Origin of the sequence: uncultured Odoribacter sp., from assembly GCF_937966165.1 — a bacterium.
In the GTDB taxonomy this organism is placed as follows: Bacteria; Bacteroidota; Bacteroidia; order Bacteroidales; family Marinifilaceae; genus Culturomica.
This window is the reverse complement of the sequence record NZ_CALCLB010000012.1, coordinates 1-115,343: the sequence shown is the minus strand read 5'-3', so window position 1 is coordinate 115,343 and position 115,343 is coordinate 1. Positions and strand designations below refer to the sequence as shown.

Sequence of the window (115,343 nt, the reverse complement as noted above, 5' to 3'; positions counted from 1 at the left end):
ATTATTGATCGTCAGGGCTCCTCCGGCACAGGAATGATCGCAGGCCCTTAATTCCAAAAAGTCGATGTCTGTAATTTCGTCATTTTCCAGTTTTTCCAGAATTTCTATGACATTGTGGATTTCGTCTATAGCCAGGCAACGTCCCTGATAACGGGAAGCTTCCCCGCCGGTAAGGGTCCATTGTATAGATTCGGGAGTTAAGTGATATTGTTCCGGTACTTTGTCTATGGGTTTATCTTTGTTCTTATTGATGGCTAATAAGATTTTGTTGTATATAAAATCCATATTGATGACTCCGTCAACCGAAGATTTTTCTTCGCCCACCGGACTTTTAATGGCGGCTATTTTGGCAGCACACTGAGTGACGAAGAAAACACCGATTTCTTCAGCCGGAATCCCTTTGTCGATAAATTTTTGCCGGACATAGATGGCGGCAATATCCATTACTTGCTTTAAACGGATAATGTGATCGATCAGGGAAGGAAAACGAACCTGAATCAGGCGGATAACAGCCGGACAGGAATTTGAAATAAACGGGCGGAGATGAGAATTTTTCTCCATGTATTTCCGGGTTTCTTCGGAGAGTATTTCAGTCGCTTTATCGACTTCCATCACATAGTGAAATCCCATATTGTGCAATTCCGAAAAGATCTGTTCCTCTGTTATATCCTCGGGAAATTGGCCGATCAGAACGGTGGGCAGCAAAATGATACGGTAGGAAAATTTAAAGATCTGGCTGAAATCGTCCTGTTCTACGATGATGGCTTGTTGCGGGCAGGTTTTCAGGCACATACCGCAGTCAGTACAGGCGGCTTCATTTAAAGAAGCCTTCCCGTTTTTGATGCGGATAGCGGCGGTCGGACACAAATGCATACAATGAGTACATCCCGTGCAGACGGTATCCATAATTTTCAGTGCATGATAAAAAGCTTCTCCCTTCATTTCATTCTCAGTCTTTTCCCCTTATGCCGGTTAAGTCCGTTTTTACTGGGGTTTCAGATAGGTAAGCATCGTTACTTTTGTACCGACATTGATTTCCGATTCTATCTGAAGTTTATCGCAGTTGTTTTGCATGTTCGGTAATCCCATTCCAGCTCCGAACCCCATTTCCCGTACTTCCGGGGAAGCCGTGGAATAGCCTTCCTGCATGGCCAGGTTAATATCCGGGATCCCCGGTCCTTTGTCTGCCACTGTTATTTCAATGGCATCCGTACGGATATGTACCTGTATATTTCCTTCCCAGGCGTGTGCCACTACGTTTACTTCCGCTTCGTAAAGGGCGACGACAATGCGTTTAATCAAGTTACTGTCGACATTCAGTTGCTTCAGTATTTTTTTGATTTCACTGGAAGCCATACCTGCCCGCGAAAAATTACCTCCTTCTATATTGAAATTAAATTCCATCATATCAAAACACTGGTTCTAATCCGGCTTTATACAATTCCCCGCAGACCTTGAACATACTTTGTCTGCATTGCAGTACAGCAATCCCATTCTCCCGGGCGAGTGCCAGCATTTCGGGGGTTACTTTTTTGTTCCGGACAAAAAGGATATAACAGATATCAGACATTTCAGCTGTGCGGAGCACCTGAAGATTGGCCATACCGGTGATTAAAATCATATCTTCTGTGTTCAGGCGTAAAACGTCGCTCATCAGATCGGCTGCAAAAGCCTTTTTTATGTCTTTATTCAGGTGCTGTTCCCCATATACTAGTGAAGCTTCCAGCAGACCAACGATTTCTTTTAATAGCATTTCCGGGATTTTAATCGTTACGAATATAATAAATGCAATCGTTTTATAAAAGGTTTGCCTTTATTTTCTCTTTAAAAAGTTCATCACCTGTTTATTCTTCTCCCTTTCCCTTCTATCAAACATTTACACAGCTGCCCATTTTTACATATGTGCATTTACCCATTTTTAAATCGTAAATCCGATATTAAATAATAAATTGGCAAATAACGATTTATGTTGTGTTTCGTATCCGAACCGGCCTCCCAGGGTAATCGGAAATGGCAAGCGGAAAAGTTGAAGTCCGGCATTGAGTTCGATACCGTACGAATAATAATTCCGGGCTCCTCTCAGCATTTTATCGTGCCCCATATCAAAAAATATGCCGCCATCGATTCGCTTTACATAAAGCACAGAAGTAATGTGCTGGTCCGGAAAAAGGAGCGGTAATTTGTAGTTAGTACGCAGAGTTGTCAATTCATAGCCGTACATATCGATTCCCCGGGGACGAAGTATCTTTTTATCATAATATCCGGTTTTCGGCCGGTTCTGATAACCGCTGTAAATGCCAATGGAATGATTGACGGCGAATCCGGGAAAATAAAATTGTCCGGCTACCCACCATTCGTGTCCTAAATCCATTTTTTTCCAAGGAGTATGTGCATAGCCGCCTTGCAGGATTTGTCCCCAGCGCGGGTGTATTTCCTGTACCGTCATGTAGGTCTGATTCCCGAACATCAGGCCGTATTCCATCAGCTGGTAATAATTGGAAGAAGCTGAGAGCTGGTAAGAACCCGGGGTTGCGGGAGCATAATACAAAGTGTCGTTTATTTGGGTATAGCGGAAATGAGCTTTAGGACTGATATCGGAAATCGCTTCTATTTTATAGCGTACATACGGGGTAATATAACGGCTGTAATTCTTTCTGGAGATATTGAAGGGAAGTTGCATCGTCAATTCTCCTTTAGTGCGGTAAAACCGGCTTCGTATTTCTAAGGTGTCTAACTTCCCTGTTTGAAGATTACGGGCTGTTCCCAGAGCAGAATTTTTGTCCCGTCCGGATTTAAAGTCGAGACTGAAAACCGGCCATATGCCTTTATAGGCGGCGTTTACCATCCATGCGCCTTTGTGGTAGTCGGAATTGAAAATATAACCGGCGGCTAAGGAGAGAGTACTTAATTTATTCTGGGAATAGGCGATAATGCCTCCGTCGATTTCCCCTTCGTATTGATCGATATACACGGGACCCCAGCTATGAAAATTTAAAAGGTGGGTAAATTTCCGGTATCTGCGGGAATCGAAAGTCGAATCGTTATCCAGTTGCAATTGCCAGTTTTCTCTTTTTTTAAGGGAATCTGCCAGGCGGAAATAAGTTTTTTCCAATGGGAGATTTGTAAAACGGTCTGCTTTTATCCGGGCGGGTTTGTACCCGTCTGCAGTGTAAAATGAAAAATAAAGGATATTCCCATTGGCATTAAAATGAGGGAAACGGACCCCGTAGCGGGCATTGAGAATGTTGCGCAAGGTGTCTTCCCCTGCTTTTTTCAGGTAAAAAGAATTATTCCCGTTAAAAGAAGCTCTGAATAATAAAATGCTGTCTTGTTGGATCGGATTGTCCATTTCATACCACATTCCGGGTATGACTACCTCCCTTTTTCCGGTTTGCAGATCGATGGATTCCAGGTGAACTCCGGTTGTATTCTGGACAATTGTCGTAATTTTCCCGTTTGCATACGAAGGATGGATGAAAAGCTCGTCTTTCCGGGCTTTGATGCGTTGGAGTTCGGTTTTCATCCGGGAATCCAGAATAACGAGAGACGCCTGATTTTCTTCGTCTATTTCAATAGCACCCCAGTTTTTTCCTACGGTAAAGGGAGAAAAGCGGTTGTGCGGACTTTTGTGATAACGGTATTTGCCTTTGCGAAGGTCGTAACTGGTCAGGCATTGTTTGCCTCCGTGTTCCCAGCGAAAGTTAGGCCGGTATTCTGCCCACACCAGTTTATTGTCGTGGTATATAAACTTGGTGTCCTCCAGTGTCCCGCTTCGGGTAAGTATTTTTTCTTTTTCCCCGTCCAGTAAGACAAAAGCTCCGCTTTCCCGTAGACCTTTTTTATAGGCGATGACTTTTCCCTCCGGCAGGGGAATAGGATACAGATAGTTTGTATAACTTTTATTAAAAGTAGGAAGGGTGTCGAAATCATTGTGTATGTCTTTTACTTCCTGCGTCCAGATTTGTTTTAATTCGGCAAAATTATCGTGATAAAGAGTACGTTTTGCGTCCCGGTAAGTGTTGGCTTTTTTCACGCTGTCGGCATTGATAAAGAGTGAGCGGAAAGTCGAATCGTTCCAGACGCTATCGCGTTTTGCTTTTAAAGTCCGTTTCAGACTGGTAGCAAAAGGAGCGAGGCTAAACGGTTTTCGTCCGATCCGGTTTAAAGCATCGGACCAGATGGCATTGCCGTAATTGACCCGGGCATTTGCGACCATAAAATAACCCAGGGTATAACGGTTGGGTACAAAATCTTTGTCCGATCCATTAGCTGCTTTGAAGTAGGAATAAATCCCTTTATCGAGAACCTGAGCTTTCATTTCATTAATAAATTCGGGGGATCTGCCCCGTCCCAGGTGACCGACAGCTGTTTCGAAAGTAACGGCATCTCCTTCCATAAACCAAAGGGGGAGATACAGACCGGTAATGGCAATGGTTATTTGTTCTCCGAAAAGGTAATACAGAATTTTTGTCAGGCCTTGGTTGACTTTATCGATCTGGACCACATGCCGGAATTCGTGTACGCACAAATGTTCCAGCCAGGAATCGGAAGGATCCTGAGGAGGAAGGGTATACAAATCTGCTTTCCGTGGGGCCCAGGCTACACTTCCGTTGGATACCCCCCCATTTGCGTGGACAACCAGGGATATCCGTATGGGTTTGTGGGCCAGAGAATTAGTGTGCTGGTATAAAGCTGCAAAAATATTGGCAATTTTCTGAGCATTTTCTTCGAAATAATCCGGATAAATAATCTGAAAATCGGTGGTCTTTATTTGCTTCCAGCGTAAAAATGCCGGATCCTGTCCTAAATCTACAAACTGGGCTTTCCCGGAAAAAGGAAGGAGGAACAAAAAGAATACAAATAACCTTTTTATTTTCATAATTCAATATTTCCAAAGATTTAAACGACTAAAATATAGTTTAGATTTTAAATTTTATCAAAAAAAACAAATAAAATTCTAAGGAAAATGCTGTTGTACTTTCAGCAGTAGGAATATTGGATTCGGAAAACTTTCCCTACCTTTGCATAAGCGTAAAGATTGACTTATGGAAAATATTGCGGAAAAAATAGTATCGTTAAGAAAGTTGCTTGAATATCATAATGATAAATATTATATCGAGAATGCTCCGGAGATTTCCGATCGGGAATTTGACCGCTTGATGCAGGAGCTGGAAGAACTGGAAGCTGCCCATCCCGAGATGTATGATCCGAATTCTCCTACTCAGCGGGTAGGACAGGATATCAACCGCGAATTCACCCAGGTATTGCACAAATATCCGATGTTATCTTTGGGAAATACATACAGTGAGGAAGAACTGAGGGAATTTGATGTACGGGTAAGAAAGACGGCCGGAGATGTGCAGTATGTTTGTGAGCTGAAATACGATGGATCTTCTATCAGTCTTACTTATACAAAGGGGGAATTGACACGGGCGGTTACCCGTGGAGACGGGGTCAGGGGGGACGATGTAACGGCAAATGTGAGGACCATCCGGACCATTCCTTTGAGACTGCATGGAGATTATCTTCCTGAATTTGAGATCAGGGGGGAGATTCTGATGCCTTTTGCCGTATTTAACCGTTTGAATCAGGAGAAAGCGGAGGCAGGGGAGGCTTTGTTTGCGAATCCCCGGAATGCGGCTGCCGGTACTCTTAAATTGCAGAATTCAGCATTGGTCGCCCGAAGGGGACTGGATTGCTTCCTGTATTATATTCCCGGGGAGATTACCCCTTCGGATACTCATTACGGAAATTTACAGAAGGCCAGGGAATGGGGATTCCGTATCCCTCCTTATATTGAATTGTGTGATAGTATGGAGGAAGTGTGGAATTTTGTAAAAAAATGGGATAAAGAGCGGATTCATTTACCGGTCCCGATCGATGGAATTGTGGTAAAAGTGAATGACCTGGAAAAACAGAAGCTTTTGGGATATACGGCGAAATCTCCGCGTTGGGCGATTGCCTATAAGTTCAAGGCAGAACAGGAAGAAACTCCGCTGGTCAGTGTCTCTTATCAGGTAGGACGGACGGGGAGTATTACGCCTGTAGCTAATCTGGAACCGGTTCATCTGGCGGGAACTGTCGTAAAACGGGCCTCTCTGCATAATGCAGATATCATTGCCGAATTGGATTTGCATGAACAAGATACGGTATATGTAGAAAAAGGGGGAGAGATAATACCCAAAATTGTTGGGGTTGACCGGAACCGGCGGAAACCCGGTAGTCTCCCCGTAGAATTTATCACTCATTGCCCGGAATGTGGTACGGAGTTGGTGAGGGTGGAGGGAGAGGCAAATCACTATTGCCCGAACGAAGAACATTGTCCTCCCCAGATAGCCGGAAAAATAGAACATTTTGTAAGCCGGAAGGCCATGGATATAGAGGGGATGGGAGAGGAGACCATTGATTTGCTGTTGGCAAAGAAATACATCCGGAATGTAGCGGATATCTATGAATTACCATCCAGAAGGGAGGAATTAATCGGACTGGAAAAAATTATTTACCCCCGGATTTATGAAGTGAGTAGTATTCCTTTGGCTAAAATTATCTATGGTTTTGAAATCGGGCTGAAAAATATTTCCGCCCGGAATGCCCTTCTTTTAGCGGAGCATTTTCCGTCTCTTAAAGCTTTGTCAGAAAGTAGTAAGGCTGAATTAGCGGCTCTGCCCTGGTCAACTGCGGAAGAAGGGGAAAAGGCGGTGAACCGGATACAGGAGTATTTCCGTATGCCTTTTAATGAAACGCTTGAACGCCTGAAGGGGGCGGGGGAAGTGGCTGATATTCCCTTGGATTATGTGATATATGCTTTGAATATCCCGGGTATTGAGTTTCATCAGGCAGAATTACTGACGTCGGCATTCGATTATATTTACGAACTGGCAATCGCAAGTCCCGCAGAAATAGCGGCAATAGAAGGTATTACAGAAGAAGATGCTGCCCGCATCCGGCAGTTTTTCGCCGGAAATGAAAAACTGGTCCGGAAATTGAATACCTTAAATGTTTATCGTATACAGGAAAAAACGGCAGACAATCTGATTGCCGGTATCGAAAGATCCAAATCGGCAGGTTTTCCAGCTTTTCTGTATGGTTTGGGGATTCGTTATATCGGAGAAACGGCTTCCCGGAATTTAGCGAAGAGTTTTAAAAATATTCATAATCTGATGCATGCGACTTATGAGCAACTGATAGAAGTAGCAGACGTCGGGGAACAAATGGCAGCGAGCTTGTTGAAATATTTCAGCAAAGAGGAGAACCGGAAATTAATAGAACGGATGTTAGCGTATGGAGTAAAGGGTGAAATAGGGGAAGAAGAAGGGGAAAGTGATATCTTTCAGGGAATGACTTTCGTAATAACGGGTACTTTAAGTCGCCCGAGAGAATATTTCAAAGAGATTATTTTGAAGGCTGGCGGTAAGGTAAGTGATTCTGTATCTGCTAAAACCGCTTTCCTTTTGGCCGGAGAAAATGCCGGTAGCAAATGGAAAAAAGCAGAGAAATTGGGTATCCCCATTATAGATGAGGAGAAATTTCGGGAGATGATTAACGATAAGTAATAATAATTTTTATTTTTCAATATCAATTCTCAGTGGAATATATTACCTTTAACATGTCAAATACGACTGAGAAATTTAAATGTAAGTCGTTTATTATCAGGTGAAATGGGGAAAAGTGATACGAAAAGATTAAAGCAAATTATGACATCTGCCGGTGAAGAAGCCCGGCGATTGGGAAATTCAAAAATTTATCCGGAGCATTTATTTTTGGGATTACTCCGGTTAAATCAGGGAAGAGCGATCGATGTGCTTGTGGCATTGGGATTAGATTTTTATGAAGTAAAAGAAAGAATAGAAGAAAAATTAGAGAAAAAAAAGGATAAACAGGACGACTCTGAGCTTGATTTTACCCTGGCTTCCAACAGTATTCTGAAAAAGGTAATGGAAGAAGCATTGAAATTAGGAGATGAGCAAATTGAATCAGAGCATGTGATGTTAGCTATATTGCGGACGGAATCGGGCTTTGTTTCCAAGCTTTTTAAAACAATGGGAATAGATTACGAAATCTTTAAGGAGCAATTATTAAAAGAACGGGCCCGAATGCAGTCGGATTATAAGGAAGACTCGGATGAAGATGAGGATATGGGGGAAAATGACCCGCTTTACAATCCTTATCGTCAGCAGGGAGCAAGCCGTTCGGATACGCCTGTTTTAGATAATTTCGGAATCGATATTACCCGTGCAGCAGAAGAGGGGACTTTGGACCCGATAGTGGGACGTGAGCGGGAAATTGAGCGTTTGGCCCAGATTTTGAGCCGGCGGAAAAAGAATAATCCGGTGTTAATCGGAGAACCGGGGGTAGGAAAATCCGCTATTGCCGAAGGTTTGGCTATCCGGATTATGCAGAAAAAAGTATCGAGGGTGTTGTTTGATAAGCGGGTGGTAGCCCTGGATATTGCTTCGATTGTAGCCGGCACAAAGTACAGGGGACAATTTGAAGAACGGATGAAGGCCATACTCAACGAACTGGCTAAAAATAAGAATATCATATTGTTTATCGACGAAATACATACTATTGTCGGGGCAGGAGGTTCCGGAGGGAGCCTGGATGCAGCCAATATGCTGAAGCCGGCTTTGTCGAGAGGAGAAATTCAGTGTATCGGTGCGACTACACTGGATGAATACCGCCAGAATATTGAGAAGGACGGGGCTTTGGAGCGCCGTTTCCAAAAAGTACTGGTAGAACCGACTACTTTTGAAGAAACGGTAGAGATTCTGAATAATATCAAGTCCCGCTATGAAGACCATCACAATGTAAGATACACCCCTGCAGCCATAAAGGCTTGCGTCAAACTGACCATGCGTTATATTTCCGACCGTTCTTTGCCGGATAAGGCAATTGACGCTTTGGATGAGGCCGGTTCCCGGGTACATATTACCAATATCAACGTACCTCCTGTAATTGAAGAACTGGAAAAAGCCATAGAGGAAATCAAGGAGAAGAAAAAAGAAGCTGTTAAACAGCAGAATTTTGAAGTGGCGGCAGCTTTCCGGGATAAAGAACGGCAGATGTCCGTTTCTTTGGAACAGGAAAAGGAACATTGGCAGAAAGAGCTGAGTGAAAACCGGATTACAGTAGATGAAGAGCAGGTTGCGGAAGTTGTGGCGATGATGACGGGAGTACCTGTAAAACGGATTGCAAAAACCGAAGGGATGAAATTGCTGCAAATGCACGATGAACTGGCTGGCAGTGTGGTTGGACAAAATGAAGCGATTGAAAAGATTGTAAAAGCTATTCATCGGAACCGCGCGGGCTTGAAGGATCCTAACCGCCCGATCGGTTCTTTTATTTTCCTGGGACCTACAGGTGTCGGAAAAACACAGTTGGCAAAGGTCTTGGCGAAATATTTATTCGATACGGATGATGCGTTGATCCGGATTGATATGAGTGAATATATGGAGAAGTTTGCTGTATCCCGTCTGGTCGGAGCTCCTCCGGGTTATGTGGGATATGAAGAAGGCGGGCAGCTGACCGAGAAAGTAAGGAGGAAACCTTATTCTGTCATCTTATTGGATGAAATAGAAAAAGCACATCCCGACGTGTTCAATATTCTGTTACAATTGCTTGATGACGGGCAGTTGACCGATAGCCTGGGAAGAAGAGTGGATTTTAAAAATACGATTGTGATCATGACTTCCAATATCGGAAGCCGGCAATTGAAAGATTTCGGAAGGGGAATCGGTTTCGGACGCGAAGATCGCACTACTGACAGCGATTATGCCAAAGGAGTGGTTCAAAAAGCGTTGAAAACGGCTTTTGCTCCGGAATTCCTGAATCGTATCGATGATGTGATTATTTTCAATGCTTTGACAAAAGAGAATATTCACCAGATTATTGATATCGAACTAAAAGGATTGATGAAACGGGTAAAAGATTTGGGCTATTCCGTGAAAATTTCAGATGCTGCCAAAGAATTTCTGACAGAGAAAGGGTATGATCCCCAATATGGGGCGCGTCCTTTAAAACGGGCTATTCAGAAATACCTGGAAGATGAATTGGCAGAAGTGATTATCAAAGGAAATGTACCCGAAGGCGAAATCCTGGAAGTAGATTGCGATAAGGAGCACGACAAAGTTATTGTGAAATAAAAGTCCCTTGTAAGGTTTCTGGTAAAAAGTGACTTTCCCGAAAATACGTGCTTTGGTACAATAAATAAAGCTCCCTATAGGGAGCTTTATTTATTGATTATCAGTAGTTTATGGATTCATATCGATTTATCAGAACCGAAAATTTATTCACCGTTGAGTGAAAGGACTCTGCCGAACCGGACACAGATATCGGCATTGAAAAAGCAATTTTTCAGTTGATTTTTCTTTTATTTTGTTTCGTCTTGAATCAGATCGATTTGCTTTTCGATGATTTGTTCCAGAGAGATAAATGACTCTGTCTTGGCTATTCCGGGTATATTCTGTAAAGTGTTGATCAGCACATCCATAAGATGTTGATGATTATTGCACCTAAGTTTTAACAAAAAAGCGTAATGACCGGTAATAAAATGGCATTCAATGATTTCCGGAATTTTTTCCAGTTCTTTGACGACGGATTTATACTGATGGGCATTATCGAGAGTAACTCCGATAAAAGCACATATTTTTAATCCCAAAGCCCTGGGTTTAACAATAAAACGGGACCCTTCAATAATCCCGGCATCTTCCATTTTTTTAACCCTTTGGTGGATAGCTGCTCCCGATATTCCGCATTCTCGCGCAATCTCCAGGAAGGGTACCCTGGCATTTTTGACAAGGTAAGAAAGTATTTTTTTATCTATGTCGTCAATTTGATATTTCATGGTTTTATCATTTAAGCGAATCGTTTTGTAATTATCTTGTTTAACGGAAATTCAAAACACTGTAGAGTTGTTTCCGTTGTTTATAGTATCCTTTCCCTTCTTCGTTTGTGATCGATTTGATAACGTTGTCGATCAGATTATTGAAAATCGTTGTAAAAGTAAAACCTTCCGGCGGATAGATTTCAGGGTTATGAATATCGTTCAGCTTGGCAATAAACATGCGGGCAATCATTTCGCTGGATACATCGTTTTTGTACATCCCTTGTTCCATCCCTTTTTCAATATTGATTTTAATTTTTTCATATATAAAATCCGCACGTTGATTCAGATGGGTTATATAGAGATCCGGGAACGTCTTTGCCAAAGCCATGGTAACAGAAGGGGTGACATTGAAAAAGCGATTGTTGATTTCATTGCTTACGATGAGCATAATATCGATCGCATTCCATCCGTCAAAATTGTATTCGTTGAAAATTTCTTCAAAACATTTCCTTTCGTGACTGAGAATTGCATCTACGATCTCTTCCCGGTTTCTGAAATTCTCTTTCAGTTCGGTTGTCGTTAAACCCACTTTTTTCAGGTGCTCTTCATTAAAGTCATTTATGCCGTATCGGTAAATATAATTTCTTAGCTTTTCAGCTAACTGAAGCTTTTTGTCCTCCATGTTTTTACCACATTTAGTTTAATGGTGTAAATATAGTAAACAAATATCAAACGGAACGCGTTCCGCTTATAAATTATAATATTTATTGCTTTTATTCTTAAAAAAATACATTTTTAGAGGAGAGAATATATAGAAATTATAGTTGGTAAAACAGCCGATCGGATTAGGATTTTAAATATATGTATATAAAAGTGTTCCGGTATGAAAATAATTAATGGTTATCCTTGTCAGCATAAATACCCCTTTTCCTGTTCACTGATAAAAATCTTTTTCCCCCGCTTGAACAAGGAAACATTTAAATCTTTCCTTTCCCCGGTATCTTTTCCTGTAATGAAGGCTACTGAACTTTCTTTTATTTGAGAGGTATTAATAATTTTGTTTTTTTACCTTTGTCGGAAATACGAGAAGAGCTGATTATGAAAAAACTGATATTATTATTTTTATTATTGGAGGGAATTACCGGGTATGCAGTGGAGTATAAAACCCGTTTAGTTGTCGGAATTACTATCGATCAGTTTTATCCGGAATGGCTGACTTTATACCGGAACGATTTGAGGGAAGGGGGATTGAGACGTCTTATGCAGCAGGGGAAGAAAGCGATGGCTGATTATGATTATCTTTATACGCAGACGGGAGTGGATCAGGCGAGTATTTATACGGGTGTACTCCCGGTGGAGCACGGTATTGTCTCCCACGATTGGTACGACCGTTTGCGGAAGAGAAGGGAGAATAACGTCAGGGCGGAAGATTTTTCAGAGATCGGAGGGAGTTTTGCTCCGGGGTATGCGCCTGTACAGCTTCAGGCTATGACCTTGGGATGTGCCATGAAAAAAGAGAATATTTTTTCGAAGGTTTACAGTATTGCCATGAATCCGGAAGATGCCGTATTGAGCGGAGGAACTTGTGCGGATATGGCTTTTTGGTTTAGTGAGAATAGCGGTACCTGGGTATCTTCTGATTTTTATGCCGATTCGCTTCCTGCCTGGTTGAAAAATTACAATACTACCGTAGAGAGTGATTTCTTTATCCGAAGGGGATGGATGCCTTTGTCGGAAGAAGAAGATCGTACGGCAACCGTGAAATTTAAAAATAAATCAGGGGGAGGGAGTTTTTTCTACGATATAATGCAGGCAAAACGTAAATTTGATACCTACCGGGTATTAAAAGCGACCCCTTATGCCAATACCTTAGTAGAGCAACTGGCAGAGAAATTGATTGTTGAAACTAGTTTGGGGAGGGATAACGATGCGGATTTACTGGCTTTGACTTTTTCTTCACTGGATTATATGAACCGTGATTTCGGTATATATGCACGGGAGTTCCGGGATCTGGTGTTGCGTTTGGACCGGGATCTGGAGAAATTGTTCACCTTATTGGATACCAAAGTCGGGAAAGAAAATTATACTGTATTCCTTACTTTCTCAGAAGCCCGGGAATTATTACCGGAGGAATTGGGAGAGATGCGGATACAGGGAGGTTATTTCAGTATTTTTAAATCTGTTGCACTTCTGAAGTCTTATATGGGACTAATTTACGGAGAGGGAGACTGGATTTCTGACTATGATGCGGGACAAATTTATCTGGACCGCGAATTGGTGGAAAGAAACAAAATTTCGTTAAAGGATATGCAGGATAAGGTAGCCGATTTTATGATCGAATTCGAGGGGATTTCCAAAGTATTGACGGCTTATTCCCTGACCCGGAATGCATTTTCCCACGGTTCGGAAATGCTGATGCAGAATGCTTATTCCCAGAAAAGGAGCGGGGATATCTTGTTCTGTTTACAGCCGGCTTGGATACCGGATTTGAAAGACCGGGAAGATAATTATTTCCGGTATAGCAAACGGAATAAAGTTCCTGTATATTTTTACGGAGCCGGAATAAATGCTTCCCTGGCGGGAGAGTGTTATATGGCGGATATTTTGCCTACTTTATGTAAGATTATGGGCATTACTCCCCCTTATACGGCAAAGGGGAAGGCGCTCTTTCAGTAAGGAGGAGGCTATTTTGTCTTTTGCGTAGAAGCCTGGGCCGTATTTTCGTATTTGATCTTTTTAATGCGCCTGTTGTCGACATCCAGGATGGTAAATTTATGCTCTTTGTAGGTGATGATATCGTTCTTTTTGGGAAGTTCCCCTTTGATTTCCAGAATAAGCCCTGCCAGGGTATCCGCTTCTCCTTCTATTTCTTCGAAACTGTCGTCTTCCAATCCGGTTATTTTTTCAAAATCATTCAGTAGCGTATGTCCTTCGAAAATGAATGCGTTGTTTTTGATTTTAATATAAGTCCTTTCCTGTTCGTCTGTCTCGTCGTTAATTTCTCCTACGATTTCTTCCAGAATATCTTCCATGGTAACAATTCCGGAAGTTCCTCCGTACTCATCGACCACAATAGCCAGATGTACCTTTTTGGACTGGAATTCTTCCAGCAAATCGTTGATTTTTTTGGTTTCCGGAACGAAATATGCCGGACGGATGAGGCTTTGCCATTTAAAGTCTTCTGTCTCTCCCAAATGAGCGAGTAAGTCTTTGATATAGAGAATTCCTACGATATTATCCAGATTTTCTTCATAAACCGGCATACGGGAATAACCGTGTTCGATAATGACTTCCCGGATATGATCGAAATGATCTTCCTGATCGATCGCGATCACATTAATACGGGGCTGGATAATGTCGATTGCATAAATATTACTGAAACGGACAATGCCTTCCAGGATTTCTTTTTCTTCATTGATATCCGAATCTTTGGTCAATTCGAGGGCTTTGGAAAGCTGATCGATGGAAATACTGTTTTTCTTTGCAATCTTTTTACTGATGAGAGAAGTTGAACCGATTAGCAGAGCCGACAACGGACGGAATACCACCCCTAAAAAAGTCAGTGGAGCAGCCATAAAGATCGCCATAGACATGGCAGAGCGGTTTGCATATAACTTGGGGATGATTTCTCCGAAAAGTAAGATGACAAATGTAACAACCACTACTTGTATAAAAAAGCCCAGCAACGGATTAGCAGAAAAATCGAACAGCGAATCGACCAGATAAGAAGAAAGAATGACGATGCCTACGTTTACAAAATTGTTTGAAATCAATATCGTAGCCAGTAGTTTTTCCGGCTTTTTGTACAGATTGCATACTTTTTCGTATCCTTTTTGCCGGAGTTCTTCCAGTTGTCCGGGAGTAAGGGAAAAATAAGCTACTTCTGAACCGGATATCGCTGCGGAGGAAAAAAGCAGCAGTAGTAAGATAATAATGTAAATTAAATCGATAAAATTAAACGGGCCGGCAGTTATATCCGAGACGGCACAGATAAGTTCAGTTTCCAAAATTTATATTATTAGTTAAACATCAAGCATCTGCAAAATTTGTAAATGCGTAACGGAAATTTTATAATGCCTGTCTGCGCGTACAGGCATTATAAGTTCCGTTTTTAGAAAGGCAGATCATCACTGTCGTCCGGTGCCGGGGTATTCACGGGGGCAGAAGAAGCTGCATTGGCGGCAGTTGTCCGGTTAGGCATATCGGAACTGTCCTGACGGCCGAAAGACAACATCTGCATATTATCGGCATAAATTTCAGTAGTGTATCTTTTCACTCCATTCTGATCATCCCAGGAACGGGTACGGATCCGGCCTTCAATATAAAGGCGCATTCCTTTTTTGACGTATTTTTCTACAATTTCAGCCAAACCTCTCCACAAAACAATATTATGCCATTCCGTTTGGTCTACTTTTTCCCCATTCTTATTTTTGTAGCTTTCTGTGGTTGCCAGCCGTAAATTCGCAACAGCCACACCACCGTCCAGATACCGAACTTCAGGATCGGCTCCGACATTTCCTATTAAAATTACTTTATTCACCATAATCAGCCGGTTTAAATTTTACACAAGTTACGAAAAAAACAGCTATTTTAAAACCTATTTTTCATCAAAAATTATTGAATGCGAATTTAATAATAAATTATGGGAATCGGAAGATTCAGGAGAAGTTTTTACAGGATTTGAAGAAAAGAAAGGAGGTGCAGAGTAAAAATGGATGTCGTAAGAAATGAAGATATTTTTTGCGATTATTGTAAATAACATGCTCGTCCGCCTAATTATTTACAAATGATATTTATTTTTAATCCTTTCGTGTTTATATTTATATAAAAATTTATTTTAACGGTGATTATTGCACCTTTCCTCTTTTTTGAAAAAGATAGAAATTATGGCATAAGAGTATATCGTTCGGACGTTTACCCTTTGAACTGTTTTCCTGTTCAAAAATGTCCAAAGGTAAAAAAGTAAGAGGGGAAGATGTGTAACCTATAAGGGGGATTATCGGTTTAATCCGGTCACTGACACCGGAAAGTTCCTTTGCCGCAGTTCGTCGGATGAGTTTAAATCAGGTATAAAATTCTTATCTCCAAATATTTAAATGTTTACACCTTTGTACTTTTAAACCGTTAAACATTTTTACATTTAAATGTTTAAACCTATTTCTCCTTAATTCCAATTAAAGGAATATTTCTTTGTTTTTACTGTGCCTGCGGAAGATTTATTCGTCCTAACGTATGGGAAATCTGCATTTTTTAATGAAAAAATTCAAAGGTTTGTTTCATTGTTTGAGGAAAAGGCTTATATTTGCAGACTGAAAACAGACGAAAAGAAATAAATTATTGAATATTAAATATTTATAGAAAATGACTAAAGCGGATATTGTTAACGAAATTTCGAAAACAACCGGGATTGAAAAAGTAGCGGTGCAGGCTACAGTAGAGGCTTTCATGGAGTCAATAAAGAATTCCGTAGTTGGTGGTAAAAATGTGTATTTGAGAGGATTCGGTAGTTTTGTCGTAAAGAAAAGAGCAGAGAAAACAGCCCGGAATATTTCAAAGAACGTGACCATTAAAATTCCTGAACACTTCATTCCTTCATTTAAACCTTCCAAAAGTTTTGTGACAGAAGTTAAAGGTAAAGTAAAAAAATAAGAAAGGAGTAGATTATGCCAAGCGGTAAAAAAAGAAAAAGACATAAGATGGCTACTCACAAACGCAAAAAGAGACTGAGAAAGAATCGTCATAAGAAGAGATAGTCAGAGTTTGTGAGTTGCGAAGGTAAACCTAAAGAACCGAAGTTCTTTAGGTTTATTTAATTATAAAAATGAAACCGGAAAAAGAAGTCCGGCGTTTCTATTTGTCTTCTAACAGACATTGGTTTATAAGTAGTGTTTATCAATGAACAGTGAGTTAGTTATTGATGTCAGGGCAGATGAAATCATCATCGCTTTGTTGAGAGAGAAAAAACTGATTGAACTGACGAAAGAGAAAACGAGCGTTCAGTTTGCAGTAGGGGATATTTACCTCGGGAAGGTTAAGAAAATTATGCCCGGGTTAAATGCTGCTTTTGTAAATGTCGGGTATGAGAAGGATGCTTTTCTTCATTATTTGGATTTAAGTCCGCAGTTTCACTCCTTGGATAGTTACATCAAACAGTGTATTGCCCGTAAAGGTTTGCCTGTGGCCAAGCTGAAACTGGAACCGGAAATTAGTAAAGTCGGAAAAATTTCCGATATACTGACGGTAGGGCAGTGGGTAGCCGTGCAGGTAGCTAAAGAACCCATTTCTACAAAAGGACCGCGGCTTACCTCAGAATTGAGTATTGCCGGACGGAATCTGGTGCTTATGCCTTTTTCAGAAAAGGTTTCCGTTTCCCAGAAAATTAAATCGCCAGAGGAACGGAAAAGATTAAAACGGCTTATCGAAAGTATCAGACCTAAAAACTATGGGGTGATTGTTCGGACGGTAGCTGAAGGGAAAAAAGTAGCCCAGTTCGACAGTGAACTCAAGGAATTGGTGGAAAGGTTTGAGACAGCTTTTAAACATATACGGGATATTGAACCCCCGAAATTGATTCTGGGAGAGATCGATCGCACAAGTGCTTTTCTACGTGATATATTGAATCCCTCATTTGAAAATATTTATGTAAATGATATCACGTTGAGTAAAGAAATCAAACACTTTCTGAGTACGATCGCTCCGGAAAAAGAAGATATTGTCAAATATGTTTCCCCGGAAATCCCCATACTCGATCATTTCGGGGTAGATAAACAGATCAAATCTTCTTTGGGAAAAACGGTTTCGTTTAAAAACGGAGCTTACCTCATTATTGAACACACCGAGGCTTTCCATGTCATTGACGTAAATAGTGGGAACCGGGCAAAATTGGGAGACGACCAGGAATCGAATGCCCTGGAAGTAAATCTGGCTGCTGCAGAAGAGGTGGCCCGACAGTTGCAGTTGAGGGATATGGGAGGAATTATTGTTATCGATTTTATCGATATGCAACTGGCCGAAAATCGTCAGAAGTTGTTCGATAAGATGAAAACCTGTATGGAAATCGATCGGGCAAAACATACGATATTGCCCTTGAGCAAGTTCGGTTTGATGCAGATTACCCGTCAACGGGTAAGGCCCGAGATGACAGTAGATACCATGGAGGTTTGTCCCGTCTGCCACGGTACCGGAAAAGCTGAAGCCGCTATACTGGTGATTGACAAGATTGAAGACCAGCTGGAATACATTGCGAAAGAGAAAAAATGTAAAAATATTGTATTAAAAGTACATCCTTTTGTGGGAGCTTATTTAAAGGAAGGTTTCTTTTCTTTACGATTAAAATGGGCTTTCCGTTACCGGGTTTCTTTAAAGGTAGTAGATGTTCCTTCTTATTACATTTATGAATATCACTTTTATAATCAATATAAACGGGAAATTGCGGATTGATAATGTTTAACTGTTTAAGGAAAGGGAAAATGTTATGATTCCGGGTGAATGATTTTGGGGGAAGGGAAGGATATCGGGATAAAGTTACGGTTCTGGAGGGGATAGCAGAACCGATTTTTTTAAGTAGAAAGTGACCATAAGGAAAACAGAGAATACTCATTTCTCGTTAAGATTTTTCGGATATTCGTGTGCTGTTCACTGAAACCTTACCTCTGATAGTTCGTTTTTCATTAATTAAATGTTAAATAGGGAACAGACTTTCGTCTGGGGGAAAAATTAGTTCTATTTTTGTTTCCGGATAGTAAACTGTTGCAGGAGAATTATACACTTCAATTTAATTATATATTCATTTATGAAAAAAGGATTATTTACTTTTTTACTGACTTGTATTTTAGGTGTAATGGCATTGAGTGCGCAGGTAGAAAACCCGGCAACCTGGACATTCACCCAGAAAGATTTGGGGAATGGGGAATACGAGCTGACTATGCAAGCAATTCTGGAGCCGGGTTGGAAAGTGTATTCTATGTTTACGCCGGAGGGCGGACCTTTGGCTACAACTTTGACATTGAATGAGGAGGGAAAGGGTGTTGAATTTATCGGTAAGGCCGTTGAAAATGAACCTCAGAAACATTTCGATGAATTATTCGATGTGGATGTCTGGTATTTTGAAAGCGAATATATTATTAAACAAAAGATAAAGGTGACAGATCCTGTCTTAGCTGCAGTAAAAGGTACATTGGAATATCAGGTCTGTCAGCAGGGGCAGTGTATTATGTTCGATACCGATTTTGAGATCCCTCTCTCCGGACATCAGCAGGATGTTAGCCGGGAAACGGTAACAGAACAAATACAGCCGGCAACAGGAGATCACAAAGGGGATGAATCTTTGTGGACATTTTTCTGGTTGGCTTTTATTGCCGGTTTGGCAGCTGTAGTGATGCCTTGTGTATTTCCGATGATTCCCATGACGGTTTCTTTCTTTATGCATGGGGATGCGAATAAGGCGAAAGCCAAGGCCAAAGCTTTGTTTTTCTCTTTATCTATTATCGTAATCTATACGATACTGGGAGTTGTCGTTTCTATTCTTTTGGGACCGGATTTTATTAATTGGCTGAGTACGAATTGGGTACCGAATCTGTTCTTTTTTATCATTTTCATGATATTCGCTGCCTCTTTTTTCGGGGCATTCGAAATTGTACTTCCTTCCTGGCTGGTCAATAAATCCGATAAGCAGGCGGATAAGGGCGGATATGTAGGAGCTTTCTTTATGGCTTTTACCCTGGTCCTGGTTTCTTTCTCCTGTACTGCCCCGATTGTCGGGACGGTTTTAGTTGAGGCTGCCCGGGGGTCTGTATTGCGGCCCATCATCGGTATGCTCGGGTTTTCCCTTGCTGTTGCCTTACCATTCGGTTTTTTTGCTTTTTTCCCTTCAAAACTGAGTAATCTGCCCAAGTCGGGAGGGTGGTTGAATTCAGTAAAGGTCGTTTTGGGATTTATAGAAATTGCTTTGGGGCTTAAATTTTTGATGGTAGCCGATCAGACATATCATTGGGGATTACTGGACCGGGAAGTGTATATCGCCATTTGGGTAGCCGTATTTACTTTGCAGGGCTTCTATCTGATGGGTAAACTGAAGTTTAAAAACGACAGTGATCTGTCCTATATCGGGGTGCCCCGCCTTGCTTTTATTATCGCTACTTTTGCTTTTGTTGTTTATTTAATTCCCGGAATGTTCGGAGCTCCGCTGAAAGCCCTGGCCGGTTATTTACCTCCTCAGGAGACTATAGATTTTGATGTCAACCGGATTGTGAGGGATAATGCAAAGGAAATTATGAAGAGCGGCATAGCTGTCGGGGGAACAAATAGCCGGACTATGTCAGAGGCATGCGAAGATCCCAAATATGCTGATTTTTTGCATTTGCCTCATGGTATAGATGGTTATTTTGATTTTCAACAGGCTTTGAAATGCGCCCGGGCTCAGGATAAACCTTTGTTTATTGATTTTACCGGTCACGGATGTGTCAATTGCCGGGAAATGGAACAGTCTGTATGGTCTGACCCCCGTATTTTAGATATGCTGAAACACGATTATGTGGTGGTTGCCCTGTATATCGATGATAAAAAATCATTGCCGGAAAATGAATGGTATGTCTCCGATTATGACGGGAAGCAGAAAAAAACACTGGGTAAGAAAAATGCGGATTTTCAAATAAAATATTTCCATTCAAATGCCCAGCCGAATTATATTTTATTGGATAGCCGGGCAGAAGGACAGGACTTGGAGAAATATATGCTTATGCCTGCCAGAGGGTATGACTTGAATCGGGATGCTTTTTATGAGTATCTGAAAGAAGGGTTGAAGAAATTTAAGGAGAGGAATTGAAAGAGGGGAATGCTTCCTGGCGGAAGCGGATCGACGTTTCGCGGATTAACGGAACTAACGTTCCGGATGAACGGATTAATCGGGTACAAAGTGCCGTTAATCCGAAAATAATTAAAACTTCTCTTTCGTAAAATTTTTTTATTTTGGTTATCTTTGCCTCCTAAAAGAGGTGGGATGCGCTATTTATGTTTATTTCTGATTTTTATTTTTTTACTGGAAGCAGGATGTCAGGGGCGTAAGAAACCGGAGCGTTTCGTCTATTTCCGAAATTATTCCCGTACTTTTAACGACCTGAATGACCGTCATTTGAAGGGAGCCCGTAAATGGGGTATTGAGCCGGTAAGTTCCCTGGAAGAATTAAAACGCCAAAAGGGAAAGATAGAGGAGATAAGATCCTGCCGTTTATATGAAGTCGATCCTCTGACACATTCCCAGCCTTATCTGGTACCTCGGGCAGCCTCTCTTTTACAGACGATTGCTGCTAATTTCAAAGACTCTCTTTCCCGTAAAGGGATGCCTTCCTATTCTGTCATCGTTACCAGTGTATGGCGTACGAACGAATCTTTGAAAAAATTACGCCGGCGCAACTTGAATGCCAGTGCCAACTCAGCTCATTTGTTCGGTACTACTTTTGATATTGCTTATACCCGGTTTAAAAAGTCCGGTTTCCGGGAAGCGGAACCCGACAAATTGAAATCCGTATTGGCCGAGGTATTACGGGATTTGCGAAATGAAAAACGCTGTTATGTCCGTTACGAATCCAAACAAGGATGTTTTCATATTACTGTGCGCTAAAGATTTACTCCCTTTTATTTTGCAGTACCTAAAGACATACTGGATTTTGGAAAATATGTTTTCTTTCGGATAAGGAAGCATTTTCCTGCTTTCAACTCCGGTTTAGTCTGATCGTGTAGCGAATGAAGGGGAGCTGCCGGAAACGGATGTGAATCAGGTAAACAGTGAAAAGGCAAAGTCAGAATTTTTTGTCGTAAAGGACAGAAAGGAATAAAAGTATTAAAAATCCGGAATTTCCTCAGGCGAAATGGCGGAGAGGAATTTGGAAGATACTTTGGATTTTGGTATTTAAGTGTTACCTTTGTGGGCTGATAATTTTAGGCTTCCGGCTTATAACTTTAACTTGAATTCATGGGATTACAATGTGGAATTGTCGGACTTCCGAATGTAGGTAAGTCGACTTTATTTAATTGTTTGAGTAATGCAAAAGCGCAGTCGGCAAATTTCCCTTTTTGTACGATAGAACCAAACGTAGGAGTAATTACGGTTCCGGACGAACGTTTAAACCGTTTGGTCGAAATAGATAAACCGGCAAGTGTGGTACCTGCAGTAGTGGAGATCGTGGATATTGCCGGTCTGGTAAAAGGAGCGAGTAAGGGGGAAGGTTTAGGAAATAAATTCTTGTCCAATATACGGGAAACGGATGCCATTATTCACGTATTGCGTTGTTTTGATGACGATAATATCGTACATGTGGACGGGAGTGTCGACCCGGTGCGGGATAAAGAAATTATCGATACCGAATTGCAATTGAAAGATCTGGAAACGGTGGAAAACCGCTTGCAGAAAGAAGAAAAACGGGCAATGACCGGAGGGGATGCCAATGCAAAGCGGTTGGTGGAAGTACTTTATCTTTATAAAGCTGCTCTGGAAAAAGGTTTGTCGGCCCGGACGGTGGAATTGAATGAACTGCAGCAGGAGTCGGCCCGGGATTTGCAATTGCTTACCAATAAACCTGTTTTGTATGTATGTAATGTAGACGAAGCCTCGGTTGTGCAGGGAAATAAATATGTAGAGGCTGTCCGGGAGGCTGTTAAGGATGAAAAAGCTGAAGTACTGATTATCGGAGCCGGCATTGAATCCGATATAGCGGAATTGGATACTTACGAGGAAAAACAAATGTTTCTGGAAGATATCGGGTTGAAAGAAGCCGGCGTGAATAAATTGATCCGTACTGCTTATCGCTTATTGAATCTTCAGACGTTTTTTACAGCCGGAGCTAAGGAAGTGCGGGCCTGGACTTTTCGCAAAGGGATGAAAGCTCCGCAAACTGCCGGTATTATCCATACCGATTTCGAAAAAGGTTTTATCCGGGCTGAGGTGATCAAGTATGAGGATTATGTGACATTGGGATCGGAGGCGAAGTGTAAGGAGGCCGGAAAGATGTCGGTGGAAGGAAAAGATTATATTGTACAGGACGGGGACATTATGCATTTCCGTTTTAATGTTTAGACCGGCAAGAATAGATCCCTGTTTCGCAACAGAAGATATAAAACAGTATACTAGATCACAGCACTGAACTTTTCATGGAAAGTTTAGTTTTTCAGGGAAGATTTGGATCAATAACTCCCCCGGCCGGCAGTTTATCGTTTAACAGTTCAGGTTGTAAACGGAAACAGATCCCTCCTTTGCTTTTAAGTCTTTTATGCAGCTGAATATCGGATTTCAGTTGTTTATCTCATATCCACCACTTCCACTTCCGGGTGGGCTGCTGTATCAAATTTAAAAAAGGAATCAGCCGGGAGAGGCGAAGGCTGCTTAATGCTCTTTATCCGGATGATCAGATCGTTACCGTCTTTCCCGAAAGATCTGACTTCTTCTATGGAAGAAGTCGCTGTTTTTACACGGATACCTATTTTGGTGAAATTTTTATCGTCCTGGAGCGGATAAAGTTCAATATAAGCAATTCCGTTTTCAGTGGAAAGTAATTTTTGGGTAAATCCGGTATTGTGAATATCGAATATTTTGGTCGGACTCAGCATTTCTTCTTCCTCATCCGATGGATTTTTCAGGTTCACTTCATTTACTTCCGGCATGTAAGTATAGATATTCTTCCCGTCGTAATAGTTTTCTACCTCCATGATGTTGAGTTTGTAAAGATTGCCTTTCATCCAGGCTTTTCCTTCATGGTTTTCCTGAATGTTCTCGGCTTTGTTTTCCATCGTGAGTGTGAAATCGATTTCTACGGCAGGCAAAGCTTTAATTTTGGCGGTAGACTTATCCAGTATTGTTTTCGCTTCATTCTGGGCATAAACAGTTGCACAAACGAGCAAAGTGATAATCGTAATCCAATATCGCATAACTTTTCTTTTAGAGAATATCTGCAAAGATAATGATTTTAAAAACCTCTTTTTATTTTTTTTCGTTGAAAAAACCAAACAGTACCTAAAAACTTATACCGGAAAAATTATCTGATAAGCGCAGGCGTTTACGGAATGAATTCTTTAATTTTGCAGCACAAAAAATGGAGGCATGGAAAAAATAAAAGGAATAATTTATGCATGTATTTCTGCGGCTACCTTTGGGATGATTCCATTGTTTGCCAATACGGCCATGCGGGAGGGGATAAATAACGATACGATATTAGTGTACCGCTATGTGATTGCTGCCCTTGTGTACGGAATCTACCTGGCCTTCCGGAAAATATCCCTGAAAATTGACCGGGAAACTTTGGTTGAGCTACTGTGGGCCGGAGTCGGTGGATATGGAATTACTGCCTATTTTTTGTTTTTGTCCTATCGGTATATGCCTACCGGAATTGCTACTTCCATCCATTATCTGTATCCGGTGGTCGTCGCTGTGTTTATGTCGTTATTTTACAAACAATATTTGTCTTTACGGGTGAAAGGTGCAATTGTACTGGCTATTCTGGGAGTGTACTTTATGTCCTGGAGTAATGGGGAAATCAGATGGGCCGGTTTAGTATTTGCATTGTTGACGACTTTTACGTACGGTACTTATATCGTCGCCTTGAACCGTCCGCATTTGAAAGCGTTGAATGCAGATGTGCTGACGTTTTATGTATTGGCTTTTACGGCTATTTTTTATCTGATAGCAGCTGGATTGAGGAGAAATTTAGTACTGGATTTTACGCTCCGTTTTGTATTTGATATGTCGATGCTGGGAATTTTGAGTACGGTGATCTCTGCCCGGCTTTTAGTAGCAGCTGTGGCCCGTATCGGGTCGGTAGCAACATCGGTATTGGGAACTTTGGAACCGATAACTGCTATTATAGTTGGCGTTTTTGCTTTTCAGGAAGAATTGGGAGTTAAAAATTTTGTCGGTTTATTACTGGTATTAATGTCCGTATTGATCGTCATCCTCAGTATGAATGAACGGCATAAGAAGAATCAGTTGAAAACCAAAGCGACAAATACAGAGCCGTCTGCCTGAGACGGAAGAGGAAAATATCCCTCGTTTACATTCCTTTGTTCTTATTGGTAGATTGGTATATTTTATTTAGTTTTGTGTATTATTTAAACAGACCTGTAAATGATTTCGTTGTTTATCAAGTTCGGCATATTTGATGTCCTGGATATTTTAATTGTAGCTTTCATTTTTTACCAAATCTATCGGTTAGTGAAGGGGACGGCTGCTATTAATATTTTTGCAGGTATATTTATTTTTTACCTGGCTTGGTTGCTGGTGAGGGCTTTTAATATGGAATTAATTTCTTCCATCCTGGGGCAGTTTATCGGTATGGGGGTTATTGCTCTTTTAATCGTATTTCAGCAGGAAGTAAGGCGTTTTCTCTTATTGATCGGAAGTAAATACAATTTGCAGAATATCTTTAATCTGGAAAGTTTATTTGCTAAACCTGTGATCAAAGAAGATGTTTCGGAGGCGATTGTACAGTCTTGTGAATATTTTTCCATGACGAAGACCGGAGCATTGATTGTATTTGCCCAGAATACGGAATTGTTCAATTATGCCCAGACAGGCGTAATTCTGAAAGCAAAAGTATCCTCTGATTTAATTGAAAATATTTTTTTCAAAAATACTCCTTTGCACGACGGAGCTGTTATCATTGCTGAGAATAAAATACTGGCAGCCCGTTGTATTCTGCCTGTATCGGATAAGACAGATCTACCGGGCAGTATGGGATTAAGGCACCGGGCAGCTCTCGGATTGAGTGCCGTTAGTGATGCTCTTATTGTGGTGGTCAGCGAGGAGACCGGAAATATCACTTTTGTTAAAGACGGGAATTACAAGGTACGGATCAGTCCGGAAGAATTACGTACTTTTTTACACAATGATTTTAAAGGGTTTATCGTAAATTAATCCGGTTTGCATTTCCATTTATTCCGAAACTTTTCTTTTCTTTCACCGTTAATAAGCTTTGCAAACTGTAAAGCTTATGAATGTATTGGTAACCGGTTTGGGAGGATTTATCGGTCAGCAGGTAAAGAAAGTGTTTGAGAAAGAAGGACACCGGATTTATAGTGTACCGAGAGAAATTTTACTGCCCGGAGGCAAGAACTTGCAGGAAGCTATGGAAGGGGCGGACGTCATTGTCAATCTCGCCGGAGAAAGCCTGATCGGGCGTTGGACCAATGAAAAGATGATTGAGATTGTGGAATCCCGCCGGGTAATTACCCGGAATCTGGTGAGTGCCGTCAATGCTTCCGGAAAAAAGCCTTTTTTGTGGATCAATGCTTCAGCGGTCGGCATATATAAACCCGATGTGTTTTGCGACGAAGAATCGGTAGATTTAGGGAATAATTTTCTGGCAGCTGTGGTGAAAGCCTGGGAAAAAGAATTGAATGCTTTATACCGGGTTCGGCGGGTAATCCTGAGGTTCGGAATTGTTATCGGAGAGAACGGGGGAGTAGTCCGCAAACTGATGCCTTTGGTTAAAGCACGTATCGGACTTGTGCTGGGAAACGGGAAGCAGGAATTTCCACTTATACATGTGGAAGATGTAACCGGATTTATGCTTTATACCTTACAGAATGAGGAAATGAACGGGGTTTACAATATGGTGATTCCCAATGCGGTTAATTATAGACAATTTGCACAGGGACTGGCTTCGGGCCGGCCTCCTTTTGTCACTTTACCGGTGCCTCGCTGGTTATTATGGTTGGTTATGGGGGAAGCCGAAAGCGTATTGACCCGCTCGGCCCATGTTTTACCGATGCGGATGATGAGATCAGGTTATGAATTGAAATATAGGACTTTAAATGAAATGATAGTCGGGAAGAAAATTTAATTCGGTGCTTCTCTGGGAGACTGACTAACGGAACTAAAGTCCGGGATGAGTTTTGATCAGAACAGTCGTTCCGTTAATCAGTGGTTTCAGATAAAGCTTTACCGGCCCAGATTACCGTTGACCGGGGGACAACAGAAGATTATAACAACGTCTTCAAACAAGCATTTACGTTATTTTCAATCCGTTTCAAAACGTCAGCACTTTCGTCTTTTACGAATTTTTGTCCGGTAATGTTTTCATATAATTCAATATAACGTTCTGTAATTCCATTGATAATGGCCGGAGTCATTTCCGGAATTTGCTGTCCGGCTTGTCCCTGAAAACCGTTTTCCATCAACCATTCCCTGACGAATTCTTTGGAGAGTTGTTTTTGTTTTTCTCCTTTTTGAAACCGTTCTTCATACCCTTCGGCATAGAAGTAACGGGAAGAGTCGGGTGTATGTATTTCGTCTATAAGGTAGATTTTTCCGTCTTTTTTCCCGAATTCATATTTTGTATCCACCAGGATAAGTCCTTTTTCAGCAGCCATTTCAGTACCTCTCTGAAATAAGGCGTAGGTATATTTTTCCAATAGCTCGTAATCTTCGCGGTTTACTAACCCCTGAGCGATGATTTCTTCCCTGGAAATATTCTCGTCATGGCCTTCATCTGCTTTTGTCGTAGGGGTGATGATCGGATGAGGGAATTTTTGATTTTCTTTCATTCCTTCGGCCAGCGGGTTACCGCAAAGCATCCGTTCTCCCTCTTTATAAGCACGCCAGGAGCTACCGGTCAGATATCCTCGGATGACCATTTCTACTTTAAAAGGTTCGCATCTGTGTCCCACGGTAACCATGGGGTCGGGGGTGGCAATTTTCCAATTGGGTACGATGTCGGCAGTAGCATCCAGAAACTTGGAAGCAATTTGATTTAATACCTGTCCTTTATAGGGAATTCCCTTTGGGAGCACCACATCAAATGCTGAAATCCGGTCGGAGACCAGCATGACCAGATACTCGTCATTGATGTTATACACGTCGCGTACTTTCCCTTTGTAGACACTTTTCTGCTTCGGAAAATGGAAATCGGTTTTTACAATAGCTTCCATGCTTATTTTCGTAATTATTGTTAATTTATATGAGACAGGCAAAAGTAATAAAAAAACTTCCGTTGTTTACCGGTCCTGTTGTTTTTCACGATGATTTTCCTCTTTTTTTTCTTCCTTTTCTTCGTATGCCTTGACGATGTCTTTTACCAGACGGTGACGGATGATGTCCCCGGCATCGAATTCGACAAAAGCTATGCCTTTGATTTTATGTAGAATCCGGAAGGCGTGTATAAGGCCTGAGTCGGTCCGCCGGGGTAAATCAATCTGGCTCATATCTCCTGTGACAACAAATTTAGCACTTACACCCATTCGGGTAAGGAACATTTTCAATTGATTCCGGGTTGTATTCTGGGCCTCGTCCAGTATGACAAATGCATCATTAAGGGTCCTGCCGCGCATATAAGCTAAAGGGGCAATCTGTATGACGTCGGTTTCGAGATAATCTTCCAGTTTTTTAGGCGGGATCATATCCGATAAGGCGTCGTATAAAGGTTGTAAATAGGGATCTACTTTCTCTTTCATATCTCCCGGAAGAAATCCCAGACTTTCACCGGCTTCTACTGCCGGGCGACTGAGGATAATACGCCGGACTTCCCGGTTGCGAAGTGCTTTTACGGCAAGGGCAATGGCCGTATATGTTTTACCGGAACCTGCCGGGCCTGTGGCAAAGAGTAAATCATTGGTGCGGGCCAGCTCGACCAGTTTCCGCTGGTTCGGCGTACGTGCCCGTATGGCTTTTCCGGAATTTCCGAACAGAATGACCGATTCCAGGTCTTCCGGATTTTCAATGGTATTGTCTTCCAGTATGATCCGCTTTAAATTGGCCACCGTTAACATGTTGTACCGATGGTAATGTTCTAAAAGGGCTGTAATTTTGGAATAAAGGATTTCGATGTCGCTTTCTTCCCCTTGTATGATTATTTCATCTCCTCTGGCGATGATCTTCAGCTTGGGGAAATAGTCTTTCAGTATATTGAATTTAGTGTTATTAACGCCATAGAAATCAATAGGATCTATATTTCCGATACTAATTCTTTTCTCTATCATGAAACTTCAAATAAAACCTTTATTTTTGCAGGTGCAAATTAATAAAAAAGGATTAAGGTTAGGTGAATGGGGATTAAAGTTTTTAATCCTTTTTATTTTAACGTCAATTTCCGGAGAATGTTGAGATTATGAATCATTTGAATGAGAAAAAAGAAGCTTTTGCTGATCTTTTGGAGATCATAGAAACGCTCAGAAAAAAGTGTCCCTGGGACAAGAAACAGACTGTCGAATCTTTGAGAAGTCTTACGATCGAAGAAGTATATGAATTGGGAGATGCCATTCTGGAAAAAGATATGCCGGAAGTGAAGAAAGAGTTGGGGGATTTAATGATGCATATGGTTTTTTATGCAAGTCTGGCTGAGGAACAGGGAGATTTCGATATGGCAGATGTGTTGACCGATATCTGTGAAAAATTACGTTACCGTCATCCTCATATATACGGAGATGTGCAGGTAAAGGATGAAAAGGAAGTTTTACAAAATTGGGAACAATTGAAATTGAAAGAAAAAGGCCGGAAACATAAAGTATTGGAGGGTGTTCCCGTTTCTTTACCTGCTTTGGTGAAAGCCTATCGTATTCAGGACAAGGTGAGAGGAGCCGGGTTTGACTGGAAAAAAAAGGAAGATGTATGGGAAAAGGTAAGGGAGGAATTGGGAGAATTTGAAGCAGAAATGAGAAAAGGAGACGCTGAAAAAATGGAGATGGAGTTGGGGGATTTCTTATTTGCTGTAATCAATGCAGCCCGTTTGTATGGGATTAATCCGGAAAATGCTCTGGAAAAGACAAATCATAAATTTATCCGCCGTTTTGCCTATGTGGAAGAAAAAGCAAATATTGCAGGGAAAAAACTGAATGAGATGGAATTAGAGGAAATGGAAGCTTATTGGGAAGAGGCGAAGAAAGGAGAAAAACAGGAGAAGGAATTATAATTGCAATAGTAAAGAAATTGGGAATGAAGCTTACAGGAAAATGGAAATACCGGGAAAATTACGGATACGGTGTGGCGGAGGGAGAAGTGGTTTTGGAACAAGAGGGAAATAAGCTTTCCGGAAGAATTATTTTTACAGATAAGACAGAAGGGGACGGTACTTCCATGATTCAGGAGTTTCTTCGCGGAGAAATAGACGGACTGAAAATCCGTTTGGAAGCTCAGGAGTTTGATGTGATTTATTCGGAATATAAGGTTGAATATAAATTGGACAACTGGTTCGGCATTTTGGTTGACGGCACGACAATTAAAGGAATAAGTGTGGATGAACAGGGCATAGAAGGCTATTTTGTATTTGAAAAATGCAAAGAAAATTGTATCGGAACGAAGGGGATTCCGGATGCCGTTCGTGGAGAGTAAAAGTTTTTTTCAGGGAAAGAGGTACCGGAAAATTTTTTTTTACAGAAGATGTTTTTAGCGGAATAAAAAGTTGACGAAAGTCAGCTTTTTTTTTATTTTTTTAGATTAGGTTTACGCAGCTAAATAATCAAAATCATTGAGAAACCATGTCTAAAATTGAAAATCACCCTATACTGGATGTCCCTGTCAGGGATAAAGTTGTTTTTTTATACAATGGAAAGAAAATTGAAGCAGAGAGCGGGTATACGATAGCTGCGGCCTTACACCGGGCGGGTTATCCTATACACAGCCACAGTCTTGACGGACGGGAACGGTCGCTGGAATGCGGGATCGGTAAATGCGGGGCTTGTGAAATGTTGGTAGATGGGAAAATCCGGCGTATTTGCATCACCAAAGTGGATGGAATAAAAGAGGTAGAGGAAATTTCGGAAAAATGTATGCCGAAAGAGAAAACCAATGCTGTTCCGGAAAAAAAGAAGATATTGCGTACGACGGTGGTTATCATTGGGGCGGGCCCGGCTGGACTGGCTGTCCGTGAGGAATTCAATAAATACGGTGTAGATAATATTGTCCTCGACAGCAATGATAAAATCGGCGGTCAGTTTACCATGCAAACCCATCAGTTCTTTTTCTTTGAAAAGGAAAAGCGGTTTGGAGGGATGCGCGGATTTGACATTGCCAAAACACTGGCCGGAGAAAATTCAGATGGGATTTACCTGAATTCGGTAGTATGGGATTTATTGGAAGGGAAGAGAGTAGCAGTAAAGAATATTTCCACAGAAGAAGTGTTTTTTGTAGATGCTGATTATCTGGTAGTTGCTACGGGGGCCGTGCCTTTTATGCCGGCTTTTGAAAACGATGATTTACCGGGAGTCTATACGGCAGCAGTCGTGCAGAAGATGATGAATAATGAAATGACTTTGCTGGGGAAAAATGTATTGACTGTAGGTGCCGGAAATATTGGATACCTGACTTCTTATCAGTTGATGCAGGCAGGAGCTAAAGTAAAGGCTATAATAGAAGCGATGCCCCGGGAGGGTGGTTTTCCGGTGCAGGCCAACCGGGTGCGTCGTTTAGCTATTCCTGTAATGACTTCCTATCTTTTGCTGAAAGCTATTCCCAATAAAAACCGGGACGGAATTGTAGGAGCCGTGATTGCCCGTTGTGAGAATTTTAAACCGGTACCCGGCACTGAAAAAATTATTGAAGGAATAGATGTCATTAATATATGTACAGGCCTTATTCCGGATAATCAGTTGCTTACAAAGGGAAAGGAAGTCTTTGGGGGAAAATGTTTTGCTGCGGGGGATGCCATCCGCATCGGGGAAGGTACAAGTGCTGTATTGAAGGGAAGACATACGGCAATGCAGATTATGATGGAGCTGGGAGTAAATGTTAATTATGACGATTATCTCCTGTTGTCAAAAGAATATATCGATTCCCAGCAACATCCGCTGAAAATTCTGGATGAACCGAATTTGCCCGGTACTGACCGGATGTTGGCCCGTGGATTTGTACAAGCTGATTGTTTATACGGATTTGCCTGTAATCCCTGTTCTTTTGCTTGTCCTCACGGAGCCATTACAAAATCTTCTACTTCTGCTGTACCTACGGTTCATTACGATAAATGTATTGGTTGCATGGAGTGTGTTTACCAATGTCCGGGACTGGCTATTTTCGGGTATCACATCAAAAAAGATATGTTGTTTCTGCCTATAGAATATGAAGCACAGGAAGGACAGGAAGTGTATTTGGTCAACAATAATGGGGAAATACTGGGAGAGGGCGTATTGGAAAAGATATTGCGGAAGCCGAATAAAACCAATGTGGCCCGGGTAAAGGCCTTGACAATACATGGGGAAGAACTGACCTTGGTAAGGGGATTTATTGTAAAATCGGCTTATCCGGAACCTTTGGACCTGAAGCCTTTGCTTCGGGATGAAAAAGGAGAAACTTATATCTGTCATTGCGACGATGTGAAGTTGGAGGAGATATTGCAGGTCGTAGGGGACCGTTCTTTTATTTCTATCGATGAGATCAAGCATACGACTCATTTGGGGATGGGCCCCTGCCGCGGGAAACGTTGTATTCCCCGTCTGCGTCAGGCCTTGAGGAGTAGGGGAATAGAGCTGACGGGAGATGCTACTCCACGGGCTCCGCTTTCCAATCAGCTAAGCCTGGGAGAAATACATCCTGCTAAAAAAGGCGATATTTTCCTCGTAGCCAACCGGGAAAGTTTTAAGAAAATTGATGTGGGAGCACTTATTGCCGGCGGAGGTATAGCAGGGAGTTCTTTGTTCCGGTATATGGCGGAAGCAGGTATGAATCCTGTTTTGGTAAATGCTGACAGAGGATCTTCCTGGCGGAATATCGGAGGAGGACGCACAGCTTTTTCTTTACCTGAATTAGCGGAAATAGCTACCCGCAACCATTCTATTTTTAAAGAATTACAATATTTGTCCAATATCGACTACCGTCCGATCAAATATGTGAATTTTGCACACGATGAGGCGACTTATAAAGCGCTGGAGGCCAGTAAGGCCTGGTCGAAGGCCGAGATGATTTCCCCGAAGCAATTCCGGGAAGAGATTTCTCCTTATTTTAATCCTAAATCCAAAAAATACCTGGCTGCTTTAATTTCTGACGAATGCTGGCAGGCCACTCCGGGGAAAGTGGTGGACCTGGTCCGGAATATCGGTATTGCAGCCGGAGGTACGGTTATGGAAGATTGCCGGGTGATTGAAGCGGTAAAGGAAGGGAAATATACCAGTGTATTGGTGCTGACGCACGATAAGCAATATATAGAATACCGCACAGAGCATTTTGTAAATGCTTTGGGGAGCGGAGCGGGTAAACTTTGCGATAGCATGGGAATAGACGCCGGTTTGTATCCTGTAAGACACCAGGCTTTTATTACCCGCCGGCTGCCTATGCTGGGTAAAAACGGAACAAATCTGGATATGCTGATTGATCGCCAGGATTATAAGGGATTTTCTGCCGTCTACGGGCAACAAATTGCTTATACCGGACAGATTATCGGATGTGCTTCGCCTAAGCTGGATGCTATGCGTATCGATAAGAACCTCAAGTTGAATACCAAGGCTTTTCTGGAAATTGTCAGTGAGATGTTTGTGGAATGGATCCCGGACCTGGCGGGAGTAGGTATACAAGCCGTTTGGGCAGGTTATTATACAGAACCCCGCTATATTGTCGACCCGGAACTGGGATTGTTCGTAGGTATGCGCGGACATGGGTTTATGTTATCGCAGTATATTGCCAAAATGTATGTCGATAAGTTGATGGGACGACCTGTGCCGGAATATTTCGATAAATTGAAATTAAACGGACCGGGATTGTCGGAGAGAGCTTTTAAATAATTTTCGGTTTACAGAATACTGAAATGAATGCTTCCCCGGAAGCTGTTATTGCTTCGCTGATTACAGAACAAAGGTTACTGATTGTATCCCATGGTCGGAACCGGAAGTTCTTTAATCGGCGAAGCATCCGCAGGAATCTGTCTTGTAAAAATTGCTTTTGTTTATTCCGGCGTTTGAATAGCCGGCTGTTTACCTTTATGGACCTTTTTTATCCGGCCGATTGTCTAAATCGTTATTCATCAGCCTTATTCCGGTGTTCTGCATTTAGTTTCAATTTTATTTCCTATCTTTACGGCAAATTAGAAATATGATTGAAATTGGAAAATACAATACGCTGACTGTGGTGAAAGCTGTAGATTTTGGCGTATACCTGGATGGGGAGGAAAGGGGAGAAATCCTTTTACCGAAAGAATATGTACCGGATAATTGTTTCCCCGGAGACGAACTGAAAGTATTTATTTATTTTGATTCGGAAGACCGCATTATTGCGACCACAGAGATACCGTTTGTTACCGTTGGGGAGTTCGCTTATATGAAAGTGGTGGCTACCAGCAGCGTAGGAGCTTTTCTGGATTGGGGATTGCGGAAAGATTTGCTGGTACCTTTCCGGGAACAGCGGACGAAAATGACAGAAGGAAATTCTTATTTGGTATATGCTTATGTGGATGATGAGACAGAGCGGATCGTGGCTACTTCTAAAATAGAAAAATACCTGGATAAGGAAGCTGCAGAATATGAAGCGGGACAGGAGGTGGATTTACTGATTGCCCGTCCTTCCGATCTGGGATTTAATGTAATTATTAATCAGGCTCATTGGGGATTGATCTACCGGAATGAAATTTTTCAGCCTTTGCGGCTCGGACAAAAGCTGAAAGGTTATGTGAAGGAGGTCCGGCCTGACGGAAAAATTGACGTACGCTTGCAGCCCGGCGGGTATGTGGGAATAGATTCCCTTTGCCGGAAAATAATAGAGAAGATGGAAGACAATGGGGGAGTATTGGACGTATCCGACAAAACAGCTCCGGAAATTATTTACAAATTGTTCGGATGTAGTAAAAAGAATTATAAAAAGGCCATCGGAGCTTTATACCGTCAGGGCTTTATAGAACTAGGAGAAGAGGAAATCCGGTTAAAAGCAGCAGAATAAAAAGGGAAAATTTTATTTATATAAATATCCCTGGATACTGATAGCGTATTGGTCGTTTTGCCATACTCTGATCCGTATTCAGGGATATTTATTTACCGGCAGCAAAATTCTTCCGCTTTATGCGAAAAGATTTTCCGTCAGATCAGAAAGGGAGATCGTCGGCTTCCGGCATGGGAGGAATGTCCTCAACACGGTATTCCGGAATAGGTACATTTTCAGGCGTTTGAGGCTGGACTTTTTCAATACGCCAGCCTTCCAGATTGGTGAAATAAGAAATTTGACCCTTATTTTCCCATTTTCTTCCCCTTACATTGAAATATACTTTTATATTTTCGTTGAGAGCAATGTTCTCCAAAAGATCGCAGCGATCCTGGATCAACTGAATTTTTACAAAGTCGTTCCATTGGGGATTTTTTTCGTTTTCCACTTCAATGACGAATTCTCTTTTTTGGAATCTTTCACTAATGTGCTGGGTTTCTTCTTTAAAAATAAGTTTCCCGCTAATTTCGTAATTCATAAAATTGTAAATGATGCTTTGATTTTAATAAAACAGAGCCTGGAGTTATAGCCCCAAGCTCTGTATATTGTCTTTTGACCGACAATTTACTTATTGTTCTGGTTGCTTCCTCCTTCAGGTGATTCCGGAGTAACAATGTCTAATAATTCAACTTCAAATGTCAGGGCCTGATTCGGTCCGATACGCTGGTTTCCTCTGGCACCATAGGCCTGGTCAGCCGGTAAATAAATGATCCATTTAGATCCGACAGGCATATTTTGCAGGGCTTTTGACCAACCCGGGATCACGTGATTTAAAGCGAATTCTGCCGGTTCTTTTCTGTCCAGAGAAGAATCAAAAACTGTTCCGTCAGGTAAAGTTCCTTTATAATGTACTTTTACCATATCGGTAGCAGCCGGTTTAGGACCGTTTCCTTCTTTTTCCACCTTATAAAGAATGCCATTGCCCAAAGTGTCTACTCCGGATTCTTTTGCTTTCTTAGCCATAAATTCTTCACTTTCCTTCTTATTATCTTTTGCTAATTTCATCTGCAAATTCTGAAGATAATTGTTCAGGAACATTTGCATTTCCATATTGCTGGCTTTTATTTCTTTCTTCTCAATACCGGTGTTTACACCTGCTACGAAAGATTGCATGTTGAAATCCTTCATTTTAAACTGGCTTACACCTGATCCCTGGAGATAACCTAAGTAATAAGAAGCTGTATCACCTGCTGTTTTTAAAACCGGGGTAGTAGAGTTGAGGGATCCGCTGTTGCAACCGGTCATCATCAAAACACCGGCACAAAGGAACAAGAATAAATTTGTTGTTTTCATTGTTTAGAATTTATAATTATACGATATCCAATAGTTCAACATCAAAAATAAGCGTTTCATTCGGTCCGATACTCCGGCCTGCACCCTGACTGCCGTATGCCAGTTCCGAGGGAATATACAGTTGCCATTTCGAACCTGTATTCATCATTTGTAAAGCTTCAACCCATCCTGCAATTACTCCGTTTACCGGAAATTCTGCCGGCTCTCCCCTGCGGATAGAAGAGTCAAAAATACTACCGTCAATTAACCGGCCTTCATAATGGCATTTTACGGTATCCGTAGCTTTGGGTTTCGGTCCGTTCCCATTTTTCAGAACCTTATATTGAAGTCCGCTGGGAAGTGTAATTACTCCTTCTTTCTTTTTGTTCTCTTCTAAAAATTTATTTCCGGCTTCCTGGGCCGTATTTCCTTGTTCTTGCTGAAGTGCTTCGAAATATTCCTGTAAAATTTTATTGGCTTCGTCTGGGCTTATATCCGGCATTTGACCACTGAAAACAGTTGACAGGCCGTCGTTGAATGCTGCTGCATTCAGTGTTTTTACTCCTGATGAAATCAGATTGCTGGCAATACTCAAGCCTAAACAATAGCTTACTTTATCAAAATGATCCGAATACTTCATTTTATGTTTTTTAAGTTTATGCCCGTTTCCCGTTTTGTCTTCCCGGACATTTGTTTGTATTTCTTAAATTAAATCATGCAAAGATAAGAGGAAAACTAAAATTTAAAAGCTAAATTTTAATAAAATTATATAGTTTGTGGCCGGATTCCGGCCTCTTCCTCTTTATTGTATAATTTTTCCGTCTTTCAAATGTATCTGACGGTCCGACATTTCCGCTAATCCCGTATCATGGGTAACGATGACAAAAGTTTGGCCCAGTTCTTCCCTCAGTGCGAAAAAAAGCCGGTGTAATTCGTTTTTGGTGAGCGTATCCAGATTTCCGGAAGGCTCATCAGCTAAAATTATTTTGGGGTCGTTGATCAGTGCCCTGGCAACAGATACCCTTTGTTGTTCCCCTCCCGATAATTCGTTCGGTTTGTGGCCGGTTCTTTCTTTTAATCCCATCAATTCCAGCAGGTTCAGGGCTTTTTTTTCTACTTCTTTTCCACTTTTACCTTTGATCCATGCCGGTAAACAAACATTTTCAAGGGCGGTAAATTCGGGTAATAAATGGTGAAATTGAAAGACAAAACCGATATTGTTATTGCGGAAAGCTGCCAGTTTGTTGGGAGAAAACGTTGCAATATTGGTGTTTTCAAACCAGAGTTCTCCGCTGTCGGGTGAATCAAGGGTACCGATAATGTGTAAAAGTGTACTTTTCCCTGCCCCGCTCGCTCCGACAATAGTGACGATTTCTTTTTCCCGTATATTTAAATCCACTCCTTTCAGAACCTGAAGGGGTCCGTAACTTTTCTTTATCTCTTTTACCTGAATCATTTAAATTTTACTTGCCTTTTAATTATCGGACTGTAAAGATAGTCATTAAATGGCAGAACTTGTATATTTGTTTCCGATTTTGAGGTAATATTTCTGTTTTGGGGAGAAAATTCATAAAACAGAGGACAAAAAGGAGATTTAATGGAGAAAAACACCCGGAATTGCCGTAAATAAACCGGAAGGTGTCTGCTTGAGAAGCTTATGAATAACAAAGATAATAATAGTATTGTTTACATGACGGAAAATTATAAAAAACCGGTGGATTTTATTGCCGGCAGAGTAGTTGGAGAGCCCCGTTTTATTCGGAATTTGCTTCAATTATTGGAAGAAGGGGCTACGATACCTTTTATTGCACGTTACCGGAAAGAAATGACCGGAAATATGGATGAAGTCCGTATTACAGAAATAAAGACTTTGTATGCTCAATTTCAGGAACTGGAAAAGCGGAAATCTGTGGTACTGGAGAGTATACGGGAACAGGATAAGCTGACGGAAGAACTGGAGAGGCAGATAGAAGAATGCGGGGAGTTGCGCGTTTTGGAAGATCTTTATCTGCCTTATAAGCCAAGGAAGCAGACACGGGCAGCAAAAGCCCGTCAGAAAGGTTTAGAGCCTTTGGCTGCTCTTTTGATGCGACAGGAAGCAGGCGATGTAGGAATGAAAGCCATCCGTTTTGTGAAAGGGGAAGTCCGGGATGAAGAAGAAGCCTTACAAGGCGCCAGGGATATTATTGCTGAATGGGTGAATGAACAGGAGGTAGCCCGCAACCGGATCCGGCGGTTGATCGAAAAGGAAGCTGTATTGTGCGCTAAAGTGATAAAGGGAAAAGAAAAAGAAGGAGAGAAGTATAGTGATTATTTCGATTACCGGGAATCTTTGAAACATTGCCCTTCTCATCGGATATTGGCTATCCGGAGGGGAGAAGCAGAAGGTTTCCTGAAGGTGAATTTGGAAGTAGAAAATGAAAAAGCCCTGGAAGGAATCGGGAGAATATTTATAAAAGGGAACAATGAAAGTACTCGGCAGGTGTGTCTTGCCATAAAGGATGCGTATAAAAGGCTGTTATTTCCTTCGATTGAAGCGGAGTATATGACTTTAGCCAAACAGAAAGCGGATATCGAAGCCATCCGCGTGTTTGCTGAAAACCTTCGGCAGTTGCTACTGGCATCTCCTCTTGGAAATAAAAGGGTTTTGGCAATAGATCCGGGGTTTAGGACCGGTTGTAAAGTCGTTTGTCTGGACGAGACCGGAAAACTCATTCACAATGAGAATATTTATCCGCATCCCCCTCAGAACGAATACAGGCAGGCAGCGGCTAAGGTGATGAATATGGTGGCAACGTATGGAATTGAGGCGATTGCTATTGGAAACGGAACTGCCGGCCGGGAGACGGAACGCTTCATCCAAAATTTGCAGTACGGTCATGCGGTACAGGTATTTGTAGTAAGCGAAAGCGGAGCCTCTGTTTATTCGGCCTCGAAAATTGCCCGGGAAGAGTTTCCGGAATACGATATTACGGTAAGGGGAGCGGTGTCTATCGGGAGACGCCTTATGGATCCTTTGGCGGAGCTGGTAAAGATCGACCCGAAATCGATAGGCGTCGGACAATACCAGCATGATGTGGATCAGGGAAAGTTGAAAGAAACTTTGGATCAGGTGGTGGAATCTTGCGTAAACAAAGTGGGGGTCAATGTTAATACAGCCGGAAAATATTTATTGACTTATGTTTCGGGATTAGGACCGGTATTGGCAGAAAATATTGTGGAATATATACGGGAAAAGGGAGCGATAAAGAGCCGGGAGGAGTTGAAACGGGTAAAGCGTATGGGGCCGAAGGCATTTGAGCAATGTGCCGGTTTCCTGAGAATAGAGAATGCGCAAAACCCACTCGATAATTCGGCTGTACATCCGGAGTCCTATTATGTTGCCGAAAAGATAGCCCGGGATATGGGGGTAAAAGTAGGGGAATTAATAGGAAATGAAAAGTTATGTGAGCGCATTCAGCCTGAACGCTATATAGATGAAAAGACCGGGATTTTAACCCTGAAAGATATTCTGGAAGAATTGAAAAAGCCGGGAAGGGATCCCCGGACTATGGCGAAGGTTTTCAGTTTTGCAGAAGGGATTTCGAAGATAGAAGATCTGAAAGAAAATATGGTATTACCGGGTATTATAACCAATATAACCAGCTTTGGTGCATTTGTCGATATCGGGGTGAAACAGGACGGACTGGTCCATATTTCGGAAATTGCCGGTCGTTATATTGCAAATCCTGCCGATGTGTTGAGCCTGCATCAGCAAGTCCGGGTAAAAGTGGTTTTGATCGATTTGGAACGAAAAAGAATAGGATTGTCCATACGTCAGGTGGAGGAATAAACAGTCCGGAGCAGCCGGTTTCCTGCTTTCATAAGCGGAAAAAGAAAAGACCACCTTTACTGACGGAAAGGTAAAATCGAAAAATGACTTTCAATTTTGGGAGTTCCCGGAAAAGAATTGCATTCTTGTTGGTTAATTTCTTTGTATAAACTATCTTTGTCTTAAATTTCTACGGACGGAGGTCGGAAATGTGTGTGTTAATTTACTTGCAAATCAATAATTTCCAGGAAAAATAATTGTTGTGTCAAAACAGGGATCAGATAATTTATTGAATGCCGGTTTTATTCCGGGTGTTTACAATTTTTGCGATCATTGGTGCGAAAAATGCCGTTTAAAGTCCAGGTGTTTGAGTTATGTAATGGAGAGAAAAGTAGAAGAAAGGAAGAATGGCAATTTTGAAGAAGGATTATTCAATAAAAATGAAAATGTCTGGGAGTTTTTAAAACTCTTTTTTGATTCCACGTATGAGTTTTTGGAAGAATTGGCCAGGGAAAGGGGAATGGAAGTGGAGGATTTGTACACCTTGGAAAATGATGAGCCGGATTTCCTGGAAGGGGAAGGAAGTTTAGCCGAAGAAGGAGGAGAGGCAGAGTCTTTTGTGGAATATTCCGATATGATAAAAATGTGCATGATATATGAGGCTTTGGCAGAAGAATGCCTGGATATCATATTTGGAATATTGGACGAAAAGGAATGGCAGGAAAAAGAAAAGGAGACTCTCATCACCAATCGGTTACTGGATGTGATAAACTGGTATCTGGACATCATACAGCCTAAAGTTCGCCGGGCCTTGTACGGATATATCCGCCGAGACAGTTTCCTTTCCACCGATGTATGGGAAATGGAGTGTAATGGATCGGCAAAGGTAGCACTAATCAGTATTGCCCGTTCCGAAAGGGCATGGAGGGGCATGCGGAATTATTGTCCTTCTCTGAAAAAAGATATTTCTCATCTGTTGGTTGTATTAAACCAGTTAAAAGCTGAAATTAATCTTTGTTTTCCCAATGCGGCTGCTTTCCGTCGTCCCGGCTTTGATAAATAAATCTATATGGCCGGCTGCTGAAATATTTAAACCTTACTGCTGCTTTTGTACAGGAAACAGTCCCTTTTCAACCCGCTGTTTCAGGAATTCCTGATGCTGATATCTCTTTTTAGCCGCTAGTGTTTGCTCCGGCAGGAATCCGTTTTGTTCTGGAAAAGGTATAAAATCTTTCCTTTTAAAACGAGATAATAAGCATCTTTTGAGTTTTTCTGCTGCTTTTACTTGAACAATTTTTCAAATCCTTTTAAAGCTTTATTTTTCAAATCTTTTTCTGCAGCCTTTCTCACAGCATTGATGGCTTTTGTCAGATCGGGTTTCACTTCGGGTTTGTCCAAGGTACCTGTAATTTTTGCATCGATATCCAGGTTTTTAATGCTCGCGCCTCCCGGAATAGCCTGCAACAGATTTTCAATGTCTTTTCCAAAATATTTCCGGTCGACATTCATCGATAATAGGTAATTGATATTACCGTTTACAGATTGGGTTCCGGATAGGGTGACAGGATTTCCTGCCAAAGTCGTTTTAAAAGGTTCTATAGTGATATTTCCGTTATTGATTTTAAAGAAAATGTTGAGTGAACTGATGCTGAGACGGCTCAATTCTTCATTTTTAAGTATGGAGGCCAGATTTTTCATGCCCGGATTGTCCGTTACTAAAATCCCTTTTGAAAGGATATTTCCTGCACCATTGACCGTATTCATCAGTAAAGACATATCTCTGTAATTCAGGCCTCCCGACAACTGTAGGCTGGAAGATATTTTTCCGCTGCAATTCATGGCTATGGGAATACTTTTCTTAATAAAAGAGAAAGAATCATATGCTTCCCGTATATCGAAATCAGAAACTTTCAGTTGAAAATCGAAGCGGGGTAAAGCCTGATGCCGGGTATTGTATTCCCCGCTCATGACCATACTGCCTTTTAAAAGATCCATACTCAGGTTGTTTAAGGCCGCAACGGACTGAGCCAGATGGATTTTCCCCTTGACGTTTTGGATGGTCAGCCGGTCGATCAGCACCGTTTTTATACTGGTATTTAATTGTATATCCAGATTATGCGGAATTTGAGGGGCTTGTCCAAGCGTCTCTTCTTTCTCCTTTTCTGCAAGAGTTGCAGTATCGGCAGAATGATTTATCGGACGGACGAATTTATTTAAATTTACCCGGTCGGAAGTGAGGACAAAATTCCCCTTTAGCGTTTCATTCTTCAGAAAATAGGGAATATAATTGGACAGATTACCTTTCAGATAAAAATCGGAAGAATAAATTTTTGCACGGAGGTTACTGAGTTCCAGACTGGCCGGAGTGATTGAAATGGTCCCTTGCGGAATAGAGATTCCCTCCGGAAATTCTGAATTTACGAAGAGAATATCGTTCAGAAGAATGCTTCCTTTTGTAACGAATTTCTCGTATTTTTTCTGTTCGATAAAACTGTATCTTCCATTGAACGAGAGATCGGTTGTCACGGTGCCCTGAAGATCAATATCTTCCAGAGGCAAAGCCTGCTTCAATCGGCTGAAATCAATTATTCCCTTTGCGCCTCCTTGTAAGCGGGGATCTTCAGTCCCGGCGACCAACAAGTGCATATGGAATGTATTACTGCCTAAACGGAAAGAGAGTTGATTTAAATCGAATAAGGTAGAATCTGCAGGTCCACCGGGATTGGTGATGTGCAACTTCATATTGATCTGGTCGAGGGATTGCGGAAGCTGCGGATATTGAATTTCTCCGTTATTGACAGCAAAGTGAATGTCTAAGCCGGGGAGATGGTTGGAGTAATATTCCCCTTTAGCCCGGGCTTGCAGGGTAAAATCGCCTGCTGTCTTTATTCCTTTCAGGTATTCCTGATATTGCTTGGGAAGAAGCGTCAATAAGTTTTCAAAACGGGTGTCGGGCGCATTCAGTTGCAAATCCATTCCGATGCGGTCTCCGGCTTTACTGATTTTTCCGGTAAGATCCAGTTGAAGGTCATTGACAGACAAGCTGTTCTTTTGAATGTCAAATTCCATTTCTTTTAAATTGGCGACGATTCCGGCTTCCCAGTTTAAATCCGTATGATTGATCCATAGATTATTCCCCTGACGGAGAGAAATGTTTTGTAAACGGAGCAGGATGTCGAGCAAAGTATGTGTATCCGATAGATTCCCGGAAAAGTTGAGGTTAACGCTTTCGATACCGGCAAAAGTTGAAGTCTGATAATCAGCGTAGGACAAAGTAAGATTCTCAATCGTAATGTCATTTAGCCGGAGGGTTTTGTTATCCGTACTTTTTTTATCCTTAACCTCTTCTGTCGTGGCGGCTTCAGCAGATTCTTTGTGGATGACAATATCCCAATTGGGATGTCCTTCGGCGGAAACTACCGGTTTCAATTGGGCATCTTTTAATAAAACCCGCTGGATAATGATTTCGTCCCCTTTGATCAGGGACATCAGATTCACAGAGGCTCTGAAAAGGGGGAGATGAACGAGGGTGTCTCCTGAAAATTCATCTTTCCCGATAATATCTACCTGCTTGGCATCTACATTTAAGGCCGGAAAACTTTTAAACATACTCAGATTGATCTGTTCAATCCGCACCTCAGCGTTTAAATATTTGGCCGATTGGTTTTCAATAATTTCCTTGATGTTTCCTTTTAAGAAAAGGGGAATCGTAATTAATAAAACCAGTAATAAACCGATAATGATAGCCAGCGTAAGGAGAATTTTTTTCATAGTGAACCTTTATCTTTTTCGTACATTTTCGACAAAGTTATAAAATTAACGGAAATACGGTTTTATTTTTCTAAGTTTATACAACGGTAAAATTTTTCTTTTTTCCAGGGTATCGAAAGATATCTTTTTATACTTGTTTTTTGCATTGAAAATCAGCTTTACCTCTTCGTAATCGAGATAGGGATGGCGGAGGACTTCTTTAAATGACATCGTATTGAGATCCTTTTTACGGATCAGTTGCGCGTTGGCTGTAAAGAGATGGGCAGAGGAATCCACATTAAAATAGGTCATTTTTATTTCTTTTAATTGGCGTACGGCATAATACCCTCCCAGGCGTTCCCGGTAGCGGAGAATGCGGGAAGCATAATAAGGTCCGATTCCTCTGATTGCAACCAAAGCGCAACTGTCTGCCGTATTCAGTTCCAGCGGTTCTTCCTGCTTAACTACCGGATAATTGAAAAGGCTATCCGGAACTTCTGAGGGAGGAACCAATACAAATACTTCCTGTTTCTTTTGCCTCAATTGACGGGGCAGAATAATAAGGCAGCTTACCAGCAGGAGCAGTACCAGTAATCCTTTCCTTTCGTAATAGTAGAGTAACATAACACACTTTTTTACAGATTCGCTTTCATAAGTTACAACAATTTTATGAGAGTCCGTATGTCTGTTCCTTACTAAATTTTACTATTCTGTACCTTCAGTGATTTCCGTAACACTTTTTAGGGCAAAGACGTAAAAAAGGCGTATCCTTTTTTGCATAAAACAGAAATCTCCCTATCTTTGCAACCTCGTTTCGAAAGTAAACGACGATTCGCTAGCTCAGTAGGTAGAGCACAACACTTTTAATGTTGGGGTCCTGGGTTCGAATCCCAGGCGGATCACAAAGAAACGCCAAACGGCGACAAAAAACAGACAACTCTTGCAATATCAAAATGTTGCAGGAGTTTTTCTTTTCTGCATTGTCTATCCTGAAAGCCATACAATACCCCGAATTTGTGGCTAAATCGTGGCTATTTTTAGACGTCTGAAAAATGGCCAAACGAAGTCCCGGAATGGGCTATTAGTGTCCATCCTTGTCCATCCTATAAAAGCTTTCGTTTACAAGCTTTAGCCTACATTTGTAATAAAAAATAAAAGCATGAAAAGTACCTTTTCATTATCGTCTTTCTTAAAGCGAACAGCCCGGCGCAAGATGGGAAAAATGCCTCTTCTTCAGGGGCTGTGCTGTTAAAACCAAGCAGAATGTCAAACAGTCTGCCTGCCATACTTCCCATCTGTTCGGATACCGGATATGAATGGTTCGGTGTCTATTGTGTCGACAGTCGGCGCTGAAAGGATCCAATATCCTGTTGCTCAGCTCTGACGTTTTGCCGTAGTACAAAATCAATTTTTGAAAAACTGAACTGCCTATCGACTTTTGAGCCGGAAAACGAATAGCAGTTTTTGCTGGACTTTACTCCCTCAACTCGTAAGGTACTACCTTTGGTTTTGAATTCAACAACAATATCTTTCTGCTTCAAATTATTTGTTAATTCCTGCTAATTCTGACACTTCTGGAGTATATTTTTTAAGCACATTATAAATCTCATATTTCGTCTTATCCGGTTCTCGTAAACGGTATTCCTTGACATCTTTTTCCTTTAGCGAAGTGTAATCTATGCTTAACCGTCAGTTCCTTGCATACCTGAGTGCTACGGATTCGCTCATCCCGACTAGGGATACGATTACCATCATAATCAATTCGATTCAGCATCGGATGAATATGCGGATAATCAGTATCGTGGTGACGGGCAATCAGGAATTATGCATTATACTGTTTATCAGGTTATCTATCCGTGAAGCGAGGGTTAGATACTCTGTCTGGTCAGTGGCATATCCCCCGACATTCGCTTTATGAGCTATTTGGTTGAGGTTGTTCGCCATGCCCGTCAGTTGGCTAACATAACTTAGGTGTATACTGTTTAGGCATTGCTTGACTTCGCATTGCCGGATAGCCTTTCGGACAAACAGGCTGATTGTCCTTCCGGCTTTCTTTACTATTGATTTAAGGAAGTAATATTCGGCAGTGGCAAACTTCACCGTCACCTTATCTCCTTTCTTTTCGGTAGCAGATAGTCTGGGGCGACCGTTGATATTTCTATTTTTATGGAGAGCCTCCGTTTGTGATAATTTATTTGTCATAATATTCTGTGATTAAAATTTTGTGATTAGACCAACGGGATTTTTCACTTCGCTGGCCCGATTCTTTATTGGCACAGTTGTCAGAAGAACGTTTGGAGGAATTTAACCGACTCGTTATATATGTTATTGAAGTAGGTTTAATAGACATGTATGGGATGGATACGGATCAACCCTTTGAGTTTCTTATGAATTGTATCGAAATCCTCCAAAAATATGCTATCCCTTTGCCTGTTTATCCTAGACCGCTAACGAAAAGAAAGGTTTTGCTTATTAGATCCGAGAGCAAAACAATTTACTAAAGGTATCGACCGCAATGACGTAAGCCGGGCTATTGCCAATAATACGAATTTGTCGAAAGCTGAAGCTGACAGGACTGTGGACCAGTATATGAATCTGATCAACAAAGCATCCAGCCGGGCGAAAGAGATCGTCAATCATCTGGAGCAAGATTTACAGAAGGCTAAACAGGAATGGGAAAAGGTAAAACACAAAGCTTTGGAAGATGCAGAAAAAGCTGCCAATGCTGCTGCCCGTTCTGCCTTGATTTCTTTTTTCGGTATGCTGGTCGCTGCCATACTTTGTTGTTGGGCCGGATATTATGGAACCAGGAAGAGCCAGGAAGGCTATAATGTATAAATAAGTAATTTCTGAAAAGGAATAGGGAAGGAGAAGATCCTTCTTAAAAATACCATTGAACAGGACTTGGTAAGGAAAGGAAGGGGGAAGGTTAAGCGCCCCCTTCCCTTGTATTGAAGATGCTCTTTAAAGTTTTGTGCAGAAGGATGCAGATATATGTGGACTGCTCCTTTCTAAATCGTTACCTGTTGGCTGATAAATCACTGTAACGTTCTTGTTTTTAGTGGGGAAAATATTGTATTATGCCTTCCGCTATGTTACGTGACGTTTCTGTCGATACGGCATTTTTCGCAATCACTTTGATACCGTTTTTGTAATTCTCGCAGAGTCTGTGATGAATGCCGGAGTGAGGTCTTTCAGGGCAATATCGCTCACTTGTACCGTTTTTCGATGAACTCCGCGAGGTGCTTGTAAATGACACAGTGTTTCCAATAGCTGCGCAGGCTTTTGAGGTTGCCGACCTGCTTTTTATAGTCCTCGTTGTGCTGTCGGGATACGGTAAGTAGTATTTCATGTCCAGTCCAGAAAAGGCATTACGCACTTTCTCGGTGGTTACATAGTTATCATGGTCGCCAATCTGCTGGTAGGCTTGGTTGATTCCACACGGATTTTATCCAGCATACGGTTGGCCTTTTACACTACAATACTCCGAACGGATACGCGCCCCGACTTCACGTTTCCCGATTTTTCCTCCACGTCCAGCTTACAACTGAACTGCGAAATTTTGCCGTTGCCGGTGATACGACACATAACCGGAATGAGCCCGTTTTCTTGGGGATATTGCGTTTCAGATAGAATGAAACCTTGAATATCGATCTCATAACTATACAATTTTTAGTGAACAAAATTATTTGTTATAGAGTTTTTTTGATATGCAAAATGCATCATATCAGCGCAATCGCATCTGAAATGTTACTTTTTTGCCATCTTCTGCCCGAATACCGGAAAATCGGGTCTATTTGCAGCCGGGACAGAACGAATCGGGCTTGTAATTCAGCTTTTGAAAACCTCTTAAATTTCTCTTGTCACTCAGAGCAGAGCAGTAACTCCGGTTCCAGTTGGCTTTGCAACAGTTTGAGCAGGCTTCGTTCACGCCGCTCATTTTCTTCTAAATCCCTTATTTACAATCTTCTCACTTCCATCTGCTCTTATTTTTGTTTTTATCCTTATCTTTGACGCAAAATAGAAGTATGTATAGAGAATATTTGCCGGGTAATTGTCTTTCTCCTTATGTAGATAAATATTGGGAGTTGGAAGGGTACCCGGAATACGGGATGCGCATGAATATTTTGCCTGATGGATGTACAGATGTTATCTTTACTTTAGACGAAGCAGTGAATCCGGAAAAGGAAGGATTACTTATGCAGCCTTATCGTTCTTATTTTATTGGACCGATGTCAACTTATTCGGAATTAGTGGCTTATGCCAGACGGGTCCATATGTTCGGAATTCGTTTCCGGCCCTGTGGGATATTTCGGTTTATAGAACTTCCTGTAAGTGAATTGCGGGATCAACGCCTGGAAATGAATGAAGCAGGGATGGTTTTTGATGTTTTTTTTGCAGAAAGATTAGGTGAGGAGCCGGATGTAAAAAGACGGATAGATTTTACCGAACGCTTTTTGTTGAATATTTTGCGAACGACAAACCGAAGTACGGAAGGACGGATTATGCATGCAGTCAGGAAAATTAATTTATATGGGGGAAAGCTGACAATCCGGGAATTAAGCGGTGAACTTTGTTTGTGCCAGCGGCAGTTGGAACGGCAGTTTAAATGGTATACCGGATTTAGTCCGAAAGAATATAGCTGCATTATTAAATTCAGAAATGCTGTCCGTTTATTGAGAACAGTTGATTCGGGAGATTTACTTTCTGTAGCAATGGAAGCAGGGTATTATGATGTTCCTCATCTTTCGAGAGAAATAAAAAGATTATCCGGTAATACTCCTTATTCTTTCTTATCCTTTTTTCCTGAAAAAAGCTCTCATTTGTAGAAAATCTTAAAAGTCGTTTTTATACAACAGTTCTCTTTTCTCTTTCTTTATTTTTGTCTTATTCTATCAATAAATAAAGCGTATTAAAATGGAAACAATGAAAGAAAAAGCAATGCTGTTGTTACAGAAAAGTGAGGTGGTCATTCTTACTTCAATCAATCGGGAAGGATACCCCCGGCCCGTACCTATGAGTAAAATAAAAGCGGATGGGATTTCGGTAGTTTGGATGGCTACCGGGAAGGACTCGTTGAAAACCAGGGATTTTAATCAGAATCCGAAAAGTGGTTTATGTTTTTACGCTTCGGGAAATAGCGTGGCTTTGACGGGAGAGGTGGAGGTCGTTACAGATGAAGTTGTAAAAAAGGAATGCTGGCAAGATTGGTTTGCGGAACATTTTCCTTTGGGACCTGCCGATCCGAATTATGTAGTTTTAAAGTTTAAGGCAAATGAAGGAACTTTTTGGGTGGATGGAACATTTGTTCACAGAAAGATAAAAGAATGAAAACCTGAATTTTTCATTTCTTTTATACGAATTATGAAAGGAATATCCCAAAACTTATTTCCGAATGGATGCCATTAGGGCAGGGAGCGGTATTTATCAGAATTGTTTACGGATAAATTATCCGATATGATTAACCGTATTAATCGGAATTTTGTTCCGTTTTCCAGCGGGATGTTATTCCCCTTCCGGCCAGAAGTGTTATTCTTTTTTCCGGTTAAATAAGCTTTGGGCATATTTTTTTGTTTTTTTATAATTTAGCACCTACCCCCGTCCCCGGGTGCTATTAAGAGAATGGCTCAAAATTTATTTTCCGAATGGATGCCATTAGGGCAGGGAGCGGTATTTATCAGAATTGTTTATGGATTAATTATCCGATATGATTAACCGTATTAATCGGAATTTTGTTCCGTTTTCCAGCGGGATGTTATTCCCCTTCCGGCCAGAAGTGTTATTCTTTTTTCCGGTTAAATAAGCTTTGGGCATATTTTTTTGTTTTTTTATAATTTAGCACCTACCCCCGTCCCCGGGTGCTATTATAAAAATTATAGAAAAATAATTATACAAATCAAAAACATTATGTTATTTTCCCCGTATCAGTGAGGAAATGAAATAATAATTGAAATAAGTTGAAAATATGAAACAATCGATGACTAAGTTTTTGATCGTCCTTTTTTTGATTTGTTCTACGAATTTTTATAGAGTGTACGGACAAGAGAAAGATACTATTGCACGCCATAATATTCTGGATGAAGTTGTGGTAACAGGTAACCGTACTTTGGTAAACCGGAACAATGTTCCGATGAATATTACCGTAGTGGGGAGAAGTGAGATTGAAAACAGTAGTGAATCCGCTTTATTACCGGTGCTCTCCGAGCGGGTTCCCGGATTGTTTGTGTCGGAGCGGGGAATTACCGGTTTCGGGGTGGCCAGCGGAGCTGCAGGAGGTATTTCCATACGGGGAATAGGAGGTTCTCCCAATACGCAGATGTTGGTTTTAATTGACGGACATCCGCAATTTATGGGTTTAATGGGGCATCCTCTGCCGGACGCTTACGTAGCATCAGATGTGGAAAGGGTAGAAGTTGTGCGCGGTCCGGCTTCCATTCTGTATGGGACAAATGCCATGGGAGGAGTAATCAATATTATTACCCGCAAGCAAATCCGGGACGGGTTTTCATTGAATGCCCGGGCTATGGGAGGGAGTTACAATACGCAGAAATATATGGCCAATATCGGGGGACGCAAGGGGAAAGTAAATGCTTATGCGTCTGTAAATCACGACCGGACAGATGGCGACCGGGAGAATTCAGCTTTTCACATCACCAACGGTTTTGCCAATATCGGATTTGAATTGTCGGATCATTTCAGTTTACGTGCCGACGTAAGTGTAGCAGATTATCTGGCGGAGAATCCCGGTCAAATTACCGACCCTATGTTCGACAATACGGTGGATGTTCTCCGGGGAGTGACTTCTTTTACTTTGGCGAATAATTTTAAGCATAGCGATGGGGCTTTATCCTTTTTTTATAACTGGGGCTATCATGAGATTAACGATGGATACAAAGCAGGGGAGAAACCCCTGAATTACCGTTATCACTCCAGGGATTATAATTATGGTCTTCTTTTTTACCAGATAGTGAGGATGTGGAAAGGAAATATGCTTACCCTGGGTTTTGATTATAAGTCGTACGGGGGAAAGGCCTGGAATCATTTTCTGACAGAAACTCCCGACAAGGTGATGGTGGATACCTCGGCTTACGATTTAGGAGGATATGCGATTATGCAGCAGAATTTGTTTAAAGACGTGCTTACGTTAAACGCAGGCGTAAGGCTGGAACACAATGAGTCGTTTGGAAACAAATGGGTTCCTCAGGCAGGACTTGCCCTGCGGCCGACGAAAAATTTTGTGATCAAGTCGAGCTTTTCCAAAGGATTCCGGAATCCGACAATCCGGGAAATGTTTATGTGGGCACCTGCCAATCCGGATTTAAAACCTGAAGAAGTAACGAATTACGAACTGGTGCTGGAACATACTTTTTTCAAGCAGAAAATGAATATAGAAGTTTCCGGGTTTATTGCGGATGGGGATAACCTGATACAGACACAGATAATTGACGGAAATCCGAAAAATGTCAATACGGGAAGTTTTAAGAATAAAGGAGTGGAGGTTGCATTCCGGGCCGCCTTGTGTTCTAAATTGGATATAGGAGGCAATTATTCCTGGTTATATATGAAAGTCCCTGTTTTGAATGCTCCGGAGCGGCAATTGTATGCAAATGTAAATTTCCACACGAAAAGGTGGCAATTAAATGTAGGGTATCAGTATATCAACGGCCTTTATCTGACTACGGGGAAAGAAGTAAAACAGGAGGATTACGGATTGTTAAATGCTAAAATTTCATTCAAACCCTGGAAAGTTCTTACTATTTTTGCAAAAGGAGAGAATCTGACCCGGGAAAAATATCAGATTATAAACGGTTATCCGATGCCGGGAGCGGTCTTTTTCGGAGGCTTGCATTTGTCCATTAACCGTTAACAGGTTGCCGGAAAATAATAATATCGTATTATAAACCCATTTTTATGTCAAAACTTAAAGTTCTATTACTGGGAATCGCCTTATTTATCGCTTGGGGAGCTTGGGCGCATTCCGGAAAGCCGCGTGTTTATGTCATTATCGATACCGATTGTGCTGCGGATGATTTCCGGACAATCTGTATGTTATTGGGTAACCGGGATGTGGAGATTCTGGGGATTACGACCTCGGAAGGGGCTCTTACACCTCAGCAGGGGAAACAAAAAGTGAAAGCTTTACTGAACAGTTTATATCATCAGGGTATACCGGTGGCCGCCGGACGTGAAGTGGGTTCCCCGGTTCCGGCCTGGCGGGAAATGTCGGCACGGATAAATTGGGGTGATACGCTGCAGGAGGACAGTTCTAAACGGTCTGCTACGGATTTAATGGCGGAAACGATGGAGCGGGAACCCAAAAAAATAACGTTTATTTGTTTGGGACCGTTGACGAATGTCGGGGATTTACTGCAGGCAAAACCCCGTTTGGCCGGAAAAATTGATAAAGTAATCTGGTACAATAGCGGGGCGCAGCCGATGAGGGATGTAAATTACAATATTGATACGCTTTCCGCTCAAAAGGTGATGGCGAGTGGAGTGCAGATGCGGCTGGTCTCTTCGAAAGAGGAAGATTCTGTACCGGTCAGTATGTTCTATCTGATGGAATTGGGGCAGCTTCAGTCCTCTTCTTATGCTCAGAAGGTTGTGACGGCCCACGTCACTCCTCCTCTGGTTTCTGCTGTTAAAGAGGAACATCTGAAGGTATGGGACGAATTGACTGTATTATCTCATTTTGCCCCCCAGCTTTTTACGGTGGATTCCCTTTCGCCTACTATCGAATGGTATTCTGTCGATACGAAACAGCAGATCCGTCCCATCGAAGAGCAATTACTGGCTGTATTCAGAGGAAAAGAAAACGTGGAGGGAAAAATATTTTATCATTTCCCTGTAGCGGAAGAGTATTATATCCGGGATTTAATGCCGGTAATCGGACCGACAATCAACCGTTATGGGGCGAGTGAGTGGAGAGCGGCAGTCCTGACCAATGAACTGCACGGACATTTGGGTATTTATGCTACTTTGGGAGTAAAAATGGGGATACGGGCCCGGGAGTATTTTAATGTGGGAGTGGACGATATCGTTGTGACTAGTTATGCCGGTAGTAAACCTCCGGTGAGTTGCCTGAACGACGGGCTTCAGGTCAGTACCGGAGGAACGGTAGGACATGGCTTGATTCACGTCCTGCCGGAAGTACAGGGGCGCCCGGAAGCTACTTTTGCCTTTAAAGGGCGGACGGTTACTCTTCGTTTGAAACCGGAATATGCCCGACAGGTGCAGGAAGATTTGAAAAAGGGAGTGGAATTATACGGAGCAGATACGGAAGAAAACTGGCAATATGTCCGGAAATTAGCTATCCAATATTGGCAGGAGTGGGACCGGCATACTATATTTGAGGTCGTTTCCTGAAACAGCTGTTTTAAAGGCCAAACCGATAAAGAAAGGACTGTTAGCTGAATATTTAACTTTAGGGATAGGTTTATCGTATAAAGTGTAAGTATTCAGCTAACAGTTCTATTTTTATGAAAAAAGGTATATTTGGTTTACTAATCTTTCTCTTCGGTTCTTTCAGCCTGTCCGAAGCCTGTACCGGAATTTCTTTCCGGTCTGAAGACGGATCCTGTATACTGGCTCGTACCATTGAATGGGGAGAAAGTATGCTTCCGAGTGAATATGTTATTTTGCCCAGAGGAGAAAAACAGACGGCTTATACTCCTGACGGAAAAAATGGTTTGACATTTGAAGTTCAGTACGGGGTAGTGGGGCTTGCCATTATTCAGAAAGAGTTTATTGCTGAAGGCCTGAATGAAGCGGGGCTTTCGGCAGGTTTATTTTATTTCCCCCGTTACGGAAGTTATGAAACCTATGATGCGGCACAAAGGGAAAAGACAATAAATGACTTACAGTTCGTCACCTGGATCTTGTCCCGCTTTGCCAGTATAGAAGAGGTCAAGACTGCCGTTGGAAAAATCAGGATTATCGGATTGGACGAACCCGGCACAACTTCTACGGTACATTGGCGGATCGGAGATGCTGCAGGGAAACAGGTTGTATTGGAAATTGTAGACGGAAAACCTCATTTTTACGAAAATGAAATAGGTGTATTGACGAATTCACCCGGTTTTCCGTGGCAGCTGACGAACTTAAATAATTATGTCAATCTTTATCCGGGAGGAGCTCCGCCGCAGCAGTTATCCGGATTGACCCTGAAGGCTTTTGGCGCAGGCTCGGGATTTCTGGGTATGCCGGGAGATGTTACTCCTCCGTCCCGTTTTGTAAGAGCTGCCTTTTACAAAGCTACGGCACCTCGTTTGCAAACGGCTGAAGCAACGGTTTTACAGGCTTTTCACATACTGAATAATTTCGATATTCCCATTGGGATTGAACATCCTCTGGGGAAAGCTCCGGATATTCCCAGTGCTACCCAATGGACTTCGGTAGTAGACCTGACAAACCGGAAAATATATTATAAAACAGCCTATAATAATACCATACGTTGCATTGCTATGGAAGATATTGATTTTAGTAAAGTAAAGTACCAGTCCCATCCGTTAGATTCTCATCCTGTACAACCGATAGAAAAGATTCAGATTCAATAAGGGATACAACCGGAATGATCCATTAAAATTCAATCTCTCGGAAAGTCTCTTTCGGTTTACTGTTGCTTCCCTTCCGGTTTATTTTCATCTGACGGTTCCCTGATAATAAAACTTCCGTTTCTGATAAAATGAGGGGTCAGGAACGGAAGTTTCGTTAATCAGTAAAAAATCAAACGGCTTACCTTGGAGTATATTACTCTGTTAGCTGAAAAACAATTTCCCGGATAATTGCCGGAAGCAGAGTGAAAAACCGTTTTTTATGCGGCTTTGATAAGGCTACGGCCCAGCCATACCAATACAATACCTAATACAATACTTAAAATCAGATAAGTGGAAAAATATCCCCAGTGTTTGTTTTGTATCAGTAAAAACATATCGTCGGCGAAAGAGGAAAAGGTAGTGAAACCTCCGCAAAAACCGGTGATGAGGAATATATTCATATTGGCGGAGATCAGATGGGCCTTCTCTGCCATTCCGAAGAAAATACCAATGACAAAACTTCCGATAATATTGACGGCAAAAGTGCCCCAGGGAAAAGGGGAAGTAAACATATAATGGGCAAGTTTTCCCACCAGATACCGGAGGCAGGTTCCGATAAATCCCCCTGCTCCTGCGATTAACATTGCTTTAAACATAATCTGTTATTTTTAAATTCAACAATTATTTTATTTTTTCCTTCATTTTAGCTTTTATTCTTTTCTTTTCAGCTTTTGTTTGTCTGTTTTAAGACTTTCGGACCGACAATCCAGGTGATGATTCCTCCGGTCAATAATATGGCGATTGCAACAATCAGTACCAGTTGACCTCCCCCTAGTTTTAACAGGGGAGGAATAATAAAAGTGGCGATAATGGCTCCTAATTTTCCCAGGGCTGAAGCGATTCCTTCACCGCTTGCCCTTTCCTGGAGGCTATAAATTCGGCTTGGAAGTTCAAAGGTGGACAAATGTGGTCCGGCATTGAGTGCCAGTTCGAACAACAGAAATCCTCCTAAAGTGATGCCGGGAGAGGTGTGGTATAGATAGCCCAATAAGGTGACAAGGAGTCCTGCAGCGCAAATAAAAAAACCTATGTATTGAGTATGAATAATGTTAAGCCGCCTTACGACAGTGAGGCCTAAAATAAAACCCAGCATGACAAAGAGATTGATATAGAGGGTAAAGCGGAAAGATTCCACGACTTTTTCAAATGGATTTTCTCCGCTGGGAACCAGTCCTAATGCGAGCAATAAGACCGGGGTAAATATACCGATTCCGTATACTCCCATTCCTTCGCATCCCCAGGGAATGCCACTCAGTATAATTCGTCTGATATTACTACGGGCGAATATGTCTTTGGCAGAAGCCTGGGGCTGTGCCGCCAGATCTTTTTTATTGGCCAGTTCCCCGATATAGACGTCCTTTCCCAGAAAATGTTTGATGTTTTTTTCCGCTTCCTGAACTTTCCCGTGCAGGGCCAGCCATTCCGGGCTTTCGACAAACCAAAACCGGGCCAGGAAAGCAAGTGCCGCAAATAAAGTGAGAAAAAGGAAAAGCCGGTTCCAGAGTGTCGGATCGGAGGAGTTTTTCAGGACAAACCATGCCACAAGGATCATCAGGATATTGCCTACACCTGAAGATGCTTTAGAAATTCCTAACATCGTTCTCCGCCATTTCTTTGGCATAATCTCTGAGACATAGGAAGGATCGAGGGCATATGCGCCGCCGATAGCCAATCCTATGATCAGTAAATTGAGGGTCAGAATGACGATGGAATGACTGAAACAGATCCATAAGGAGGCGCCGACGATAAGCAGGGGACAGAGCCGGAAAAAAAAGAGATATCCGTATTTGTCACTCAGTCGGCCGAATAACAGTGACCCGAGCATAATACCGGTCAAACCGGCCGAAAAAATAAATCCCTGAAGCCAGGAAGAAAGTTCCGGATGGTGTGTCATGGTAATCAGGGGGGCAATAACGCCTACTAATATGGCCAGTACACCTCCGAAAAATTGTCCGGCTGAGGCAATAATCAATATCCAGATATGCCCTCTGCGCAGGGGCATGTTGTCCATATTATACATACGCTGATCTGTTTAATTCAGTCCTCAAATGGAAAAATAGGGCAATCCCCTTGCTTTATACTTGCAAAATCTGTGGACTGAAGTTTTTTTCGATTTGACTGGTTCAGGCGTTTTTCAGATATCTTTAAAAACGGATGTACGGCGTTAAAGTTCCGGATTATTCTCCCCAACCTGAACCGCAGGTCGGGGAGTTATCCCATAGCTTAAATCGGGTACGGATCATTCGTTGTTGATGGGAACATTTTCCCGTTTAAACTTTTGAACTGTTTTCGATTATCCTTGTTGTAAAATCTTTTTGTCCAGTTTCAGATGCGGCCATAAGAATAACCAGGTGGCGACACAGAAGGGACCGGTCAAGGTGGGAATTCCGATAGGAGCAAAGAAGGTATCCATTCCTGCCTGAATGAATACAGTAGCAAAAATGCCCAGTAAAGCCCAGATTGCCGTGCGCCAGTTGACGTGATAGAATGTGGTGCCTAAAGCGATAGCTGTCAGTACGGGACTGAATCCGAACAAGCCGTTGGCGATGTCGCCTCCGTTGCATTGATAGAGGATTGCAACACATAAGGCCAGGGCCGAACCGATAGCTGCCCAAAGAGCAGCCCAGCGGCTGCTGATAAACAGACCTATCAGAAAAAGTACACCCGTTACCCATGAATTAATCAGGAATACCTGACTGATTCCTGTTAGCCAATAAATGACCAGACTTTTAAAACTGGTGTCAAAAGCAGTTGAAAAATTACCCGGTAATTCGGGAGCTCCTAAACCGGAGTCTGGTAATCCGTGCATAATCCGTGCCGCCATTAAGATGAACCAGGTGGTTAAAACAAAAGGGAAAGTAAACGAACTCACCTTATAAGGTGCCAGCAGGTGGTTCAGGCCTACCATTACCCAGGTTGTCATAGAGGAGAAGATGACGATGGCTAACCACATCAGAGGTACATTCCCGATGAAAGTCGGCAAAGCGCATCCAACGAGAATACCGTTAAATCCCCATAAACCATCTAATCCTTTTTCTGCCGGATATTTCAGTAAGTAACCGGTAATCGTGGACATAAATGTACCGACTACAGCTCCCCAGGCGACAGCGGGCATATGGGCAGCATAGGCCCCATAAAAAATTCCCGCCAGGAAGAATATACCGGTCCAGACATTTCCCTGGAACATTACCTGACCGGCTCCCTTAAAATACAATTTGAAAAAACCGGGCGAAAAGACTGCCGGTAGTTTCGGTGTAGTTGTTGTTTCCATAAGCTATTCGTTTATAAGGTATATACTTTCGTTTGAGCTTTTATGATATGTGTTGAACGGATTTTCCCCGGATGAGACTGCATGGCAATCAGGCGTTTATCGTTTGTTCTCTTCCCCCTATTTTTGTCTTCCTATCGCCATATAAATTCTTGCGGTATAGGTTTCCCTTTGATTTGCATACGGACGATAGAGCCGAATTCGCGGACAATCCTTTTTACCGGTTGGGTCTCTTCGCCCAATACCTTAAATATTAATCCGCATTGATTCGGAAGATAACTGATACCGGCAGCCAGCCGTCTGTCCCGGTTGATAAAGGCCTGAGTTTTGGCATAAATTTCGGCAGCGTCTTTTTCAGGGGTGAGCACGATTACATTGGCGAATACATCATAATGATGCATAATACCTATGGGACGTACACTCTTCTCTTTAGGGGAAGCTACCATCTTTTCCCGGAAAAGCGGAGTCCCGCCGGGACGGTGTGCTTCGGTACAAATGGAGAGCAGATCGTAAACAAAAAGCTCACCGTCTTTGTAATATTTACGCCCTCCGTTGTAAATCTCAGCGTAAAAAAGAGTGGCTGAAGGTGCGATTTCGATTACCGTATCGGTGATATAACGACTGTTCCGGCAGGGAATTGTCGGTTCCGGAATATATTCCAGGTAAGCATCTTCTTCCAGTATGAAATTTTGCTTTAGTCCGGAGAAATTATAGGCCATTTCAGCTATTTTCGTAGCTGCTCCCGTGGAAATATGGGCGAAGGAGCCCTGTTTGAGTGTGAATTTATTTTCGTAGCGGTCTCCGTCAATATTGGGACCTCCGGAAGATAAAATATATACACAGGGCATTTCCGGCATTGCTTCATCGAAATAAAGTTCCTGTTGTACGATGAGGGGAGCATGCCGGGTCCACTCACGCATAATCGATTTTCCTTCACGGGTAAGTTCGAACACCAGATCCAATAATCCGCATTTACCCGGAGCCCCGACACGCATGGCTTTCGGTTCTGCCAGGTAAGGATGTACTTCTCTGCATTGTGTGAAATCTGTTATCATAGGTTTCTGAATTGCCGGTTGCTATTTATTTTAAGTAGGGTATTTTCCCTTTTCAAGTGAGTTTTTACTGGTAGATTTGTTCTACTTCTTTTTGGGAAATACGGTCGAACAGGGCCATGTCGCGGATCAAACCGACAAGTTCCCTAATGCCTTCGCCGGTCATGCAGTTGGTAAAGACAAAAGGTTTCCCGGGGCGCATTGCTTCCGAATCGCGCCGCATAACTTCCAAATCTGCATGTACATAAGGGGCCAGATCCGTTTTATTGATCACCAGTATGTCGGAATAAGAGATGCCCGGTCCGTCTTTACGCGGGATTTTATCGCCTGCCGCCACGTCTATGACATAAATAAAAAAGTCGACCAATGCCGGACTAAAAGTCAGGGTAAGGTTATCACCTCCGGATTCAATTAAGACGATGTCGCTATCCGGAAATTTGGCCTCCATTTCTTCGACAGCGGCAATATTCATAGAAGGGTCTTCCCGTACCGCTGTATGGGGGCAAGCTCCGGTTTCTACTCCGATAATCCGGTCTTCCGCCAGATAACCTTTCAGCATTTTACGTACGTGCTTGGCATCTTCCGTGGTTACAATATCATTTGTGATAATCAGAACTTTCAAACCTAGTTTTAAGAAATAAGGGGTTATCGCTTCTATTAAGGCGGTTTTACCTGAACCTACCGGTCCGCCGACTCCGATTCTGCATGTATTACTCATATCATTTTATTGTGTTGTGGATCATTGAATATCCGTTGTTTTACTTTTAATTGAAAACTTCTGATAAGGCTATTAATTCATAAACATTCTCATTTTCCCTTTTTCGTGTATAGCGGCCAGAATGTCCATTTCCGGGACAAAAGCTCTCATGTCATCAAAGGTCATATCTTTTATTGTTTCATAATCAGAATGAACGGTTGAGCATAATTTATAGAGAATTTGCTGGGTTTCGTAATGCGAGACTTTAATACAACGTAAGGCTGCATTCAGGATCATATTGATAATTCCATAGGCAATCGCTGCAAAAAGTTCTTTTTCCCCCAGTCCATTTTGCTGAAAAAAAATAGACTGGGCTATGGGATAAGTTCCCGGAGTAAGGTGCTGGCGGATGTCCGTCAGCCATTTTTCCATCAAAGGATTGTATGCAATCTGTGAACTGATTTCAGCCATTTTTTTCCCCATACGGGTAAGCATCAATCTGGCTTCCGCATTCATTTTACAAAGGATGATCTGTTGGTCCGCCTTGCGGATAAGCGGGTAGTTGTCTTGGGCTGCAGCCCGGAACCCGATCAGGGCGGCGATAGCGTCGCTGTATACTGTCTGTTCTAAAGCTGTCCGTGTATATTGCTCCAAAGTTCCGGCGTCGTATACTATGCCTTCAAATGCTGCCGATTCCAGTCCGTTTGAAAAAGAGAATGTGCCTACAGGAAAAGCGGAATCGGAAAATTCGAGAAGCCGCATCATCTTGGTTATTTCATCGATCATAGTTTTGATTTTTCGGTATGTATTTTAATTGAAATGATCTTAGTGGTGATGGTGAACTTCTGTTTCAGTTCCGGAAGGATGATGGAGATGACTGATTTCCTGAGAGCTTCCTCCGAAAAGCTTCCGGATTTCATGAGGGGCCAGAAAAGGAATAACCTCCTGACCGGGCTGGAATTCGTAAGTAATATCTTCAAAGCGGTGAGTATCCATGACGCTCATCATCACTTTTTTATCCACTGTCAGGGGAACATATACTTTTGTATTTTTCACAATGGCTGGCCAGTGTTGGTTACCGATTGCATGTCCCAGTTCAACACAACGGCGGATTATTTCTGCCGGTTCTTTCCGGGCGATTTTTTGTAAATCGATAATTAATACGGGTTTTAATTCGATGCGGATCACCAGGGCTGTATTTTCATTGGCATTGTATTCCAGAATATCCCCGTTTTCTACCTGGGAATGGCGTTTCAGGGCGACGGCGTATTCCGAACCCTTTTCATCCCGGGCAATAAAACGGCTTTTTTGGGCGGTCCACTGATCCAGAGGAAGATATTCGATTTTAGCTTTTTCCAATTTATCGGTCCAGCTTTTGTCTGTATAGAGATTACCGATAATTTCAGAGAATATTTTCATAAAGGTGATTTTAAAAATTGAAAGAGGATGATGGAGAATGATTTTTGTTAAAAGAGCCTGAAGATCAGGTTGAGTTCTTTTTTCAACAGCTTCAGGCTCTTCACGGATAGGTGTTAACTGAACCAGTATAATTGTGCTAAAGCGAATTTTTTAGCCGTTGGTACATATGCACTCTTTCCGTCTACTAATACTTCAAATGTTTCGGGATTGATGTCAATTTTCGGCATGTTCCCGTTAAGTACCATATGGTGTTTCCCAATTTGACGGCAACCGTGTACAGGATAAACGATTCTTTCCAATCCGTATTTTTCTTTAATTCCCAGATCATGTGCGGCACGGGAAACGAAAGAAACACAAGTATCCGGTAAAGCCTTTCCGAAGCTTCCGTACATGGGCCGGTAGTATACAGGCTGCGGAGTCGGTAAGGAAGCATTCGGATCCCCCATATTTGCCCAGTTAATAATACCGCCCTTGAGGACTAATTTCGGTTTGGTGCCGAAAAATTGCGGTTCCCATAATACTAAATCGGCCATTTTCCCTTTTTCGACCGATCCGAGAAGATCGGAGAAACCGTAGGTAAGGGCCGGATTGATCGTCAGTTTTGCCAGATAACGCAATACCCGGAAATTATCGTTGTCGGGAGAATCTTCTTCCAGTTTGCCTCTTACTTGTTTCATGTAATCAGCCATTTGGAAAGCACGCATAAAGTTTTCACCAACCCGTCCCATTGCCTGGGAGTCGGAAGAAATCATAGAAATTACGCCCAGATCGTGCAATACATTTTCTGCAGCTTGTGTTTCGGGACGTACCCGGCTTTCTGCGAAGGAAACATCTGAAGGAATCTTGGGATTCAGATTGTGGCAAACCATGATCATATCGAACAATTCTGCCTGGGAATTAATTCCGAAAGGAAGAGTCGGGTTCGTGGAGGAAGGCAGTACGTTGGCTAAAGAGGCTACTTTCAGTAAGTCCGGAGCATGCCCCCCGCCTGCGCCTTCTGTATGGTAAGTATGTATGGTCCTTCCGTCGATAGCGGCAATAGTGTCCTCTACAAATCCGCTTTCATTCAGGGTATCGGTATGGATGGCTACCTGTACATCCCATTCGTCAGCCATTTTCATCGTAGCGCGGATAGCTGCCGGCGTACTTCCCCAGTCTTCGTGGATCTTGAATCCGCAAACACCGGCCATAACCTGTTCATAAAGAGGCCTGGCGACAGAGCAGTTTCCTTTGCCTAAGAAACCGTAATTTACCGGCAGGCCTTCAATGGCTTGCAACATGCGTTTGATATTCCAGGGCCCGGCAGTAATGGTAGTACCGTTGGAACCGTCAGTCGGTCCGACCCCTCCTCCGACCAGGGTGGTCACTCCGTTGCTCAGACAGGCGTAGGCTTGCTGGGGTGCAATCATGTGAACGTGTCCGTCTATAGCCGCCGCCGTCAGTATCAAATGCTCTCCGGAGATGGCATCGGTGGCAGCTCCCGTTACCAATTCGGGAGAAACACCTTGCATTGTATTTGGGTTACCGGCTTTTCCGATCCCGGCAATTTTACCGTCTTTGATCCCTACATCAGCTTTGATAACTCCCAATTTAGGATCGATAATGGTTACATTGGTGATAACCAGGTCCAGTGTCCCCCCTTCAGAAGTGGTGGTGTTAGCCAGCCCCATACCGTCGCGGAGAGTTTTACCTCCACCGTACATAATTTCGTCTCCGTATACACAAAGGTCTTTTTCTACCTCAACATAAAGCTGAGTGTCACCGAGGCGGATTTTATCTCCGACGGTTGGGCCGTAAAGGTCATTATATTGTTGTCTTGATATTGTTGCCATAATGCTTTATTTTTTTTGTTTATTTTGGAAGTCGGCTTCCGCCTGTGACTCATTGATATCTTTGAAACCCAGTTTTTTTACTCTTGCGATGGCGCGGATACGTTCCGGGAAATAGGTCGGGGCATCTTCGCCTCCGGTATACCCCTGTACCAGACCATTGAACCCCATGACATAGCGTTTGCCGGCATAAGCAACCACTTCGACCTCTTTCTCGTCTCCGGGTTCAAAACGAACGGCTGTCGTAGCCGGAATGTTCAGGTGACACCCGTAAGCAGCAGCCCGGTCAAATTGTAAATAACGGTTTACTTCGAAAAAATGGAAATGGGAGCCTACCTGAATGGGACGGTCGCCCGTATTGTGTACGACTAATTTAGCCGTATATCTGTTTTCATTATAAGTGATCGGAGTATCGGACAGGATTTCTCCCCCTACAGGTACATGTTGCTGAGGGGTAAACCCGGGTGTAATCGGCTCTTGTGCCGGTGCTTGTGTTTTTTTGTTATCTTCCATAGTGCTCTTTATTTAATAGGTTGGTGGATACTGACCAGACGACTTCCGTCCGTAAAAACAGCTTCTACTTGTATCAGAGAAATCATTTCTGCTACACCTTCCATTACATCGTCCTTGGTCAAAACTTTGGTGGAATCGGTCATAACTTCTTCCAGGGTTTTTCCTTCCCGTGCTCCTTCCAGAGCTGCGGAACTAATGTAAGCTACAGCTTCAGGATAATTCAGTTTCAGTCCTTTTGCTTTGCGTCGTTCGGCAATGGCACCTAGAGACAAAAGCATAAGCTTGTCGATTTCTTTTGGAGTTAAGTGCATATTCTTTTGTATTTAGTTAGTAAAAAAGAAAATTCTGATGTGTAATAATCAGATTTTAAAGTATCACTGATTCTATACGCTCCGGAATACAACTTGTTTCATTTATTAATGATAATAAACAGAAAATTGTTCTAATTAATTGTATTTGACATTCTTGTCAGTTTAGATTTGAGAAAAGTCAGAAAAATGAAATACATATAAGGATATTTTTTGGAAAATTTTTATCAACGATTTTAAACTTTTCAAATAAGATGCCGTATGAGTTAAGAAATTTAAATGAATGAGTATGAATAAAAAATATCTTTTTATTTTCCCTTTTTTATTTTTTACTATGATGGTTTGTGCTCAGCGTCAGGATGTAGATACGACTCTGCGGCTGGAGGAAGTGGTGGTGACCGGATCCCGTTCGGCTAGAAATTTAAGCCAGAGCCCCGGACGTATTGATGTGATCACCCCCCGGGTATTACAGAATAGCCCGGCTCAGAGTATAGACGATATACTGACGATGATTTCAGGGGTAAATACTACCCGTTCCAATGGAATAGTCGATATGCATACCAATGTGAGCATACGGGGATTATCCGGAGACGAACAGGGCCGTACCTTAGTTCTGTTTGACGGGGTCCCGATCAATACTTCCGATGAAGGATCTGTTAACTGGAACAGCCTCCATATGGATAATATTCAACGGATAGAAGTTTTTAAAGGACCGGGATCTTCCCTCTACGGCAATAATGCCATGGGAGGGGTGATTAACATTATCAGCAAAAAAGCCCGCCAACCCCTTTCGGTAAATGCTTCAGCATCCTACGGCTCTCTGAACACCTGTTTAGCCAGTTTGGGGATATCCAGTAAACTCAGCGATAAATTTTCGGTTTTTCTTTCCGGTTATTATAACCGGAGTGACGGTTTCAACAATATCCCCGACAGTTTACGTACCGTACCGGATTATAGTGTACCCCGGTTTATGAAAGAAAGGGGTATTTATGGAAAAGTTTTATTCAGTCCCGACTCTTTGTTTAATGTCGATTTAGCCTGCGATTTATTCCGGGACAAAAGGGGAGAAGGAGAAAAGATTCAGGCGCCGGACGGGGAATACCGCCACTTCAATCACAACCGGCTGCAAGGAAGATTTTACGGAGAAAAACGGAAATTTCATTATAGTATGGCCCTTTATTTTCAACGACAGAATTATTTTCGTATTGACGAACGAATGAAAAAAGAGGTTTACCAGCGGTTTGACGTAAAATCCCATCGGGATGACTGGGGAGGGATCCTGAGTATCGGTTTTACCGGGAAACGGAATAATTTCAGCATAGGAGCTGAATATAAAGAGGGGAGCGTAGATGGAGGAGACCATTATGTGACTTCACCGGATAAAGTTTTAAACCGCGGGACAATGACTTTTGTTGCCGTATTTGCTCAGGAAGAGTTTTCTTTTTTAAAGGAAAAATTCTGGCTACAACTTGCTGTTCGTTACGATAATGCTTTTTTCCATGAGGGATGGTTCGAAGCGACAGGGGACGCAGTTGCCGATTTCGATACTTACAACGGAAATTTGAAAAATAATCGTTGGGAACATATTTCTCCCCGGGTAGCCTTACGTTTTAATCCGGGTAAACGTGTTTCCGCTTATGTTTCCTATTCACAGGGGTTCCGCGCTTCTATTCTGGACGATTTATGCCGTTCCGGCTGGATGTGGATCGGACCTAAAATTGCCAATCCCGCTTTGGGACCGGAGACATTGGATAATTATGAAATCGGTGGGACTTTTTATATTTTCCGGAATTTGTCACTGGCCCCTTCACTCTATTATGCAGAAGGAAAAGATTTTCTGTATTATGTCGCTACGGGAGAAAAATTATGGGGAAAACAAGATATTTACCAACGTCAGAATATCTCTAAAGTACACGTAAAAGGGATAGAGACCGATCTGAACTATAATTCTTCTTTCGGATTGGCGGTCAATCTGAATTATTCTTATAATGAGTCGAAAGTAAAGGAGTTTGACGAGCGTCCGGAATTAAATAATAAGGTACTGACTTATGCCCCCAAACATCAGGTGAAAGGAGCCTTGATGTGGACTGGAGGTATAGTAGATGCCACCCTCCGGGGACGCTATAAAACGAAACAATATACGACGGAAGACAATCAGGCTTCGATTGCCGGATTTTCAACCTGGGATATCCAGCTTTCCAAATGGTTTTTTAAACGCCGTTTGTATGTGGGAGGAGAGATGATCAATGTTTTCGATAACCGTCATATGAATACCAAAGATTATAGGTCTGCAGGCAGACTGATGAATGTTAAACTAGCAATCCATCTATCAAAATGAGAAAATTTTATTATATTTTCCTGTTATTACTCGTATTTGGCTGTAATGCAAAATCAGGAAAAAATGTTGCTTCTACCCGTAAAGTGACAGATGCACTGGGGAGAGAAGTTATTATTCCGGACACCGTAAACCGGGCTGTTTGTATACGGGCCTCTGCTATCCGTTTGGTGACCTATGCCGGAGGTGTTCCTTTTATTTGCGGTGTGGAAGAGCAGGAAACCCGGGAGAATGTCTTTACCCATCTCCTGGCTTATCCCGAGTTGGGGGAAAAACCGGTGATCGGTCCGCAGATGGGAGGGGATGCGGAATTGATTATGTCGGTTCATCCGGACGTTATCTTTATGTCTTCGACCACAACCGGAGATGCAGACGATTTACAAAGGCGTACCGGGATTCCGGTTATTACGCTGGAATATGGGGATATAGGACCCAAACGGAAGACTTTTTATGCGTCCTTGCGTTTGATCGGAGAGGTGCTGCATACCGGGGAAAGGGTGGACTCACTGATTACTTATACAGAGGATCAGATTGCCGAACTTCAACAGAGGACACAACAGAAAGGGGAAAGTAAACGGGTATATGTGGGAGGAATTGCTTATAAAGGTTTAAAAGGAATTACGTCGACTGATCCCTATTATGCGGCTTTCGGTTTCCTGGGGGTCGATAACGTTGCCTCTGCAATCGATTCTGCTTATGTATCTCCGATTTCCGGTACTTATATCGATTGGGAACAGTTGGCCGATTGGGATCCGGAAGTCATATTTATAGATTGCTCCGGTTGGCCTTTGGTATGCGAGGATTTTAAAAACCGGGAACAGTTAAATCAGTTATTAACAGCCTACCGGAATCAGCAGATCTACTCTCTTTGGCCTTATAATAACAACCATACCAATTTTGAAGTAATGCTGATTAATGCCTGGTATGCAGGGAAAGTGCTTTTCCCCGGGCAGTTTCAGGACATTTCTATGACAGATAAAACGGATGAGATTCTGGTAGAGTTTGTCGGACAACCCATCGGTCAGAAATTACGTAAAAAATGGGGGGATTACCAGAACCTATTAACGGAAAATCATGAGCGATGAGGTATTAATTCAATATAAACGTTACCGGGCGCGTAATAAACGATTTATTCTTTTTATTTTAATATTGTTGGTTCTGATAGGAGGAATGGCCCTGATGGCTGGTTCCCACTGGATTGGGGGAAGAGAGATAGCCGCTTTATTCCGGGGAGAAGGAGCAGTGCTGGACTACCAGATTCTGCTGAATATTCGTTTACCCCGGGTTTTGGCTGCTGTGATAACCGGGACCATTCTTTCAACTTCCGGCTCCATTATGCAGATATTACTCCGGAATCCTTTGGCTTCCCCTTATACCTTAGGTATTTCCAATGCAGCAGCTTTTGGGGCTTCTTTCGGGATTGTATTCCTCGGAGCGGGAAGCAGCATCGCCCGCTCTTCGGATTTGTTTATGATCACAAATCCTTATTTAGTTACGATCGCTGCTTTTTTGGGAAGTTTATTGGGACTGGCTATTATTTTAACAATTATAAAAGTGAAACAGGCTTCCGTGGAAACAATTATTCTGTCAGGAGTAATTATCAATTCTTTATTTGGGGCAGGGATTGCTGTTATGCAATATGTGGCCGATAATGTACAACTGGCTTCTATCGTTTTCTGGACATTCGGGGATTTAGGCCGGGGAGATTGGTATAAACTGATTTTTATGTTAATTGTTTTGTTTCCCGCTATGCTTTATTTTTATATAAAACGTTGGGATTATAAAGTATTGTGTTCAGGAGATGATTATGCAAAAAGTATGGGAGTTAATCCGCAGCAAACCCGGATTGCCGGATTGGTGGTTACTTCTTTGTGTACAGCTATCGCTGTGTCTTTTTTCGGCGTAATCGCTTTTGTCGGATTGGTCGTACCTCATATTGTAAGGAAATGTATAGGAGACAATGAGGAGTTTTTAATTACAGGTTCTGCTGTTTTTGGCGGAATGTTTTTACTCTTATGCGATACGGTTGCGCGGACGATTATTTCTCCTATTATTTTACCTGTCGGAATATTGACGTCTTTTTTGGGAGTTCCCTTGTTTCTGTTTTTGATTACCCGGAGGAAAATGAGATGCGAATAAAAGTAAATCATATCTTTTTTAGCTATAATGAGCTTCAGGCCTTGAAAGATATCAGTTTTGAGGTAGACACGGGAGATATGCTGGCTATTATAGGGCAGAACGGTTCCGGTAAAAGTACTTTATTGAAATGCATGAACCGTATATTAAAAGTAAATAAGGGAAGTATCGAAATTAATGAACGCCCTCTGACCTCCTTTTCTCCGGCTAAATTGTCCCAGATCATGGCTTATATTCCCCAGACAGAGGAAACCCTAACAGGACTTACCGTTTTTGATACCGTATTGTTGGGACGTAAACCCTATATAAGCGGTAAACCTTCACAGACTGATCTGGAATTTGTGTCTGAGTTATTGTTTCGTCTGGAGTTGGAAGAAGAAGCCATGCGTACCTTGAATACGCTGAGCGGAGGACAGCAACAAAGGGTGTTCATTGCCCGGGCGCTGGCTCAGCAACCTTCTATTCTTTTACTGGATGAACCCATTGCCAATCTGGATATTTACCATCAGATGAAAGTAATGAAGCTCTTGCAACAACTCTCAGCAGAAGGGATAACTGTAATTATTACCATTCACGATATCAATATGGCAGCCCGTTTTTGCAATAAAGCTTTGATGTTGAAAGGAGGGACGGTTTTTGCTTGCGGAGATCAGTCTGTTTATATCTCGGAAAACATAGGTCATTTGTATGATATACAGGTGGAAGTGGTCCGTTATAAGGACAATATTTGTATTATTCCGCGAAATATATAAACTGAAAATATGTTAACTCTTATTCTTACTTTTATGATTACATTATTTCCTATAGGCTATGTCCATAATAAATGTATGGAATCTATGCTTCCGGAATTGATTAAACAGGAGATTTCGGAAATAGAGGTTTTTCCGGAATATGCGGAAGGATTGGAAGAGGTAGAAGCCTGCCGGTATCTGGATCTGGTTTTTTACCTTCATCAAAATGAATGTGTAGAATTAAACACCCGGATTCGTACAGGCGAACAAAGGGGGATTTTTGCCACCCGTTCGCCTAACCGCCCCAATCATTTGGGAATTACTACCGTTAAGTTGCAGAAAAGAGTAGGGAATAAATTGTATGTGGAAGGAGCTGACGCTTTGAACGGTTCGCCGGTTCTGGATTTAAAATGCTGCGATACATCTGTTTATGAACAGGAAAATATACATAATGCTATTCGGGTAGATTCCCCCCGTATTGACATTGTCCGGAATATTTTGAGTAATGATACGGAAGAATTATTGTTAAAGTCTGCCCAATTGCACGGGCATATCTGTCCGGGCCTGGCTTTAGGGGTTTTGGGCGCAGTTACCGTCATGCAAAAACTTTATGAACAGGGGGCAGATCCCGGGGATTATACTTTAACCGTTGAGATGCAAAATTGTGCGGTGGATGCTTTGTTGTTTGTTACAGGATGTACCCCGGGTACACATCGTTTTCAGCTCGGGGATCCTGCCCGTATGAGTTTTTCTGTAAAAAATCAAAAAGGACAAGGCTGGAAAGTACATCTGAAAGATTCAAACCGGGAATGGATAGCTGAACATGTTCCGGATTCCTTTTCTGCTGCAGAAAGAGGATTTGCTGTATTGAAACTTGATTTCGACGATTTGTTTGAAATGACAGAATTACCGGAAAAATAGGGGAAAGATTAAATATTTCGAATAACTATTTACCTGAGATTGTCCGGGTTTTACCTTACAAAAGCTCAAATAATTACACATTAGGGCACGTCCCTAATGTGTAAAAGGTTTATAGGCGATACTTTTTTCTTTCAGCCGGTACGCTGCTTTCAGTTGTTCTTCCTGCCCGATATGAGGATTGAAAAGATCTGCCTTCGGTAACTTTTTTTTATATTTTTCTAAAAGCAATTTTTCCAGAACCGAATTATCGATACAGGATTTGTCCTTTAAAATATGTTTTACAGTAAATCCGTGCCGGACGAGATAATAAGCTATTAAAACAAAACGATGGCAATCAAAAGGGTCGGATTGTGAACACATAAGGGCGATCCGATATCCTTTTTGTAATCCTTTTTCCAATCTTTCAATACCGGACAGAAAAGGCTTACTTGCCCTTATTTTATCGAAATCTACTTTTCCGTCCAGATCTAACAGGGATAAATCCTGTGGACGTGCTCCGAATGCCGTTCCCATATGTATATAAACGATTTGACAACTTTCCAGAAAAGGCCGTAAAGTACTTTCATTATACTGTGGATTATAAGTACTGGCAGCAAATTGACGGACATCTACAATGCAGTTGATTTCGTGTTTTGTTAGCAATTCTTTAAAATACTCCAGGGAATGAGTAGAATGCCCTATCGTATATATCCGTTTTTCATTTTCTGTTTCCATATTCTTTAAATTGAAATAGATCTATGATATACGGCTTACGAAAGAATAGGATAATCAATTGAAACTTCTTTTCTGTGCAGTATTTACTTAAAAGATAAAAAGATAATTATAGAAACGTTTCTCTCCTACTTAAAAATCGATCGTTTAAGTGGTTACCTCGGAAATTATTTTTTACAAAAGTACATAATAATTATTTTAATTGCAATGTATTCGGGATCAAATTATTAATTTTTTTAAATGAAATACAATATATATTACTTTTTATAGCCAAAAAAACGATCGTTTTCCTGGGAGAATAATTGCCCATCGTTATGTTTAAGAAGTAAAGTCGTGTGTAATAATTTTATAAATTAATCTAAATAAAATCGGAATATGAAAAGATTTTTGATTATCTCTTGCCTTTTATTTCTGTTTTTAGGAAAAGTTGTTGCTCAGGTAAATAATACGGATCCTCATTTAAAGAAAGTATTTAAAGTAGATTATACTCCTTCTGTTTTCGATTCTTATTCATATCAAATTTTATATTTATCCGATGGGAAAATTTACAATCTGAGAAATTTCTGTTTGGCTGACCGAATAAAACATATTCATCAACTTGCTATTCAACCCGGAGGTTCTTCTTGTGCCCTTTTGATTTCTCCTGCTAAACAGACTTCCGGAAAAACCGGTTCTTTTTTTGCAAAACTCAATAACTTGGGAGGAAATCAAAGGGCAAGGGTTGAAATATATTCTGCAAACAACACTAATGAATGTTTATATAAAATAAAAGAAGAAAAGGATGTAGCGAAGCAACCTGTCTGTATAGGGTATTCACCGGATGGTAAGAATTTTGTTATTGCCGATTCTGGAAATGAAATTGTGTTATATGATACCCGTACGTACACTCCCTATCTGACGTTAAATACTGCTCTGACGGTAAGTTGTATGGCTGTAAGTCCCAATAATTATTTCTTGGCTGTTGCTGAAGCAGGGAAGATTGAAGTATGGAATTTTCATGAGGCTGTGTTACGTACTCAGCTGGATATCGGATCCCGTGTAAATGATCTTGCTTTTTCAGAGGATAATACGATGATGGCTGTCGTAGCTGCCAATGGCACAGCCACTGTTTATGACACCCGTTCCTTTACTCCGCTGTTTACTTATTCTGGGATGGGAGAAGCTTTAAGCTGTAAGTTTTATCCCAACAATAAATATTTGGGGGTTGTAAAAAATTCAGGTACGCTGGTGATGCTGAATTTAAAAAACGAAGCGGACCAAACCGTTGTAAAAAGTTATAACGGAGGACTGAATACGCTCCGGTATATTGAAGATCTCAGGGACCCGGAAAAAATATATTTGGTGTACACTTCTGGAAAATCTTTTGTGCTTCAGCAGCTTACTGACTTAAAACATAATTTCACTCAGGAATTAAGCGGAAAAGTGAAAGAAAAGATGAATGAATGGATGAAGATGCTGGAAGGGGAAACTTTGGAAGAATACAAAATTCGTGTAAATGAAGATTCCCGTGTGGAGCAACAAGCCATATTCGAACGTGAAATAGCTACAGAAATGGCTGGAGATCAAATAAAGATGACAGAGATATCCTTGGGAAACTATAATACTTCCAAGAATATGCTGGCTTTGGATTTTAGTACGATGCCTTCTATTGTTTTAGAAGTTGAAAAGGAGGAAATCAAAAATTTTAATCCTCAGGCTTTACAATTTCAAAATACAGTTTATGGGATTAATAAAGATGATGAATTTGAGATTATTTATACAGAGGTACTGAATACTCAGACCAATAAGACTTATATCTACGATAATCTGGACCGGATGTCGGTCGTATCTATGGATCTGGAAGAAGGATTTGTGCCTTTGGATCTGATTGAACAATCCAATATGGAAGAGGTGCGCTTAAAAGAAATCCGGCAGCATGTAATGGAAGAAGCCAAAAGGTCTAAACTCATTTCCGATAATACAAAGATAAATGTGAGTACGGAAGTGTTGTCGGATGTGGATGCGAATGGGAAGAAGATTATAAATTATAAGATCGGATATCAATATGAAGTAGCAAAAGAATATACAGCCCAGGAAGATTTCCCCATGGGCAAATATAAGACGGAAGCTTCTAATGCCGCTCTTTCTATGCTGTCTATTATTTCTAAGGCTTTTGAGACAGATTTTGCTCAATATATAAAACCGGGGAAACAGATTAAAATCAAGATTACAGGGACGGCAGATGCTGCTCCCATTAACGGAAAGATCGCTTACGAGGGGTGTTACGGGGATTTCCGCAACGAATTGGTATATAAAAATGGGAAGCTGGGTAATATTACGATTACCTCTGAAAGCGGGATCACTGAAAATGAACAGTTGGCTTTTTTAAGGGCTGCAGGAGTGCAGGATTATATTGTATCCCATTTAACCGCTTTACGGAATATGAAATGTGATTATGATTACAATATTATCGTTGCGGAACAAACGGGAGGAGAGTTCCGGCGTATCCGGGTTGAGTTTTTGTTTATAGATACTTTTTAATTTTCACCCGTTGTAAATATGAAGCCAAATATTACAACCCTATTCATTTGCGTATTCCTTTGTTTAAGCGCCAATCGGGTAATGGCCCAACAGATGACCTCCGCAGAACAGAATTATGCGAATTTTGTACGTTTGTATCAGTCGGAAACAGCGGATAAAAAATTGATGTATAGTTTCTTGTGGGATAGTTATAAGGAATATTTATCTTTTTTGAATGGAGCCGGTTCTTCGGGGATGGTGAAAGAAAAATTGAGAATTATTTATCCTCATTTAGTTAACGGAGCGGCCTATTTTTCTCAATGTGGCAGAACTACAGAAGCTATGGAATTTGCAAAAGCTTATGTAAATATGCCAAAGCAAGCCGCTTTTCAGGGAGAACGCTTTACACGGAGTGAGAATTATCCAACCATTGTTTATTATGCAGCAACCGGTACTTTTAACAGCAGGCAATTCAGTGAAGCAATAACTTATTTTCAGGATTATTTGGAAACCGGCGAAACCAGTCGCTTGCAAGATTGCTATTATTATATGAGCAAAGCTTATTACTATAATAAAGATTATATACGGCAGCAGCAGATTTTGGAAGCCGGAATTGTTCGTTTACCTTCAAATGTCCGTTTGATTTACGAAATGATAAATCTATGTATTGAAAGGCGGTTGACAGATCGTTTGGAAATATACGTAAATAAGGCTCTATCGCTTAATCCAAAGGATATGAATGTTTTGCCGATGAAAGCCAAACTTTTGGCAGATAAGGGACAACTGGAAGATGCGCTGAATTTATATACGATGATATATTCCAGAAATTCGGCTGATCTGAAAATTATAAAACAATATGCCACAGTTTGTTATAACTACGCTGCAACTCTTATCAATGGTGCGAATGCGGTTGAAAATCAGCGGCAGTATGCACAACAGCGCCAAAAAGCAAATCAATATTTAAATACGGCAGTCGAATTGTTTCAAAAAATATTGCAGAAAGAGCCGGCTTCTGTGAAATATCTGTCGGCCTTGGCGGATACGTATAAATGCCTGGGACAAACGACGGAAGCAGAGCGGACAATCCGCAAAATCCAAATGAATGGGGGAACCTATATTGCTTCGGCAACTGCAATCAATGCAGGAAAGAAAACTTCCGGAACGGAAAGGACTCCGATAGAACAAAATGTTTCTTCTGATATTAGTAGAAATACAACTTTCCGGATTTTCCCTCAGGAAATCCCCTTATTTTCTTCCTTTGCCAAGAATTTTGTTGAAAAAGAAATAAATGCCTGGCAGGTAAAGGATGATTATGAAACATTAAGTGAATACCGGCTGAGAGTATCCGAAGAAAAACGGGAGGCAAAGATCAGGGAATTGGCCCGTAAAGCGGAAAATGATTATATCGCCCGCTACGGACAATATGTGGATTGGAATACATTGAAATTGGAGAAGTATGATGCGGAAAACGGGGTATTCCTGATTGTGGATCCCCGTTGGGGAAATTTACTACTCCCCGTTCCCCGGACAAATGACGAAGCCCGCCAATTTGAACGGCAATGGAATAATGTGAAAACCCTTAATCCGCAGTTTTTCATCACGGATGACAGATTGGCCTTGGCAGAGATTACTTTCAGAACTCCTGCAGGACGTTCGTATACCTATAGTAATAAAGCTTCCCTTACTTATCAAACGACTCAGATTGATTATAATTTCGATAAAGTAGATCTGGCTGAGATTCAGACGGCAACGTCCGAAACATCCCGTCCGGTTCCCAGTGTCACCACCCGGAAAGTGAGTGTCGGAAAATCGGATGTAGATATCGAAATACCCCTTTCTAAAAATGTCAATGAAAATACCTTTGCTGTTATTATTTCGAATGAAAATTATCGACGGGAGTCGGAAGTAGAGTTTGCCCATAATGATGGAGAAATATTCAGGCAATATTGTATAAAGACTTTAGGAATGCCTGAGAACAATGTACATTATGTTCCGGATGCAACTTATAATGATATTAAAGTGGAACTGGATTGGCTGAGCCAGGTGGCTCAAGCCTACGGTTCTAATGCCAGTTTGGTGTTTTATTATGCAGGTCATGGAATTCCGGATGAGGAGACACATTCTGCTTATTTATTGCCTGTCGACGGATACGGAGCGAATGTCTCTACAGCTTATAGTTTAAATAAATTGTACGAAACTTTGGCGGGGATGCCCGCTAAATCGGCTACTGTCTTTCTGGATGCTTGTTTCAGTGGCTCAAAACGGGATGGACAGATGATGGCTTCTTCTGCACGCGGGGTAGCTATAAAAGCTGATTCCGGAAAGCCTCAAGGGAATGTGGTGGTAATAAGCGCTGCTACCGGTAATCAGACAGCTTATCCTTACCGGGAGAAAAAGCACGGACTGTTCACTTACTTTTTATTGAAAAAGTTACAGGATACGAAAGGAAAAGTAGATTATGGAGAACTGATGGAATATATACAAACGGAAGTGGCACGTAAATCTATAGTGGTAAATAAAAAATCGCAGACGCCTACGGTAATCCCTTCTGTAACAATAGGAGATAAATGGAAAAAATGGAATTTGAAATAAGAAAAGTCATATCGGATGTATAAGAAAGATTAGAATAATTGTAATCAGATAAACAGAGTAAGATCAACATTTAAATTTAAAAAAAATGAAAAAACTGCTTTTAATAATAACTTGGTTATGGATGGGTGTTCTGGGAGGAATCGCCCAGGAGATAAATTATTCAAATATTGTAGTCAGTAAGGACGGCGAGCCGGTGATGGGAGCGACAGTCGAAGTTGTCGGCACAAATAGTAAAACAATGACGGATATGGACGGTAAGTTTACGATTGTGGTACCGGAAGGGCACACTACTTTAATGATTTCTTATGGAGGGATGAAAAAACAGGTAGTTAGTATTGTACGCGAACCGATTTTATTGTATCGGAAGAATACCCCCGCTGTTCAGATGAAATCTGCAGGACAATACACAAATGTTGTAAAGACAAGAGGAGGCAGAGATTATAAAAAAAATATATTTAATCTGGAATTGTTTTACGCTTCTTATCAAAAATCAGCTATTATAGACTGGGAATTGAAGGGGAAAGAGCGGGTAGGACTCAGTTTGGGATATCATCATCATTTTACCCGTTCTTTTGGTTGGAAAGTGTTGGATTTACAAGGAATGATTACTTACGATGGACGTTTTGAGGATGATGTATGCAACGGGGTTTATAGTTTGACAACGGGTTTGAATTATAATACTCCTTATTTTGGAAAATATATGTATGCATGGGCTGATTTTCATGCAGGTGCTGCTTATAACCATTCTATTGATGAATTTGCACCTACTTACGGAGTAGCCGTAGGTATAAATTTAACCCGTACGGTCTACCTGGCCATAAGATACGATTGGACAGAATATAGTACGTATTTGAATCCCGTAGGGGATGTTGACGTGAAAGATAACGGTATTTCTTTCCGGTTAGGATTTAATTTTGGTAAATGATAAAGAAATTTTTAAATCGAAAATTATGAAAAAGATAGGGTTAATACTATTTATACTTATACTGAGTTTTACCTGGGCAATAGCTCAGTCTACCATTACAAAGGGAATTGTTTTGTCCGGGGATAATGGAGAACCTTTACCAGGAGCTTCTGTGGTGGTGACCGGGACAGATATCAGTGTTGTGACAGATATGAACGGACAATTTTCTATTGAAGTTCCGTCCGGATATCTGACATTAACGGTTTCTTATACAGGTATGGAACCTGTAATTGTCGACGTAAATCCTGGGCCCATCGTCTTGGTACCGAAAACGACGAAAAAAATAGAATGGGGCGTACGTTTAGGTATGAATATCAATAAAATTTACTGGACTTATGAGGGGGTAGAAGACGATGAGATGAAATCGAAAGTCGGTTTTAACTTAGGCGGTGCCTGTTCCGTTAATCTTACCCGGAAATTACCTTTATTTGTGGAAACAGGATTGTATTTACAGTATAAAGGAGCCAAAGAAAAGGGAGGGGATGGTGACGAATCTTATGAAGGAAAATATAAAATTTGGTATTTGGAAATTCCGGCTGTATTGAGCTACCATATTGATATTGATCGTTTTACAGTACAGCCTTTTGCCGGAGTATATTATGCTTTGGGGATCGGAGGCAAAATGAAAGATTCATACACCTATCAGGGGGTAACGGAAACAGATAAAGAAGATTTATTCGGAAAAGATGAAAATGGAGACTACAATTATTTCAAACGTTCTGATTTCGGTTTACGTTTCGGCTGCGGCCTTGCTTATGAAAGCATTTATTTTGGATTAGGTTATGATTTAGGGTTGACCAATATCTCCCAGTTTGATAATGAAGAATCTAAAAACAGATCTTTCTTTATTACATTAGGCTATAACTTTTAAATTACACATTAGGGACGTGCCCTAATGTGTAATTTCCGAAAAAATCCCTGTCGTTAAAGCCGTCAGCGAATCATACAAAACCCAAGAGGGGAGCGGGATCAGCTTTATTTTATATAAAGAGCGTGAAGAAGGTAAAGAACGGACATTAAAATGGTTCGTATAGGATAAAATTACACATTAGGGCACGTCCCTAATGTGTAATCTGGAATTTATGGCTGGCCCGGAGCATGTGGCGGAGAATACTTACCAATTCCTGAGATTCTTGTAAAAGGTTTAAATAGACCAGAGATATTTTTACGCTATTGTGCATGTCCTGTATTCTGGTCATTTGGATTTTATGTAAATCGGAAAATTTCCCCTTGAGCTGTTCACCTTCAGAAAGAAGTTCATTTATTTTTTCATATCCGGCTGAGTGGATAAGGTCTTCTGCTTTTTTTATAAAAGCAGTCAATTCGTCCCGTAAGGGTAGAAATTCCGTAGTGTATTCGGCCGGTAACGGATTGAAATTATTGTCTACATGTTCTTTGCAAGGTTCGCATATTCGTTTCAGGCAATACATGAGCTGTTCGCCGCTATTACTTATCAAGTGAAACCACGTATTTTTTTCAATAGCTAAATTCCGGTCAATTTTGCGCATGCCTAAAATTTCTTTTCGCCTGATCTTTTTGAGTAAATCTTTTTCTTCATTTGTGGCTGTGACAGCTTTACGCAGGCTTTTTAAATCCTCCTGTATAAATCCTTCCGTCATTTGTATATATATGCGGGTTGAAAAACGGAGAATACCGGTTACGTTTTCTTGTATATGTTGACGCAATAAATCCCAGATTTCAGTTTTGTTTTTTGATTGAATAAGACTTTGAAAAAGTGTGTCATCTTTTTCTTCTTTTAATTTATTGCGATAATTCTTATTGCTTCGGATCAATAAAAAGATGGCAATACCGGTCATAAGCAGTATCCCGACGATTCCGCCGAAATACATAATTAAGGTTACAAAAAAGCATAGTATAAAAGCGGCTCCGGCGGTAATGAACCATCCACCGATGACGGAGAGTACGCCGGTGACGCGGAAGACTGCACTTTCCCGGCTCCATGCGCGGTCGGCTAAAGAAGTGCCCATAGCCACCATAAAAGCGACATAAGTGGTGGAAAGCGGTAATTTTAAGGAAGTTCCAAGGGCAATCAATAGGCCTGCCAGCACTAAATTAACGGATGCCCTGACTAAATCGAAAGCCGCTCCGTTGGTAAGGATAATCTGGTCTTTATTGAACCGTTTGTTGACCCAACTTTTAATTTTGGCCGGTATAAATTTGGCGATAGTTGTTACCAGAGCCGTGATGGAACGTACCAAACTACGGGCAATTGCAGAAGAGCCAAAAATTTCCTCTCCTTCTTCTTGACGGGACAGATCTACAGAGGTTTTTATAACATTCCGGGCCTTTTTAGAAGTTGTTAGAGCAACTACCATAATTATTCCCGAAAGAAATAGAAAAATAAACGGAGTTTTAGCCGGTTCATTTAAAGCGTTCATTAAGTATGCGGACGAAACTCCGTTACCGTGGGCAATAAAATCGGTATAACCGGAATACCCTGCTAGGGGAACGCCTATAAAGTTAACCAGGTCATTTCCGGCAAAGGCCATTGCCAAAGCAAATGTTCCTAAAAGGACGATTACTTTAAAAACGTTTATTTTATACCCGTGTAAAATTTGCATTAGTATGGTAAAGAACAGAAAGCAACCCAGCACAATTAATAACGTATTTTCTTTTATCCATAATTTGTGTTCCGGGCTCATAAAAGAGGCATCTTTAATTCCTTTAATGAGCATAAAATAGATGATGGCAGTAACGGCTATTCCTCCGAAAAGTCCGATCGTGTATTTTAATTTGTTTTTATAGTTAAATGTAAAAATAATGCGGGAGAGATACTGTACGAGCATTCCAAAAAAGAAGGCAACTGCGACAGATAAAAAAATTCCCAGAATGACCGTTAATGCTTTTTCTGTATTCAACAGTTCTGCAAACGTAAGCCCTTCCGGTCCGTTGGCAATTTTCAGTAAAGCAAGTGCAAAGGTGCCCCCCAGCAACTCGAATACCATAGACACCGTCGTAGAGGTAGGCATTCCTAAAGTATTGAAGATATCTAATAAAACGATGTCTGTGATCATGACCGCCAGAAAAATGCAGATCAGTTCGTCAAAATAGAAAGCTTCAGGGCGGAAAATACCGTGGCGGGCTATGTCCATCATGCCATTGCTCATAACAGCCCCACAGAAAATGCCGATAGAAGCAATACAAATTATACTCCGGAATGAAGCTGCTTTAGCGCCTATTGCTGAATTCAGAAAATTGACAGCGTCGTTGCTGACCCCTACAATTAAATCAAAGATCGCAAGTAAAAAGAGAAAAATGACGATTCCCAGGTAAACTATTTCCATTCTTTTATTTCTGTTATCCATTACAAAAATAGAATGGAGGTGTTAAGGGACTGTTTCAAAATTGTTACAATACTGTTACAAAAGAAGGGAAAGAAATATTGAGGTAACAGCTGAAAAGAAAAGCAACTATTTATCATTAATTAAAAGAAGAACATTTCTTATTTTTTATTTATTTTTGTAAATCAGATTTTAAAGTTTACAGAACAGAAATATTCAGTAAGACAGGTAAAAATGAGAATAAGAAACATTTTATTTTGGATTTGGGTTTTATTTGGAATGAATAATGTGTTCGGGGGATCGGTTGTTTGTGCTCAGGGAGAAGGAAAAAAAGCAGGTATTATTCCGCTGCCTTTGTATCAGACATTTCAGGAAGGCTTTTTTTGCCTTCAGAAAAATACGGAGATTTATACTTCTCCGGAAGGGAAACCGGTTGCTTTGCAATTAGCTGAATTGCTCCGGAATTCAAGCGGTTACCGTTTACCCGTAAAAGAGGGAAAAACGGAGAAGAAAAACACCATCCGGCTTATTATTGATTCCCGATTGGATACTTTAGGACAGGAAGGGTATTGTCTGCAAATAGGACCGGAGAAGGTATGCCTCCTTGCATCGGACAAGGCCGGATTGTTTTATGCCATGCAGTCTTTCCGTCAGTTGTTGCCCGCTGATGTGGAAAAAAAAGAAGTTGTCCGGGGAATTGACTGGAAGGTACCCTGTATGGAAATTGTGGACAAGCCCCAATATGTTTGGAGGGGATATATGCAGGATGTCAGCCGTACTTTTTATCCTGTAGAGGTGGTAAAGAAATATTTAGATATAATGGCCCTTTATAAGCTGAATGTACTTCATTTTCATCTTACAGACGATCAGGGATGGCGAATAGAAATTCGTAAATATCCTCAACTTACTTCTCCTTTAACTACACGTTTTGCTGAAAAACACAATGAGCCAGAGGAGAGAAGCGGTTTTTATACCCAGCAACAAATTAAAGAACTGGTGGAATATGCAGCGGAACGACATATCAGGATTGTGCCGGAGATAGATATTCCGGGACATAGCTGGCCTACGCTTCTGGTATATCCGGAGTTGGGGGTAAATAACAAACATAATCCGGAATATATATTTCCGTTTTTGGCTTCCTGGGGATACTGGGGAAATCAGTTTACTCCGAATACCCTGGATCCTACTAAAGAAGAAGTTTATCTTTTCCTGGACCAGATATTCGAAGAGATCGCTTCGCTTTTCCCTTCTGAATATATCCATTTTGGAGGGGATGAAGTAAGGCATGTGGTATGGGATGCAGAACCTCATATTACGGCATTTAAAAAAGAGCATGGCATGAAAACCAGTTTGGATCTGCAAAATTATTTTGTGGAACGGGTATGCCGGATTATTAAATCGAAAGGGAAGAAGCCGATTGGGTGGAACGATATATTGGCGAATCCCGAAGGGTTGACCAGTGAAACGGCTATTATGTCCTGGCTGGGAGAAGAAGCCATTCTGGATGCTGCCGATAAGGGCTTTTATACCGTTGCCACTCCGACAGATTATTTGTATTTTGACATAACCCAGGCAGACCGGAACGACGGTACAATGTCGGATTTAGCTTACCGGAATATTAATTCAATAGAACGGATTTACGGCTACGATCCGGCTCATGGTTTGAAACCTGAACAGAAAAAATATCTTTTGGGTGTACAAGCCAATATGTGGACGGCTGTGCCCCAGGAAGTGAAAGATATGAATGTCCAGAATTTTCCCCGTTTGTTAGCCTTGGCCGAGATCGGATGGACTCCGGGAGAGAAGAAAAATTTTGCAGAATTTGAACAGAGATTGCAGCAGAATTACGGGCGCTTGGATCAATTGAAGGTAGATTATTACCGTCCCGGCGGATATATTACAGAACATTGGCATCCTGAATTACTTTCTGTGGAATACAAGCCTTTGGTATGGGAGGTAAGTCCGAAAGTTTATACCAACGGGAGAATTATTGCCGGTTTCTATTATACTCACGGGGAGAATTATATGGATATCCGGAAAGTGGAATTACTGGAAGACGGGAAAGTTATTTCTGTGGATGAACATCAGGGTTTAGCTGATACTTTCAGAGGGACAAACCGGACAAAAACTTTTCTTTATCATTTAAAAGTAGATCATTACAAGCCGGATGCTGTTTATACTTTAAGGGCAGAAGTAAAAGGGCATGGAGGAACTGATTCGTACGGCAACTTTACTTTTAATCAGGCGCCTTACCGGCCATTTACGGTGGTAGAACCTGTGGTGCAAAAGTAAAAGGATAGAAAGGAAAATATAACGCTGAAGAGGGCTGTATTCTGTGAGGGGAGGACAGATTCCTGAAGGCGTTTTATGGAAAAAAGGGAGCAAGATAGAAAGTATTCATTCTGTTTTGCTTAATTTTGTATATGCGAAAAATGAATTAAATATAAAATTATGGGAATGGGAGGGGAAAAGAAAGAGACATTTTACGTTGCAGGGATGAGTTGTGCCGGCTGTGCAACGAATGTAGAAGTGACTTTATCAAAACAGGAAGGGGTAAAAGAAGCAAAAGTGAATTTTGCTTCTTCGACTGTATTAGTTGAATACGATGAAGCCAGAACGTCACCTCAGGCATTACAGAAAGCTGTGCAGGCAGCCGGATATGATCTGATTATTGAAGAAGAGGAAAAGAATGAAGTGGAAGAAAGGCAGGAAGCTGAATACAGACGGTTGAAGAAAAGGACTTGGGGGGCTATATTGCTGGCTTTACCAGTATTTATTATCGGTATGTTTTTTATGCATATGCCTTATGGAAATTGGATTATGTTGGGATTTACCCTTCCGGTACTGACCATTTTCGGACGTAGCTTTTTTGTAAATGCCTGGAAGCAGTTGAAACACGGGCATGCCAATATGGATACGTTAGTGGCTGTAAGTACAGGAGTTGCTTTTTTATTCAGTTTATTTAATACCCTGTATCCGCAATATTGGACGGATCAGGGCATAGAAGCTCATGTATATTATGAGGCTGTAGCCGTTATTATAGCTCTGATTTTATTAGGGCGCTTAATGGAGAGCCGGGCAAAGGCCAACACATCGGCAGCTATCCGTAAATTAATCGGTTTGCAGCCTCAGACGGTTGTGCGGGTATCGGACGATGGGAGGGAGACAGAGATCCCGATAAAGGTTGTGCAGGCCGGGGACCTGCTATTGGTAAAACCGGGAGACAAGATTCCGGTTGACGGTACTGTTCAGACTGGGCATTCTTTCGTGGATGAGAGTATGATTACCGGAGAACCGGTGCCTACAGAAAAAGTGAGCGGCAGTAAAGTGTTTGCAGGTACAATTAACCAAAAGGGCAGTTTCCGTTTTATGGCAGAAAGGGTGGGAAATGAAACCATACTGGCCCATATTATCAAAATGGTACAGGAAGCTCAGGGAAGTAAGGCACCCGTGCAGCGTTTAGTGGATAAAATTGCGGGAATTTTTGTTCCGGTGGTGATCGGAATAGCCCTCCTTACCTTTGGAATCTGGATGCTGGCCGGTGGAGAACAGGCTTTTACACATGCTTTGTTGACTTCTGTTACCGTCTTGGTAATTGCTTGTCCCTGTGCGTTGGGATTGGCCACTCCTACGGCTATTATGGTGGGAATAGGAAAAGGGGCCCAGCATAATATTTTGATTAAAGATGCGGAAAGTCTGGAAATGCTTCATCGGGTGAAGGCGGTCGTCTTGGATAAGACGGGTACCCTTACAGAAGGAAAACCCGAAGTCCGGAATATTTTCTGGTATTCGGAAGCCAAATTAAATAAATGGATGCCGGTATTATTGCATTTAGAAAGTAAATCAGAGCATCCCTTAGCGGATGCTGTTGTAAAATATTTGCTGGAAAGGGGAATAACTTCAGATTTAACCGGGGAATTTGAAAGTCTGACGGGCCGGGGGATTAAAGGTACGGTAGGAGGTGAAACCTATTGGGTCGGAAATTACCGGCTGATGGAAGCGAACGGCATTTTGAGAACAGCCGAACAGCAGCAACAGGCGGAAGAGTTACAGTTGTCGGGTACGACTGTGATTTATTTTGCGGATCACCGGCAGATATTAGCCATAATTGCCATAGCCGACCGGATAAAGGCAGGGGCTGAATCTGCAGTACGTCAGTTACAATCGCAAGGCATAGAGGTATATATGCTGACTGGGGATAATGCTTTGACAGCGAGGGCAGTGGCGGATAGTATCGGGTTAAAACATTACCGGGCAGAGGTAATGCCTTCAGATAAGTCTGATTTTGTAAAAGAGCTGCAGACACAAGGCAAACTGGTCGCCATGGTTGGGGACGGGATCAACGATTCCCAGGCTTTGGCCCAGGCAGATGTGAGTATTGCTATGGGACAAGGCACTGATATTGCCATAGATGTGGCTAAAATTACGTTAATTACTTCAGATTTAAATGCAATTCCTAAAGCGGTGACATTGTCTCGTCAGACAGCCGCAGCCATCCGTCAAAATTTATTTTGGGCGTTTATCTATAATTTGATCGGTATTCCACTGGCAGCCGGGATATTGTATCCTTGTTGCAGCTTTTTGTTAAATCCGATGATAGCTGCTGCTGCTATGGCATTTAGTTCTGTTTCGGTCGTCGGAAATAGCCTGAGAATTAAAGCGAAAAAAATCTGATCAAAACTTTCCGGAAAATATTTCCTGCATAATCGCCTTATTCGAAAGATACCGGAATTCTTTTTTAAAGAATTGGAATCGGAAAATCTTGCCGGCCGGATTTCAGGGGGCAGGCAAAATTACACATTAGGGCACGTCCCTAATGTGTAATTTAATGAAGTTTATTAATTTTATATACTCGGTAAAATCTGTTTGTAAGATTTATTGATTGAAGGGAAAAGTTAGGAAACTTTCTTAGAGAGAGGGACGTTTTAATAGGTGAGAAGAAAACAATAGAGATGGGGATGACCTATACGTTTAAAACGAATTTGAAATGTAAAAATTGCGTAGCTAAAATAAAACCGCAGTTAGACAAAGTAGAGCAGATAGAAAAATGGTCGGTAGATCAGAGGGGGGATGACAGTATGCTGTCGGTTGATATGGAAGGCGGGGAACCGTCGATTATTGAAAAAATACTTCTGGGTGCCGGATACAGAGCTGAATTCTATTCTAAAACAGAAGATATATAATCAATAAACCATTTAAAAAAAAAGCTATGAACGACAAGATGAATGAACAATCACAACATGGGCATTTCTCCCATAGTGAAGGTAACCAGCAAAATCACAGAAGTGAAAGTTCTAACCAGGATTATTCACAAAAAGTAGGAGACCAGAATGAAAATATGAACGATAATACCAATCGTTACGGACAAAATCAGGACAACGACAAAGATTACAATCAGAAAAAGGATGAAGAAAAATTAGGCCGGAGTCAGACCATGCGGGATGAAGTAAATGAAGACCGGAACATGGGAAATGACGTGGAAAGGATGCATACAGAAGGAGACGAACCTAATTTGGGAGAATCCATAAAGGCTGAGAGCGGCAAATATGCCAATGATGGTTCACAAACAGGTGCCAGAAGCAGTGAAACCGGCCGTTCTGATTCACAATATAACGGACCTTTCCAGGAAGGCCGTCCACAGAATGACTCTCAACGTATGGGTCAGTCTTCTGATGATACACATCAGAAACAAATTTAATTTAGCAACTAACTTTTAAATTTTGAAACCATGAAAGAAGAAGGAAAGAGTAGCAGACAAACAGGGCGGAGCTCATCCAAGAGCGGTGCTCCTTCAAGAAGTGAAGCTGCAAAGGGCGGAAGAACATCACGTAGTGGTAGCCAATCCAGAAACAGTAACAACAGTTCTAATCAGAATGAAGAAGGCTGCAGATAATTAAAATATCTGGAGTTTTAAAGATCCGGCAAAGCAATTTTGTTTTGCCGGATTTTTATTTATGTATTCTTTGTAAAAAAATTTACATTCTTTTGTAGGTTCATCCTAAAAATAATATATCTTTACCCTCGTAAACGGTTGAGATTCGTGTGTTGAAATTTGTATTAATAATTTATAAATTATTTACCTATGTTGAAAATTTTAAATTTTTTAGCTGTTGCCTTACTATTTGCTGCATGTGGTGATGTTTCTGCCAAAAAGGAGATAAGCAGTGTAGGGGTTGTTCAGCCTATTGTTTTAGATCAGCCGGCTCGTCCGTCCGGACAGGAAGATGTAATTGGCTTGACTGCGCCGAAGATGGATACAGTACGGGTGGGGTTCATCGGATTGGGTATGCGCGGACCGGGAGCTGTGAAACGGTTTACTTATCTGGATGGGGTGAAGATTGTAGCTTTGTGTGATATACATCCGGAAAGGGTAGAAGCTGCTCAGGAAATTTTGAAGAAGGCCGGTTTACCGGAAGCGGCTGCTTATTCCGGGACAGAAGAAGCCTGGAAGCAGTTGTGTGACAGGGAAGATATTGATTTGGTTTATATTTGTACGGACTGGAAGCGTCATACCCCTATGGCTGTATATGCTATGGAGCATGGTAAACACGTTGCCTGTGAAGTGCCCATTGCAACTTCTGTGTCAGAATGCTGGGAGCTGGTCAATACTTCTGAAAAGACAAGAAAGCATTGTATGATGCTGGAAAATTGCTGTTATGACTTTTTCGAAATGGCTACTTTAAATATGGCTCAGAAAGGGGTGCTGGGAGAGATTGTACATGCAGAGGGAGCTTATATTCACGATTTACGGTTTCTGAATTTTATGGATCCGAAAGACGGCGGCTATAACGATTGGTGGCGTTTGGAATACAATGCAGAGCATACGGGTGATCCTTATGCTACTCACGGATTGGGACCCGTTACTCAGGCATTGAATATCGGCCGTGGGGACCGTTTGGATTATCTGGTTTCTTTGTCCAGCGATCAGTTCGGTATGACGGAGTATGCAAAGGAAAAATTCGGGGAAGATTCCGAAATGGCAAAACGGACATACCGGATGGGAGATATGAATACCAGTGTTATCCGTACCGCTAACGGGAAAACGATTATGATCCAGCACGATGTAACCAGCCCCCGTCCCTATAACCGGAAACATTGTTTAAGTGGTACGAAAGGATATATTGAAAAATATCCGAATCCAGGTATTGCTTTGGATCCGAATGATAAATTAGCTGTAAAATTTGACAATCTGGGAGCCCATGGTTTCCTGAACAAAGAGCAGTTCGCCCAAATGATGAAGGAATATGAACATCCGATTACCCGGGAGGTAGGGGAATTGGCCCGTAAAGTGGGAGGACACGGAGGAATGGATTTTATCATGGACTATCGTCTGGTATATTGTTTGAGAAACGGTTTGCCTTTGGATATGAATGTTTACGATGCTGCTGATTGGTCGTGCATGGGAGAATTGACAGAGCTTTCAGTGAAGAATCACGGGGCTCCGGTGGCATTTCCTGATTTTACCCGGGGATCCTGGAAAAAATTGCAGGGATATCATCACGCTTATGCGAAATGATTTTAATATAGATTTATAAAAAAAGCCGTTATTAACGGCTTTTTTTGTTGGGTCTTCTTTTTTATCTGTAACGGATTTAAATGAATTGTATTGTTCAGATTTGCTGCTGTCTTTATTAAAAAAGATTGCGAGAAGAGTAAAGAAGCCGGTGGACCGGTCATTGAAAATTTTAAATGTTGTTTATATGATTGGAAAAATATTTTCGGTTTTTGTTTTTCTGGTAGGAATGGGGCAAATAAAGGCTCAGGAACTATCGCTTTGGTATGAACGGCCTGCATCGGATTGGATGAATGAAGCCCTGCCTGTGGGAAACGGATATATGGGAGCTATGTTTTACGGCGGACCGGTTCGGGATGAAATTCAGATGGCAGAGGAAAGTTTTTGGGCCGGTGGACCGGGAGCAAATGGAAAATACAGGGGGGGAAATAAGGAAGGAAGCTGGAAATATTTGAAAGAAGTCAGAGCATTATTACTGAAGGGAGAGAAAGAGAAGGCAGCAGAGCTTGCCAGGCGGTATTTTGTAGGGGAAATTGTACCGACGAAAGCCGGGGATCAGTTCGGGGATTTCGGAGGAAATCAACCCTTTGGTTCTCTATGGGTTACAGTCGAAACTCCCGATACTGTATGGGGGAATTACCGGCGGAGCCTGGATCTGCAGAAGGCGATGGGAAAAGTAGAATACCGTATGGACGGGACGCATTTCCGGAATTTTTATTTCGCTTCTTATCCGTCCCGTCTGTTCGTGTTTAAATATACCAACGATGCTCCGGAAGGAAAGAATTACCGGGTGGATTTTGAGACACCCCATACGGGAACAAAGATAACTGTCTGTAAAGATTTATGGATTATCCGGGGGAAGCTGGCTTCTAACGGTTTGCCTTTTGAGGGGCAAATAAAGGTCAAAACCGACGGAAAGATTCTTTTCCGTAAAGGTATTTTCCGGATAGAAGGAGCGAGGAATACGGAATTTTATATCTCCGTGGCTTCTGCTTATGCGAATACGTATCCGACATACAGGGGAAATGACTATGAGAAGGTTAACCGGGAATGTATCGCAAAAGCGGAGCGGGAAAGCTGGGAAAAACTGTGGGCTGAACATCAGTCGGATTACCAGTCTTTGTTCGGACGGGTAAAGTTGGATTTAGGGCGGAGTGCTCAGGAAAAATTACCTACAGACAAGCGGCAGTTGAGCTATAGTCAGGGAGCATATGATCCGGGTCTGGAAGCCTTATACTTTCAATACGGGCGTTATTTACTGATCAGTAGTTCCCGTCCCGGCACTTTACCGGCTCATTTGCAGGGGCGTTGGAATCATCAGTTAAATGCACCCTGGGCTTGCGATTACCACATGAATATCAATTTGCAGATGATCTACTGGCCGGCAGAAGTGGGGAATCTGAGTGAATGTCATTTGCCTTTACTCGATTATATTGATAAATTGCAGGAGCCGGGACGGGTGACGGCGCGGGAATATTTCAATGCCCGGGGATGGGTGGTCAATACGATGAATAATGCTTACGGGTATACTGCTCCGGGTTGGGATTTTTATTGGGGATATGCGCCGAATAGTGCTGCCTGGTTGTGTACCCACCTCTGGGAGCATTTTAATTATACGCGGGACCGGGATTTCTTGTCCCGGAAAGCTTATCCCGTTATGAAAGAAGCAGCCCGTTTCTGGATGGATTATCTGAGTGAAGATGAAAACGGTTATTGGGTATCTTCTCCTTCTTATTCGCCTGAACACGGGGATATAGCGCTTGGAGCCACTATGGATCAGGAAATTGCCTGGGATTTATTTACGCATGTGCTGGAAGCGGCTGCGTATGAAGAAGATGATCCGGCTTTTACCGACAGTATATCGGGTTTCCAGGAACGTTTATTGCCCTTGAAAACCGGAAAATTCGGGCAGTTACAGGAATGGAAAGAAGATTTGGATGACCCGGGGGACTCACACCGGCATATCTCGCATCTGTATGCTCTTTTTCCGGGGCATCAGATTACAGTAACGGAAACGCCGGAATGGGCAGAGGCAGCGAGACGTAGTCTGATCTATCGGGGAGAAGGAGGAACGGGCTGGTCGTTGGCCTGGAAAATTAATTTTTGGGCCCGTCTGCAAGATGGAAACCAATCGTATAAAATGCTCCGGAATCTTTTGCGTTCTGCCCGGGGACAGGGAAGTTTCCGGAATCCTTCCGGAAGCGGTTCATATTCCAATTTGTTGTGTGCCCATCCGCCTTTTCAGATAGACGGAAATATGGGAGCTGTGGCCGGAATCGCTGAGATGCTGCTACAGTCGCATTCGGGGCTTCTGGATTTGCTTCCGGCTCTGCCTGCTGCCTGGCCGTCGGGATCTGTAAAAGGCCTGAAAGCCCGGGGGGGATATACGGTGGATATGGAATGGAAAGACGGTTTGCTGAAAGAGGCGGTCATCAGAGCTGCCGTACCGGGAAATACAAAAGTGAGGTATAAAGGAGAAATACAATCCCTTGAATGGAAGGCCGGCGAGGAAATAAAACTGAGTTGGAATTAAGTAGAAAAACATGTAAAAATATCATACGCCGGTTGTCAAAATAATAGACAACCGGCGTATGATATTTAGGAGATAAATATTTGATATACAATAATTTATTGTTGTGGCATATTTTTTGTTCCAGGAAATTTAAAAAGTATTTAAATTTTGATCTGTATGAAAAATTTTGCTTCTGTTTCACGGCTTTTCAGGACGGCTTTTCGCAATAAAGGCTTGACTTGTATTAATATTTTCGGTTTGGGAGTAGGTTTAGCGGTTGCTTTATTTTTGATGGTTTACCTGCATTTTGAGTTTTCATTCGACAGGCATTTTAAAGATGGAGAGAGGATCTACCGGGTATTAAGCGTTTGGAACGAAGGAAATGAAGTGACGAATTATCCGATTAATTTTGGTATCCTGGCTCCTACTTTGGTAAAAGAAGTGCCGGAGGTGGAAACAGCCAGCCGTTTGTATCGATATGGCGGGATAGATTTGTATTATGAAGATGGTGAAAAAATGAATGTGAAAGTCTATCAGGTCGATTCTTCTTTTCTGCAAATTTTCAGTTTTAAATTAGTAGCCGGAAGTCTGGACGGAGCATTGGATGAGCCGAATACCTGTGTTATTACCCGGAGTACGGCCGACCGGTTTTTCGGTGTGGGGAGTAATCCGGTGGGTAAAAGTTTGAGTGCAAAAAATGGAAACCTGATGGAAGTGAAGGCCGTTATCGAGGATGTTCCGCTGAATACGCATTTCCGTTTTGATTTATTGACCAAGTTGCCGGAATACGGTTTCGGCGGTCTGGAATTTTTTACTTATGTCAAGTTCCGGCCGGGAGTAGATTATGCGGCAGCGGCAGCGAAGTGCAATGAGATCAATAGAAATCTTCTGTCTACCCGTTTTGCCCGTTATGACAGTAAGTTTGAGAGTATTACAGAACCTTTGTCCGGTATTCATACTGCTACGAAATCTTCTTTTGACCTGAGTCCTACTGCCAGTAAATCGAATCTGATTTTTATCATCATCGTGACGGTCTTTATTCTGGCAATTGCATTGTCCAATTTTATTTCCCTGTATATTATCCAGGGAGAGAAGCGGGCGACTGAAATCAGTGTGCGGAAGACAAACGGGGCAGAGAGGGGAAGCATTATGAAGATGTTATTCGGGGAGACAACACTGGTAACCGTAATCGCTTTTGTTTTGGCAATTGTACTTTATTACTCTTTTTCCGGAATGTTTGCCCGTCTGATTAATTTCAACCTGCCGGAAGAAGTCGGGGTGACGGGAACGATGTGGACCTACTATTTTTTATTATTCCTGTTTGTGGCATTGGTTGCCGGGGGGTATCCGGCTTATTACCTTTCCCGGTTTAATCCTATTGAATTGGTGCGTAAAACGGTAACGCGGAAATATAAGCTGACGGCTGCATCGGTAGTCATACAGTTTTCAGTGGTCATCTTTTGTGTATCGGCTTTATTTGTCGTTTTCCGACAGCTCGATTTTATGAAAAAAATGCCGTTGGGATTTGATGCGGACAATGTAATGGCTGTTGCGATTGTTACAAATGTAAACCAATATGAAGGATTGCGTTCCGATCTTCTCCAGTATCCTTCGATTACCGATGTTGCTATTTCTCAGGGGCATCCGTTGAACGGTTGCAGTGGGCAGGGACTCCGGCGTACGGATCAGACTGAAAAGGAAGGGATTTCTATAGATGAAAGACGGACAGGACCCGGCTATTTCCGGGTATACGGGATTCCGATCCTCGAAGGACGGGAACTGAAATACGAAGGAATGATGGATTCTGCCAGTATCGTACTGACGGAGACAACGGTTGCTGCCCTGGACTTAAAAGAACCGGTAGGAAAAAAGGTAATATTCAACAGTATGCCGCTGACGGTGGTAGGTGTAGCTAAAGATATTCATTACGGCTCTGCCCGTCAGAAAATAGGAAGGTTAGTTTATACGGCCTATAATCCCCGTTATTGGATGATGGGCGTAAGGTATCAGCCTGGAAAATTCCAGGAGGCTAAAACGGCCTTGAGAGCTGTGATGGAAAAGCATTTCCAAGGAGATCCTTACGGCATTGTATTGGTTAGGGATGCGGTAAATAGTCAGTATTGGCAGGATGAAGTGACTTCCCGTATTTTGATGAGCGGTACTATTCTGGCCATTATTCTGGCTTTATTGGGACTGGTGGCCTTGATGGGATTCGTTGCCCAGCAAAAACGGAAGGAAATTGGTGTACGCCGGGTGATGGGTGCTCAGGTCGGAACCATTATCTACGATCTGAACAGTTATGTCTTGATCCGGATTCTTCCGGCTGTGCCGGTCGGGATTGCCCTCAGCTATTTTGCCATGTATCACTGGTTGCAGAATTTCGCTTATGCCATTTCTTTAAGTTGGTGGATTTTTGCCGGAGCCTTGCTGCTGACCTTTTTCATTATACTGCTGACCCTGCTCTACCAGAGTATTCATTCCGCTACAGCTAATCCGGTGGATGCTTTAAAACGGGAGTAAGACGGGAAAGAAAAGATGCAGTGGAATTTATCAAAGGGAGGACTGATTAAGGGGACGGACAGGAGAATGTAGTTATATATTTCCCGGCTGTGCCGGGTGGCTTCCCGGAACAAAGGACTGACTCTGATCGATATTATCGGTCAGAGTGCAGGCTTAGCCGTAGCTCTGTTTTTATTGGTGTATTTCCGTTTTGAATTTTCGTACGATAAACATTCAAAAATACCGGATGTTTGTACCGGATTCTCTCTGCGGGAGAAGGAGCAAACCCGGAAGATGCCCTGCAAAGTGAATAAATATCCCGGAATACAGTTTTCCACTCGCGGGTAACAGGCTTTTGAGAAAAAAGAGAGAAGGATAGCACTTTTTCCTCCTTTACTCCCTTCCTCAAATCACTTCTGCCACCACAAACGTACTGCCTCCGATATAAATCATGTCTTCCGGACGGGCTGCGGCCTGTGCAGCTGCATAGGCTTCGGCTACTGTGGGGTAAATATCTCCTTTCAGGCCGTGGGCATAGGCTTTCTGGGCCAGAGTTTTTTCGTGCATTGCCCGGGGAATAGAGGCTTTGCAAAAATAATAAACGGCGTCTTTGGGGAGGATGGAGAGAACGCTGTCTACGTCTTTATCGTTGACCATACCGATGACAAAATGCAATTTATGGTAGGAGCATGTGTCAAGCTGGGCTTTGATTTCTGTCAGTCCGTCGATATTGTGACCGGTATCACAGATCGTATAAGGCCGTTCTGCCAGTTGTTCCCAGCGGCCGTGTAGTCCCGTATGGGGAATGACTTGTGCTATTCCCTGGCGGATATCTTGTTCGTAAATGGCCAGTCCGCAACTTTGTAAGGTCAGAGCTGCCTCCAGTACGACGGGAATATTTTTTCGCTGGTATTGTCCTTTGAGGTCGCAGTAAAGGTCCGGAAAGACCACCCCGCTTTTATGGAGGGCATTGTATGAGCCGTCGGCATTTTTTTTCATTTGCCATTCTTCAGAGGCAAAAATCAGGCTGGTATTACATTCCAGCGCTTTTTTCTCGAATACAAAATCGTAAGCAGTATCCCGGATTCCGACGATGGCAGGTACACCGGTTTTGATAATACCTGCTTTTTCAGCAGCAATCTCTGGAAGTGTATTGCCCAGTAAAGCCATATGGTCGAAAGAGATATTGGTGATAATGGAGACCAGGGGAGTGATGATATTGGTGGAATCCAGGCGTCCTCCTAGACCTACTTCTATTACGGCAATATCCACTTCCGAGTCGGCAAAATATTGAAATGCCATCGCTACGGTCATTTCGAAAAAAGAGGGTCTTAATTCGGCAAAAAGGGTCTGATTCTGCCCGACAAAATCCGTCACATATTGTTCGGGAACCATTTCCCCGTTTACTTTTATGCGTTCCCGGAAATCTTTCAGGTGGGGAGAAGTATAAAGTCCGGTTTTATATCCGGCTTCCTGAAGAATAGAAGCCAGCATATGGGATACAGAGCCTTTTCCGTTTGTCCCGGCGACGTGAATGGTTTTAAATTGTTGGTGCGGATGATGAAAATGTTCATCCAGTAAAAGAGTATTGTTTAAATTGGCCTTATAGGCAGCCTGTCCTTCCCGTTGATACATGGGTAATTGGGCAAATAGCCAGTCCAGCGTTTCCTGATAGTTCATAGCTTAAAAATTAATTCCTGCAAAAATACGAAACAATTGAAAACAGAAAGTTCAAAATGAATAATTTTAAAGCTAAAGATTCGAATTTTATTTTTTATTCAATTGGAAAAAAAAATTATCTTTGCAAGTTACTAACTGAAGCCGGCAGATGATGGGATGGAGGGGAAACAGAAAAACCAAATACAAACAGAGCTTAAGGAAATTCAATAGTATGAAACGAGATAAAGAAGTACCGGTACCGGTACTGAGACGGATGCCTTCTTACTTATCTTTTGTGAAGACATTACAGAAGCAGGGAGAGAAATATGTTTCCTCAACTCGGATAGCCGAATACATGGATATCGATTCTACTCAGGTTACGAAAGATTTGTCCCATACCGGGATTACAGGAAAGACGAGAGTTGGTTATGAGGTAGATAGCTTTGTGCAGATATTGGAGGATTTTTTAGGGTTTAGCCGGGTAGATTGTGCTTTTTTGGTGGGGGCCGGTTCTTTGGGGAGTGCTTTGTTGCAGGACAAAGGATTATCTGCCTTCGGACTGAGCATTGAAGCCGCTTTCGATGTGGATAAATCCAAAATCGGTACGAAAGTAAATGATATAGAGATTTATCATATCGACCAGTTCCGGGCGATGGCTGCGGAGCGGAATGTGGTGATCGGCATTATTACCGTACCGGCGGAACATGCCCAGAATGTGGCTGATTTAATGGTGGCCTGGGGAATTAAGGCCATTTGGAATTTTACCCCCGCCCGGATAAAAGTTCCTTCGCATATTGTCGTTCAGAATACAACCATTTACATGAATTTGGCGATTTTATTCAATAAATTATACAATCAGGAATAAATAGAAGAGATAAACAGGCGATATATAGGGGAATACGCATTAATTTTTGTCGTTTCTTCTTTATATTTTGTCTTTTATATTTTCTTTTTTCTTCCTTTATTTCCTATCTTTGCACCTTGCAAAATGCAGTATAACTAATTTAGTAAGAGAAATCATGGTAAAGATTAAATTTCCTGACGGAAGCGTGCAGGAATTCGAATCAGGAATAAACGGCCTTGAAATAGCAAAATCGATCAGTCCGAAACTGGCTAAAGAAGTATTGTCAATAGCTGTAAATGGAGAAATCTGGGATTTGACACGTCCCATTGACAAGGATGCTGAAATCAAGTTGTTTACTTGGGAAGATGAAGAAGGGAAACATGCATTCTGGCATTCTTCTGCTCACCTGATGGCAGAAGCTTTGCAACAATTATATCCGGATACCAAATTCGGTATCGGACCGGCTATAGAAAACGGGTTTTACTATGATGTCGACCCGGGAGAGGGAGTTGTATTGACCGATAAGGATTTAGCTGCTGTTGAGAAAAAAATGTTAGAACTGGCACGGGAAAAGCAGGAGTTTTGCCGTATAAATGTGAGTAAGGGAGAAGCGCTGGATCATTTTTCCTCTATACAGGAGAATTATAAGGTAGAGTTGATCAATGATCTGGAGGACGGGAAAATCACCTATTACCGCCAGGGTACTTTTACAGATTTGTGCCGGGGGCCTCATTTGCCCGATACTTCTTATATCAAAGCGATAAAATTGACCAGTTTGGCCGGCGCTTATTGGAGAGGAAACGAGCACAATAAGATGTTGACCCGTATCTATGGAATCACATTTCCCAAGCAGAAGATGCTGGACGAGTGGCTGGTACTGATGGAAGAAGCCAAGCAGCGGGATCACCGGAAAATCGGAAAGGAAATGGAGTTGTTTGCCTTTTCTCAGGAAGTAGGGGCTGGTTTGCCGTTATGGTTACCGAAAGGCGCAATGCTGCGGGACCGTCTGGAAGCGTTTTTGAGAAAAGTACAGAAACAACACGGTTATCAGCAGGTCATCACGCCGCATATCGGAAATGTGAATTTATATAAGACGTCCGGACATTTCCAGAAGTACGGAAAAGATAGTTTTCAGGTCATCACGACTCCTCAGGAAGGAGAAGAGTTTATGCTGAAACCGATGAATTGTCCGCATCACTGTGAGATTTACAAGACGAAACCGCGTTCTTATAAGGATTTACCTTTGCGTTTTGCGGAATTTGGAACTGTATACCGTTATGAGCAGAGCGGAGAATTGCACGGACTGACCCGGGTCAGGGGATTTACGCAGGATGATGCTCATCTGTTCTGTACGCCGGACCAGTTAAAAGAGGAATTTATGAAGGTGATCGATATCATCTTTATCATATTCAAGGCGTTGGATTTTAAAGATTTTACCGCCCAGGTATCTTTGCGGGATCCGAAAGATACGGAAAAATACATCGGTACAGATGAAAATTGGGAAAAGGCCGAACGGGCTATTATTGAGGCTGCGGCTGAAAAAGGATTGAAGACGAAAGTAGAATTGGGAGAAGCAGCCTTCTATGGTCCCAAACTGGATTTTATGGTAAAAGATGCGATCGGACGTAAATGGCAGTTGGGTACCATTCAGGTTGACTACAACCTGCCGGAACGTTTTCAGCTTGAATATACGGGAGCGGATAATCAGAAACACCGTCCTGTAATGATTCACCGGGCTCCTTTCGGAAGTATGGAGCGTTTTGTGGCTGTACTGATCGAACATACAGGGGGAAAATTCCCTTTATGGCTGGCTCCTGATCAGGCTGTTATCCTTACGGTGAGTGAAAAATCAAATGAATATGCCCGGAAACTTTCAGAATTATTAAATAATGCCGATATTCGCACGGTATTGGACGACCGCAATGAAAAAATCGGCCGGAAAATACGGGATAACGAATTGAAAAAAATTCCGTATCTATTGGTGGTCGGAGAGAATGAAGCGAAAGAAAACCGGGTATCTGTACGCCGTCAGGGACAGGGAGACATGGGGTCCATGACCGTAGAAGAGTTTATCGGAATGATTAAAAAAGAAGTAGACGGACAATTAAAGTCGATCTATAATGAATAATAACAAAAATTATATTCCTTCTGCGGAAGGCATATAATTTGTAATAAAATAAGGAGGATTTAATATAGCAACAAGAATGGAATTCAGAGGTCCAAGAAACCGTCAGATTAACAAAGAACCACAACACAAAATCAATGAGTTAATCAAAGCACCGACCGTGAGGGTTGTTGGTGAAAATATTGAATCGGGAGTTTATCCGTTGCGGGAAGCATTAGCTATGGCTGAGGCGGCAGGTGCGGATTTAGTAGAAATTTCTCCGAATGCAGATCCACCCGTATGCCGGATTATTGAATACAGTAAGTATTTGTACCAGCTGAAGAAAAAGCAAAAAGAGATCAAGGCGAAGAGTGTGAAGGTGGTCGTCAAGGAAATTCGTTTCGGACCTCAGACAGATGAGCATGATTTTAATTTTAAATTGAAACATGCCAAGGGGTTCCTGGAAGAAGGAGCTAAAGTAAGGGCTTATGTTTTCTTTAAGGGACGTTCTATTTTGTTTAAAGATCAGGGTTCAGATATCCTCAGCCGGTTTATTTCCGAATTGGAAGACTATGGAAAAGTCGAATCCGCTCCCAAATTGGAAGGGAAAAAAATGATCGTGGTACTGGCACCGAAGAAATAAAGGGAAGGTTTGAATGTCTAAGTGTTTAAATGTTCAAACGTTTTTTGATGGGATGGAGACTTCCGTCAGGGGCAGAGGGATGTTTTGCTGATTAACGAACCTTCAGTTCGGATTCATATTTTAATCAGGAACAGTTTTCCGTTCAGCAGCGAGTCGTCTGACGCGTCTCAGGCAGTTGCGAAGTGCCATTCATCATTGAAACATTCAACATGGATTTTTTATTATTACATATTTTCTGAAACACAATTAAATTAAGCGAAAATGCCAAAAATGAAGTCAGTGAGTAGCGCAAAGAAAAGATTTACTTTGACCGCTACCGGGAAGATCAAAAGAAAACATGCTTTCAAAAGTCATATTTTGACTAAGAAAACAACAAAACAAAAGAGAAATCTTACTCATTCCACTCTTGTTGCTCACGCCAATCTGAAGGCTGTGAAACAGATGTTGGCTATGTAAGAAATTAAAAAACAAAGTTTATTAACCTGAATGTCATGCCCCATAAGTTTTCAGAACGATGAAACGCTGACATTTAAAAAACAAAGATTATGCCAAGAGCTAAAAATGCCGTTGCTTCAAGAGCACGTAGAAAAAAGGTTTTAAAAGAGACCAAAGGAAACTTTGGTGCCAGAAAAAATGTTTGGACGGTTGCTAAAAACACATATGAAAAAGGGTTGACATATGCGTTCCGTGACAGACGTAAGAAAAAGTCAGAATTCCGCGCATTGTGGATTCAGAGAATTAATGCTGCAGTAAGACTGGAAGGGTTGTCTTATTCCAGATTTATGGGATTGGTACACAAGGCAGAAGTGGACATCAACCGTAAGGTGCTGGCCGATTTAGCCATGAACCACCAGGAAGCTTTCAAGGCTGTAGTTGCGAAAGTGAAAGAATTAGCTAAGTAATGATAAAAAATCGAAGAAAAGGCTGCTGTAAGGCAGCCTTTTTTATTACCTTTGCCTAAAATAAGCTGTATTTCAGCAGAAAAATGAGATATTAAAACGGCATTCCGTTTGTATGCTCTTTAAAGAGAAAATGGAATAAAACCTCCTGCCGGGAGAAAACAGTAAGGAAGGAGGAAATTGAAATTTAAATTATGAAAATAGCATTGTTAGGATACGGTCGGATGGGAAAGGCAATTGAAAAGATTGCCGTAGAAAGGGGGCATACCGTGATATTAAAAGTGGATGAAAACAACCGGGCTGATTGCCGGGACGATCAGCTGGCGGAGGCTGACGTTGCTATTGAATTCTCTGCGCCTTCAGTTGCTGTCGGGAACTATAAATGGTGTTTTGAAAAAGGAGTAGCCGTGGTATCCGGTACTACCGGCTGGCTGGACCAATGGGAAGACGTCATCGCTTATTGCCGGCAAAAAGAAGGGGGCTTTTTTTATGCTTCCAATTTTAGCATAGGGGTCAATTTATTTTTTCATTTGAACCAATATCTGGCTAAAATTATGAGCAAATTCGGTGATTATAAGGTATATATCGAAGAGACTCACCATATTCACAAACTCGATAAACCCAGCGGGACGGCGATTACTTTGGCTCAGGGCATACTGGACAATCATCCGGCTTATAAACGCTGGCAATTGGTACACGAAGCGGAAATGGCCGGGGATGTGCTTCCGGTAAAAGCAAAGCGGGAAGGAGAGGTCCCTGGAATACATGTTGTTACTTATAAGTCCGGAGTTGATGAAGTGGAAATCCGGCATTCCGCTTTTTCCCGGGAGGGTTTTGCACAGGGAGCCGTATTGGCTGCCGAATTTATGGCGGGAAAAACAGGAATATTCGGGATGGACGATTTATTGAGCATATAAGGGAATTTTCAAATATAGGATCGTATACTAATAAAGAAAATATGAGAAATTTATTGAGAAACAAATGGTTCAAATTCAGTCTGGTGTTGGTCGTATATCTGCTGTGGGTATTGTGGGTGGGAAGCTGGTGGTTACTGATATTGGTACCGGTGATTTTCGATGTCTACATTACCCGGAGGGTCCATTGGGCTTTCTGGAAAAAGAAAGGCGTGAAGAAACAGACCAAGGCGGTAGAATGGATCGATGCGTTGATATTTGCGGTTGTGGCTGCTACTCTGATTCGGATTTTTATCTTTGAAGCCTATACGATTCCGACTTCTTCCATGGAAAAATCGATGTTAGTGGGAGATTATTTATTTGTCAGTAAGGTTGCCTACGGGCCCAAGCTGCCCAACACTCCTTTAGCGGTGCCTTTTACACATCATACCCTGCCTTTTACACAAAGTACAAAAGCTTATTCCGAACTGATCCAATGGCCTTATAAACGGATTGCCGGCACAAGTGAGATCAAACGGAATGACATTATCGTATTCAATTTCCCTGCGGGCGATACGGTTATCATCGGAAATGAAAATCCGGATTATTATTCCCAGTTGCGCACGAATGCCCGGAGTTATCAACGGGCGGAACAGAGCCAGGGGGTAAATATGACCTTAGCGGAAGCCGAAACGAAAGTCCGGGACCTGATGAAACAGCGTTTTGAAATTATTTCCCGTCCTGTGGATAAAAGGGAAAATTATATCAAAAGAGGGGTCGGTATGCCGGGGGATACCCTGGTTTTAAAAGAAGGACAGCTGTATGTAAACGGTCAGTTGGCAGATGAGGTAGAGAATTTGCAGTACGATTATATCGTGAGGACTAATGGCGTGCCTTTGAACCGTACAAAATTGAAAGAGGATATCGGAATTTCCTTGGAGGATATCCGGATGATTTCTACTTCCGAATATAATTTTCCCCTGACAGCGGAGATGGTGAAAAAATTGAAAGCTTATCCGAATGTCACGGAGATAGAAAGAGTACATGATTCCGGTATAAATCCGGATATTTTCCCCTTTAGTCCGGATTATCCCTGGAATATCGATAACTTTGGTCCCTTGTATGTACCCAGGAAAGGAGACCGGGTGGAATTGAATCTGCAGACTTTGCCTTTGTATGAACGGATTATCGGTACCTACGAGCAGAATACGCTGGAAGTGAAAGATTCTGTCATTTATGTGAACGGACAACCTGCCGGTCAGTATACTTTTAAAATGGATTATTACTGGATGATGGGAGATAACCGTCATCGTTCTGCCGATTCCCGTTTCTGGGGATTTGTACCGGAGGACCATGTTGTGGGAAAAGCTTATTTCATTTGGCTGTCCCTGGATAAAGATAAGTCTTTCCTGGGAAAAATCCGTTGGAACCGGATGTTCCGGTTTGTTCAGTAAGCCGTTTTTTCCCGGCTTTGAATCATAAGTCCCTTTTCAAAGAAATTTTAATGCTTTGTAAAGGGATTTTTTTAGCATAAATTTTAAGTGTATATATCCGTGGAAAATAACTGTCTCGCTTTGTAACCTCACCTTTATCAGAACTTTTCTGGAATTGAGATAAAATTTTAACAATATTAAAAAGAATACAAACAATTTTTTAAAAAAAATTGTTATTTAATGTTGTATTTCTAAAGAATAGGCTTTAATTTTGAATGCATTCCTCTACCTTGGGACGTATTTTTATTAAAAAAATTTAATTTTTTTTGTAAGGGTATATTTCCGGTAGAGGTTGGGTGTGAATGGACGATTTTATGAATAATAATTCCGAATATTTATGAGATGTAAAAATTGTGGCTGGGATAATCCGGTTGGAAAATCCAGATGTGAAAAATGTAATGTACCTCTGAGTGGTTCAATGATCGACAGCGATGTCTCTTTTCCGCAGCATTCTTCGGCAGAAGAGGTGGGATTCAGTCCGAACAAAACCGTTTACGAAGAAGAGATTTTCAGGGAGGACAACAGAGGTCCAGGGAAAAAATGCGGAAAATGCGGTTATCCGTTGCGTCCGGGACAAAAGGAATGTCCGGAATGCGGGGCTGTTGCGGAGCCGAAGAATACAGAAGAAAAAGTGTACTGTCCGAAATGCGGTCAAGTGCTGAATCCGGAGGTGAATTTTTGTCCGGGTTGCGGTTATGCTGTGAACGGACCGAAAGTGGAAAAGGGGGATTTTGGCCGGAAGACGGTTTTACCCGGACGGCGTTTCCGCTGTTCTTTGACGCTGATACCGGAGGAAAAAGAACATATTGAACCGCAGACGCTGGACTTTGCCGGGGAAGAGATCATTTTAAACCGGGACAATACAGAGCCGGATAATAACACCATTACGTCTCAGGAACAGGCCGTTCTGATCTATGAAAATAAAAAATGGTATATACAGGACCGCAGTAGTTTGAAGACAACTTATGTATATGCCGGGGACCGGGTTGAATTGCATTCGGGGGACATCATTGTTCTGGGGGACCGGAAATTTGAGTTCCACAGTTAGAAAGAAAAAGAAAATATGTCTCAGTCGATTTTAGCACAAAGATGTAATTTTAGAGGGGGGGACATTATCGACCGTCAATACTGTGTGGAAAAGGAATTGGGGGAAGGAGCTTTTGGCAAGGTCTACCGGGTCCGGAAGGCGGATAATGTCATTTATGCTTTAAAATTGCTGAAGCTTTGGGAAGTACCTCCTGATATCCGGCAGCAATTAATAACCCGTTTTGATATGGAATTCGAGACGGGACAGATCAGCAGTAATTATCTGGTTCACTCAGTTGCCCATGGGATGGTAGAGGGGAATCCGTACATTGTTATGGAATATTGTCCGGGGGGAGACCTGATTGGCTGTATGAAAAAAAGCAATGTGGATTGGGTAAAGATCGCCCTTCAGGTGCTGTATGGATTGAGGGATTTGCATCGGTGCGGAAAAGTGCACCGGGATTTAAAACCGGAGAATGTATTGTTGAAAGAAAACGGAAATGCGGTTTTGACCGATTTCGGAATTTGCGGCGACCGGAATAAACGTATGACGGAACGCAATATCATGGGAAAACCCCGTCAGATTTTCGGTACTTATGCCTATATGCCCCCGGAGCAGGTAAAGCGAAGGAGCGGGAATGCTACGGTTTTGCCTACCACGGATATTTTTTCTTTCGGGGTGATGATGTATCAGTTACTGACAGGGGGATGCCTGCCTTTTGGAAATTTGGAAAATGAGAACGATTTGGTCGTGTATCTGCGGAATGGGGAAGAGGGGGTCTGGGACCGTACGGCTTTGTATTCGCCGGAATGGAATCAGGTGCTGGAAGGCTGTTTAGAACCGGATTTTAAAAAACGCTTGCAGTCGGTGGATGCTGTTCTGGAATTATTGCCGGCGGGAGCTTTTCCGGGGAGAGGCGAACCGAACCCGGCAGCAAAGGGATGGCAACTCCATCTGGTTGTCCGGCATGGGTTTTTATTGCGGATCATGCAGGGAGAGGAGTATGGAAAGGAATACCGGCTTTCGGAATTAGTGGTCCGGGCGGGAAAGCGGAGACTGACAATGGGAAGGGAAGTAGGGAATACGATACGGGTAAAAGAAGAAGAACAAAAACCCTATATTTCCCGTCGGCATTGTACGATAGAACAGGAGGACGGGCAGCACTGGTTCATCCGGGACGGACAGTGGATTGCTGAAACCCGGGAGTGGCGGCAATCCCTGAATGGTACGTATGTAAATTCTACCCAGGTATCTCCGGAGGGAATGGAAATTCATCCGGGAGATATTATTTCCATAGGGGATGTAAAATTGAGGGTAGAAGGCTATTAATAAAGCGGATATGGCACGTAAAGAAATAAATGTATTCAGTGTATCGTTTTTGGATCTTTTGTCGGGAGCCTTAGCGGCTGTAATCATTCTGTATATTATTGTGCCGAAGATGAGCCAGGAGCAGCAGCAGGCCATAGAGCAGCTGGAAGAATTGCAGCAGCAGATACAACAGATGGATAGTTTGATGGCGCGTTTGGAAAATACAGTGCCGTCAGCATTATATGAACAAATTCAGCACCGGCTCAATGCTATGCAGAACGCAATTGAACAGCTGACGGAAGAAGTACAGCGCTTACAGCAGCAACTGGCCCGTTCGGAAAGTGAAAATGAAAATTTACGGCAGCAATTGGAACAGGCCAGACGGGAATTGGAGGCTGCCCGGGAGGAAGCTCAGCGGAGCCGGAACGTTTCTGACGGGAAGATCTTTGGAATGGATGCAGAATTGGGCATTGTATGTGTATGGCCCGAAAACGTGGATGTGGATTTGTATGTAGAGAATTTGTCGAACAATAATGTATGTTATTACGGGAATAAGGTAACTTTATTCGGCAATTTAATGGAAGATGTCACTTCCCGGGCTTCGGCCGACGACGACCGGTATGAATTGTTTTATCAGAAGAGAATTATTCCGGGACAATACCGGGTGTATGTGAATATTTATTCCAATAGTCATGCGCCGGCAACAGTGGAAGGATATGTCGTTTTATTTCCCGGAAGACCTTCCCAGAAAAAGATCCCCTATGGTCCGATATATTTGAACAGTGTGGGGCAGAATGCAGCTATTGGTGTGTTAACGGTCACTTCTACCGGTATCAGTTTAAGTCGTTAGGACAGGTATAGAAAGAATATAGCATAAAACGTCCGTGAAACCGGTACATCCGGGCGAAAGACGGACATTAAAACGGAAATATATGAAAGATTTAATGAATAACAGGGCGGTACGGCTCTTATTCAGTGCAGTACTTACTTTTTTCTTTATGGGAATACTGGTTGTTTGTACTTCCGAAAAGGACCCGAACCGGTTGTTGGTAATGATGGGAGGGACAATGCCGGAAGGATTGATTCAGGGTTTTACTTATTTTTTGTTTTTTTTCGGTATGTGTGAGGTGCTGTGGGTTTCCGGAAAGATTACCCATGAAAATGATGCCTTTTCAGCTCATTTGTTACCGGAGAAAGAAAACTGGGTACTGTCTGCGGAGGATGTCAGCCAGTTGAAATTGAATATGCAGTCGCTGGAGCGTTCCCAGAAGTTTTATATGACGGATCTGATTAAGAAAGCGTGTACAAAATACCGTTTGAGTAAATCCTCTTCCGAGGTATTGGATTTGGTAGATGCCCAGGTACGTATTTATCAGGAAGAACTGGAGAGTGAGCAGTCTTTTATCAGTTATGTAGCCTGGGCGATTCCTTCTGTAGGGTTTATCGGCACAGTCATTGGGATTGCGGCTTCCCTGGGATATGCCGGAGCCGTTTCTACCCCCGAAGGGATTACCAAAGTCACGGATATGTTGTCGGTAGCTTTTGATACGACCCTGGTCGCTTTGGTCCTGAGTATTGTACTGATGCTGGGAATACACAATATCCGGAAAAGGCAGGACAGCTTATTCGCACATATCAATGCCTATTTGATCGAAAACTTAATCAACCGGTTTTATAAATAAGGAAAAAGTCAGTATCTGACGACAGATAAAAAGAATTGTACATTTCAATATTGGAATAGTCTTTATTAAAATGGATGAGGAAAAAGAGTAAACAAATCGGCGAATGAATAAAAAAAATCATTAAAAACCTTAATACGCAGTATATGGCACAGCCTACAAAAACTTATAAACGTTCTCTTTCCGCTTCTGTAGGGGCAGGAATGAGTTCTGTATTCGGAGGTTCCGGGAAAAGGTATTATATGCTGGAACACAGAGTGAGTTCCCGTTTTCACAAGGCGGGGGAGTCCCAGGAAATCATTGTGGACCAGATCGAATTGGGAAGGGATCCGAAATGTCAGATTCGTTTTGACGAGAGTTTTAAAACCGTGAGCCGCCGGCACGCAGCGATAGTGAAAGACGGGGACAATTGGAAGCTTGTACAGTTGTCCGCAACCAACTCCACCTACCTGAACGGACGGAAAGTACAAAAAGAATGGTATTTGCAGAACGGGGATGAAATACAGCTTTCTACAAATGGTCCGAAATTAGGCTTTATTGTTCCGCAGGGAGAAAAGGGACTGGTAAAGAGTATCGGGCTTTCACATCGTTTGAGTTTGTTCCGTCAACAGGCGCTCCGGCCTTATAAGCAGGCTATCACGGCTTTGTCTGTGGTATTGGTGCTGGCAGTAGGGGGACTGATTTCCTGGAATTATATGCAGCATAAGGAATTCCTGGAAGAAAACAAATCTTTGGCAGCCCATTTCCAGCGGGAAATGAGAGCCCAGGATTCCCTCCGCCGTTCGGAACTGTCCCGTAGGGATGCCGAATATGCAGAGCAACACCGTCAGGATTCCATCCGTTATGCCCGGGAGATTGCCCGTTATGCTTCTCAGACCAGGGATTATGCTATCCCTACCCTTTTGGATCAGGCTTGTAAGGACGTTTACTTCTTGCAGGTGGAAAAGGTTGTATTGACCGATGGAAATCAGGAATGGGTATTGAACCGCAAAAATCCGGTCGGACGTGCTGAAGACGGGTCATATATTTTCGAAAAGGACGAAAACGGGGTGGAAAGGGAATATAAGTTCGGATGGACCGGGACGGGATTTTTGTTGAATGACGGACGTTTTGTGACGGCCAGGCATTGTATAGAAGGCTGGTTGTATAGTGATCTTTCCGGAGAATGCGGAGGGGAGATATTCAATGGACATACGCTGGCGGAGAGTTCCGATAATTATAAGATTATCTGTTACCTGCAAGCCTTTTCTTCCATTTCGAATCAGGTATTTGAATTCAAGAGTACGGATTTTATAATCGATCGTTCTAAAGATAAAAAAATATCTGTAGGGGTTTTTGAAGACGGGACTCCCCGTTATGCCCGTTTGGTTTTTCCCGCCCGTGAGGAAGACGGGGACGATATGTGGGGAACGGATTGGGCTTATACCACGAATACGGGTGGTCAGCGGGGGGAACTGGCTCCGGATGCTTCTTTGTCCAGGAGTTTGCTGCCTTCGGTAAAACTGTATGCCTTGGGTTTCCCGCAGGGGATCGGGGTGCAGGACGGAAGTCAGGAACAGATCCAGCCGATTATCAGTGAAATGACTACGGCAAGGAGGGGCTTGAGTTCCAGTGGTTGTATTTTACATTCCAGCGGGACGGACCACGGAAATTCTGGCGGTCCGATTATGGCTTTGAGGGATGATGGCAAATTAGCCGTTATCGGAATTGTATCCCGGGGCGATATCCGTACCGAGCAGTTCAATTGGGCGGTACCGATTTGTTCCATTTATTAAAACGAAAAAGTATGAAGAGCATCATAGGGATTATTATTGGCTGTATGCTTTGCTGGGAAGGCGAAGCACAGTTCCGGTCTTTTACGGGACCGGCTTCGGCCAATCAGCAGCTGATTGAAGAAGCTGTACGGGAGGGGTTGTTTATTGTCCGTCAGGCTTATCAGCTGGAGGATACGACGGCGGAACCTCCTGCTTATTACGGACGGGACGGAAAGTCCTATTTCGGACAGACGTATTCCGTCGGGGCCCGTCTGTACGGAGGATATGTGATCGACGCCCGTTTGACAGCACCCTGGCTGGAAGATACCCATTTTGAGGAATACAGGCATAGTACGCAGTACCGGCCGGTTATTTCCAAAACGGAATACCGGGACATAGAGGAAATTACTTATCATCCCTTGGCTTTCCGGGCGGAAAACCGGGATTCTGTACAAAAGGGAAGTGTGTGTCAACAGCAGGATTCCCTCTTTTCAGCAGGGTTTTCCCTCTGGGAGGAAGAGGGCCTTTGTAAAGGTTGGGTTGTACTGGCCGTCGGAGAGAAACCCTTGAGCGAAAGTGATTCTGCCAAAGTGTCCCTGCTGATCTACCGTACAGAAGTGAATCTGGAAGCAGACAAGCAGCTGTATGAAATTAAGGCACCGGCCACTTCTCTTTCCGTAATGGGAGGGATATATGTATATCCGTTGGTGAACGGGATCGGACAATTGAGTTTTCGTCTGGCAGGTTTGGTGCAGCAGATAGAGGATAAGTGGTATATTATGGGGGTGAAAGGAGCTGCCGTAGCAGACCGTATTTCCGGTAGTTTAACCCCTATTGGTTCGCAGGAAGAGACAAGCCCGCGGGAAGAAGGGGCAATTGCTCCGGGAGGACAGGAGGAAAATCTGTCTGTAGAACAGGTTCAGGAAAATAAAACAGGAAAAAAAGAAAGAAAAAAACGTTCATAGCATGGGTGAAATCAAATTCAGGATGGCGGCTCTTACCAATGTCGGAAGAATACGCACCAATAATGAAGATAATTTCTTGGTAGATAGCGATTTATCTGATGATAAATGTTTTTTTACCCAGAACGAACAAAAAGATTTAGGCGGGAAAGGGGCTCTGCTGGTGGTAGCCGACGGTATGGGGGGCATGAATGCGGGGGAAGTTGCTTCCCGTTTGGCCGTTGAGACCATTCAGGAATATTTTTCGGCAGAGCGGTTGACAGCGGAAGTGATACGGGACAGGCAGTCTGTCGAACGTTATATGAAAATGACTGTAGTAGCAGCAGATCAGGCCATTAAGGAGAGGAGCAGAAAGGATGCGAGTACTTCGGGGATGGGGACTACAGTGGTGATGGCCTGGCTACTGAAGGGACAGGTTTACGTTGCCTGGTGCGGGGATAGCCGGGCTTATGCGTGGCATCCGGAGACCGGGCTGAGGCAATTGTCGAAGGATCATTCTTATGTACAGGAATTGGTGGATAACGGGAAACTGGACGCGGAAAATGCTTTTGACCATCCGGACAGTAATATCATTACCCGCAGTCTGGGGGACCCGCGTAAAACTGCTGAACCTGATTTCCGGGCGGAGGAACTGTACGAGGGAGAAGTGATTTTGCTATGCAGCGATGGGTTGTGTGGGATGATTCGCGACCGGGAGATAGAAGCTGTCGTCCGCAATAATCCCGAAGATATGAAGGTATGCGGGGAAGCCTTGATTGAAGCGGCATTACAGGCCGGCGGGCACGATAATGTGACAGTTACGCTCTGCCGTATTGTTTCCGGGGGTAAGATACCTGTTGCTCCGGATGTAAATACGGAGAAAAAAGGAGAGATTTTGAATCCCCTCCGGAAAAATAAAAAGATACTGGAATATCTCCTGGGGGGAATTTTGATGCTGGGATTGGGAATCGGGATCGGATATTATTTTAGCCGGCCCGCGGAACCGGTAGATAAAACCGTGGAAAAACCGGTTGGCCCGGAGGGAAAAGATTCCTTGAATTTGCTTCAGAAAGGAATAGAAGGGGGGATAGAGAGTGTAGGCAAATCCGTAATGGAAAATCCGGAAGCGGTGAGGGAAAAGGAGAATGAAAAAGAAGGCAGGAAGGGACAGCAGGAAGGAGGAAAGCAGAACGGTATACAGCCCGGGCCCGGGGAACAGGAAATGGAGAAAGATACTTCGAAAGTGCCGTCCCGTCTGAACCGGATAGAGCAGGAAACCGGACAGCAGCAGAATATCAGTAAAATTGATCCGCAGGAAAGGGAGAAAGGGGAAGAACACTCGCAAAAGGATACTCTCCGGAAGGGAAGTGAAAACCTGAATCCTTTACCGGGAGGAACAGAGGTGAATACGAAGCCGGAAGAACAGCCCGGGGATTCTTTGAAGCTGAAAGAGGGGAAAAAGGGGAAAAAGGGGACCGGAGGACAGGAAGGGGAGAAGTAATGCAGATGGGAGCAAATGGAGGCGGGTGAGGAGAGGAATGAATTTAAGTTAGAAGAAATGCAATTACAAGAAGATATATTGTTCGCCGGCCGTTACCGGCTGATGCGGTTATTGGGACGTGGTGGTTTTTCCGAGGTCTGGCTGGCTGAGGATGGAATGACTTCCTTGGAGGTGGCTGTAAAAGTTTACGCTCCGGGAACGGGTTTGGATGCGGAAGGGATAGAATTATTCAGTCAGGAGCTCTCCATTGTCTATAATTTAAATCATACGAATTTATTAAAACCGCAGCATTTTGACCGGTATGAAGGATGCCCTTATCTGGTGTTGCCTTATTGTGCCCGGGGGTCTGCGCAAAAACTGGTGGGGAGGATTACAGAGGAAGAAGCCTGGCGTTTTTTACACGACGTAGCGGCCGGTTTGGAGTATCTGCATGCCCGCGAACCGGCGGTGATTCACCAGGATATCAAACCGGATAATGTGCTCATCGATGAATCGGGTCATTTTATGATTACCGATTTCGGAATCAGTACAAAGGCCCGGAGTACGTTGCGCAAGAGTATGCTGCGGGCTGAAAATTCGGGGGGAACGACAGCTTACATGGGCCCGGAGCGTTTCGGAAAACGCCCTGCAGCGGTAATGGCCAGCGATATCTGGTCGTTGGGAGCTACCTTATTTGAATTGATGACCGGAGATGCTCCCTTCGGGAATTTAGGGGGCGTACTTCAGAAAAACGGAGCGGAAATACCGGATATCAACGGGGATTATTCCAAAGAATTAAAGACGGGTGTGCAGGCATGCCTGGCATTGGAGACCTGGGATCGTCCTACGGCCGCAATTTTGCGGAACTATACGGAATTCCGGTTGAGGGGCGAAAAACCACACTGGCCGGAAAATAAAATAAAAACGGCCGGAAATCTTCCTCCTGTGGAAAAGGAGGGGCGGAAAACAGAATCGTTTACCGACCGGAAAACGGAGGTATTTGTGGACCGGAAAATAGAAGAAGAGAGGGGGGAAAAGGATTTTATACAGGAGACTGAAAGGAATCCGAAATCCCGGAGAGGATTGTGGGTCGGTCTGGGAAGCCTTGCCGTTTTGGCAGGGGCAGTAGCGGTCTATTTTTTCTTTTTCGTTTGGGGAAGTGAATCCGGCAGCCATAAAATTGAACGGGAATTTTTCGGGACTTGCCAGCGGGTATCGGATTTCCGGGCTTATTTGGCCCGTTATCCCTCCGGAGAATATGTCGGTTTGGCCCGGGGGCGCATTCAGGAATTCCTGCGGGATAGTATTGCCTATGATTCCTGTATCAGTCAGGCTTATTCCGATTCGGGCGGGATTCATTTACTTGCTTTTTATGACGAAAGAATAGAAAAGCTTGAATCTTATCTGACCCGCTTTCCGGAAGGACATTACGTTCAATTGGCCCAAAAGAAGATAGAACATTTAAGGAAAGAAGCTGCACAAATGCGGCAGGAAGAAGAGGATCGGCAGGCGGAGCTGAGTCGCCTGAATCAGGAACGGAGGCGGCAGGAAGAACGAAAGAGAAACCTGACGGACGATCAGCGGCTGGCAATCCGAAAGGTTGAATTTGCCAATACAGATTACGACGGACTGATCATTGACGGTTTCGGTTCTCCTCTGTATTCCTATACTCAATACCTGGCTCCGAGGATTGTGTACGATAACTTGGCAGATGACGCCAAAAAGATAAAGATCGGGATCAAAATGTATACGCCGGAAGGAGAGCTGCACAGGGGAAATGCTTCCCCTGCCGGTTATACTTATATGCGCGACATTGAACTGGACGGTAAACAGCAGAAAAATGTGACGAAAAATCTGCTTAGCTGGGGAAATACGGAAGGATATTCTTATTCTCCCGGGACCTGGCGGTATGAAATCTGGTGTAACGGCCGTTTATTGTATAAAACGGACTTTACGATCAGACGACCGGTAGAAGGAATAAGCGGTGAGGTGATTACAAAACACTATGAAAATGGGGACAAATATATCGGGACTTTTAATGCTTCCGGATTCCGGCATGGAGCAGGGACATATGTCTGGGCGGACGGGAACCGTTATATAGGAGAATGGAGAGAGGACGATATGACCGGAAATGCTTATTATTATTGGGCAAATACCGGGGATAAGTATATCGGGGAATACCGGAATGATAAACGGAATGGAAAGGGTACTTTGTACTGGAAGAGCGGAGACCGCTATAGCGGGGATTGGGTGGAAGGTGTCCGGACCGGGAAAGGAACCTATTATTACGGGAATGGGGATAAATATGTGGGGGATTTTAAAGATAATACCCTGACCGGACAGGGAACCTATTATTATGCTAACGGAAGTATAGAAGCAGGACGCTGGGAAAATAATACCTATATGGGAAATTAGGAGAGGTGTGTTTGCAGCTGTTTTGATCGGCAGTGCGGGATGGAGGAGGGAAAGGTTCGAAAGCAAGAGTGCGGATTTGTAAAAAAATGTTGTTGAAAATTGTCACAAAAAAGGAGGTGAGGAAAGATATTTATAGCAGCAGGGGGGCGGCAAAGAGCGGAATTTACGGAATCTAACCTTATCGTGATACGGTTGCCGTACTGCTGCGTTTCGACGGAATATGCCCCTTCGTTTGCCGTAAAGTTGTTTCGGATGGAAGGAAAAGGGTGGATTTGCAATTGTGGGGTTTTAAAATAATAGAGAACGGGGTAGAAAGGAAATAAAAAAGGGATACGCTGGGAAAATTATTTAAAATAAAAAGATATGGACTTACAGAATGGAACAATTGTGAAACATCACTATCAGATAGTGGGTTCAGCTCCTATCGGCCGGGGCGGTTTTTCGGAAGTTTGGAAGGCGGTAGACGTGATGACCGGAGTAGAGGTGGTGCTGAAAATATATGCACCGGGGACCGGACTGGATGCGGAAGGACTGGAAATACTGAAACGGGAGTTTGCCCTGGTGTTCCAGCTGAATCACAATAATTTGCTGAAAGCGACACATTTTGACATTATCGAAGACCGGATTCCTTTTTTGGTAATGCCCTATTGCCCGGGTTCTTGTGCCGATGTACAGCAGGCTTTTCCGGAACAGGAAGTATTCCGGTTTTTAAAGGATGTGGCTGCGGGTTTGGCATTCCTGCACGAGAGGGATATTGTACATCAGGATATTAAGCCGGCCAATATTTTAATCGACACCTCGGGGCATTATGTGATTACGGATTTCGGCATCAGCACCCGGGTGAGGAATACTTTGCGGAAAAGTGCGAAGCAGCAGAAAAGCTCGGAAGGGACCATCGCTTATATGGCTCCGGAACGGTTCGGGCGCGACAATATACCGGTAAAGGCAAGCGACATCTGGTCGTTGGGGGCTACCGTATTCGAACTGATCAGCGGCTATGTGCCCTTTGGGGAACACGGGGGATTAATGCAGAAAAACGGGGCGGAGATTCCGGAACTCCCGGGAGATTATTCCCCGGAATTGAAGATGCTGATTGCCGCTTGCCTGTCTCCCCAACCCTGGGACCGGCCATTGGCTTCCCAGATCGGGGAATATGCCGGATATGCTTTGCAGGGGCAAAAACAAAAAATAGCAGAAGCTTTACAGGGAAAAATAGCGGAACCGGCAGAGGAGAAGAAAAGACGGAATAAATTTATCTCGTTCTGGCTGGGACTGATGGTTACCTTAAATACTTTGGGTGCCTGTTTTATGCTGTACGGGCTTTTGACCGAGAATACTTTTACGGCTACCTGGATAACGGTAAGTTTGTCCTTTACCTTGAATATTTTGTGCGCCCTCATGCTATGGAAATGGATGCGTTGGGGGTATTGGTTGTATCTTTTCTCGGCAGCTTTTGTCGTGGCGGCCGATTTGTTTTCTTCTCCTCTGGAAACCTTGCCTACATTGCTCGGAGGGGGGATCGGCATGTTGATTTTATTTGGAATCCTGAATTTGAAAAAGAACGGGGTGCCGGCATGGAAACAGATGGATAATTCGTTTCACTGGAAAAAACACAAAGGGATGTACGGGGGATTTATCGCGCTTTTTCTGGTCATTTTCCTGACCGGAATCGTAAAGATGCAGCAAATGCCTTTGGATACGGGATATTACGATCCGGCTTATGAAATAGAGGGTGACAGTACTTTCGTAGATTCTTTGGAATATCCGGCTACCCAGATCCTGTATGCAAAGGACGGAAGCTGTTCGGTTGCCGTTCCGGATTTTTTTGTCGAACAGGATTTAAATGAGGGGGCGGTATTGAGTTGCGGTTTGAATGATAATTACCCTTATGTGACCGTTTTACGGGAAAAGAAAGCTACTGTAAGCGATTACGGTCTCACTACCCTGGAAAAATATGCCGACTTTCTGATGGAGCAAATGAAACAGCAGGGGAGTATAACGGATTTCCGGCAACTGTCCCGGAAGAATACGAAGGTGGACGGGTCTCCGGCTATCCTGATCAAATTTGAAGGCCGCATAACTGTCGGTGCCTTAAAAGTGAAAATGTATTGGGAAAAATATTATATCGAAGGTACGGACAGTTATTTTCAATTGCTCACCTGTATTTTAAACAGTAAAAAAGAAGAGTTCAAAGACTTGCTCCGGGAGATCGGGACTTCTTTCCGGGAGATTGTCCGTTAATATGGGAATATTATGGTATTGCAGGAAAATATATTATTTGACGGTCGTTATCGTCTGCTCCGTTTATTGGGGTGCGGGGGATTTTCGGAGGTATGGCTGGCAACGGATGAAAAGACTTCTCTGGAAGTAGCCGTTAAAGTATATGCTCCCGGTTCGGGATTGGATAAGGACGGCATCCGTATCTTTTCCGAGGAATTGGCTATCGTATATAATTTAAACCATACGAATTTACTGAAACCCCAGTATTTTGACGAATCCGGAGGCTGTCCGTATCTGGTATTGCCCTATTGTGAACGGGGTTCTGCTCAAAAATTGGCGGGGAAGATAACGGAAGAGGAGGCCTGGCAGTTTTTACACGATGTGGCTGCCGGACTGGAGTATCTGCATGCTCAGGAGCCGCCTGTGATCCATCAGGACATCAAGCCGGATAATGTTTTACGGAACACTTCCGGGACGTTTATGATCACGGACTTCGGGATTAGCACCAGGGCCCGGAGCACCTTAAGGAGGAGTGTATCCTGTACGAACCCTTCGGGAGGGACGATGGAGTATATGGGCCCGGAACGGTTCGGGGAAAAACCGGCTCCGATAAAAGCCAGCGATATCTGGTCGCTGGGAGCCACCCTTTTCGAATTACTGACGGGAGAAGTGCCTTTTGTACAGATGGGCGGTGCTCTTCAAATGAACGGGGCCCTGGTCCCGCTTATAGAAGGCCCTTATTCCGACCGCTTAAAACAGCTCGTAAAAGCCTGCTTGTCGAAAGCCCCCTGGGATCGTCCCACCGCACATACCTTGCGGGAATATGTAGAAGCTTATTGGAGGGGAGAAAATCCCGGTTTGGAGAAACCGGCTAAAAAGCATTTGCCGGCTTCCGGACAGAAACCTTCCGGAAAATCGAAATGGATTTTAATCGTTCTGTTTTTGTGTATACTTGCAGGAGGAATTTGTTGGTATGTTTTATCCGGAAATGAGCATGTACGGCTGGAAGAACAGAAGATAAGTACAACGGATTCCTTGAATTTGCATCAGAAAGAAATAGAAGGGAGAATAGAGGGTATAGGCAAATCAGTAACGGAAAATGAAAAAGAAGACAATAAGAGACAGCAGGAAGGAGGAAAGCGGAGCGGGGACCAGACTGGGACTAGGGAACAAAAAGCTGAGAAAGATACTTCGAAAGTGCCGTCCCATCTGACTAAGGATGAACAAGAAACAAATACCCGGAGACGAAAAGATACGCTACGGGAAATTGTCGATAAAGAAGAAAGTAAGCCGCGACCGATTGGAAACGGTTTAATTGCTCGCTGGTCTTCCTCAGTAACATCCGATCAAAAACGAGTTTTAAGTCAGTTGATAGAGAATATGGTAAAAGTAAAAGGCGGCAGTTTTCAGATGGGGGGTACTTCAGAGCAGGGGAGTAATATTTATAGTGACGAGAAGCCAGTTCATACAGTCACATTAAGTGATTATTATATTTGTAAATATGAAGTAAGTCAGCAGGAATGGGAAGTTGTGATGGGTAACAATCCTTCTCATTTTCAGGGTAAGGATTTACCGGTAGAGCAAGTAAGTTGGGAGGATTGTCAGGTATTTATACAAAGGTTAAATACCTTGACGGGTTTGGATTTTAAATTACCGACAGAAGCTCAATGGGAATATGCCGCCCGTGGAGGGAGTAAAAGTCAGGGTACTAAATATTCGGGGAGTAATACTTTGTCGGAAGTAGGGTGGTTTGGGGAAAATTCTGGAAGAAAGACTCACCCTATTGGTCAGAAACAAGCGAATGAGCTGGGATTATACGATATGAGCGGAAATGTTTGGGAATGCTGTTCGGATTGGTATGGAGGTTATAGTAGTAGTTCTGAGGCAGACCCTATAGGTCCAGGGAGCGGTTCTTACCGGGTGAATCGGGGTGGTAGCTGGTACGGCGAAGCTTGGCTTTGCCGTGTGTCGCGCCGTAGCGCTTTCGACCCAGGCTACCGTGACAGCAACCTCGGTTTGCGGTTAGTTTTATAGTTCTAAAACCATTGGTTCTTAAAA

Annotated in this window: 86 protein-coding genes, 1 tRNA gene and 3 pseudogenes (1 of these 90 running past the window's edge); 57 read left to right on the top strand and 33 right to left on the bottom strand. The window is 42.6% G+C overall.

The features are described 5' to 3' along the window. The 4 genes from Q0465_RS04325 to Q0465_RS04310 all read right to left on the bottom strand — a co-directional run. Positions 1 to 942: the 5' portion of a [Fe-Fe] hydrogenase large subunit C-terminal domain-containing protein gene (locus Q0465_RS04325; protein ID WP_298613311.1), read on the bottom strand. Its footprint begins 408 nt before the window's first position; only the first 942 of its 1,350 coding nucleotides appear in the window; it begins with the start codon at positions 940 to 942; its stop codon lies beyond the left edge, outside the window. Between the two features lie 42 nt (positions 943 to 984). Further along, positions 985 to 1,404: an anti-sigma regulatory factor gene (locus Q0465_RS04320; protein WP_298613964.1), complete on the bottom strand. Its 420-nt coding sequence runs from the start codon at positions 1,402 to 1,404 to the stop codon at positions 985 to 987. Between the two features lie 4 nt (positions 1,405 to 1,408). Continuing rightward, positions 1,409 to 1,753 (bottom strand): DRTGG domain-containing protein, encoded by a 345-nt coding sequence (locus Q0465_RS04315; protein ID WP_298613308.1) that lies wholly within the window; start codon positions 1,751 to 1,753, stop codon positions 1,409 to 1,411. Between the two features lie 165 nt (positions 1,754 to 1,918). Then, a complete protein-coding gene (locus tag Q0465_RS04310; protein WP_298613305.1) occupies positions 1,919 to 4,879 on the bottom strand; it encodes a hypothetical protein in 2,961 nt (986 codons plus the stop codon). Between the two features lie 166 nt (positions 4,880 to 5,045). Between Q0465_RS04310 and ligA the strand changes: the two genes are divergently transcribed. Both ligA and Q0465_RS04300 read left to right on the top strand, forming a co-directional pair. Beyond that, complete coding sequence (gene ligA / locus Q0465_RS04305; RefSeq protein ID WP_298613303.1) at positions 5,046 to 7,553, top strand: NAD-dependent DNA ligase LigA; 2,508 nt, start codon at positions 5,046 to 5,048, stop codon at positions 7,551 to 7,553. A gap of 105 nt (positions 7,554 to 7,658) precedes the next feature. Then, positions 7,659 to 10,142 (top strand): ATP-dependent Clp protease ATP-binding subunit, encoded by a 2,484-nt coding sequence (locus Q0465_RS04300; protein ID WP_298613300.1) that lies wholly within the window; start codon positions 7,659 to 7,661, stop codon positions 10,140 to 10,142. A gap of 227 nt (positions 10,143 to 10,369) precedes the next feature. Here Q0465_RS04300 and Q0465_RS04295 read toward each other — a convergent pair whose 3' ends face one another. Together Q0465_RS04295 and Q0465_RS04290 are read right to left on the bottom strand one after the other, a co-directional pair. After that, positions 10,370 to 10,843, bottom strand: a complete 474-nt coding sequence (locus tag Q0465_RS04295) for an Lrp/AsnC ligand binding domain-containing protein (protein WP_298613298.1) — start codon at positions 10,841 to 10,843, stop codon at positions 10,370 to 10,372. Between the two features lie 40 nt (positions 10,844 to 10,883). Next, positions 10,884 to 11,507, bottom strand: a complete 624-nt coding sequence (locus Q0465_RS04290; RefSeq protein WP_298613295.1) for a hypothetical protein — start codon at positions 11,505 to 11,507, stop codon at positions 10,884 to 10,886. Positions 11,508 to 11,923: 416 nt separating this feature from the next. Here Q0465_RS04290 and Q0465_RS04285 point away from each other — a divergent pair, with 416 nt between their 5' ends. Then, positions 11,924 to 13,501, top strand: coding sequence for an alkaline phosphatase family protein (locus Q0465_RS04285; RefSeq protein WP_298613292.1), 1,578 nt, complete (start codon positions 11,924 to 11,926; stop codon positions 13,499 to 13,501). 8 nt (positions 13,502 to 13,509) lie between these two features. On the opposite strand, the gene gldE is transcribed toward Q0465_RS04285, so the two are convergent. Both gldE and Q0465_RS04275 read right to left on the bottom strand, forming a co-directional pair. Next, positions 13,510 to 14,832, bottom strand: a complete 1,323-nt coding sequence (gldE, locus tag Q0465_RS04280) for a gliding motility-associated protein GldE (protein WP_298613289.1) — start codon at positions 14,830 to 14,832, stop codon at positions 13,510 to 13,512. Positions 14,833 to 14,936: 104 nt separating this feature from the next. Continuing rightward, positions 14,937 to 15,371, bottom strand: a complete 435-nt coding sequence (locus Q0465_RS04275) for a single-stranded DNA-binding protein (protein WP_298613962.1) — start codon at positions 15,369 to 15,371, stop codon at positions 14,937 to 14,939. Positions 15,372 to 16,186: 815 nt separating this feature from the next. Here Q0465_RS04275 and Q0465_RS04270 point away from each other — a divergent pair. From Q0465_RS04270 to ychF, 5 genes are all read left to right on the top strand, one after another. Next, on the top strand, positions 16,187 to 16,474 hold the full coding sequence (locus Q0465_RS04270) for an HU family DNA-binding protein (protein ID WP_009135609.1): 288 nt from the start codon (positions 16,187 to 16,189) through the stop codon (positions 16,472 to 16,474). Positions 16,475 to 16,720: 246 nt separating this feature from the next. Beyond that, a complete protein-coding gene (locus Q0465_RS04265) occupies positions 16,721 to 18,265 on the top strand; it encodes an Rne/Rng family ribonuclease (RefSeq protein WP_298613284.1) in 1,545 nt (514 codons plus the stop codon). A gap of 352 nt (positions 18,266 to 18,617) precedes the next feature. Beyond that, the gene (locus Q0465_RS04260) at positions 18,618 to 20,648 is read left to right on the top strand and encodes a cytochrome c biogenesis protein CcdA (protein WP_298613281.1); all 2,031 of its coding nucleotides are present in this window, start codon (positions 18,618 to 18,620) and stop codon (positions 20,646 to 20,648) included. A gap of 174 nt (positions 20,649 to 20,822) precedes the next feature. Then, entirely contained in the window at positions 20,823 to 21,443 is a 621-nt protein-coding gene (locus tag Q0465_RS04255; protein WP_298613278.1) for a DUF5715 family protein, read from the top strand. A 351-nt stretch (positions 21,444 to 21,794) separates the two neighbouring features. After that, positions 21,795 to 22,895 (top strand): redox-regulated ATPase YchF, encoded by a 1,101-nt coding sequence (gene ychF, locus Q0465_RS04250; protein WP_298613275.1) that lies wholly within the window; start codon positions 21,795 to 21,797, stop codon positions 22,893 to 22,895. 221 nt (positions 22,896 to 23,116) lie between these two features. Here ychF and Q0465_RS04245 read toward each other — a convergent pair whose 3' ends face one another. Next, positions 23,117 to 23,743 carry an outer membrane lipoprotein carrier protein LolA gene (locus tag Q0465_RS04245; RefSeq protein WP_298613273.1) on the bottom strand — a complete coding sequence of 209 codons (627 nt, stop codon included), beginning with the start codon at positions 23,741 to 23,743 and terminating at the stop codon, positions 23,117 to 23,119. A 172-nt stretch (positions 23,744 to 23,915) separates the two neighbouring features. Here Q0465_RS04245 and Q0465_RS04240 point away from each other — a divergent pair, with 172 nt between their 5' ends. From Q0465_RS04240 to Q0465_RS04230, 3 genes are all read left to right on the top strand, one after another. Further along, complete coding sequence (locus Q0465_RS04240; protein WP_298613270.1) at positions 23,916 to 24,836, top strand: DMT family transporter; 921 nt, start codon at positions 23,916 to 23,918, stop codon at positions 24,834 to 24,836. 99 nt (positions 24,837 to 24,935) lie between these two features. Next, complete coding sequence (cdaA, locus tag Q0465_RS04235) at positions 24,936 to 25,724, top strand: diadenylate cyclase CdaA (protein WP_298613267.1); 789 nt, start codon at positions 24,936 to 24,938, stop codon at positions 25,722 to 25,724. A 76-nt stretch (positions 25,725 to 25,800) separates the two neighbouring features. Then, complete coding sequence (locus Q0465_RS04230) at positions 25,801 to 26,652, top strand: TIGR01777 family oxidoreductase (RefSeq protein ID WP_298613264.1); 852 nt, start codon at positions 25,801 to 25,803, stop codon at positions 26,650 to 26,652. A gap of 139 nt (positions 26,653 to 26,791) precedes the next feature. Here Q0465_RS04230 and Q0465_RS04225 read toward each other — a convergent pair whose 3' ends face one another. Together Q0465_RS04225 and Q0465_RS04220 are read right to left on the bottom strand one after the other, a co-directional pair. Then, a complete protein-coding gene (locus Q0465_RS04225; protein ID WP_298613261.1) occupies positions 26,792 to 27,739 on the bottom strand; it encodes a phosphoribosylaminoimidazolesuccinocarboxamide synthase in 948 nt (315 codons plus the stop codon). A gap of 66 nt (positions 27,740 to 27,805) precedes the next feature. Beyond that, positions 27,806 to 28,786, bottom strand: coding sequence for a PhoH family protein (locus tag Q0465_RS04220; RefSeq protein ID WP_298613259.1), 981 nt, complete (start codon positions 28,784 to 28,786; stop codon positions 27,806 to 27,808). A 128-nt stretch (positions 28,787 to 28,914) separates the two neighbouring features. Here Q0465_RS04220 and mazG point away from each other — a divergent pair, with 128 nt between their 5' ends. From mazG to Q0465_RS04200, 4 genes are all read left to right on the top strand, one after another. Further along, complete coding sequence (gene mazG, locus Q0465_RS04215) at positions 28,915 to 29,715, top strand: nucleoside triphosphate pyrophosphohydrolase (protein WP_298613257.1); 801 nt, start codon at positions 28,915 to 28,917, stop codon at positions 29,713 to 29,715. Positions 29,716 to 29,738: 23 nt separating this feature from the next. Then, positions 29,739 to 30,134 (top strand): hypothetical protein, encoded by a 396-nt coding sequence (locus tag Q0465_RS04210; RefSeq protein WP_298613254.1) that lies wholly within the window; start codon positions 29,739 to 29,741, stop codon positions 30,132 to 30,134. 146 nt (positions 30,135 to 30,280) lie between these two features. Next, complete coding sequence (locus tag Q0465_RS04205; protein ID WP_298613251.1) at positions 30,281 to 33,511, top strand: FAD-dependent oxidoreductase; 3,231 nt, start codon at positions 30,281 to 30,283, stop codon at positions 33,509 to 33,511. A 307-nt stretch (positions 33,512 to 33,818) separates the two neighbouring features. Then, entirely contained in the window at positions 33,819 to 34,658 is an 840-nt protein-coding gene (locus tag Q0465_RS04200; protein WP_298613248.1) for a S1-like domain-containing RNA-binding protein, read from the top strand. A gap of 142 nt (positions 34,659 to 34,800) precedes the next feature. Here Q0465_RS04200 and Q0465_RS04195 read toward each other — a convergent pair whose 3' ends face one another. The 4 genes from Q0465_RS04195 to Q0465_RS04180 form a co-directional block, all read right to left on the bottom strand. Further along, complete coding sequence (locus Q0465_RS04195) at positions 34,801 to 35,175, bottom strand: DUF3127 domain-containing protein (protein ID WP_298613245.1); 375 nt, start codon at positions 35,173 to 35,175, stop codon at positions 34,801 to 34,803. 86 nt (positions 35,176 to 35,261) lie between these two features. Beyond that, complete coding sequence (locus tag Q0465_RS04190) at positions 35,262 to 35,990, bottom strand: FKBP-type peptidyl-prolyl cis-trans isomerase (RefSeq protein WP_298613243.1); 729 nt, start codon at positions 35,988 to 35,990, stop codon at positions 35,262 to 35,264. A gap of 16 nt (positions 35,991 to 36,006) precedes the next feature. Next, the gene (locus tag Q0465_RS04185; RefSeq protein WP_298613240.1) at positions 36,007 to 36,609 is read right to left on the bottom strand and encodes an FKBP-type peptidyl-prolyl cis-trans isomerase; all 603 of its coding nucleotides are present in this window, start codon (positions 36,607 to 36,609) and stop codon (positions 36,007 to 36,009) included. Between the two features lie 162 nt (positions 36,610 to 36,771). Then, positions 36,772 to 37,425, bottom strand: a complete 654-nt coding sequence (locus Q0465_RS04180; protein WP_298613237.1) for an ABC transporter ATP-binding protein — start codon at positions 37,423 to 37,425, stop codon at positions 36,772 to 36,774. Between the two features lie 201 nt (positions 37,426 to 37,626). Here Q0465_RS04180 and Q0465_RS04175 point away from each other — a divergent pair, with 201 nt between their 5' ends. Continuing rightward, positions 37,627 to 39,801 (top strand): Tex family protein, encoded by a 2,175-nt coding sequence (locus Q0465_RS04175; RefSeq protein WP_298613235.1) that lies wholly within the window; start codon positions 37,627 to 37,629, stop codon positions 39,799 to 39,801. Between the two features lie 241 nt (positions 39,802 to 40,042). Beyond that, complete coding sequence (locus tag Q0465_RS04170; RefSeq protein WP_298613233.1) at positions 40,043 to 40,843, top strand: hypothetical protein; 801 nt, start codon at positions 40,043 to 40,045, stop codon at positions 40,841 to 40,843. A 218-nt stretch (positions 40,844 to 41,061) separates the two neighbouring features. Here the strand turns inward: Q0465_RS04170 and Q0465_RS04165 are convergent, their stop codons facing one another. Next, entirely contained in the window at positions 41,062 to 43,551 is a 2,490-nt protein-coding gene (locus Q0465_RS04165; RefSeq protein WP_298613230.1) for an AsmA-like C-terminal region-containing protein, read from the bottom strand. A gap of 45 nt (positions 43,552 to 43,596) precedes the next feature. Then, positions 43,597 to 44,154, bottom strand: a complete 558-nt coding sequence (locus Q0465_RS04160) for a helix-hairpin-helix domain-containing protein (RefSeq protein WP_298613227.1) — start codon at positions 44,152 to 44,154, stop codon at positions 43,597 to 43,599. A 205-nt stretch (positions 44,155 to 44,359) separates the two neighbouring features. Here Q0465_RS04160 and Q0465_RS04155 point away from each other — a divergent pair. After that, a tRNA-Lys gene (locus Q0465_RS04155) sits at positions 44,360 to 44,432 on the top strand. Positions 44,433 to 45,148: 716 nt separating this feature from the next. Here the strand turns inward: Q0465_RS04155 and Q0465_RS13675 are convergent. After that, a complete protein-coding gene (locus Q0465_RS13675; protein ID WP_367274300.1) occupies positions 45,149 to 45,304 on the bottom strand; it encodes a hypothetical protein in 156 nt (51 codons plus the stop codon). A gap of 41 nt (positions 45,305 to 45,345) precedes the next feature. After that, positions 45,346 to 45,732 (bottom strand): plasmid mobilization relaxosome protein MobC, encoded by a 387-nt coding sequence (gene mobC / locus Q0465_RS04150; RefSeq protein ID WP_298613224.1) that lies wholly within the window; start codon positions 45,730 to 45,732, stop codon positions 45,346 to 45,348. Between the two features lie 348 nt (positions 45,733 to 46,080). On the opposite strand from mobC, the gene Q0465_RS04145 reads away from it, so the two are divergent. Then, positions 46,081 to 46,368 (top strand): hypothetical protein, encoded by a 288-nt coding sequence (locus Q0465_RS04145; protein WP_298613222.1) that lies wholly within the window; start codon positions 46,081 to 46,083, stop codon positions 46,366 to 46,368. A gap of 327 nt (positions 46,369 to 46,695) precedes the next feature. On the opposite strand, the pseudogene Q0465_RS04140 reads toward Q0465_RS04145, so the two are convergent. Next, a pseudogene (locus Q0465_RS04140) lies at positions 46,696 to 47,189 on the bottom strand (Arm DNA-binding domain-containing protein); the annotation flags it as partial. 369 nt (positions 47,190 to 47,558) lie between these two features. On the opposite strand from Q0465_RS04140, the gene Q0465_RS04135 reads away from it, so the two are divergent. From Q0465_RS04135 to Q0465_RS04115, 5 genes are all read left to right on the top strand, one after another. Beyond that, positions 47,559 to 48,359 carry an AraC family transcriptional regulator gene (locus Q0465_RS04135; RefSeq protein WP_298613219.1) on the top strand — a complete coding sequence of 267 codons (801 nt, stop codon included), beginning with the start codon at positions 47,559 to 47,561 and terminating at the stop codon, positions 48,357 to 48,359. 88 nt (positions 48,360 to 48,447) lie between these two features. Next, positions 48,448 to 48,861 carry a pyridoxamine 5'-phosphate oxidase family protein gene (locus Q0465_RS04130; protein ID WP_298613216.1) on the top strand — a complete coding sequence of 138 codons (414 nt, stop codon included), beginning with the start codon at positions 48,448 to 48,450 and terminating at the stop codon, positions 48,859 to 48,861. Between the two features lie 634 nt (positions 48,862 to 49,495). Next, complete coding sequence (locus Q0465_RS04125) at positions 49,496 to 51,397, top strand: TonB-dependent receptor (RefSeq protein ID WP_298613213.1); 1,902 nt, start codon at positions 49,496 to 49,498, stop codon at positions 51,395 to 51,397. 44 nt (positions 51,398 to 51,441) lie between these two features. Beyond that, a complete protein-coding gene (locus Q0465_RS04120) occupies positions 51,442 to 52,896 on the top strand; it encodes a nucleoside hydrolase (RefSeq protein WP_298613210.1) in 1,455 nt (484 codons plus the stop codon). 113 nt (positions 52,897 to 53,009) lie between these two features. After that, entirely contained in the window at positions 53,010 to 54,086 is a 1,077-nt protein-coding gene (locus Q0465_RS04115; RefSeq protein ID WP_298613208.1) for a choloylglycine hydrolase family protein, read from the top strand. Between the two features lie 257 nt (positions 54,087 to 54,343). On the opposite strand, the gene crcB is transcribed toward Q0465_RS04115, so the two are convergent. From crcB to Q0465_RS04065, 10 genes and pseudogenes are all read right to left on the bottom strand, one after another. Beyond that, on the bottom strand, positions 54,344 to 54,721 hold the full coding sequence (crcB, locus tag Q0465_RS04110) for a fluoride efflux transporter CrcB (protein WP_298613205.1): 378 nt from the start codon (positions 54,719 to 54,721) through the stop codon (positions 54,344 to 54,346). Positions 54,722 to 54,789: 68 nt separating this feature from the next. Beyond that, complete coding sequence (locus Q0465_RS04105) at positions 54,790 to 56,145, bottom strand: MFS transporter (protein ID WP_298613202.1); 1,356 nt, start codon at positions 56,143 to 56,145, stop codon at positions 54,790 to 54,792. A gap of 273 nt (positions 56,146 to 56,418) precedes the next feature. Continuing rightward, entirely contained in the window at positions 56,419 to 57,396 is a 978-nt protein-coding gene (gene yut / locus Q0465_RS04100) for an urea transporter (protein WP_298613199.1), read from the bottom strand. Positions 57,397 to 57,527: 131 nt separating this feature from the next. Beyond that, the gene (locus tag Q0465_RS04095) at positions 57,528 to 58,448 is read right to left on the bottom strand and encodes an urease accessory protein UreD (RefSeq protein WP_298613196.1); all 921 of its coding nucleotides are present in this window, start codon (positions 58,446 to 58,448) and stop codon (positions 57,528 to 57,530) included. Positions 58,449 to 58,512: 64 nt separating this feature from the next. Further along, entirely contained in the window at positions 58,513 to 59,163 is a 651-nt protein-coding gene (ureG, locus tag Q0465_RS04090) for an urease accessory protein UreG (protein ID WP_298613193.1), read from the bottom strand. A 72-nt stretch (positions 59,164 to 59,235) separates the two neighbouring features. Next, positions 59,236 to 59,928 carry an urease accessory protein UreF gene (locus Q0465_RS04085; protein ID WP_298613190.1) on the bottom strand — a complete coding sequence of 231 codons (693 nt, stop codon included), beginning with the start codon at positions 59,926 to 59,928 and terminating at the stop codon, positions 59,236 to 59,238. A 39-nt stretch (positions 59,929 to 59,967) separates the two neighbouring features. After that, a complete protein-coding gene (gene ureE / locus Q0465_RS04080) occupies positions 59,968 to 60,561 on the bottom strand; it encodes an urease accessory protein UreE (RefSeq protein ID WP_298613187.1) in 594 nt (197 codons plus the stop codon). A gap of 113 nt (positions 60,562 to 60,674) precedes the next feature. After that, entirely contained in the window at positions 60,675 to 62,393 is a 1,719-nt protein-coding gene (locus Q0465_RS04075) for an urease subunit alpha (RefSeq protein ID WP_298613184.1), read from the bottom strand. Between the two features lie 141 nt (positions 62,394 to 62,534). After that, a pseudogene (locus Q0465_RS13670) lies at positions 62,535 to 62,813 on the bottom strand (urease subunit beta); the annotation flags it as partial. A 98-nt stretch (positions 62,814 to 62,911) separates the two neighbouring features. After that, positions 62,912 to 63,214 carry an urease subunit gamma gene (locus Q0465_RS04065; protein WP_009135872.1) on the bottom strand — a complete coding sequence of 101 codons (303 nt, stop codon included), beginning with the start codon at positions 63,212 to 63,214 and terminating at the stop codon, positions 62,912 to 62,914. A 286-nt stretch (positions 63,215 to 63,500) separates the two neighbouring features. On the opposite strand from Q0465_RS04065, the gene Q0465_RS04060 reads away from it, so the two are divergent. The 5 genes from Q0465_RS04060 to tsaA are packed head-to-tail and all read left to right on the top strand — an operon-like array spanning position 63,501 to position 69,334. Further along, a complete protein-coding gene (locus tag Q0465_RS04060; protein ID WP_298613171.1) occupies positions 63,501 to 65,549 on the top strand; it encodes a TonB-dependent receptor in 2,049 nt (682 codons plus the stop codon). Beyond that, positions 65,546 to 66,631: an ABC transporter substrate-binding protein gene (locus Q0465_RS04055; protein WP_298613168.1), complete on the top strand. Its 1,086-nt coding sequence runs from the start codon at positions 65,546 to 65,548 to the stop codon at positions 66,629 to 66,631. Before Q0465_RS04060 ends, Q0465_RS04055 begins: the two co-directional genes overlap by 4 nt. After that, positions 66,621 to 67,685: an iron ABC transporter permease gene (locus tag Q0465_RS04050; protein ID WP_298613165.1), complete on the top strand. Its 1,065-nt coding sequence runs from the start codon at positions 66,621 to 66,623 to the stop codon at positions 67,683 to 67,685. Before Q0465_RS04055 ends, Q0465_RS04050 begins: the two co-directional genes overlap by 11 nt. Next, complete coding sequence (locus tag Q0465_RS04045; protein WP_298613162.1) at positions 67,676 to 68,434, top strand: ABC transporter ATP-binding protein; 759 nt, start codon at positions 67,676 to 67,678, stop codon at positions 68,432 to 68,434. The genes Q0465_RS04050 and Q0465_RS04045 overlap by 10 nt, the downstream gene beginning before the upstream one ends. A 33-nt stretch (positions 68,435 to 68,467) precedes the next feature. Further along, the gene (gene tsaA, locus Q0465_RS04040) at positions 68,468 to 69,334 is read left to right on the top strand and encodes a tRNA (N6-threonylcarbamoyladenosine(37)-N6)-methyltransferase TrmO (protein WP_298613159.1); all 867 of its coding nucleotides are present in this window, start codon (positions 68,468 to 68,470) and stop codon (positions 69,332 to 69,334) included. A 93-nt stretch (positions 69,335 to 69,427) separates the two neighbouring features. On the opposite strand, the gene Q0465_RS04035 is transcribed toward tsaA, so the two are convergent. Further along, positions 69,428 to 70,048, bottom strand: coding sequence for a DUF488 family protein (locus Q0465_RS04035; protein WP_298613156.1), 621 nt, complete (start codon positions 70,046 to 70,048; stop codon positions 69,428 to 69,430). A 372-nt stretch (positions 70,049 to 70,420) separates the two neighbouring features. Here Q0465_RS04035 and Q0465_RS04030 point away from each other — a divergent pair, with 372 nt between their 5' ends. The 4 genes from Q0465_RS04030 (at position 70,421) to Q0465_RS04015 (ending at position 76,971) form a co-directional block, all read left to right on the top strand. Continuing rightward, complete coding sequence (locus Q0465_RS04030; RefSeq protein ID WP_298613153.1) at positions 70,421 to 72,565, top strand: WD40 repeat domain-containing protein; 2,145 nt, start codon at positions 70,421 to 70,423, stop codon at positions 72,563 to 72,565. A gap of 18 nt (positions 72,566 to 72,583) precedes the next feature. Next, positions 72,584 to 75,136, top strand: a complete 2,553-nt coding sequence (locus Q0465_RS04025; RefSeq protein ID WP_298613150.1) for a caspase family protein — start codon at positions 72,584 to 72,586, stop codon at positions 75,134 to 75,136. An 85-nt stretch (positions 75,137 to 75,221) separates the two neighbouring features. Next, positions 75,222 to 76,061: a carboxypeptidase-like regulatory domain-containing protein gene (locus Q0465_RS04020; protein WP_298613147.1), complete on the top strand. Its 840-nt coding sequence runs from the start codon at positions 75,222 to 75,224 to the stop codon at positions 76,059 to 76,061. Positions 76,062 to 76,086: 25 nt separating this feature from the next. After that, positions 76,087 to 76,971, top strand: coding sequence for an outer membrane beta-barrel protein (locus Q0465_RS04015; protein WP_298613144.1), 885 nt, complete (start codon positions 76,087 to 76,089; stop codon positions 76,969 to 76,971). Between the two features lie 190 nt (positions 76,972 to 77,161). Here the strand turns inward: Q0465_RS04015 and Q0465_RS04010 are convergent, their stop codons facing one another. Next, the gene (locus tag Q0465_RS04010; protein ID WP_298613141.1) at positions 77,162 to 79,405 is read right to left on the bottom strand and encodes an inorganic phosphate transporter; all 2,244 of its coding nucleotides are present in this window, start codon (positions 79,403 to 79,405) and stop codon (positions 77,162 to 77,164) included. A gap of 231 nt (positions 79,406 to 79,636) precedes the next feature. Here Q0465_RS04010 and Q0465_RS04005 point away from each other — a divergent pair, with 231 nt between their 5' ends. From Q0465_RS04005 to Q0465_RS03975, 7 genes are all read left to right on the top strand, one after another. Further along, positions 79,637 to 81,694 (top strand): beta-N-acetylhexosaminidase, encoded by a 2,058-nt coding sequence (locus Q0465_RS04005; protein WP_298613138.1) that lies wholly within the window; start codon positions 79,637 to 79,639, stop codon positions 81,692 to 81,694. 159 nt (positions 81,695 to 81,853) lie between these two features. Then, a complete protein-coding gene (locus Q0465_RS04000; protein WP_298613135.1) occupies positions 81,854 to 84,076 on the top strand; it encodes a cation-translocating P-type ATPase in 2,223 nt (740 codons plus the stop codon). 278 nt (positions 84,077 to 84,354) lie between these two features. Beyond that, positions 84,355 to 84,585, top strand: coding sequence for a heavy metal transport/detoxification protein (locus Q0465_RS03995; protein WP_298613133.1), 231 nt, complete (start codon positions 84,355 to 84,357; stop codon positions 84,583 to 84,585). Between the two features lie 26 nt (positions 84,586 to 84,611). Then, positions 84,612 to 85,100, top strand: coding sequence for a hypothetical protein (locus Q0465_RS03990; protein ID WP_298613130.1), 489 nt, complete (start codon positions 84,612 to 84,614; stop codon positions 85,098 to 85,100). 384 nt (positions 85,101 to 85,484) lie between these two features. Next, positions 85,485 to 86,918, top strand: coding sequence for a Gfo/Idh/MocA family oxidoreductase (locus Q0465_RS03985; protein WP_298613127.1), 1,434 nt, complete (start codon positions 85,485 to 85,487; stop codon positions 86,916 to 86,918). A 184-nt stretch (positions 86,919 to 87,102) separates the two neighbouring features. Next, a complete protein-coding gene (locus Q0465_RS03980) occupies positions 87,103 to 89,448 on the top strand; it encodes a glycoside hydrolase N-terminal domain-containing protein (RefSeq protein ID WP_298613124.1) in 2,346 nt (781 codons plus the stop codon). A gap of 156 nt (positions 89,449 to 89,604) precedes the next feature. Further along, the gene (locus Q0465_RS03975; RefSeq protein ID WP_298613122.1) at positions 89,605 to 91,947 is read left to right on the top strand and encodes an ABC transporter permease; all 2,343 of its coding nucleotides are present in this window, start codon (positions 89,605 to 89,607) and stop codon (positions 91,945 to 91,947) included. Positions 91,948 to 92,331: 384 nt separating this feature from the next. On the opposite strand, the gene Q0465_RS03970 is transcribed toward Q0465_RS03975, so the two are convergent. Then, on the bottom strand, positions 92,332 to 93,606 hold the full coding sequence (locus Q0465_RS03970; protein ID WP_298613119.1) for a folylpolyglutamate synthase/dihydrofolate synthase family protein: 1,275 nt from the start codon (positions 93,604 to 93,606) through the stop codon (positions 92,332 to 92,334). Positions 93,607 to 93,817: 211 nt separating this feature from the next. Between Q0465_RS03970 and Q0465_RS03965 the strand changes: the two genes are divergently transcribed. The 17 genes and pseudogenes from Q0465_RS03965 (at position 93,818) to Q0465_RS03885 (ending at position 115,319) form a co-directional block, all read left to right on the top strand. Then, positions 93,818 to 94,450 (top strand): redox-sensing transcriptional repressor Rex, encoded by a 633-nt coding sequence (locus Q0465_RS03965; protein ID WP_298613117.1) that lies wholly within the window; start codon positions 93,818 to 93,820, stop codon positions 94,448 to 94,450. A gap of 154 nt (positions 94,451 to 94,604) precedes the next feature. Next, positions 94,605 to 96,557 (top strand): threonine--tRNA ligase, encoded by a 1,953-nt coding sequence (thrS, locus tag Q0465_RS03960; RefSeq protein WP_298613115.1) that lies wholly within the window; start codon positions 94,605 to 94,607, stop codon positions 96,555 to 96,557. A 76-nt stretch (positions 96,558 to 96,633) separates the two neighbouring features. Further along, positions 96,634 to 97,173: pseudogene (gene infC, locus Q0465_RS03955) on the top strand (translation initiation factor IF-3); the annotation flags it as partial. Positions 97,174 to 97,437: 264 nt separating this feature from the next. Beyond that, the gene (rpmI, locus tag Q0465_RS03950) at positions 97,438 to 97,632 is read left to right on the top strand and encodes a 50S ribosomal protein L35 (protein WP_298613112.1); all 195 of its coding nucleotides are present in this window, start codon (positions 97,438 to 97,440) and stop codon (positions 97,630 to 97,632) included. Between the two features lie 89 nt (positions 97,633 to 97,721). After that, a complete protein-coding gene (gene rplT / locus Q0465_RS03945) occupies positions 97,722 to 98,078 on the top strand; it encodes a 50S ribosomal protein L20 (protein WP_298613110.1) in 357 nt (118 codons plus the stop codon). A 191-nt stretch (positions 98,079 to 98,269) separates the two neighbouring features. Then, complete coding sequence (gene dapB / locus Q0465_RS03940; RefSeq protein WP_298613108.1) at positions 98,270 to 98,992, top strand: 4-hydroxy-tetrahydrodipicolinate reductase; 723 nt, start codon at positions 98,270 to 98,272, stop codon at positions 98,990 to 98,992. Between the two features lie 41 nt (positions 98,993 to 99,033). Next, positions 99,034 to 100,422, top strand: a complete 1,389-nt coding sequence (locus tag Q0465_RS03935; RefSeq protein ID WP_298613106.1) for a S26 family signal peptidase — start codon at positions 99,034 to 99,036, stop codon at positions 100,420 to 100,422. Between the two features lie 376 nt (positions 100,423 to 100,798). After that, on the top strand, positions 100,799 to 101,509 hold the full coding sequence (locus Q0465_RS03930) for a zinc-ribbon domain-containing protein (RefSeq protein WP_298613105.1): 711 nt from the start codon (positions 100,799 to 100,801) through the stop codon (positions 101,507 to 101,509). Between the two features lie 15 nt (positions 101,510 to 101,524). Next, positions 101,525 to 102,817, top strand: a complete 1,293-nt coding sequence (locus Q0465_RS03925) for an FHA domain-containing serine/threonine-protein kinase (RefSeq protein ID WP_298613103.1) — start codon at positions 101,525 to 101,527, stop codon at positions 102,815 to 102,817. Positions 102,818 to 102,827: 10 nt separating this feature from the next. Further along, complete coding sequence (locus Q0465_RS03920) at positions 102,828 to 103,646, top strand: hypothetical protein (protein WP_298613102.1); 819 nt, start codon at positions 102,828 to 102,830, stop codon at positions 103,644 to 103,646. 82 nt (positions 103,647 to 103,728) lie between these two features. Beyond that, the gene (locus Q0465_RS03915; protein ID WP_298613100.1) at positions 103,729 to 104,478 is read left to right on the top strand and encodes a MotA/TolQ/ExbB proton channel family protein; all 750 of its coding nucleotides are present in this window, start codon (positions 103,729 to 103,731) and stop codon (positions 104,476 to 104,478) included. A 143-nt stretch (positions 104,479 to 104,621) separates the two neighbouring features. Continuing rightward, positions 104,622 to 106,250, top strand: a complete 1,629-nt coding sequence (locus Q0465_RS03910; protein WP_298613099.1) for an FHA domain-containing protein — start codon at positions 104,622 to 104,624, stop codon at positions 106,248 to 106,250. Between the two features lie 11 nt (positions 106,251 to 106,261). Then, complete coding sequence (locus Q0465_RS03905) at positions 106,262 to 107,194, top strand: hypothetical protein (RefSeq protein WP_298613097.1); 933 nt, start codon at positions 106,262 to 106,264, stop codon at positions 107,192 to 107,194. A 1-nt stretch (position 107,195) separates the two neighbouring features. Continuing rightward, positions 107,196 to 108,671, top strand: a complete 1,476-nt coding sequence (locus Q0465_RS03900; RefSeq protein WP_298613095.1) for a Stp1/IreP family PP2C-type Ser/Thr phosphatase — start codon at positions 107,196 to 107,198, stop codon at positions 108,669 to 108,671. A gap of 57 nt (positions 108,672 to 108,728) precedes the next feature. Further along, positions 108,729 to 111,065 (top strand): serine/threonine-protein kinase, encoded by a 2,337-nt coding sequence (locus Q0465_RS03895; protein ID WP_298613093.1) that lies wholly within the window; start codon positions 108,729 to 108,731, stop codon positions 111,063 to 111,065. A 363-nt stretch (positions 111,066 to 111,428) separates the two neighbouring features. Beyond that, positions 111,429 to 113,306 carry a serine/threonine-protein kinase gene (locus Q0465_RS03890; RefSeq protein ID WP_298613091.1) on the top strand — a complete coding sequence of 626 codons (1,878 nt, stop codon included), beginning with the start codon at positions 111,429 to 111,431 and terminating at the stop codon, positions 113,304 to 113,306. A 12-nt stretch (positions 113,307 to 113,318) separates the two neighbouring features. After that, complete coding sequence (locus Q0465_RS03885) at positions 113,319 to 115,319, top strand: bifunctional serine/threonine-protein kinase/formylglycine-generating enzyme family protein (RefSeq protein WP_298613089.1); 2,001 nt, start codon at positions 113,319 to 113,321, stop codon at positions 115,317 to 115,319. The last annotated feature ends 24 nt before the right edge of the window (positions 115,320 to 115,343 follow it).

Excerpts from the sequence above, each read along its gene's own strand:
- Q0465_RS04320 (WP_298613964.1), bottom strand. The coding sequence starts at position 1,404 with ATGGAATTTAATTTCAATATAGAAGGAGGTAATTTTTCGCGGGCAGGT.
- Q0465_RS04315 (WP_298613308.1), bottom strand. The coding sequence starts at position 1,753 with ATGCTATTAAAAGAAATCGTTGGTCTGCTGGAAGCTTCACTAGTATAT.
- Q0465_RS04310 (WP_298613305.1), bottom strand. The coding sequence starts at position 4,879 with ATGAAAATAAAAAGGTTATTTGTATTCTTTTTGTTCCTCCTTCCTTTT.
- ligA (WP_298613303.1), top strand. The coding sequence starts at position 5,046 with ATGGAAAATATTGCGGAAAAAATAGTATCGTTAAGAAAGTTGCTTGAA.
- Q0465_RS04300 (WP_298613300.1), top strand. The coding sequence starts at position 7,659 with ATGGGGAAAAGTGATACGAAAAGATTAAAGCAAATTATGACATCTGCC.
- Q0465_RS04295 (WP_298613298.1), bottom strand. The coding sequence starts at position 10,843 with ATGAAATATCAAATTGACGACATAGATAAAAAAATACTTTCTTACCTT.
- Q0465_RS04290 (WP_298613295.1), bottom strand. The coding sequence starts at position 11,507 with ATGGAGGACAAAAAGCTTCAGTTAGCTGAAAAGCTAAGAAATTATATT.
- Q0465_RS04285 (WP_298613292.1), top strand. The coding sequence starts at position 11,924 with ATGAAAAAACTGATATTATTATTTTTATTATTGGAGGGAATTACCGGG.
- Q0465_RS04270 (WP_009135609.1), top strand. The coding sequence starts at position 16,187 with ATGACTAAAGCGGATATTGTTAACGAAATTTCGAAAACAACCGGGATT.
- Q0465_RS04265 (WP_298613284.1), top strand. The coding sequence starts at position 16,721 with ATGAACAGTGAGTTAGTTATTGATGTCAGGGCAGATGAAATCATCATC.
- Q0465_RS04260 (WP_298613281.1), top strand. The coding sequence starts at position 18,618 with ATGAAAAAAGGATTATTTACTTTTTTACTGACTTGTATTTTAGGTGTA.
- Q0465_RS04255 (WP_298613278.1), top strand. The coding sequence starts at position 20,823 with ATGCGCTATTTATGTTTATTTCTGATTTTTATTTTTTTACTGGAAGCA.
- ychF (WP_298613275.1), top strand. The coding sequence starts at position 21,795 with ATGGGATTACAATGTGGAATTGTCGGACTTCCGAATGTAGGTAAGTCG.
- Q0465_RS04245 (WP_298613273.1), bottom strand. The coding sequence starts at position 23,743 with ATGCGATATTGGATTACGATTATCACTTTGCTCGTTTGTGCAACTGTT.
- Q0465_RS04240 (WP_298613270.1), top strand. The coding sequence starts at position 23,916 with ATGGAAAAAATAAAAGGAATAATTTATGCATGTATTTCTGCGGCTACC.
- cdaA (WP_298613267.1), top strand. The coding sequence starts at position 24,936 with ATGATTTCGTTGTTTATCAAGTTCGGCATATTTGATGTCCTGGATATT.
- Q0465_RS04230 (WP_298613264.1), top strand. The coding sequence starts at position 25,801 with ATGAATGTATTGGTAACCGGTTTGGGAGGATTTATCGGTCAGCAGGTA.
- Q0465_RS04225 (WP_298613261.1), bottom strand. The coding sequence starts at position 27,739 with ATGGAAGCTATTGTAAAAACCGATTTCCATTTTCCGAAGCAGAAAAGT.
- Q0465_RS04220 (WP_298613259.1), bottom strand. The coding sequence starts at position 28,786 with ATGATAGAGAAAAGAATTAGTATCGGAAATATAGATCCTATTGATTTC.
- mazG (WP_298613257.1), top strand. The coding sequence starts at position 28,915 with ATGAATCATTTGAATGAGAAAAAAGAAGCTTTTGCTGATCTTTTGGAG.
- Q0465_RS04210 (WP_298613254.1), top strand. The coding sequence starts at position 29,739 with ATGAAGCTTACAGGAAAATGGAAATACCGGGAAAATTACGGATACGGT.
- Q0465_RS04205 (WP_298613251.1), top strand. The coding sequence starts at position 30,281 with ATGTCTAAAATTGAAAATCACCCTATACTGGATGTCCCTGTCAGGGAT.
- Q0465_RS04200 (WP_298613248.1), top strand. The coding sequence starts at position 33,819 with ATGATTGAAATTGGAAAATACAATACGCTGACTGTGGTGAAAGCTGTA.
- Q0465_RS04195 (WP_298613245.1), bottom strand. The coding sequence starts at position 35,175 with ATGAATTACGAAATTAGCGGGAAACTTATTTTTAAAGAAGAAACCCAG.
- Q0465_RS04190 (WP_298613243.1), bottom strand. The coding sequence starts at position 35,990 with ATGAAAACAACAAATTTATTCTTGTTCCTTTGTGCCGGTGTTTTGATG.
- Q0465_RS04185 (WP_298613240.1), bottom strand. The coding sequence starts at position 36,609 with ATGAAGTATTCGGATCATTTTGATAAAGTAAGCTATTGTTTAGGCTTG.
- Q0465_RS04180 (WP_298613237.1), bottom strand. The coding sequence starts at position 37,425 with ATGATTCAGGTAAAAGAGATAAAGAAAAGTTACGGACCCCTTCAGGTT.
- Q0465_RS04175 (WP_298613235.1), top strand. The coding sequence starts at position 37,627 with ATGAATAACAAAGATAATAATAGTATTGTTTACATGACGGAAAATTAT.
- Q0465_RS04165 (WP_298613230.1), bottom strand. The coding sequence starts at position 43,551 with ATGAAAAAAATTCTCCTTACGCTGGCTATCATTATCGGTTTATTACTG.
- Q0465_RS04160 (WP_298613227.1), bottom strand. The coding sequence starts at position 44,154 with ATGTTACTCTACTATTACGAAAGGAAAGGATTACTGGTACTGCTCCTG.
- Q0465_RS13675 (WP_367274300.1), bottom strand. The coding sequence starts at position 45,304 with ATGCTGAATCGAATTGATTATGATGGTAATCGTATCCCTAGTCGGGAT.
- mobC (WP_298613224.1), bottom strand. The coding sequence starts at position 45,732 with ATGACAAATAAATTATCACAAACGGAGGCTCTCCATAAAAATAGAAAT.
- Q0465_RS04135 (WP_298613219.1), top strand. The coding sequence starts at position 47,559 with ATGTATAGAGAATATTTGCCGGGTAATTGTCTTTCTCCTTATGTAGAT.
- Q0465_RS04130 (WP_298613216.1), top strand. The coding sequence starts at position 48,448 with ATGGAAACAATGAAAGAAAAAGCAATGCTGTTGTTACAGAAAAGTGAG.
- Q0465_RS04125 (WP_298613213.1), top strand. The coding sequence starts at position 49,496 with ATGAAACAATCGATGACTAAGTTTTTGATCGTCCTTTTTTTGATTTGT.
- Q0465_RS04120 (WP_298613210.1), top strand. The coding sequence starts at position 51,442 with ATGTCAAAACTTAAAGTTCTATTACTGGGAATCGCCTTATTTATCGCT.
- Q0465_RS04115 (WP_298613208.1), top strand. The coding sequence starts at position 53,010 with ATGAAAAAAGGTATATTTGGTTTACTAATCTTTCTCTTCGGTTCTTTC.
- crcB (WP_298613205.1), bottom strand. The coding sequence starts at position 54,721 with ATGTTTAAAGCAATGTTAATCGCAGGAGCAGGGGGATTTATCGGAACC.
- Q0465_RS04105 (WP_298613202.1), bottom strand. The coding sequence starts at position 56,145 with ATGTATAATATGGACAACATGCCCCTGCGCAGAGGGCATATCTGGATA.
- yut (WP_298613199.1), bottom strand. The coding sequence starts at position 57,396 with ATGGAAACAACAACTACACCGAAACTACCGGCAGTCTTTTCGCCCGGT.
- Q0465_RS04095 (WP_298613196.1), bottom strand. The coding sequence starts at position 58,448 with ATGATAACAGATTTCACACAATGCAGAGAAGTACATCCTTACCTGGCA.
- ureG (WP_298613193.1), bottom strand. The coding sequence starts at position 59,163 with ATGAGTAATACATGCAGAATCGGAGTCGGCGGACCGGTAGGTTCAGGT.
- Q0465_RS04085 (WP_298613190.1), bottom strand. The coding sequence starts at position 59,928 with ATGATCGATGAAATAACCAAGATGATGCGGCTTCTCGAATTTTCCGAT.
- ureE (WP_298613187.1), bottom strand. The coding sequence starts at position 60,561 with ATGAAAATATTCTCTGAAATTATCGGTAATCTCTATACAGACAAAAGC.
- Q0465_RS04075 (WP_298613184.1), bottom strand. The coding sequence starts at position 62,393 with ATGGCAACAATATCAAGACAACAATATAATGACCTTTACGGCCCAACC.
- Q0465_RS04065 (WP_009135872.1), bottom strand. The coding sequence starts at position 63,214 with ATGCACTTAACTCCAAAAGAAATCGACAAGCTTATGCTTTTGTCTCTA.
- Q0465_RS04060 (WP_298613171.1), top strand. The coding sequence starts at position 63,501 with ATGAATAAAAAATATCTTTTTATTTTCCCTTTTTTATTTTTTACTATG.
- Q0465_RS04055 (WP_298613168.1), top strand. The coding sequence starts at position 65,546 with ATGAGAAAATTTTATTATATTTTCCTGTTATTACTCGTATTTGGCTGT.
- Q0465_RS04050 (WP_298613165.1), top strand. The coding sequence starts at position 66,621 with ATGAGCGATGAGGTATTAATTCAATATAAACGTTACCGGGCGCGTAAT.
- Q0465_RS04045 (WP_298613162.1), top strand. The coding sequence starts at position 67,676 with ATGCGAATAAAAGTAAATCATATCTTTTTTAGCTATAATGAGCTTCAG.
- tsaA (WP_298613159.1), top strand. The coding sequence starts at position 68,468 with ATGATTACATTATTTCCTATAGGCTATGTCCATAATAAATGTATGGAA.
- Q0465_RS04035 (WP_298613156.1), bottom strand. The coding sequence starts at position 70,048 with ATGGAAACAGAAAATGAAAAACGGATATATACGATAGGGCATTCTACT.
- Q0465_RS04030 (WP_298613153.1), top strand. The coding sequence starts at position 70,421 with ATGAAAAGATTTTTGATTATCTCTTGCCTTTTATTTCTGTTTTTAGGA.
- Q0465_RS04025 (WP_298613150.1), top strand. The coding sequence starts at position 72,584 with ATGAAGCCAAATATTACAACCCTATTCATTTGCGTATTCCTTTGTTTA.
- Q0465_RS04020 (WP_298613147.1), top strand. The coding sequence starts at position 75,222 with ATGAAAAAACTGCTTTTAATAATAACTTGGTTATGGATGGGTGTTCTG.
- Q0465_RS04015 (WP_298613144.1), top strand. The coding sequence starts at position 76,087 with ATGAAAAAGATAGGGTTAATACTATTTATACTTATACTGAGTTTTACC.
- Q0465_RS04010 (WP_298613141.1), bottom strand. The coding sequence starts at position 79,405 with ATGGAAATAGTTTACCTGGGAATCGTCATTTTTCTCTTTTTACTTGCG.
- Q0465_RS04005 (WP_298613138.1), top strand. The coding sequence starts at position 79,637 with ATGAGAATAAGAAACATTTTATTTTGGATTTGGGTTTTATTTGGAATG.
- Q0465_RS04000 (WP_298613135.1), top strand. The coding sequence starts at position 81,854 with ATGGGAATGGGAGGGGAAAAGAAAGAGACATTTTACGTTGCAGGGATG.
- Q0465_RS03995 (WP_298613133.1), top strand. The coding sequence starts at position 84,355 with ATGGGGATGACCTATACGTTTAAAACGAATTTGAAATGTAAAAATTGC.
- Q0465_RS03990 (WP_298613130.1), top strand. The coding sequence starts at position 84,612 with ATGAACGACAAGATGAATGAACAATCACAACATGGGCATTTCTCCCAT.
- Q0465_RS03985 (WP_298613127.1), top strand. The coding sequence starts at position 85,485 with ATGTTGAAAATTTTAAATTTTTTAGCTGTTGCCTTACTATTTGCTGCA.
- Q0465_RS03980 (WP_298613124.1), top strand. The coding sequence starts at position 87,103 with ATGATTGGAAAAATATTTTCGGTTTTTGTTTTTCTGGTAGGAATGGGG.
- Q0465_RS03975 (WP_298613122.1), top strand. The coding sequence starts at position 89,605 with ATGAAAAATTTTGCTTCTGTTTCACGGCTTTTCAGGACGGCTTTTCGC.
- Q0465_RS03970 (WP_298613119.1), bottom strand. The coding sequence starts at position 93,606 with ATGAACTATCAGGAAACGCTGGACTGGCTATTTGCCCAATTACCCATG.
- Q0465_RS03965 (WP_298613117.1), top strand. The coding sequence starts at position 93,818 with ATGAAACGAGATAAAGAAGTACCGGTACCGGTACTGAGACGGATGCCT.
- thrS (WP_298613115.1), top strand. The coding sequence starts at position 94,605 with ATGGTAAAGATTAAATTTCCTGACGGAAGCGTGCAGGAATTCGAATCA.
- rpmI (WP_298613112.1), top strand. The coding sequence starts at position 97,438 with ATGCCAAAAATGAAGTCAGTGAGTAGCGCAAAGAAAAGATTTACTTTG.
- rplT (WP_298613110.1), top strand. The coding sequence starts at position 97,722 with ATGCCAAGAGCTAAAAATGCCGTTGCTTCAAGAGCACGTAGAAAAAAG.
- dapB (WP_298613108.1), top strand. The coding sequence starts at position 98,270 with ATGAAAATAGCATTGTTAGGATACGGTCGGATGGGAAAGGCAATTGAA.
- Q0465_RS03935 (WP_298613106.1), top strand. The coding sequence starts at position 99,034 with ATGAGAAATTTATTGAGAAACAAATGGTTCAAATTCAGTCTGGTGTTG.
- Q0465_RS03930 (WP_298613105.1), top strand. The coding sequence starts at position 100,799 with ATGAGATGTAAAAATTGTGGCTGGGATAATCCGGTTGGAAAATCCAGA.
- Q0465_RS03925 (WP_298613103.1), top strand. The coding sequence starts at position 101,525 with ATGTCTCAGTCGATTTTAGCACAAAGATGTAATTTTAGAGGGGGGGAC.
- Q0465_RS03920 (WP_298613102.1), top strand. The coding sequence starts at position 102,828 with ATGGCACGTAAAGAAATAAATGTATTCAGTGTATCGTTTTTGGATCTT.
- Q0465_RS03915 (WP_298613100.1), top strand. The coding sequence starts at position 103,729 with ATGAAAGATTTAATGAATAACAGGGCGGTACGGCTCTTATTCAGTGCA.
- Q0465_RS03910 (WP_298613099.1), top strand. The coding sequence starts at position 104,622 with ATGGCACAGCCTACAAAAACTTATAAACGTTCTCTTTCCGCTTCTGTA.
- Q0465_RS03905 (WP_298613097.1), top strand. The coding sequence starts at position 106,262 with ATGAAGAGCATCATAGGGATTATTATTGGCTGTATGCTTTGCTGGGAA.
- Q0465_RS03900 (WP_298613095.1), top strand. The coding sequence starts at position 107,196 with ATGGGTGAAATCAAATTCAGGATGGCGGCTCTTACCAATGTCGGAAGA.
- Q0465_RS03895 (WP_298613093.1), top strand. The coding sequence starts at position 108,729 with ATGCAATTACAAGAAGATATATTGTTCGCCGGCCGTTACCGGCTGATG.
- Q0465_RS03890 (WP_298613091.1), top strand. The coding sequence starts at position 111,429 with ATGGACTTACAGAATGGAACAATTGTGAAACATCACTATCAGATAGTG.
- Q0465_RS03885 (WP_298613089.1), top strand. The coding sequence starts at position 113,319 with ATGGTATTGCAGGAAAATATATTATTTGACGGTCGTTATCGTCTGCTC.